We start from the raw sequence: 115343 nt of genomic DNA, 5'->3' as shown, positions 1-115343 counted from the left end.
TCGAATCGGGCATGCTTCCCACCGGCAGCGCACGCCTGCGCCTGTCCGCCAAATTCTATCTGGTCGCGATGCTCTTCGTGATCTTCGACGTCGAAGCCCTCTTTCTCTTCGCTTGGGCCGTCTCCGTTCGCGAAAGCGGCTGGGCCGGTTTTATCGAAGCAGCCGTTTTCATAAACATTCTGTTGGCAGGTCTTGTCTACCTTTGGCGTATCGGTGCGCTGGATTGGGCACCCGAGAGTCGTAAGGCTCGGCAGGCGAAGCTCAAACAATGAGGCTTTGGCGATGCAATACAAGCTCACTCGGATCGATCCGGATGCTCCCAACGAGCAATACCCGATCGGCAGGCAGGAGGTCGTTACCGACCAACAGCTAGAAGATGAAGTGCACAAGAACATCTATATGGGGAAACTCTCGGATGTTCTCAGTGGTGCGGTGAACTGGGGGCGCAAGAACTCCCTGTGGCCGTACAACTTCGGGCTGTCGTGCTGCTACGTGGAAATGACCACCGCCTTCACCGCGCCGCACGACGTTGCGCGCTTCGGTGCCGAGGTGATCCGCGCATCCCCACGCCAGGCGGACTTCATGGTCATCGCCGGCACCTGCTTCATCAAGATGGCGCCGGTCATCCAGCGTCTCTATGAGCAGATGCTCGAACCCAAGTGGGTCATTTCCATGGGTTCGTGCGCCAACTCCGGCGGCATGTACGACATCTACTCGGTCGTTCAGGGTGTCGACAAGTTCCTTCCCGTGGACGTCTACATTCCCGGTTGCCCGCCCCGTCCCGAAGCATTTCTGCAAGGCCTGATGCTGCTGCAGGAGTCCATCGGTCAGGAGCGCCGCCCGCTGTCCTGGGTCGTTGGTGATCAAGGCGTTTATCGCGCCGAGATGCCGTCCCAGAAAGAACAGCGCCGCGAACAGCGAATAGCGGTTACCAACCTGCGTTCCCCTGACGAAGTCTGAGCCCAGCTGCTTGTATAAAGCTGGACTCACTCTCACCGTTGACCGATAGCGATCGAGACCATGACTGCAGACACCACCGTGTCCATTGCGCCCTACAAGGCGGACGACCAAGACGTCGTCGTTGAGCTTCAATCCCGTTTTGGCGCCGACAGCTTCACGCTGCAGGCCACCCGCACCGGCATGCCGGTGATCTGGGTCGGCCGCGACAAGCTCGTCGAGGTCTTGCGCTTCCTGCGCCAGGCCACCCGCCCCTACGTCATGCTGTATGACCTGCACGGCGTCGACGAGCGCCTGCGCACCCAGCGTCGCGGCCTGCCGGATGCCGACTTCACGGTGTTCTATCACCTCATGTCGCTGGAGCGTAACAGCGACGTGATGATCAAGGTGGCGCTGCGCGAGGGGGATCTCAACCTGCCCTCGGTGACCGGCATCTGGCCTAACGCCAACTGGTACGAGCGTGAAGTCTGGGATCTCTATGGCATCCACTTCACCGGGCATCCGCACCTGACCCGGATCATGATGCCGCCGACCTGGGAAGGTCACCCGCTGCGCAAGGATTACCCGGCGCGTGCCACCGAATTCGACCCGTTCAGCCTGACCCTGGCCAAGCAACAGCTCGAGGAAGAGGCCGCGCGCTTCAATCCGGAAGACTGGGGCATGAAGCGCCACAGCGAGAACGAGGACTACATGTTCCTCAACCTCGGCCCCAACCACCCGTCGGCCCACGGTGCGTTCCGCATCATCCTGCAGCTCGACGGTGAAGAAATCGTCGATTGCGTGCCGGAAGTCGGCTACCACCACCGTGGCGCCGAGAAGATGGCCGAGCGCCAGAGCTGGCACAGCTTCATTCCTTACACCGACCGTATCGACTACCTCGGCGGGGTGATGAACAACCTGCCGTACGTGCTTTCGGTCGAGAAGCTCGCCGGCATCAAGGTGCCACAGAAGGTCGACACCATCCGCATCATGATGGCCGAGTTCTTCCGCATCACCAGCCACCTGCTGTTCCTGGGTACCTATATCCAGGACGTCGGCGCCATGACTCCGGTGTTCTTCACCTTCACCGACCGCCAGCGGGCCTACAAGGTGATCGAAGCCATCACCGGCTTTCGGCTGCACCCGGCCTGGTATCGCATCGGCGGGGTCGCCCACGACCTGCCACGCGGCTGGGACAAGCTGGTCAAGGAGTTCGTCGACTGGCTGCCCAAGCGCCTCGACGAGTACGAAAAGGCCGCGCTGAAGAACAGCATCCTCAAGGGGCGGACCATCGGTGTTGCCCAGTACAACACCAAGGAAGCGCTGGAATGGGGCACCACTGGTGCCGGCCTGCGCGCCACCGGCTGCGACTTCGACCTGCGCAAGGCACGCCCCTACTCCGGTTACGAGAACTTCGAATTCGAAGTGCCGCTGGCGGTCAATGGCGACGCCTACGACCGCTGCATGGTACGCGTCGAGGAAATGCGCCAGAGCATCAGGATTATCGACCAGTGCCTGCGCAACATGCCGGAAGGTCCGTACAAGGCCGATCACCCGCTGACCACGCCGCCGCCGAAAGAGCGCACGCTGCAGCACATCGAGACCCTGATCACCCACTTCCTGCAGGTTTCCTGGGGCCCGGTGATGCCGGCCAACGAAAGCTTCCAGATGATCGAGGCGACCAAGGGCATCAACAGCTATTACCTGACCAGCGATGGCAGCACCATGAGCTACCGCACCCGAATCCGTACCCCGAGCTTCCCGCACCTGCAGCAGATCCCTTCGGTGATTCGCGGCAGCATGGTCGCTGACCTGATCGCCTATCTGGGCAGTATCGACTTCGTTATGGCTGACGTGGATCGCTGAGGAGAACACCATGAGCATGATTCAGACTGACCGTTTCGCCCTCAGCGAAGCCGAGCGTGCAGCCATCGAGCACGAGATGCATCACTACGAAGACCCACGCGCGGCCAGTATCGAAGCGCTGAAGATCGTGCAGAAGGAGCGCGGCTGGGTGCCGGACGGCGCCGCCGATGCCATCGGTGCGATTCTCGGTATCCCGGCCAGCGATGTTGAAGGGGTTGCCACCTTCTACAGCCAGATCTTCCGCCAGCCGGTCGGGCGCCACATCATCCGTGTATGCGACAGCATGACCTGCTTTATCGGTGGCCATGAAAATGTGCTCGGCAGCATCAAATCCGAACTGGGCATCGTGCCTGGGCAGACCACCGCCGACGGCCGCTTCACCCTGCTGCCGGTATGTTGCCTGGGCAACTGCGACAAGGCGCCGGCGCTGATGATCGACGACGAGACCTTTGGCGACGTGCAGCCCGAAGGCGTGGCGCAACTGCTGGAGAGCTTCCAATGACCAGTCGCAGCTCGAACCTGCTGACCTCCTTCGGTCCAGCCAACCGCATCGCTCGCAACGAAGAGACTCACCCGCTGACCTGGCGCCTGCGCGACGACGCTCAGCCGGTATGGCTGGACGAGTACCAGCAGAAGAACGGTTATGCCGCTGCCCGCAAGGCGCTGGCCGAAATGGCTCAGGCCGACATCGTGCAGACCGTCAAGGATTCCGGCCTCAAGGGCCGCGGCGGTGCGGGCTTCCCCACCGGGGTGAAGTGGGGCCTGATGCCCAACGACGAATCCCTGAACATCCGTTACCTGCTGTGCAACGCGGACGAGATGGAGCCCAATACCTGGAAGGACCGCATGCTGATGGAACAGCTGCCGCACCTCTTGGTGGAAGGCATGCTGATCAGCGCCCGGGCCCTCAAGGCCTACCGCGGCTACATCTTCCTGCGTGGCGAATACGTCGACGCGGCCGCCAACCTCAACCGCGCCATCGACGAAGCCAAGGCTGCCGGCCTGCTCGGCAAGAACATCCTGGGTAGCGGTTTCGATTTCGAATTGTTCGTGCACACCGGCGCGGGCCGCTACATCTGCGGCGAAGAAACCGCGCTGATCAACTCCCTGGAAGGCCGGCGCGCCAACCCGCGTGCCAAGCCGCCGTTCCCGGCCGCGGTGGGCGTGTGGGGCAAGCCGACCTGCGTCAACAACGTCGAGACCCTGTGCAACGTGCCGGCCATCGTCGCCAACGGCGTGGACTGGTACAAATCTCTGGCCCGCGAAGGCAGCGAAGACCATGGCACCAAGCTGATGGGCTTCTCCGGCAAGGTGAAGAATCCAGGTATCTGGGAGCTGCCCTTCGGTATCAGCGCTCGCGAGCTGTTCGAGGACTACGCCGGCGGCATGCGCGACGGTTTCACCCTCAAGGCCTGGCAGCCTGGCGGCGCCGGTACCGGCTTCCTGCTGCCCGAGCACCTCGAGGCGTCCATGTACGCTGCCGGCATCGCCAAGGTCGGCACCCGTATGGGTACCGGCCTGGCGCTGGCGGTCGACAACACCGTGAACATGGTGTCGCTGCTGCGCAACATGGAGGAGTTCTTCGCCCGCGAATCCTGCGGCTGGTGCACGCCGTGCCGTGACGGCCTGCCGTGGAGCGTGAAGATTCTCCGCGCCCTGGAGCGCAAGCAAGGCACCCGCGAGGACATCGACACCCTGCTCGGTCTGGTCAACTTCCTTGGCCCCGGCAAGACCTTCTGCGCCCATGCACCAGGTGCCGTGGAACCGCTGGGCAGCGCAATCAAGTATTTCCGTGAGGAGTTCGACGCCGGGGTGATCGCCGACGCGATCCAGCCGCCGGTGGCGGCACACGCGGTATAGACCTGTTGGCCGGACATGTGGGCGCACTGCGCCGTCCGGCCCGGGTCACGATAAAGCATTCCCTTAGCCCGTCCACCCCACGGTGGGCAAACGAAGACTGAAGAAAATGGCCACTATCCACGTAGACGGCAAAGATCTCGAAGTCGATGGTGCGGACAACCTGCTGCAGGCCTGTCTGTCCCTTGGTCTCGACATCCCCTACTTCTGCTGGCACCCGGCGCTCGGCAGCGTCGGTGCCTGCCGCCAGTGTGCGGTGAAGCAGTACACCGACGAAAACGACAAGCGCGGTCGCCTGGTCATGTCCTGCATGACCCCGGCCACCGACAACAGCTGGATTTCCATCGACGACGAAGAGGCCGTGGCCTTTCGCAAGAGCGTCGTCGAATGGCTGATGACCAACCACCCGCACGACTGCCCGGTGTGCGAGGAAGGCGGCCATTGCCACCTGCAGGACATGACGGTGATGACCGGCCACAACGCCCGCCGTTATCGCTTCAGCAAGCGCACCCACCAGAACCAGGAACTCGGGCCGTTCATCGCCCACGAGATGAACCGCTGCATCGCCTGTTACCGCTGCGTGCGCTACTACAAGGATTACGCGGGCGGCACCGACCTGGGCGTCTACGGTGCTCACGACAACGTGTACTTCGGTCGCGTCGAAGACGGCACCCTGGAGAGCGAGTTCTCCGGCAACCTGGTGGAGGTCTGCCCGACCGGTGTGTTCACCGACAAGACCCACTCCGAGCGCTACAACCGCAAGTGGGACATGCAGTTCGCCCCGAGCATCTGCCATGGCTGCTCCAGCGGCTGTAACACCAGCCCCGGCGAGCGCTACGGCGAAATACGCCGTATCGAGAACCGCTTCAACGGCTCGGTGAACCAGTACTTCCTGTGCGACCGTGGTCGCTTCGGCTACGGCTACGTCAACCGTGAGGACCGTCCGCGTCAGCCGATGATGGTGCTCAGCAAGATGAAGATGAGCCTGGATGCCGCCCTGGACCAGGCCGCGGCCCTGCTCAAGGGCCGCAAGGTAATCGGTATCGGTTCGCCACGGGCCAGCCTGGAAGGCAACTTCGCCCTGCGTGAACTGGTCGGTGAAGGCAACTTCTTCTCCGGTATCGCCACCGCCGAGCAGGCCAACATTCGTCTGATCCGCGACGTGCTGCAGAACGGCCCGCTGCCGGTGCCGACCCTGCGTGATATCGAAAGCCACGACGCGGTGTTCGTGCTCGGTGAAGACCTGACCCAGACCGCCGCGCGCGTCGCCCTGGCCCTGCGCCAGTCGGTCAAGGGCAAGGCCACCGAAATCGCCGCCGGTGCGAAGATCCAGGACTGGCACATGGCTGCGGTGCAGAACGTTGCCCAGCACGCGCTCAACCCGCTGTTCATCGCCAGTGTCGCGGCGACCCGCCTGGACGACATCGCCGAACAGTGCGTGCACGCTGCGCCCGATGACCTGGCGCGCATCGGTTTCGCCGTGGCCCACGCCATCGACCCGAGCGCACCGGCCGTCGAAGGCCTGGAAGCCGAGGCCGGTGAGCTGGTGCAGCGTATCGCCGAGGCGCTGGTGGCCGCCAAGCGTCCGCTGATCGTGTCCGGTGCCTCGCTGGGTAATCGCGCGGTGATCGAGGCTGCTGCCAACATCGCCGGCGCCCTGAAGAACCGCGAGAAGAACGGTTCCATCAGCCTGGTGGTGCCGGAAGCCAACAGCATGGGCGTGGCCCTGCTGATGGGCGACAAATTCGCCGGCAACAGCCTGGACGACGCCCTCGAAGCGCTCACCTCCGGCCAGGCCGATGCCCTGGTGGTGCTGGAAAACGATCTCTACCACCGCGCGGACGCTGCTCGCGTGGATGCTGCCTTGGCTGCCGCCAAGGTGGTGATCGTCGCCGACCACCAGAGCACCGCCACCACTGCCAAGGCGCATCTGCTGCTGCCGGCTGCCAGTTTCGCCGAAGGCGACGGCACCCTGGTCAGCCAGGAAGGCCGTGCCCAGCGTTTCTTCCAGGTCTACGACCCGTCCTACTACGACGCCAACATCCTGGTGCGTGAAGGCTGGCGCTGGCTGCACGCGCTGCACAGCACGCTGCAGGGCCGCAACGTGGACTGGACCCAGCTCGACCAGGTCACCGCTGCCTGCGCCGACAGTAATGCCCAGTTGGCCGGCATCCGTGACGCGGCGCCGGGCGCCTCGTTCCGCATCAAGGGGTTGAAACTGGCCCGCGAGCCGCACCGCTACAGCGGGCGCACTGCCATGCGCGCCAATATCAGCGTGCACGAGCCGCGTCAGCCCCAGGACAAGGACAGCGCCTTCGCCTTCTCCATGGAAGGCTATTCGGGCAGCAAGGAAGATCGTCAGCAGATTCCGTTCGCCTGGTCGCCGGGCTGGAACTCGCCCCAGGCCTGGAACAAGTTCCAGGACGAAGTCGGTGGCCACCTGCGCGCCGGCGATCCTGGTGTGCGCCTGATCGAAGCCAAGGGCGCGAGCCTGGGCTGGTTTAGCGCACCAACGGCGTTCAACCCGGTCCAGGGCACCTGGCAGGCGGTCCCGCTGCACCATCTGTTCGGTAGCGAGGAAATGTCCTCGCGCGCCGCGCCGATCGCCGAACGCACGCCTGAGGCCTACGTCGCGCTGGCCAAGGATGAAGCCGGCCGCCTCGGTGTCAACGAGGGCGGCCTGCTGCAACTGAGTGTCAATGGCCAGAACCTGCGCCTGCCGCTGCGCGTCAGCGAAAAGCTGGCTATCGGCCTGGTTGGCTTGCCAGTGGGTCTGACCGGAATTCCGGCAGGCATCGCCGGTGCCTTGGTGACCAGCATTGGGGAGGCCGCACAATGAGCTGGCTGACTCCCGGGTTGCTCGACATCATTCAGGAAGTGCTCAAGGCCATCGTCATCCTCCTGGCAGTGGTGGTTACCGGCGCGTTGCTGAGCTTCGTCGAGCGCCGCCTGCTCGGTTGGTGGCAGGACCGTTACGGCCCCAACCGGGTTGGCCCCTTCGGCATGTTCCAGATTGCTGCCGACATGCTGAAGATGTTCTTCAAGGAAGACTGGACGCCGCCGTTCGCCGACAAGATGATCTTCACCCTGGCGCCGATCGTTGGCATGGGCGCCATGCTGGTGGCCTTCGCGATCATCCCGATCACCCCCAACTGGGGCGTGGCGGACCTGAACATCGGCATCCTGTTCTTCTTCGCCATGGCGGGCTTGTCGGTCTATGCCGTGCTGTTCGCCGGCTGGTCGAGCAATAACAAGTTCGCCCTGCTCGGCAGCCTGCGCGCATCGGCCCAGACCGTTTCCTACGAGGTGTTCCTGGCCCTGGCGCTGATGGGTATCGTCGCCCAGGTCGGCTCGTTCAACATGCGCGATATCGTCGATTACCAGGCCGAGCACCTGTGGTTCATCATTCCGCAGTTCTTCGGTTTCTGTACCTTCTTCATCGCTGGCGTGGCCGTGACTCACCGCCACCCCTTCGACCAGCCGGAAGCGGAGCAGGAACTGGCCGACGGCTACCACATCGAGTATGCCGGCATGAAATGGGGCATGTTCTTCGTCGGTGAATACATCGGCATCGTGACCATTTCCGCGTTGCTGGTAACCCTGTTCTTCGGTGGCTGGCACGGTCCGTTCGGCATCCTGCCGCAGATCCCGTTCTTCTGGTTCGCGATCAAGACCTGCTTCTTCATCATGATCTTCATCCTGCTACGCGCTTCGATTCCGCGCCCACGGTATGACCAGGTCATGGCCTTCAGCTGGAAGTTCTGTCTGCCGCTGACCCTGATCAACCTGCTGGTGACCGGCGCCGTCGTGCTGGCCACGGCCCAGTAAGGAGAGACGATAATGTTCAAATATATCTGGGACGTACTCGTCGGTACCGCGACCCAATTGCGCAGCCTGGTCATGGTCTTCGGCCATGGCTTTCGCAAGCGCGACACCCTGCAATACCCCGAAGAACAGGTCTACCTGCCGCCGCGCTACCGTGGCCGCATCGTCCTGACCCGCGATCCCGACGGCGAAGAACGTTGCGTAGCCTGCAACCTGTGCGCCGTGGCCTGCCCGGTCGGCTGCATTTCGCTGCAGAAGGCGGAAACCGAAGACGGCCGCTGGTACCCGGACTTCTTCCGCATCAACTTCTCGCGCTGCATCTTCTGCGGCCTGTGCGAGGAAGCCTGCCCGACCACTGCGATCCAGCTCACCCCGGATTTCGAAATGGGCGAGTTCAAACGTCAGGATCTGGTGTACGAGAAGGAAGACCTGCTGATCTCCGGCCCCGGCAAGAACCCGGACTACAACTTCTACCGCGTGGCCGGCATGGCCATTGCCGGCAAGCCGAAAGGCGCCGCGCAGGACGAAGCCGAGCCGATCAACGTCAAGGGGTTGTTGCCATAATGGAATTCGCCTTCTATTTCTCCGCAGGGGTCGCGGTTGCCTCGACCCTGGGCGTGATCACCGGCAAGAACCCGGTACACGCCCTGCTCTACCTGATCATCTCGCTGCTGGCCGTGTCCATGGTGTTCTTCAGCCTTGGCGCGCCGTTCGCCGGGGCACTGGAAATCATCGTCTACGCTGGCGCGATCATGGTGCTGTTCGTGTTCGTGGTGATGATGCTCAACCTCGGCCCGGCCTCGGTACAGCAGGAACGCACCTGGCTGACCCCGGGTATCTGGATCGGCCCTGCGCTGCTCTCCGCGCTGCTGCTGGGCCAGCTGCTGTACGTGCTGTTCGCCGTACCGAGCGGCGCCACCATCGGCCATACCACCGTCGATGCCAAGGCCGTCGGCATACACCTGTTCGGCCCCTATCTGCTGGCCGTAGAGCTGGCCTCCATGCTGCTGCTCGCCGCACTGGTCGCCGCCTATCACCTGGGCCGCAACGACATCAAGGATGCTACGCCATGAACGGTATTCCAATGGAGCACGGCCTGGCGCTGGCCGGCGTGCTGTTCAGCCTCGGCCTGGTCGGCCTGATGGTGCGCCGCAACATCCTGTTCGTGCTGATGAGCCTGGAAGTGATGATGAACGCCGCCGCCCTTGCCTTCGTGGTCGCCGGTGCGCGCTGGGGCCAGGCTGACGGGCAGATCATGTTCATTCTGGTGATCGCCCTGGCGGCCGCCGAAGCGAGCATCGGCCTGGCGATCCTGCTGCAGCTGTATCGCCGCTTCCACACCCTCGATATCGACGCAGCCAGCGAGATGCGCGGATGAACCTCTTATTCCTGACCCTACTGTTCCCACTGATCGGCTGGTTCATCCTGGCCTTTTCCCGCGGTCGTCTGAGCGAAGGCGCTGCCGCCGTCGTCGGTGTCGGCTCGGTCGGTCTGTCGGCCCTGACCACCGCCTGGATCATGTGGCAGTTCAACGTCGCGCCACCGGCAGACGGCGTTTACACCCAGACCCTGTGGCAGTGGATGAACGTCGACGGCCTGGCGCCAAGCTTCACCCTGTACCTGGATGGCCTGTCGCTGACCATGCTCGGTGTGGTCACCGGCGTGGGCTTCCTGATCCACATGTTCGCCAGCTGGTACATGCGTGGTGAGGAGGGTTACTCGCGTTTCCTGTCCTACACCAACCTGTTCATCTTCAGCATGCTACTGCTGGTGCTGGGCGACAACCTGATGACCCTGTTCTTCGGCTGGGAAGGCGTAGGCCTGTGCTCGTACCTGCTGATCGGCTTCTACTACAAGCACGTGCCCAATGGTAACGCGGCGCTGAAAGCCTTCATCGTCACCCGCATCGGTGACGTGTTCCTGATGATCGGCCTGTTCCTGCTGTTCCTCAACCTCGGCACCCTGAACATTCAGGAGCTGATGGTGCTTGCCCCGCAGAAGTATGCAGCCGGTGACACCTGGCTGTGGCTGGCGACTCTGATGCTGCTTGGCGGCGCGGTCGGTAAATCCGCCCAGCTGCCGCTGCAGACCTGGCTGGCCGACGCCATGGCCGGCCCGACCCCGGTCTCGGCGCTGATCCACGCCGCCACCATGGTCACCGCGGGCGTCTACCTGATCGCCCGTACCAACGGCCTGTTCCTGCTGACCCCGGAAATTCTCGAGCTGGTCGGCATCGTTGGCGGCGTGACCCTGGTGCTGGCTGGCTTTGCAGCCCTGGTACAGACCGACATCAAGCGTATCCTCGCCTATTCGACCATGAGCCAGATCGGCTACATGTTCCTGGCTCTGGGCGTTGGCGCCTGGGACGCGGCGATCTTCCACCTGATGACCCATGCCTTCTTCAAGGCGCTGCTATTCCTCGCCTCCGGCTCGGTGATCCATGCCTGCCACCATGAGCAGAACATCTTCAAGATGGGCGGCCTGTGGAAGAAGCTGCCGCTGGCCTACGCCAGCTTTATCGTCGGTGGCTCGGCCCTGGCGGCACTGCCGTTGATCACCGTGGGCTTCTACTCCAAGGACGAGATCCTCTGGGAAGCCTTTGCCAGCGGCAACGCCGGCCTGCTCTACGCAGGTCTGCTGGGCGCCTTCATGACCTCGATCTACACCTTCCGGCTGATCTTCATCGCCTTCCATGGCGAGCAGAAGATCGAGGCCCATGCCGGCCACGGCATCGCCCACAACCTGCCGCTGCTGGTGCTGATCGTGCTGTCGACCTTTATCGGCGCCTGGATCACCCCGCCGCTTGCTGGCGTGCTGCCAGAGAGCGCCGGGCATGCCGGTGGCGAGGCCAAGCACAGCCTGGAAATCGTCTCGGGCTGCATCGCCCTGGCGGGCATCCTGCTGGCGGCCCTGCTGTTCCTCGGCAAGCGCAGCTTCGTCAATGCCGTGGCCAGCAGCGCGCCGGGTCGTTTCCTGTCGGCCTGGTGGTTCGCCGCCTGGGGCTTCGACTGGTTCTACGACAAGATTTTCGTGCAGCCGTACCTGTTCCTGTGCCGCGTACTGGCCCGTGACCCCATCGACGGTGCCATCGGCATCGTGCCGCGCCTGGTGCGTGGCGGTCATGGCGTGCTGAGCCGCAGCGAGACCGGGCATCTGCGCTGGTACGCCATTTCCATCGCCGGGGGCGCCGTATTGGTGCTTGCCGCCGTGATGATGGCCTGACCGATGATCCCGAATACTTTTTCTAAGGAACCCCGTCAGTCATGATTCTGCCTTGGCTAATCCTGATCCCCTTTATCGGCGGCCTGCTGTGCTGGCAGGCGGAGCGCTTCGGCGGAACTCTGCCACGCTGGATCGCGCTGCTGACCATGTCCCTGCTGTTCGGCCTAGGCCTGTGGCTGTGGGGTACCGGCGACTTCAGCCTGGCTCCTGCGCCAGGTGCCGAGCCACGCTGGGCTCACGAATTCCAGGTGCGCTGGATCGAGCGTTTCGGCATCAGCATCCATCTGGCGATGGACGGCCTGTCGGTATTGATGGTTACCCTCACCGGCCTGCTCGGCGTGCTCTCGGTACTTTGCTCGTGGAAAGAGATCCAGAACCGGGTCGGCTTCTTCCACCTCAACCTGATGTGGATCCTCGGCGGCGTGGTTGGCGTGTTCCTGGCCATCGATCTGTTCCTGTTCTTCTTCTTCTGGGAAATGATGCTGGTGCCGATGTATTTCCTCATCGCGCTCTGGGGTCATAGCGGCAGCCCTGGCAAGAGCCGCATCAACGCGGCCACCAAGTTCTTCATCTTCACCCAGGCCAGCGGCCTGGTGATGCTGGTGGCGATCCTCGGCCTGGTGTTCGTGCACTTCAACCAGACCGGCGTGTTCACCTTCAACTACGCGGATCTGCTCAAGACCGAGCTGTCCGAGGGCACCGAGTACCTGCTGATGCTGGGCTTCTTCATCGCCTTCGCGGTGAAATTCCCGGTGGTGCCCTTCCACTCCTGGCTGCCCGACGCCCACGCCCAGGCGCCGACCGCGGGCTCCGTGGACCTGGCCGGTATCCTGCTGAAGACCGCCGCCTACGGCTTGCTGCGTTTCGCCCTGCCGCTGTTCCCCAATGCCTCGGCCGAGTTCGCGCCGATCGCCATGTACCTGGGCGTCTTCGCGATCATCTACGGCGCGCTGCTGTCCTTCGCGCAGACCGACATCAAGCGCCTGGTGGCCTACTCCAGCGTGTCGCACATGGGCTTCGTGCTGATCGCCATCTACTCCGGTAGCCAGATCGCCCTGCAGGGTGCGGTGGTACAGATGATGGCCCACGGCTTGTCGGCTGCCGCACTGTTCATCCTCTGCGGCCAGCTCTACGAGCGCCTGCACACCCGTGACATGCGTGAAATGGGCGGCATCTGGGCACGCATGCCCTGGTTGCCGGCACTCAGCCTGTTCTTCGCCGCCGCCGCACTCGGCCTACCGGGCACCGGCAACTTCGTCGGCGAGTTCCTGATCCTGATCGGCAGCTTCCCGACCGCACCCTGGGTCACGGTGATCGCCGCCACCGGCCTGGTACTGGGCTCCGTATACTCGCTGATCATGATCCACCGCGCGCATTTCGGCCCGGTGAAGAACGACAGTCCGCTGCCCGGCCTGCAATTTCGTGAACTGAGCATGGTGCTGTGCCTGGCCGTGCTGCTGATCCTGCTCGGTGTTTACCCGCAGCCGGTGCTCGATACCTCTGCCGCCAGCATGCAAGGCGTGCAGCAGTGGTTCAGTGGCGCCCTCAATCAACTCGCTACGGGCCAGTAACGCTATGGAACATCACGCTGTGGAATTCACCACCCAACACCTGATCGCTCTGCTGCCGCTGCTGGTCACCTGCGCCACCGTGGTCGTGGTGATGCTGGCCATCGCCTGGAAGCGCAGCCACTCGATGACCTTCGTGCTTTCGGTGATCGGCCTCAACGCCGCCCTGCTGTCGCTGCTGCCGACCCTCGGTGTCACCCCGCTGCAGGTCACCCCGCTGATGCAGATCGACACCTTCGCCTGCTACTACATGGCGTTGGTGCTGATCGCTACCCTGGCCTGCATGACCCTGACCCACGCCTACCTGGGCGAGGCCAAGGTCAACGATGGCCAGACCAAGGGCTACCCGCGCAACCGCGAGGAAATGTACCTGTTGCTGCTGCTGTCCGCCGCCGGCGGCCTGGTGCTGGTCAGCACCGAGCATCTGGCAGGCCTGTTCATCGGCCTGGAACTGCTGTCGGTGCCGACCTACGGGATGATCGCCTACGCCTACTTCAACAAGCGTTCGCTGGAAGCCGGTATCAAGTACATGGTGCTGTCGGCAGCCGGCAGTGCCTTCCTGCTGTTCGGTATGGCGCTGCTGTATGCCGACGCCGGCAGCCTGAGCTTCGCCCAGATCGGTGCCAGCCTGGCCGGTGTCAGCGGCAGCCAGCTGGTGCAGATCGGCATCGGCATGATGCTTATCGGCCTGGCGTTCAAACTGTCCATGGTGCCGTTCCACCTGTGGACGCCGGATGTCTACGAAGGTGCTCCTGCGCCGGTTGCCGCCTTCCTGGCCACCGCCAGCAAGGTCGCGGTATTCGCCGTGCTGCTGCGTCTGTATCAACTCTCCCCGGCCACCGCCGGCGGCTGGCTGAACGACCTGCTGACCGTCATCGCCATCGCCTCGATCCTGTTTGGCAACCTGCTGGCCCTGGTGCAGAACAACCTCAAGCGTCTGCTCGGCTATTCGTCCATCGCCCACTTCGGTTACCTGCTGGTGGCACTGATCGCCAGCAAGGGCCTGGCCGTGGAGGCCATTGGCGTGTACATGGCCACTTACGTGCTGACCAGCCTGGGCGCCTTCGGGGTGATCACCCTGATGTCCACGCCCTATAACGGTCGTGACGCCGACGCGCTGTACGAGTACCGCGGCTTGTTCTGGCGCCGCCCGTACCTGACCGCGGTGCTGACGGTGATGATGCTGTCGCTGGCCGGCATTCCGCTGACCGCAGGCTTTATCGGCAAGTTCTACGTCATCGCTGCCGGCGTGCAGGCACAACTATGGTGGCTGATCGGTGCGCTGATTCTGGGTAGCGCCATCGCGGTGTTCTACTACCTGCGGGTGATGGTCACCCTGTTCCTCAACGAACCGAACCTGCAGCGCCACGATGCACCGTTCAACTGGGGCCAGCGTGCCGGCGGCATCATGCTGATGCTGGTGGCAGCCCTGGCCTTTATCCTCGGTGTTTACCCGCAGCCGCTGCTGGACCTGGTTCAACAGGCCGGCTTGGCCACTGCCGCGCTCTGATCTGAGTCGCGTCACGAAAAACGGCTGCCTCGGGCAGCCGTTTTTGTTTGTGTGCCAGGCTTTGCCTATGCCAGATCGAGCACAGCCGGCATACCCGGGCTACGACGGCTGGGCAAACATGCTTTTCGTAGCCTGCTGCTGAGCGAAGCGATGCGCAGGATAGGGGCGAGAAACGTTGCAGGGTTCAGAACCCGGGTATCGCTTCGCTCTACCCAGCTACGCCGCGTGATAAGGAAAAACGGCTGCACTAGGCAGCCGTTTGAGTGAAGCACTATGTTACTCGGGCAGCCTGACGGTCTTCTTGCCCCCGGCGAACAGGTTCCAGCTGGCGACGAACAATGCGGCCACCAGCGGGCCAAGCACGAAGCCGTTGAGGCCGAACAGCGCCATACCGCCCAGGGTGGAAATCAGGATCAGGTAGTCGGGCATGCGGGTGTCCTTGCCGACCAGGATCGGGCGCAGAATGTTGTCCACCAGGCCGATCACCAGTACGCCGAACAAGGTCAGCACCACGCCCTGCCAGATGTCGCCGCTGAGCAGCAGGTACACCGCCACTGGCGCCCAGACGATGCCGGCACCCGCCGCTGGCAGCAGTGACAGGAAGGCCATCAGCACCCCCCACAGCAACGGGCTGGAGATACCCAGCACCCAGAAGATCAGGCCGCCCAGGGCGCCCTGCACTGCCGCCACGACGATATTGCCCTTTACCGTGGCACGCACCACGCGGGTGAACTTGATCTGCAGGCGGCGCTTGGTGTTGTCACCCAGGGGCACTGCCATGCGAATGTCGCGCACCAGTTCTTGGCCATCGCGCAGCAGGAAGAACAGCAGGTAGAGCATGATGAAAAAGCTGATCACGAACTGGAAGGTGCCCTGGCCAATGGCGAATACCTTGGTGGCCAGGTATTGGCTCCCCGCGGCGGCGCCACTGGTGATGCGCTCCTGCAGGTCGTCCATGTTGCCCATGCCGATGCGATCGATCTGCTGTTGCATAAAGGGCGGTAGCATTTCCTTGGTGCTGGTGACATAGGCACCTATGTCCAGCTCGCCGGAGTCGATGCGCTGGTAGATGCTGGTCCCCTCGGCGACTATCGCCGAGGTGATGAAGATCACCGGCAGAATGGCGACCAGCAGGCAGACGATCAGGGTCAGCAACGCCGACAGGTTGCCACGCCCGCCAATTCGCCGGGCCAGGCGTCGCTGCAGGGGCGTGAACACCACGGCCAGGGCCACTGCCCAGAACACCGCCCCGTAGAACGGCATGAGTATCCAGATGAAGGCGATCGTCACCAGGACGAGTAGGAGAATGAAGGTTTTCTTTTCGAGGGACGTCGTCTGCATAACCGGATCACAAAAGGGATATGCGCTTTAGTCTCCCGCGCTGCCGACAAAGTGCACACTGATTGACGCGAGCTTCCCTGCTCGCCCCCTCGATCAGATGCGGAACTGGCGCACCAGGTCTTCCAGACCCTGGCCAAGCTGAGCCAGGCTGCCTGCCGTTCGCGCGGCCTGGCGGGTCTCGTCGGCGACGCTGTCCACCGCACTGGCGATCTGGTGCACGCTGCGGTTGATTTCCTCGGCCACCGCGGTCTGCTCTTCCGCCGCGCTGGCGATCTGCGCGTTCATGGCATTGATGGTGCCGATCAACCCGGCGATGGCATCCAGTGAGGCCCCAGCCTTGTTGGCTTGCTCGCTGCTGAGCTCGCCGGCGTCGCTGGACTGGCGCATGGCATTCACCGCATCGCGCGTGCCGTCTTGAAGACGATCGATCATGCCTTGAATTTCCTGGGTACTCTGCTGGGTACGACTGGCCAGGGCGCGCACTTCGTCGGCCACCACCGCGAAGCCGCGACCGGCCTCCCCCGCGCGCGCGGCCTCAATGGCCGCGTTGAGCGCCAGCAGGTTGGTCTGTTCGGCGATCGAGCGAATCACGTCGAGTACGCTGACGATGGAATGAACATCCTTTTGCAGGCTGTCCAGGGAGGTGCCGCTGCCACGTATATCGCCGACTAGCGAATGGATGCTGGCGATGCTGCCATCGACCACCTGTTTGGCCGCCTGGCCTTCGCGGTCGGTCTGCTGGGCCGCCTCGGCGGCGCCCTGGGCGCCCTTGGCCACTTCATGGGCCGCGGCGGACATCTGGTTGATGGCGGTCGCTACCTGGTCGGTTTCATGGCGCTGGCGTTCCATGGCCTGCTCGGAACGATGGGCCTGGGCCGCTACCTCGCCGACCAGTTCGGTCAGTTGACCGGTCATCCCGGTGATCTGCCGCACCAGGCCATGCACCTTGTCGACAAAGCGGTTGAACGAGCCCGCCAACTCGCCCAGCTCATCACGGCTGGTGACTGGCAGGCGCCTGGTCAGGTCGCCTTCGCCGGCGGCGATATCGTCGAGGTTGGCCTTGATCTGCTGCAGTGGGCGCAGAAAGGTATTGGCCAGGATGCCGCCAATCACGCCGAAGATCACCAGCAGCACCCCGGCGATCACCACGATGCTGGTGATGATGGTGCTCATTCGCTGGTCGATGCCCTCGCGCACCCCGGCAACCTGAGCCTCGACGCCGTCCAGGTTGACCGCCGTGCCCACGGCCATGTCCCATTTGGGCAGGTAATAGCTGTAGGCGAGTTTGGGCACCTGGATCGATTCGTCGCTCGGCAGTGGCGAGGAGTAGTTGACGTAGTAGCTGTTGTCCTTGGCGACACGCACCAGCTCGCGATTGACGTATACGCCATTGACGTCGCGCCGGTCGCTGAGGTTCTTGCCGACATCCACCGGGCTGTCGCTGCGAAACAGGCGAACCACGTTGGAGTCGTGGCCGAAGAAATAGCCGTCCTTGCCATATTTGATCTTGGACAGGATGGCGATGGCCTGCTTGCGGCTTTCCAGGTCGCCATTGGGTGCGGCGTCGTACAGGCTCTGCACGGCGCCCATGGCGATGGCGCTGTAGTTCTGCAGTTCGTTGCGTTTCTCGGTGAGCAGGCGCTCGCGGGTTTCGACCACCTCCTGCTCCGCCAGGCCATACAGCACACGGGCGGCCGCGCCGCTCAAGACCAACGCGAACAGCAGAACCGGAATCAGGGCCAACAGCACGACTTTCGACTTCAAGGTCAGGCGCATTTTTATTTTCCTTGTGACCAGACAAACCCAGCATGGCTGGGCTCTAACCAGGCTATCGGCAGCGGTCAGGAAAATCTTGAACTCGGCGACGGTCGGCGACAGGTTGCGCCCCGGTGCTAAAGGACCATGGCGGCCGCCCAGCCGAATACCAGTAGCGGCAGGTTGTAGTGCAGAAAGGTGGGCACCACGGTATCCCAGATATGGTTGTGCTGACCGTCCACGTTGAGACCCGCCGTCGGGCCCAGGGTCGAGTCCGAGGCTGGCGAACCGGCGTCGCCGATGGCGCCAGCGGTGCCGACGATGCACACCGTGGCCAGGGGGCTGAAGCCCAGTTGCACGCAGAGCGGCACGAAGATCGCCGCGATGATCGGTACGGTGGAAAACGACGAACCGATCCCCATGGTCACCAGCAAACCAACCAGCAGCATGAGCAGCACGCCCAGGCCCTTGCTGTCGCCGATCCAGCCGGCGCTGGCATCCACCAGCCCTTGGATTTCACCGGTTTCACGCATCACTTCGGCAAACCCCGAGGCGGCGATCATGATGAAGCCGATCATCGCCATCATCTTCATGCCTTCGGTGAACAGGTCGTCGGTTTCCTTCCAGCGCACGATGCCCGAGGCGGAAAACACCACGAAACCCAGCAGCGCACCGATGATCATCGAGTCGAGCCACAGCTGGGCAGTAAAGGCGATAGCCACCGCCACGCCGGCGACGATCAGGCTGCGGCGGTTGTAGCTGACCTCCACCCGCTCGGTGCGCTCGACCCGGGCCAGGTCGTAACTGCGCTTGCCGCGGTAGCTGTACAGCGCCAGCAGCAAGCCGGCGACCATGCCCATGGCTGGAATCAGCATGGCATGGCTGACGTTCACGCCCGCCACCTCGACACCGCTGCGCGCCACGTTGGCGAGCAGGATTTCATTGAGAAAGATATTGCCGAAGCCTACCGGCAGGAACATGTACGGGGTGATCAAACCGAAGGTCAGCACACAGGCGATCAGCCGGCGGTCGATCTGCAGGCGAGTGATCACGTACAGCAGGGGTGGCACCAGCAGCGGAATGAAGGCGATATGAATGGGCAGGATGTTCTGCGAAGAGATCGCCACGGCGAGCAGCAGGCCGACCAGCATCCATTTCAGCGCCCCGCCGCCATTCTCGTCCTGACGCCCGACCAAGGTCAGCGCCCTGTCGGCCAGCGCATGGGCCAGGCCGGACTTGGCGATTGCCACGGCGAACGCACCGAGCAGGGCATAGGACAGCGCCACGGTGGCGCCTCCGCCCAGGCCTTTATTGAAAGCCGCCAGCGAGCCCTGCATGCCCAGGCCGCCAATCATGCCACCGGCCAGGGCACCGATGATCAGCGCCACCACGACGTGTACACGACAAAGACTGAGAATCAGCATGATGCCGACGGCGGCAATAACTGCGTTCATGAGAGGCTCCTCGAATCGCCGCTAGCGGCGCGATCGGTTGGCGGCCAAGGGCGGCAGGCCACAAAAAGCGTCGCACTCTGCCCCAAGCCGACCCGAGTGTCAAAAAGCGGCAGCGGGCATCATTGCCCAGTAGACGAGTCATCGTGGAGCCTGGTGCTAAGCAAATAGCACAAACGTACTTTGCGCTTTCACCTGGGGGCGTTAGCCTCATGGCCTTTTCAATGGAGGATCCCATGCTCGATATCGTTCTGATTGCCGGTTCAAGCCGTCCCGACAGCCAATCTGCCAAGGTTGCGCATTTCCTGCGTCAACGCTTGATCACCCTGGGCAAGACCAGTGCAGAGCTCAGCCAAGTCATCGATCTGGGTACCGGCCCGTTGCCGCTTTGGCCTGGCGAGGACAACGGCACCTGGGCCGACTACGCGCCGCGCCTGCAGCGCGCCGATGCGCTGGTGGTGATCGCGCCGGAGTGGAATGGCATGGCCGGGCCAGCGATCAAGAACTTCTTCATCTATGCCAGCAAGGCCGAACTGGCCCACAAGCCGGGGTTGCTGGTGGGCGTGTCGTCGGGTATCGGCGGTGGCAGCCCGATCGCCGAGCTGCGCAGCTCCAGCTACAAGAACTGCCGGATCAACTACCTGCCCGAGCACCTGATCGTCCGTTCAGTGACCAAGGTCCTCAACGATGAACAGCCGGCCAGCGAGGACGACAGCCGCATCCGTGCCCGTATCGATTACGCGCTGGATATCTTGGGCAAATACGCTGAAGCACTGAAACCGGTGCGTGCCGCCATCGACCTCAGCGATCCGGCGTTCACCAACGGTATGTAAGCAGGCGCGGCTCGGCGCGGCTCGCCCGCGCCAGCCTGGATAGCGCGAAAATGGATAGAAACGCCTAGCGGGTGCGTAATGGCAACTCGATCCTGACCTGCAAGCCGCCCAGCTCACTGTCATGCAGTGAAATACTGCCGTCCCAGGCATCGACGATATCGCGCACGATGCCCAGTCCCAGGCCATGCCCGGCCATCTGCTCATCCAGGCGGATACCACGGCTGAGCACCTCGTCGCGGCGTGCGCTGTCGATGCCGGGCCCATCGTCATCGACGCACAGCACGTAGGCCGTATCGGCACGCTCGACAGTCAGGCGCACCTGGCTGTCCGCCCATTTGCAGGCGTTGTCCAGCAGGTTACCGAGCAGCTCCAGCAGGTCCTCGCGATCGCGCGGCAGGCGCAGGTCGGGCGGTGAAGTCTGCCAGCTCAGCTCGATACCGCTGTCATGGATCATGCCCAGCGTGGCGAACAAGCCCGGCAACTCCTCCCGGCAATCGAAATGCGCACCAGGCAAGGCTTCTCCGGCCAGCCGGGCACGGCCCAGCTCGCGGGCGATACGCTGCTCGATCTGGTTGAGGTGTTCGAGCAGGTTGCCGCGTAGCTCCGGATGGGCGCGCAGCTCTTCCCTGGAGGCCAGGTTGACCAGCACCGCCAGGGGCGTCTTCAGGGCGTGCCCGAGATTGCCAAGGGCGTTGCGCGAGCGCTTGAGGGTTTCCTCGGTGTGGGCCAGCAGGTGGTTGATCTGCTCCACCAGCGGCTCCAGCTCCTCGGGCACCTGCTCATCCAGCTCCGAGCGCTGCCCCTGCTGCAACTGGGCGATCTGCACGCGGGTCTGCTCCAGCGGCCGCAGTGCACGGCTGACCGCCAGGCGCTGCAGCAACAGGATCAGGGCCAGGCTGCCCAGCCCCAGTCCCAGGCCGATACGCTGCACACGGCGGAAGCTGTCGAGCACCGGCGTGTAGTCGCGCGCCACGCTGATGGTCAGGTCCTGGCCGAAGCGCCGGTATTCGCCGCGATAGGTGACCAGCACCTGCTCTTGGGGGCCGTCCTGCAATTCAGGCTGCAGGCCGTCCACATCGGAGGGCTGCAGTTCGCTGTCCCACAGTGAACGCGAACGCCAGCTCTTGTCGCTGAAGTCGATCCGGAAATACAGGCCCGAATAGGGCCGCTGGTAGGCCGCGCTGAGCCGCGACTCGTCGAGCTGGATGCCGTTCGGACCGCGTACCAGGGCAACCAGCAGCGACTGTGCTTCTTCCTCGAGCCCGGCTTGCATGTAGCGACGCAGGTTACTGTCGAACAGCCACAGGCAGGTCTGCGCCAAGAGCAGGCCGATGATCAGCAATACGCTGATCAGCCCAAGGCTCAACCGCCGTTGAATGGATCTCAAGCGGCGCTACCGGTGAACCGATAGCCCTGGCCGCGGCGGGTTTCGATCACCTCGCGGCCAAGCTTGCGACGCAGGTGATTGACGTGCACCTCGATGACATTGGAGTCGCGCTCGGTCTCGCCGTCGTAGAGGTGTTCGGCCAGATGGCTCTTGGAGAGGATCTGCCCGCTGTGCAGCATGAAGTAGCGCAGCAGGCGAAACTCCGCGGCAGTCAGCTCGATCTCCTGTTCCCCACGGCTGACGCACTGCCGGCTCTCGTCGAGGTGCAACCCGGCGGCCTGCAGCTGTGGCTGGTTGGCCAGGCCACGGGCGCGACGCAGCAGCGCCTGGATGCGCAGCTGCAGCTCTTCGGGATGGAAGGGTTTGCTCAGGTAGTCATCGGCGCCGACCTTCAGGCCTTCGATACGCTCGGCCCAGGAGCCGCGTGCGGTGAGGATCAGCACTGGCGTAACCAGGCCGCCCTGGCGCCATTCCTGCAACACCTCAAGCCCCGGTTTGCCGGGCAAACCGAGGTCGAGAATGATCAGATCATAGGGCTCACTGGCGCCCTGGTAGACAGCGTCGCGGCCGTCGGCCAGCCAATCCACGGCATAGCCCTGTCGGGTCAGTGAGGCAATCAGTTCATCGGCAAGCGGAACGTGGTCTTCAACCAGCAACAGGCGCATGTCAGTCGTCTACCTCATCCTTCAGGATCTTGCCGTCGTGGGCATCGAGCTCCAGTTCACGAACCACGCCCTCGCGGGTCAGCAGTTCCACTTCATAGACGAAGACGTCGTCCTCTTCTTCCAGCTCCGCTTCGAGCAGAGTAGCGCCGGGGTAACGCTCCATTGCTGCACGCATCAACTGGTCGAGCGGCAGAATCACGCCGCTCAGGCGCAGGTCGCGGGCCTCGTCCTGGTCAAGGTCGCGCGCGCTGGCCGCGCAGGTCAGCGCGGCCAGCGACACGATGCAGATGCAGCGGACTACGGGATTGCCTTTCATCAATCATCCTGGTGGTTCTTGAGGACGGTGCCGTTGGTTGCGTCCAGTTCGACATCCCACTTCTGGTTCTGGGCGTCGTGGATTTCTACCTGATAGAGGTAGCGGCCGTATTCTTCCTCGAGTTCGGTATCGCCCAGTTTACCGCCCGGATGGGCAGCAAGGGCAGCCTCGTTGAGCTTTTCGAACGACTGGATGGTACCGGCGTCGCGCAATTTCAGTGCTTCATCCGGTCCCAGGTCACGGGCCTGGGCGATACCGGCGGTGGCGGTGAGTGCGGCAACGGCAAACAGGGCAGTCAGTTTGTTCATGGTGATCTCCTGAGCAATAGTGTTTCGACGCTGTTCAGGTTAAGGCGAGCGACTTAATTCAACCTGAATTGCCCCACAGACCTGGGCAGGTCAGCGCTCTATACTGCGCGCTCTTCCACGGAGGCCGGCATGAGCGCCATTCAGATCAAATTCCCTGCCCTCACCCTCAAGGCCGGCCAGCGGGCGCTGGCGCGCATTCGCGAGCGCGGCCTGCAGCCGGGTGACGTCGGCACCCTGCCCGGCGCGGCGGGTGGCCCCAAGGCACTGGGCATCCAGGGGCTGGACATCGCCCTGTTCGGCGACTGGCTGACGCGGGTACCGCGCGAACGCTCGCTGATTGGCGCGTCCATCGGCTCATGGCGCTTCGCCAGCGCCTGCCTGCCCGACCCAGCGAACGCACTGCGGCGCCTGGGCGAGCTCTACACCGGCATGCGCTTTGACAGGGGTGTGAACATCAGCGAGGTGACCGCGCGGTGCGTACGCATGCTCGACGAACTGCTGCAGCACCAGGATGGCGCGGTGCTCGACAACCCTCACTACCGGCTCAACATCGTGGTGGTGAAAAGCCATGGCCGGCTTGCCGAGGACGACCGCCGCTCCTTGGGCCTGGGGCTGTCTTCGGTGATCGGCAGCAACCTGCTTGGCCGCCCTCGTCTGGCCCGCCATTTCGAGCGGGTGATCCTGCACGATGCGCGTCTGGCGCCGCCCCTGCATCCGCTGACCGATTTTCCCTCACGCTGCCTGCCGCTGGATATCGGCAACCTGCGCCACGCCCTGCTGGCCTCCGGCTCGATTCCTCTGGTGATGCAGGGTGTGCGCGACATTCCCGGCGCCGGACCGGGAACCTACCGCGATGGCGGGCTGCTGGACTATCACCTCGACCTGCCCTACAGCGGCGATGACGTGGTGCTCTACCCGCATTTCACCGATCGCATCATTCCCGGCTGGTTCGACAAGGGCATGCCCTGGCGCCGCGGCGATGCCGTGCGCCTGCAGGATGTGCTGCTGTTGGCGCCCTCGCGTGATTACCTGGCACGCCTGCCGCTTGGCAAACTGCCCGATCGCAAGGATTTCACCCGTTTCCTTGGCGACGATGCCGGGCGTGAGCGCTACTGGCGTCAGGCCATGGATGAGAGTCGACGCCTGGGCGACGAGTTTCTCGAACTGACCGAGACCGGCCGCCTGACCGATCACCTGGCGCCGCTGTAGACGATTCGCCTTTCGCGGAGGGACTGTCAGGAAACCGGCAATAACTGCTTTAGCGAAATTAACCACTTGGCCCCGTTAATAAAAATCTGAACTTAACGGAACTGATCAGCAGGGCTATTTTCCTATTGAATGTTGATGTCATTTTCGGTGGATAGACAGTAAGCGCATTGCCTGAACGTGTGCCGCTACCCTTGAAAACTTTGACGCTCGTCAACTTCACAATTTAATTTTCAGTTTTTTTGAAAATTAACTTAATTGGATGTGACTTGCAGGGCTCATCGAACCATCAACAGCTAGGAACGTCAGTGTTGAACATGCACGCTGACACTATGATTCATTGGGAAACACTCGGAGAACCGACCCCATGAACGCTTCGCTGCGTTTCAATGATGCACTGCTGATTGCCGACCGCGCCTTTCAACCTTTCCATTGCGTGGCCTGGGCGCCGCAGGACGGTACAGGCGTACTGAACCTGACGATCGTCGACCGTACCAACACGCCGCTGATCGACCGTGCGCAACTTACCAGCAGCATCTACAGCGACCCACAGGAGCTGGCCAAGGCCCTGAAAAAGTCCCGTGACGAGCTAAGCCGCAAGGGCTTCGATCTCGCCCCCTGGAGCATGCCGGAATAATCCGCCATTGCCTCGTTACAAGTTGCCGCACGCTGCGGGTGGCAACTTGTTCGCCGTTGTAAACCAACGCTTTCTGTTTATCCGTCTGCTTTAGCGCTTCGCTTAAAGTCTGAACTTCCCGATGCCTTCGGCTGGCTAAGTCTTTAACTGTTGTCACGAGCTGACCGGCATGCAAAACGTCGTTGTTATCCTGCCTTGCACCCTGCGCTTCATGCCCACCTATACGGCTTCTGGCGTTTGCCCGGCGTATTCATGGGTACCTGGGGAGGCGTATTGATGAGCAGCGTTCAGATCCCTCCCGAATTGCCCAACGACCTGCACTATGTCGATGACCGCACCCCCGGCATCACCCGGCGCAAGCTGCGTGGCAAGTTCTGCTACTTCTACCCCAGCGGCGAGCGTATCCGTGATGCGCGGGAGATTGGCCGCATCAACGCATTGGCGATACCGCCGGCCTATACGAACGTGTGGATCTGTCCCGACCCAAAGGGGCACCTGCAGGCGACCGGCCGAGACGCCCGCGGGCGCAAGCAATACCGCTACCATGCGCGCTGGCGCGAAGTGCGCGACACCGACAAGTACGCCAACCTGCTGCTGTTCGGCAAAGCGCTACCCAAGTTACGCCAGACGATAGAGCAGCACCTGTTGTTGCCCGAGCATGGCCGCGAAAAGGTAATGGCCACCGTAATTACGCTGCTCGACAACACGCTGATCCGCATCGGCAACGTGCGCTACGCCAAGGAAAACCGCTCCTACGGGCTGACGACCCTGCGCAACCGCCATGTCGAGGTTCAGGGCAGTGCCATCCGCTTTCATTTCCGTGGCAAGAGCGGTATCGAGCACGAGGTGGAAGTCAGCGACCGCCGCCTGGCGCGCATCATCCGCCGCTGCCTGGAGCTGCCGGGCCAGCACCTGTTCCAGTACCTGGACGCCAATGGCGAGCGCCATACGGTGACCTCCACGGACGTCAACAATTACCTGCGCGAACTCACCGGCGCCGATTTCACTGCCAAGGATTACCGCACCTGGGCCGGCAGCGCCCTGGCGTTGACGCTGTTGCGCGAGCTGGAGTGGCAACCGGAAAGTTCGGCCAAGAAACATGTGGTCGGCATGGTCAAGCAGGTTGCCGAAGAACTACGCAACACGCCTGCAGTGTGTCGAAAATGCTATATCCATCCGGCCCTGATCGACGCCTTCCATGCAGGAGAGCTGGCCGACCTGCGCCTGGCAGCGGCTCGCAAAGGGCTGCGCAGCGAGGAAAGCCTGTTGATGCGCTTCTTGGAGAAATTGCCCGTCACCTGAAGTTGGCGAGATTTGTGGGCTTGATGTCATTGTCGCCAACCCGGTTTATACGCAAACTGGCCGCCTCTCACCCGAGGAGCTGCCATGGACGAGCGCAAATGCATCGCCGCCCTGATCTACCCGGACTTCATGAGCCTGGACGTGGTCGGCCCACTGCAGGTATTCGCCTCCGCCAACGTCGAACGCAACCGCCAGGGGCTTGGCGATGCCTACCGGCTGCTGTTGCTTGCCGAATGCGCGGGCCCGGTGCCCAGCTCTTCGGGCATGCAGCTGGTGGCCGACGCGGCATGGCGCGATGTGGATCCCGCGCACCTGGACACCCTGCTGATTTCCGGCGGTGCCGGCGAAGCGCAGCAACGTGAAAACCAGCCGCTGCAGACCTGGCTGCAGCATGCCGAACCGTATATCCGACGCCTCGGTTCGATCTGCTCGGGAGCCTTGATTCTGGCGCGCAGCGGCCTGCTCGATGGGCGCCGCGTAACCACCCACTGGGCCGATATCGAAACGCTGCGCGAGAACGGCAAGCTGCTGGTCGACAGCGATTGCCTGCATACCTACGACCCTGCCGCCGGTGATGGCAGCGATCATCTGTTCACCTCGGCCGGCGTCACCGCCGGTATCGACCTGGCGTTGGCGCTGGTCGAAGCCGACCTGGGGCGCAGCATGGCGCTGGCTGTGGCGCGTCGCCTGGTGATGTTTCTGCGGCGCCCGGGCGGTCAGGCGCAATTCAGCGCCCTGCTCGCGCCGGAACCCAGCCGTACCCCGCGCCTGGCTGACTTGCTGGAGTGGATTCCGGCCAATCTGGGCGGTGATCTGTCGCTGGAGGCACTGGCGAACAGAGCCCGGATGACCCCACGCACCCTGTCCCGGGTCTTCGCCCGGGAACTGGGCAGTGGCCCGACAGGCTACGTGGAGCGTATTCGCCTGGAAGCCGCGCGCAGCCTGTTGCAGGACGCTCAGGCGTCGATCAGCACCGTCGCCCGCCTGACCGGCTTCGGCCACCCGGAAAATCTGCGCCGGGTGTTTCATAAACATCTGTGCATCAGCCCTCAGCAATATGCCGAACGTTTCGGCCAGGAGACTCCCCATGCTTGAGCTGCGCCCCAACTGCGAATGCTGCGACCGCGACTTGCCCCCCGACTCTCTGGAGGCGCGCATCTGCTCGTTCGAGTGCACCTATTGCAGCGAGTGCACCGATACGCACCTGCAGGGCCGCTGCCCCAACTGCCTGGGAGAACTGCTGCGCCGGCCGATCCGCCCGGCTGCCAAGCTGTCAGCCAACCCGCCCTCGACCTCGCGCGTGCTCAAGGCTGGGGGCTGCCATGCTGCTGGTGCGTAATCCTACGCTGCTGATCCTGTTCTGCGCCCAGGCGCTGTACTGGAGCTGTTCGCTGATCGGCATCACCCTCACCGCATTGATCGGCCTGCAGCTGTCGCCCTACAACAGCCTGGCCACCCTGCCCCTGGCGTTGCTGGTGCTCGGCAATCTGCTGGCCACCCACCCGCTGTCGCTGTACATGCAGCGCCATGGCCGGCGACCCGGTCTGCGCCTGGGCGCCGCGGCGGGCATGTTTGGTGGGTTGATCAGCGCCCTGGGCGTCTGGCTGGGTGATTTCCTGCTGTTCTGTCTCGGCGCGTTGCCGATTGGCGTCTATCAGGCCTCCGCCATGTATTACCGCTTCGCCGCCCTGGAGGCGGTGGATGGCGCCCACAAGGGCCGTGCGGCGGCCTGGGTTATCGCCGGCGGTGTCTGCGCGGCGCTGATCGCCCCAAGCCTGACGCTCTGGTCGCGCAACGCGCTGAGTACCCCCTTCGTCGGCGCCTACGTGTTGCTGGCCGTATTGGCGTTGCTTGGCCTGCTGCTGCTCAGCGCCCTGCGTGAGGGTGCTATCCCCGTGGCGCCTCGCGGTGACTGGCGTAGCCTGCTGGCCCGCCCGGCGATTCGCTGTGCACTGGCGGTAACCGCCATCGGCCATGGCCTGATGATTCTGGTGATGAACGCAACGCCGCTGGCCATGAGCTTCTGCGGCTTGCCGCTGGAAAGCGCCGCCGGGGTGATCCAGTGGCACATGCTCGGCATGTTCCTGCCCGCACTGGTCGCCGGCCCAATGGTGGATCGTCTGGGTAGCAAGCCGGTGGCGCTACTGGGCATCGGCCTGCTGGGTGGCAGCGCGCTGGTCGGGCTGAGCGGCCAGGCACAGGTCTATTTCCTTATTTCCTCACTGCTGCTGGGTATCGGCTGGAACCTGATGCTGGTGGCCGGCACCACCCTGCTGGCCAGCGCCCACGAGCCGGCCGAGCGCGGCAAGGCCCAGGGGCTGATGGAGTTGGCCAATGGCAGCGTCGCTGCCTGCGCCGCCTTCGCCTCCGGTGCGCTGATCACCGGCCTGGGCTGGTTTCAGGTCAACCTAGCCATGCAGCCGTTGCTGCTGATCGCGCTCATGGCACTGCTGCCCCGCCGCTCGGCGAGAGCGCCGCTGGCCGGCTAGACGCTGAACACCGTGACCTGGTTGCGACCGTTGCGCTTGGAGCTGTACAGCGCCTGGTCTGCCCACTGGATGACCTGCTGATGATCATGGCTGGGCTCGCTCAGGTCGGCCACACCGAGGCTGATGGTGAAGGGAATCACCTGCCCCTCGTGACTGACTTGCAGACGCTCGACGAGCAAACGCAGACGTTCGGCAAAAAGCCGCCCGCCGGCTGCATCGACATCCGGCAACAACACCACGAACTCTTCACCGCCGTACCGGCCGGCGATATCGGTATCGCGCAACTGCTCGCGCAGCACCCTGGCCACGCTCTGGATCACCGTGTCGCCCGCCTGGTGGCCATAGGTGTCGTTGACCTTCTTGAAATGGTCGATATCGAAGATCACCAATGCCGCACTGCTGCCGTAACGGCGATGCCGGGCGTGCTCGCGCTTGAGCTCCTCTTCCCAGTGGCCGCGGTTATTCAGCCCGGTGAGCCGGTCAGTACGCGAGAGGTGCTTGAACTGGTCGCTCATGGTCTGCAACTGGCGCTTGTTCACCGCCACACCCGTCACGTCATAGATGATCACGCACAGGTGCTCGATCTTGCTGTTGGTGGCCACCAGCGGCAGGATGGTGGTGTTCTGGTACATGAAATCTTCCTGGCCGGTAATCGGCTGGTAGTTCTTGAAGCGCACCAGGTACGGCCGCTGTTCCCAGATGGTGAAGGCCGGCGTGCCCAGGGTGACGACGTTTTCCACCTTGTTGCGAAACCAGACTTCATCGACCTCGGGGAACAGTTCGAAGAACGAACGTTCGGCGGCGTCGCGCGCGGTACGCCCGGAGTGGTTCTCCATGAAGCTGTTCCACACCTCCACGTGGTATTGACGGTCGAGCACCACCACACCGACATCGATGCTCTGCACGATGGCCAGCAACCAGTGGAAGTCATTTAAATCCATGCTCTCGGCCATGCGGCTTATTCCATCAGGTAGGCGAGTTTGTCGGTCAGCAGTGACACCGAATCCTCGGTGAACAGCAGCAGCAGGTCGAAGTGGATGTCATGTCCTTCGATGCTGTAACTCACCTCCACCGCCAGGGTCTTGCGCCAACGCTGGCTGTTGATGCGAATCAGCTCGTCGATGGAAGCATGTTCGCCGAGTATCTGCGGGTGGCCCTGGGAAAAGCTCACGTCGAGTTGCTCGGCGATACCGCTCAGGCACGCGCCGATCAGGATGCTGGACATGTCCAGGAGCATCTCCATGGACGAATGATTGTGCTGCTGCCACTGCATGAGCCTGGCCATGTCGGCCACTTCGGAGTCGTGGAAGATCAGCAGCGCTTCGCCAGCGATGCCCTCACCGATATAGCCCTGGCACACCGCGGTCAGGCCGTTGCCACGCTGGGCGTCGGCCAGGGCCATGTGCAGTTCGCTGACCTCGAGAATATTGACGTTGGGGATCGGCAGTTGCACGAATACCCCGAGCACCCTGGCCAGCAAGGCCGCCGCACGGCCCATGGCGATGTTGACCACCTCGCGGAAGGCATCGCGGAACGACACCTTGGGTTCGGGCAATACCGTGGTGGACGCTACGGCAGCCGTGACAGGCCGCAGAAAGCCGAGCTGGTCCAGGGTCTGGCGCAGCAGCTCGGGGTCGGCAGGCTTTTTCAGGAACGCCAGGGCGCCGAGCGCCTTGACGCGGCGAATCGCCTCCTCCTGTACGTCACCGGACACCACGATGACCTTTTGCGCCCGGCCCTCGGCCTTCAGCGCCGCAAGCACGCCGTAGCCGTCGAGTATCGGCATGGTCAGGTCGAGCAGCAACAGATCGAAGTGGGCGGCGCGCAGCTGCTCGAGCGCCTCTTCGCCATTGGCGGCCTGGCTGATGGTAACCGGCCAGTCGGCAGGCAAGGCACGCAGCAGCTGCTTGCGGGCCATGTTGGAGTCATCGCAGACGAGAAGAGATGCTGTGGGCATCGATACGCCTCAAGAGGTGGGCCTGATCAGGCTTGGGCTGTGGCAGGTGTGCCGACAGTGACGCCATCCCTGGGTGCGGTACTGGTACTTATAGCAGAGCGCCAGCGCGCCTTTGGGTTTTCTACCGCTTTGATGAAGTGAAGCATGCTAAAGCACACAAGGCGACCGAAGTCGCCTTGTTATTGCACCTACCGCGATCAGTAATACGCGTTTTCACGGTTACTGTGGTCGGTCACGTCGCGTACGCCCTTGAGTTCCGGAATGCGCTCGAGCAGGGTCTTCTCGATGCCTTCCTTGAGGGTCAGGTCAGCCTGGCCGCAGCCCTGGCAACCGCCACCGAACTGCAGCACGGCAATGCCCTCCTCGACCACGTCGATCAGCGTGACCTGGCCGCCGTGGCTGGCCAGCCCGGGGTTGATCTCGGTCTGCAGGTAGTAGTTGATGCGCTCGTTGAGCGGGCTGTCTTCGTTGACCATCGGTACCTTGGCGTTCGGCGCCTTGATGGTCAGCTGGCCGCCCATGCGGTCGGTCGCGTAGTCGACCACGGCGTCTTCGAGAAACGGCTCGCTGACCGCGTCGATCCACGCGGTAAAGCTGGCCAGGCCAATGGCCTGGTCTTCCGGTTTCTGCTCACCCGGCTTGCAATAGGCGATACAGGTTTCCGCGTACTGGGTACCGGGCTGGGTGATGAATACACGAATGCCGATCCCCGGAGTGTTCTGCTTGCTCAGCAGGTCTGCCAGGTAATCATGGGCGGCATCGGTAATGGTAATAGTGCTCATGGCAACTCCTCACGGTCATGGCTGCAGTGTACGCCAAATGACCGCCTCGAATAAAGTCCTACCATTTTACTCAGGATAAGGCCTGGAGCCGGTCCTTGGCCGCTCGCTCGTTGATCCAGGCCTTGGCGTGAACGAAAAAGCGCTTTTCGATCAGCTCGTAGCTGCCCCACGAGGCGAGCGCTATCAGCGGCATGCAGGCGACGATGACCACGTAGGGGTTCAGATCAAGGCTGGCCTGCAGGTACCAGCCCAGGGAGAGGATGATCACGTGCAGCAGGTAGACCGAATAGGAGCAGTCGCCCAGCCGCGCCAACAGGCGGTTGCCCTTGAACCAGGGTTCCATGGCGATGCAGGCCGCGACGATCAGGGCGCTCGGTACGCCCCAGTGCAGCAGGCGCATGGAATTGTCGAAATGATAGATGGCCAGCAGCGAGCCGGCGATCACCAGCAGTGGCACCCACAACCCCTGGCCAATCCAGCCACGGCTGTAGATCATGCCCAGCAGCACGCCGAACAAGAACTCGTAGACGATGCTGTTGCGGTAGAAATTGCTCAGCCAGGGTTGCGTGGCGAGCAGGCCGAAAATCATCAGCATCACCGCCACGAAGAGCAGGCGCAGGCGCTGCGGCACCACGAAAGCCAACGCGAACAGCAGGTAGAAGAACATCTCGTAATTGAGCGTCCAGCCAACGTTGAGCGTCGGGTAGAGACCAAAGCCTGCCGGGTTTTCCGCGGGAATGAACAGCAGCGACAGCATCAGGTGGTGCAGATCGAAGGCCTGGGTGGGCATTACCGGGTTGGCAAAGGCGATGATCAGTGCGGCGATCAGCGAATACAGCCAGTAGGCCGGCACAATGCGCAGGGCGCGGTTGAGCATGAAGCGCCACGGGGTGATGGTCTTGCCCTGGGTGGACAGGTAGATCACCAGGCCGCTGATGACGAAGAAAATGTCGACGCCCACGGCGCCCTTGTCGGTAAACAGACGGCCCATGAAGCTGTCAGCCTTGAAATCGAAAAACACCTGCATGACGTGGTGAAAGACCACTACCCAGGCTGCCAATGCCCGCAGTGCCTGCACTGAAATCAGCATAGAAGCGCCACTCTCCCTCTCGTTGAAACCCTACGGGGCAGCACCCGATAAGGGGCTGCCACTGCCTCCGACCGCGGTGAGGGGAGAAAGGTCGGATGAATTGGCGAAGCGCTGCGCACTCGGCAGTGGCGCTTGCCCGTGGCTTGCCGCGGTGTACCTTTAGTCGCCCAGTCCGGGGCAATGCCCCAGGTCGATGGTGGCGGCGTGCCTAGAGGTTCTGGTAGCGATTCATGTCCAACACACCGGCCTCCAGTGGCGCATGCTCGCGGATATGGGCGGTCAGGTCGTGGAAGTGCTGCCAGAACTGCGGGTGCGTGCGGCGTATGCCCCAGCGCTCGACGATGTGCTCGAAGGCGGCCGCATCGCTGGCCTGCTCCATGGCCACCACAAAATCCGCCACCTGGGCCGCCGGTACCGAGAACAGGAAGTTCGGGTAGCTGGTCATGACCTCCGGGTAGAGGGTCAGGGTGTCGCGGTCCGGTTGGTAGCGCAGTTCCTCGCCAAGCATGAAGGCCACGTTACTGTGGGCGCGGTTGCGCAGCAGGCTGTAGACCTCTCGCCGCCCGCCCCCCTCGACGCGCAGCAGCGTCGCTTCCGGCAGGCGATGAATCACCCTCAACTGCGCCGCAGGCCTGGACGCCAGTCGGCTCAGCGCCTGTTCGGCCTGGCGCAGGTCGGCCGGCAGGCCATCACGGTAGCAGTGCTCGCCTACACAGCGATTGAGCGGATCGGGACGCGCATTGAGCGTAGCGAAGCGCTGCAGCAGTTGTTCCGCGAACTGGCGCTTGGGGTTGTCTTCGCTGAGCAACAAACCGCTGGGCGTCTTGCGATCTACCGGGTAGTAGTCCATCCACGCCTTCAGCCTGCCGCTGTACTGGTACCAGTCACCAAAGATCGCCTTGCGGGTATCGGCGGGCATCAGGCGCAGGAAGTTCTGCTCGGCGCCGTTACGGATCAGGTCGAAATACAGGCGCGTCTGCGCCTGATGGGAGACGTTACCGAACACGTCGAAATTGACCACCAGTTGATAGTAGGTGCGCTCGAGCAGCGGATAATCCATCCACCACAGCGTCTGCGGGATCTCACCGACCAGCCCCTTGCGCACCGAGGCGCTGTCAAACTGGCGGAAGATCGACAGCAGCGCATTGTCGTTGCCGCGCCAGATATGCGACCAGTCCGGCGCTGGCGTCCTGGCATAGCCGGCAGTGCGCAAGGCTTCGTAATCGTTGCGCTTGTCGCGGTAATTGCGCCACAGCCCCAACAGGTCGCCGATCTCATCGAGCTGTCCAGGCATGGCCAGCAACGGCGTGGCCTCCCCCCGATAGGCCGGGTCGGTGATGTACAGGTCATGCCGGGGGTCCTGGAAGAACACCCAGAAGTTGTCGCGAATCACATCGGTAGCGATCTGCCCGCGGCACACCGGCCCGCGAATAAAGGTGCGCACGAAATACTCGGCATTATCGAGCATGAACTGGTAGCGCGCCTGGGCCGGTATCGCCTCGAAGGTTTCGAACGGGTTGGAACGGTGCTGTACGCCATAGCCCGGCAGCGAACTCGCCTGCCACTGGCTGGCGAAAAACAGGCTTTTGACCCGGGCCAGCTTTTCGGCGCTCAGCGGGTAGGTAATGTGGGTCTTGTGGACGATCACGCCCTGGATCGGCATCAGCCGGTAATAGAAGGTCGTGCCCGGATCGTCATTGGGACGCCGCGTGGCAATGATGTCCACGGCTTGGCCGCTGGGCGTGCGCGAACGAACCAGTTGGAAGAAATGCCCCGGCTCGCCGCCCTGGAAGTCCAGGTGAGCGAGAAACAGGTGTTCGTAGAGCCAGCGGCTGACCAGGCGCTGCTCCTTACCGGCGCCATTGAGAAACGCTTCCCACTGCGCGATCTGCCTGGCTTCTGCGGGGCTGGCCTGCAGCGGTTGCTGATCGACCGGCGCCCCTTGTTGCAGCCAACGCTGCACGGTCTGGTAATCCTGCTCGGTCAGGCCGGTCACCGCGAACGGCATGCCGGCCATGGGATTGTTGCCCGCGAAGTCGGCGAACTCGCCGGGCAACGGACACTGGTTGACCCGATCGATGCCGATGGCCAAGTCGTCTGGCAACTTGCTGTTGGCAGGCAAAGGCGTGGCATGCCCCAGTTCGAGCATGCGCGCCATCAATGCGGCCTGGGCGCCCTGCTGCTCCAGCACCGAATGAAAGTCCTTGCGACGCCAGGCAGGCGCGCCATGGGCATCCATGAACAACCGCGTGGTGGCCTGGGTATGGGTGCGCGTGCCGTCATACACCGTCGCCTTGCTGGCCCCGCGCTCGACACCCTCGCCACTGCCCAGGTTGAGCTGGCACGGCGCGTCGTAGCAGGCGTGACAGGCCACGCAGTTGTGGGTGAAGATCGGCTGGATGTCGCGGCTGTAGGAAACGCTCTGTGCCATTGCCATCGAATTGATCAGTAACAGGCAAACACTCAACAACAGCCGACGGCACATGCTGGCAATTCCACGAAAATAGCCGCGTATTCTAGCCGTCTCGGTTGTGCTATCGCTATGCCTTCATCTGCAAGTGCATCCGTAGCAACATGACCATAATTCATGCACAAGTGCGCAGCGCAGAAATGGCGTCAGGGTTTGTTATGATCTGCCACCTTGTCGTCGCCTCCCGTTCAGAGCTTTTTCCATGCCCTTGTCAGATCGCAGCGCCCGTCTCCAAGCACTTCAGCAAGCCCTCAAGAATCGCATCCTGATCCTCGATGGCGGCATGGGCACCATGATTCAGAGCTACAAGCTCGAGGAAGCCGACTACCGCGGCGAGCGTTTTGCCGATTGGCCAAGTGATGTAAGGGGCAACAACGACCTGTTGCTGCTGACCCAGCCGCAGATCATCGCGGCCATCGAGAAGGCCTACCTGGATGCTGGCGCCGATATCCTGGAAACCAACACCTTCAATGCCACCCAGGTGTCTCAGGCCGACTACGGCATGGAGTCGCTGGCCTACGAGCTGAACCTGGCGGGTGCTCGCGTGGCCCGTGAAGTGGCCGACGCCAAGACTCTGGAAACCCCGGATCGCCCGCGCTTCGTCGCCGGCGTGCTCGGCCCGACCAGCCGCACCTGCTCGATCTCCCCGGACGTCAACGACCCCGGCTACCGCAACGTCACCTTCGACGAGCTGGTGGACAACTACACCGAGGCCACCCGCGGCCTGATCGAAGGCGGCGCCGACCTCATCCTGATCGAGACGATCTTCGATACCTTGAACGCCAAGGCAGCGATCTTCGCCGTGCAACAGGTGTTCGACGAAGACGGCGTCGAGTTGCCGATCATGATTTCCGGCACCATTACCGACGCCTCCGGCCGGACCCTGTCCGGGCAGACCACCGAAGCGTTCTGGAACTCGGTGGCCCACGCCAAGCCTATTTCCGTGGGCCTCAACTGCGCCCTTGGCGCCGCCGACCTGCGCCCCTATCTGGAAGAGCTGTCGAACAAGGCCGGCACCCATGTTTCCGCCCACCCCAACGCCGGCCTGCCCAATGCCTTCGGCGAATACGACGAGAGCCCGGCAGAAATGGCCGCCGTGATCGAGGAGTTCGCTGCCAGTGGCTTCTTGAACATCATCGGTGGCTGCTGCGGCACCACGCCAGGGCATATCCAGGCCATCGCCGAGGCGGTCGGCAAATATCGGCCCCGCGCCATTCCGGACATTCCCAAGGCTTGCCGCCTGTCGGGCCTGGAGCCCTTCACCATCGACCGCCAGTCGCTGTTCGTCAACGTCGGTGAGCGTACCAATATCACCGGTTCGGCCAAGTTCGCCCGGCTGATCCGCGAGGAGAACTACACCGAGGCCCTGGAAGTCGCCCTGCAGCAGGTGGAAGCCGGCGCGCAGATCATCGACATCAACATGGATGAGGGCATGCTCGACTCCAAGGCGGCCATGGTGCGCTTCCTCAACCTGATCGCCGGCGAGCCGGACATCTCCCGGGTGCCGATCATGATCGACTCCTCCAAGTGGGAAGTGATCGAAGCGGGCCTGAAGTGCATCCAGGGCAAGGGCATCGTCAACTCGATTTCCATGAAAGAAGGCGTCGAGCAGTTCAAGCATCACGCCAAGCTGTGCAAGCGCTACGGCGCCGCCGTGGTGGTGATGGCCTTCGACGAGGCCGGCCAGGCCGACACTGCCGCGCGCAAGAAGGAGATCTGTCAGCGCAGCTACGACATTCTGGTCAATGAAGTGGGCTTCCCACCGGAAGACATCATCTTTGACCCGAACATCTTCGCCGTGGCCACCGGTATCGAGGAACACAACAACTACGCGGTGGACTTCATCGAAGCCTGCGCCTTCATTCGCGACGAGCTGCCCCATGCACTCAGCTCGGGCGGCGTCTCCAACGTGTCGTTCTCGTTCCGTGGCAACAACCCGGTGCGCGAAGCGATTCACTCGGTGTTCCTCTACTACGCCATCCAGAACGGCCTGACCATGGGCATCGTCAACGCCGGCCAGCTGGAAATCTACGACGAGATTCCCAAGGCGCTGCGCGACCGGGTCGAAGACGTGGTGCTCAACCGCACACCGGGCGGCACCGACGCCCTGCTGGCGATTGCCGACGATTACCGCGGCGGCGGCGCCACCAAGGAAGTCGAGAACGAAGAGTGGCGTTCGCTGCCGGTCGACAAGCGCCTGGAGCACGCCCTGGTCAAGGGCATCACCGCGTTCATCGTCGAAGATACCGAAGAATGCCGCCAGCAATGCGCACGGCCCATCGAGGTGATCGAAGGCCCGCTGATGAGCGGCATGAACATCGTCGGCGACCTGTTCGGCTCGGGCAAGATGTTCCTGCCCCAGGTGGTCAAGTCCGCCCGGGTGATGAAGCAGGCCGTGGCACACCTGATTCCCTTCATCGAAGCGGAGAAAGGCGACAAGCCGGAAGCCAAGGGCAAGATCCTCATGGCCACCGTGAAAGGTGATGTGCACGACATCGGCAAGAATATCGTCGGCGTGGTGCTTGGCTGTAACGGCTACGATATCGTCGACCTGGGCGTGATGGTGCCGGCGGAGAAGATCCTGCAGACCGCCATCGCCGAGAAGTGCGACATCATTGGTCTGTCCGGCCTGATCACCCCGTCGCTGGACGAGATGGTCCATGTCGCCAAGGAAATGCAGCGCCAGGGCTTCAGCCTGCCGCTGATGATCGGTGGCGCCACCACCTCCAAGGCGCACACCGCGGTGAAGATCGACCCCCAGTACAGCAACGATGCGGTGATCTACGTCACCGACGCCTCGCGCGCCGTGGGTGTGGCCACCCAGTTGCTGTCCAAGGAGCTCAAGCCCGACTTCGTGCAACGCACCCGCGACGAATACGTAACCGTGCGCGAGCGCACCTCGGCCCGCGCCTCGCGCACCGAGCGGCTGAGCTACGACAAGGCGATCGCCAACAAGCCGAAGTTCGACTGGGCGGGCTACACCGCGCCGCAACCGAGCTTTACCGGCGTCAAGGTGCTCGATGACATCGACCTCGACGTGCTGGCCGGCTACATCGACTGGACGCCGTTCTTCATTTCCTGGGATCTGGCCGGCAAGTACCCGCGCATCCTCACCGACGAAGTGGTCGGCGAGGCAGCCACCAGCCTGTTCAATGACGCCAAGGTGATGCTGCGCAAGCTGATCGACGAGAAACTGATCAAGGCCCGCGCCGTCTTTGGCTTCTGGCCAGCCAATCAGGTGCGTGACGACGATATCGAGGTGTACGGGGAAAACGGCGAGCAGCTCGCCACCCTGCACCACCTGCGCCAGCAGACCATCAAGCCGGACGGCAAACCGAACCTGTCCCTGGCCGACTTCGTCGCACCGAAGAGCAGCGGCGTGACCGACTACGTGGGCGGCTTTATCACCACCGCCGGCATCGGCGCCGAAGAAGTGGCCAAGGCCTACGAGGTCAGGGGCGACGACTACAACTCGATCATGGTCAAGGCGCTGGCTGACCGCCTTGCCGAAGCCTGCGCCGAATGGCTGCACGAACAGGTGCGCAAGCAGCACTGGGGCTACCAGCCGGACGAGCAGCTGAGCAACGACGAACTCATCAAGGAAGCCTACAAGGGCATCCGCCCTGCCCCCGGCTACCCGGCCTGCCCGGACCACACCGAGAAGCGAACCCTGTTCAACCTGCTCGATCCCGAGGCGGAGTACCATCGGGCTGGCAGGAGCGGTGTGTTCCTCACCGAGCACTACGCCATGTTCCCGGCGGCGGCAGTCAGCGGCTGGTACTTCGCCCACCCCGAGGCGCAGTATTTCGCCGTGGGCAAGGTCGACAAGGACCAGATCGAGCAGTACAGCGCGCGCAAGGGTCAGGATATCGCCGTCAGCGAACGCTGGCTGGCCCCCAACCTGGGGTATGACGAATGAGTGAACAACCTTACCTGCTCGACAGCCTGGAAAGCGCCGATATGCTGGTCATCGACGGCCTGCATGCTTTCGACTTCCAGCTCGACGAGGCGCTTCTCGACCAGGCCGATGCGGCTGCCGAAGCGGATCAGCCGTTCGCCAGCGAAAGCGTGGTGCTGTCCATCGAGGTGCAGGATGGTCGCGAGCGCAAACGCTGGCAGTTCAGTTACAACGCGGTGATGGAGGCTGAGTACCTGGCGGCCGAAGACAGTTGGCGTGTTGGCGAACACCATCTCACCTGTCTTGCTGCGGTGAGCAGCGACGCAGAAGACTGAGTGCGGCGAGGCGGCGGATAAGCGCGAATGATCACCTTGCAGCGCATCGCCCCACCCGCCTGGGCACCGGACTATGCCAGGCAGCGCATTCTGCTCGACGGGCCCCGGGCCGAGGAAGCACGAGAGGCCTTTGCTCCGTTACTGGGCTCGCTTTATGGCGCCCTGCAGCGTCGTCTGGATGCCTATGTCAACGATCCTGAGCAGTGCTTTCTGGAAGCCGACAGCTTTCCCTGCCGCGAGCGCCTAGCCGGCACCTACTACATCGAGTCGGAAACCTATGAGGCCTGCGACGAGGGGTATCGGCTGTGGGTTCAGTTGCGCTGCCAGGAGAAGCCGTGGCATCCCGGCCAGCAGGAACACGGCTATGACTATCTGGGCCTGGAGGCCATTTGCAGCCTGGCGCCGGGCGCCAGTGAAGCGCTTTTCGACGAAGGCTTCAACAGCAGCAGTATCTGAGCCAGGTCAGGACAAATCCGACGACGAGCGACGCACCAGCTTGATCGAGTGCTTGAGCGTCGGCTTGCGGGTCACGCTGATCGCCTTGCGGGTCACGGTATCGATGGTGATGTTCCAGAAACCGCTGCTCGGCACGGTGATCTTGGCCGGAAACTTGTCGAAGGCGCCGCCGTGGTAGGTGTGGCGGCCACCGTTCTTGAAGCTGCGAAAATTCGCATCGTTCATCAGACGGATATTGCAGGGTTGCGAGCATTCGATGATGACCAGATCGTCTTCGTTGAGGTGCTCGCGCTGGTGGATGTACTTCATCAAGCGCTCCTCGGGGGTTTCAGGGCGCTAGCATGACTCACCAGCCGTCCGACAGCAAAGCCCGCGACCTTTCCAGGCCCAGATAACTGGCGAGAATACGCTGCCAACTGCGATCGCGGCGCATCTCTTCGAATGCCGCCGTCATCTGCCTCGACAGCCCCTGGGCGCCTTGCAGTTTCAGGCTGCCGGCGATATGGCTGTGGGTGCCGCTCAACGGCTTGCCGAATCGCAACGGTGGTTGGGCATCCATCTCCCGCCACAGGTAGAGCGCACGCAGATCGATTTCATACCAGGCCACGACCCGACCGCTGTGCAGCAACTGGGCAGCCTGCTGCGGGTCGGTGACCTCCACCACCTGCTGATCACCTGTGCGGATTCGATTGATTTGCGCCGCGCGAGGCGTGCCGGCCATGACTGCCACGGGCCCGGCTTGCAACGCCTCGGTCAGGCTGTCGAACTGCCGATCGAGACTGGCGAGCACATAGGGCGTGGGTAGCACGTCGAGCATCCAGACAAAGTCGGCTTCCCGCTCGGTGGTACGCCCCAGATTCAGTACGATGCCATGGGGATCGTTACCCGCCTCGCTCAGAACCCGGCGCCAGGGCATGCTGCGAAAGACGCATGACTGGGCGGTACGGTTGCACAGCTCGTGCATCAGCTCGCCGAACAAACCGGCCCGTTTGGCAACGCCATCGGCAAAGGGCATCTGCCCCTGCCCGACGTAGATGTTCAACGGTTCGCCCTGCGCGCCGGTAGCACCGCCCATGGCGCACGCCATCAGCAGCGTGCAGAGAAACCGACGGCCACGGGCCATGACATCATTTCTGCATATGCACACACGGCAAATCCCATTCCGATCACTGAAGCTTCTCGACGAGGCGCAGTGTGCATCAGCGATGGAAAAATGCCTATCAGCCCAGTGCCGTATCGAGGAACATCATCACCGCAAAGCCTCCCATCAGCCCCAGTGTCGCCGACGTCTGGTGGCCATTGCGATGGGTCTCGGGAATGATTTCGTGGGATACCACGAAGAGCATGGCCCCGGCCGCAAGGCCTAGCCCGATGGGGTAAGCCAGCGCATAACTGCTGGACATGCCCACCCCTACCACTGCCCCCAGGGGCTCCATCAGCCCGCTGGCCGCGGCGATCAGGGCCGCGCGCAGGGCCGAGATGCCGATCGTGCGCAGCGCCAGGGCAACGGCCAGGCCCTCGGGGATATCCTGAATGGCGATCGCGCTCGCCAGGGGAATACCGACCTGCATGTCATCGGCAGCGAAGCCGACACCGATGGCCATGCCTTCAGGCAGGTTATGCAGGGTGATGGCGAACACGAACAACCAGACGCGGTTCAGTCGCTCGGTGCGGGGCCCGTGGGTTCCAGTGCTCTCATGCTCGTGGGGCGTGAAATGATCGAGCCCGAGCATCAACAGAACCCCGAGCGCCAGCCCCAGCACCACCGTTGCCGCCCCGCGCATGCCGCTGCCGGTCAGGCTCTCGGCCGCTTCCAGGCCCGGGAGAATCAGCGAGAAGGAACTCGCGGCCAGCATCATGCCAGCCGCGAAACCGAGCATGCTGTCCTGGGTCTTCACGCTGATGCTGCCCAGTGCCAGCGCCGCCAGCGCACCCAGGGCAGTGGCCGCGAAACCAGCCCCGCCGCCGTACAACGCATGGCGGATGCGCTCCGGGTGGCCATCGTCGAATATGTTGAACAGGCTGCTGACCAGCAGCCACACCACGACCAGCAAGGCAACGGCCAAACCGGCGGCTACCCAGGGCGACTCGCGTGCCTGGGACATCCACGCCTGCAGGAAGCCGTTGCGCTCGGAAAGCGTTTGCATAAAACCTCTTCGATCAACCCTGGAATTAGTCAGCTGTAACGGGGGGTACCTGTTAGGTGCGACAAGCGAATTATCGCCGGCGTTTCACTTGGTCGCCGTGTGGCGTTCGCAGCCAGCTTGAACGAGCCGGTGCGCTCGCGCAGCCGCTGGCCAGCAGGCCTGCACATCCATCTGCGCGTTTCCGGCTGGCAGCAACTCGCCATTGCCCGGGTGCCCACCGACAGAGTTATGCATGCCTTCTCACTTAGCACCAAAAGTTCTTTTCATATATTAAAACATCACTTTTGCGCATAAACCTGAACTGGTATCGTGCCCCGGCTCCGTCCAGGAGTGCGCGGCCGTGCGCGCAGATTTGCTGTAACAGGTCATCGAAACATTGTGAGTGACGGCTTGCCAGGGCCACTCAGCCAACGGACGACCATTCGTTCGTGGCCGATCCAAGCCGCACTGTCGCGCCGCAATCGTCTTTCATCGATCTGGCAAGCAGCCTGATAACAGGATTCCCATGTACGTATACGACCAGTACGACCAGAAAATCGTCGAGGACCGCGTCAAGCAGTTCCGCGATCAAACCCGCCGTTACCTCAGTGGCGAACTGAGCGGCGAAGAGTTCCGTCCGCTGCGGCTGCAGAACGGTCTGTACATCCAGCGTTTCGCGCCCATGCTGCGCATCGCCGTGCCCTACGGCCTGCTGAACAGCACCCAGGTGCGCAAGCTGGCGCAGATCGCCCGCGACTACGACAAGGGCTACGCGCACATCAGCACTCGCCAGAACGTGCAGTTCAATTGGCCGGAGCTGGAAGACGTACCGGAGATTCTCGCCGAACTGGCCACCGTGCAGATGCATGCCATCCAGACCAGCGGCAACTGCATCCGCAATACCACCACCGACCAGTTCGCCGGCGTCGCCAAGGACGAGATCGTCGACCCGCGCCCCTGGTGCGAGATCATCCGCCAGTGGTCCACCTTCCACCCCGAATTCAGCCACCTGCCGCGCAAGTTCAAGATCGCCGTCAATGGCGCCGCCAGCGACCGCGCGGCCATCGAGGTGCATGACATCGGCCTGGAAGCGGTGAAGAACGCCGCCGGTGAGCTGGGCTTCCGCGTCGCCGTCGGTGGCGGACTGGGCCGTACCCCGATCGTCGGCAGCTTCATCAACGAATTCCTGCCCTGGCAGCACCTGATCAGCTACCTCGACGCCATTCTGCGCGTGTACAACCGCTATGGCCGTCGCGACAACAAGTACAAGGCGCGTATCAAGATCCTCGTCAAGGCGCTGACTCCGGAAGTCTTCGCCGAGCGGGTGAATGCCGAATGGGCGCACCTCAAGGATGGCCCGACCACCCTGACCGAGGCCGAAGTGGCACGCGTGGCTGCGCACTTCGTCGACCCGGCCTACCGGGCCCTGAATGACGAAGACGCCCTGCTCGCCCAACAGGACGCCGAGCACCCGGGCTTCGCCCGTTGGCGTCAGCGCAACACCTTCGCCCACAAGAAGCCGGGCTACGTCGCCGTTACCCTGTCGCTCAAGCCGACCGGCGTGGCCCCAGGCGACGTCACCGACAAGCATCTCGACGCCATTGCCGAGCTGGCCGATCGCTACAGCTTCGGCGAGGTGCGCAACAGCCACAACCAGAACATCATCCTCGCCGACGTCGAGCAGGCGCAGCTGTTCACCCTGTGGGGCGAACTGCGCGAGCAGGGTTTCGCCACGCCGAACGTGGGTCTGCTGACCGACATCATCTGCTGCCCGGGCGGCGACTTCTGCTCCCTGGCCAACGCCAAGTCGATCCCGGTGGCCGAAGCCATCCAGCGCCGCTTCGACAACCTCGACTACCTGTTCGACATCGGCGATATCGACCTGAACATCTCCGGTTGCATGAACGCCTGTGGTCACCACCATGTGGGCCATATCGGCATCCTCGGTGTGGACAAGAAGGGTCAGGAGTTCTATCAGGTGTCTCTGGGCGGCAGCGCCGGCCGTGATGCCAGCCTGGCGCAGATCCTCGGCCCGTCCTTCGCCCAGGACGACATGCCGGACGTGATCGACAAGATCGTCAACGTCTACGTCGAGCAACGCACCGAAGAAGAGAGTTTCATCGACACCTTCCGCCGTATCGGTGTCGCCCCGTTCAAGGAGCGCGTATATGCAGCGAATCATTAAGAACGGCCAGATCGTCGACGAAAGCTGGCACCTGCTGCCCAAGGAAACCGCCTTCGAAGAGCTGTCCAACTGCGACGACCTGATCGTGCCGCTGAACCTCTGGCTCGAGCATGGCCACGCCCTCAAGGCCCGTGATGGCGGCCTGGGCGTGTGGCTGGACGCCGAAGAAGAGATCGAATCGATCGTCGATTCGCTCGACGCCTTTCAGGTCATCGCCCTGAACTTCCCGGCCTTCACCGACGGCCGTCATTCGTCCTCCGCCTACCTGCTGCGCACCCGCTACGGTTTCAAGGGCGAGCTGCGCGCCATCGGCGACGTGCTGCGTGACCAGCTGTGGGCGCTCAAGCGCTGCGGCTTCGACGCTTTCGCCCTGCGCGAAGACAAGGACGCCGAAGACGCGCTGAAAGCCTTCGAGGAATACTCCGAGGTCTACCAGGCCTCTGCCGACGAGCCGCAACCGCTGTTCAGACGCCGCGCCTGAAACTGAAAAACCCGCCTTTCGGCGGGTTTTTAATGGCCGCTTTTCGAGCGTCAGTCCAACCTGACCAGTACCCGGCCAACCTGCTCGCCCTGCAGGATACGTTCGATCGCCGCCGGCAACTCCTCGAGCCCAACCTCGCTGGCCAGGGCCTGTAGATTGGGCAGCTTCCACTGCAATGACAGCTTGTCCCACATAGACGCCTTGACCACCAGGGGCAACTCGACCGAATCGACGCCCAGCAGGTTGACGCCACGCAGGATGAACGGCAGCACGCTGGCCTGGAACTCGACGCCTGCGGTAAGCCCGCAGCAGGCCACGCTGCCGCCATAACGGGTAGCCTTGAGCACGTTGAACAGGATGTCGCCGCCCACGGTGTCCACCGCAGCGTTCCACTGCTCGCGCAACAACGGTCGCTCGGTACCGCTCTGCAACTCCAGCCGTGGTACCACCTGCGAAGCGCCCAGGCGCGTGAGCATGTCAGCCTGCTGGGCCTTGCCGGTGGCGGCGCTCACCTGATAGCCCAGGGTGCTGAGCAGCAGCACCGCGATACTGCCGACACCGCCGGTGGCGCCAGTGACCAGCACCGGACCGTCCTGGGGCTGCACGCCCGCCCGCTCGAGCTTGTCGACGCACAGCGCCGCGGTCAGCCCGGCGGTACCGAGAATCATCGACTCACGCAGCGACAACCCTTGCGGGCGCTTGATCGCCCAGCTGGCTGGAACCCGGATGTACTGGCCAAAACCGCCGGCGGTGTTCATGCCCAGGTCATAGCCGGTGACGATCACTTCATCGCCTTCGGCGAATTCGGCAGCGCTGGAATGCTCCACCACACCAGCCGCATCGATACCCGGCGTGTGCGGGTAATGCTTGCTGACGGCGCGCTGTCCGCTGGCTGACAGCGCATCCTTGTAATTGAGCGAAGAATAGCGAACGCGGATCAGCAGCTCGCCTGCCGGCAAATCGGCGACATCGCGCTGAACCACTTGCGCGGTGAACTTGCCGTGGGTATCGGGTGCTGCTTGCAGGGCAGTGAAATTCGTCATCCAAACCTCCGTGATCCGCCGCAGCGGAGAGTGCGGGTTACCAGAAGCGCTGCTGGCTCAGACGGCCCAGCCAGGTCAGGGCAAAACGATCCAGCGCGACGCTGGCAGCCAGGCCGACACGCTCCTGCAGGGATTTTTTCTGCACATAGTGCAACTGGTAAAGGTCGGCCTCGCGGGCGCGCTCGGCCAGGTACTCGTCGCTGGTCTTCAGTTCGTCGACCAGCTGCTTTTCCAGGGCCGCCATACCCAGCCAGACTTCACCGGTGGCAACCTCGTCGATTTCCAGCTGCGGGCGATAGCGGGCCACGAAGTTCTTGAACAGCTCGTGGGTGGTCTCCAGGTCTTCCTGGAACTTCTCCCGGCCCTTTTCGGTGTTCTCGCCGAATACCGTCAGGGTGCGCTTGTATTCGCCGGCGGTGAGCACCTCGAAGTCGATGTCGTGCTTTTTCAGCAGGCGGTTGACGTTGGGCAGCTGGGCCACCACGCCAATGGAGCCGAGGATGGCGAACGGCGCGCAAATGATCTTCTCGCCGATGCAGGCCATCATGTAACCGCCACTGGCCGCCACCTTGTCGATGCACACCGTCAACGGCACGCCCGCCTGGCGAATGCGCGCCAGTTGCGAAGAGGCCAGGCCGTAGCTGTGCACCATGCCGCCGCCACTTTCCAGGCGTAGCACCACTTCGTCCTGGGGCGTGGCGAGGCTCAGCAGCGCGGTGATCTCGTGGCGCAGGCCATCGGTGGCCGAGGCCTTGATGTCACCATCGAAGTCGAGCACGTATACCCGCGACTTCTGCGCCGGTTGCTTCTTCGCCGCTTTGGTGGCCTTGGCTTCTTCCTTGCTCAGCGCCTTCAACTGATCCTTGTCGAGAATCGACTGTTCGAGACGCTGGCGCAGCGCCTTGTAGAAATCATTGAGTTTGGTGACCTGCAACTGCCCGCCACCCCGACGCCCCCGACTGCGCAGCACGGCAAGCGCTACCAGCACGATAAGGATGGCCACCACCAGGGTGACCGTCTTGGCCAGAAACCCTGCGTAATCAGCAAGAAACTCCACACACTTCCCCTTTATCCAATCGACGGCCTCGCGTGGAGGCCTGCAGCGCCCAGCATACCGAGGCCGCTCGGCAGCGACCAGCGAGAGCACGGCCTTTCAACCGCCCGGCGAGCGATTCAAACAAACGTATGAATTTTCGTTGACAGCTTCCGCCCATCCCTCCTACCCTCGCCTCACATTCAAGGTTCCCGGGTTGCAGCGCACGTGGGCAGCATCTACCTGATTCGACATGGCCAGGCTTCATTCGGTGCAGAGGATTATGATGTCCTCTCGTCGCTGGGCGAGCGGCAGTCGACCCTGCTCGGCAGCCACCTCGCTCAGACCGGGTTGCGCCTGGATCGCGCGGTCAGCGGCAGTCTCACCCGGCAGGTCCATACCGGCCGTCTGGTGCTCGAACAGCTTGGTGACGCGCCGGCGCTGGAAACCGATGCCGCCTTTAACGAATTCGATGCCGAAGGTGTGATCCGCGCCCTGCTCCCCGCACTGCTGCCCCATGAGCCGCAGGCCCTGGAGGTGATGCGCAATGCCGCGCACAACCGTGCCGAGTTCCAGCGGTTATTCGTGCGCCTGCTGGAGACCTGGGTCGGTGGCGACTACGACGCCCCGGCGCTGCAAAGCTGGCAGGCCTTTCTCGATCAGGTCGATGGCGGCCTGCAGCGCCTGCTCGAGCAGGCCCAGGGCCGCGAGCGGATCGCCGTATTCACCTCCGGCGGTACCATCACCGCGTTGATCCACCTGCTGACCGGCATGCCGGTCACCAGCGCATTCGCCATGAACTGGCAGATCGTCAACACCTCGCTGAGCTGCCTGAAGTTCCAGGGCGAGCGAGTGACCCTAGCGTCCTTCAACAATCATGCCCATCTGCAGCTGTTGAACACCCCATCGCTCATTACCTATCGCTGAGCGACGGTCAATGTACCCGCAAGGGTAGAAAACAATCCGCAAATACGAGGAAACCACCATGAGCGTCGCAGACATCGTCCAAACCATGAAAGCCAAGTTCAACCCCAGCGCCGCCGAAGGCCTGGACCTGGTTTTCCAGTTCAACATCGAAGATGCCGACAACTATTACCTGATCGTCAAGGACGGCACCTGCGACGTGAAACAGGGCGACAGCCCGGACGCCAACGTCACCCTGATCACGGACAAGGAAACCTTCAAGGGCATCACCACCGGTGAAACCGATGGCATGCAGGCCTTCATGGCCGGCAAGCTGCGCGCCGAAGGCGACATGATGCTGGCACTGAAGCTGAGCGAGCTGTTCCCGGTCTGAGGATCAGGCCAGCGGCTGAATATGAAAACCGGAATCCGTCGATTCCGGTTTTTTTTGCCCGCGGTGCCCTGGCTGCTCGCACGGACGGGGCACGCGACGGTAGAAGTTTCTTGCGCAGGTTTTGCTGCCCCCCGAAGCATCAGTGGCCTTGATTCGTCATCAACAGCATTATCGATAGACGCGCAACACGCTTGCCGCCACACACCGGGCTGATAAATTGGCCTAATCATCACCGCCGACGACAATTAGAAGGGATAGGGATGACACTCACCGACCGGCCCGGCGCCATCCGCCAGGGCGAAGAACTCGATGCCCGCGCCATCGACGCCTACCTCAAGGCTTATATCAGCGACCTGCACGGTGAGCCGCAGATCAGCCAGTTCCCGGGCGGCGCCTCCAACCTCACCTACCTGTTGCGTTATGCCGATCGCGAGCTGGTGCTGCGCCGCCCGCCTTTCGGCCGAAAGGCCAAGTCGGCCCACGACATGGGCCGCGAATTCCGTATTCTCAACCAGCTCAGAGACGCTTTTCCGTACTGTCCGCAGGCGTTCGTGCACTGCACCGACGAATCGGTGATCGGCGCCGAGTTCTATGTCATGCAGCGCATGGACGGCATCATCCTGCGCGCCGACCTGCCTGCCGAGCTAGGCTTCACACCCGCCCAGACCACCACCCTGTGCAAGAGCTTCATCGACCGCCTGGTCGAGCTGCATCAGGTCGACTATCAAGGTTGCGGCCTGGCCGACCTGGGCAAGCCGGACGGCTACGTGGCGCGGCAGATCAATGGCTGGGGCGAGCGCTACGACAACGCCCGCACGCCTGACGCGCCGGCCTGGGACAAGGTGCGCGGGTGGCTGCAGGACAAGATGCCAGCCGATCATTCGCGGCCGGCCATCGTCCACAACGACTACCGCTTCGACAACGTGATCCTCGATGCCAAAGACCCCATGCGCATCATCGGCGTGCTCGACTGGGAGCTGACCACCCTGGGCGATCCGCTGATGGATCTGGGCAATACCCTGGCCTACTGGATCGAGGCTGACGACCCGGCGCCCGTACAGCTGATGCGCCGCCAGCCGAGCAACGCGCCCGGTATGCTGACCCGTCAGGCCTTCGTCGATTACTACGCCGAGCGCGCGGGCATAGAGATCAAGTGCTTCGACTTCTACTACATCTACGGGCTGTTCCGCCTGGCCGGTATCGTTCAGCAGATCTACTACCGCTATTACCATGGGCAAACCGCCGACAAGCGCTTCGCCTCCTTCGTGCAGATGAACGCCTTGCTCGAACAGATGGCCCTCCGGGTCATCGCGCGTTCCTCGCTCTGACGCTCTCCTCTTATCGAGACCCACGCCATGTCCAAGACCCAGTTGTTCGACCTCGACGGCAAGATCGCCTTCGTGTCCGGTGCCAGCCGCGGCATCGGGGAAGCCATCGCCCACCTGCTCGCCCAGCAAGGTGCCCAGGTCATCGTCGCCAGCCGCAAGCTGGACGACTGCCAGAGCGTCGCCGACGCCATCATTGCCAAGGGCGGCAAGGCCGTGGCAATGGCATGCCATATCGGCGAGATGGAGCAGATCCACGCGGTATTCGCCGAGATTCGCCAGCGCTTCGGGCGGCTCGACATTCTGGTCAACAACGCGGCGACCAACCCGCAGTTCTGCAACGTGCTGGATACCGACCTGGGCGCCTTCCAGAAGACCGTCGACGTGAACATTCGCGGCTACTACTTCATGTCCATCGAAGGTGGCAAGCTGATGAAGGAGAACGGCGGCGGCAGCATCATCAACGTGGCATCGATCAACGGCGTGTCACCGGGCGAATTCCAGGGCATCTACTCGGTGACCAAGGCCGCAGTGATCAGCATGACCAAGGTGTTCGCCAAGGAATGCGCGCAGTTCGGCATTCGTTGCAATGCCCTGCTGCCCGGCCTGACCGACACCCGCTTCGCCTCGGCGCTGACCAAGAACGAAGCTATCCTCAACTTCGCCCTGCAGCGCATTCCCCTCAAGCGCGTCGCCGAGCCAAGCGAAATGGCCGGCGCGGTGCTCTACCTGGCCAGCGAGGCGTCGAGCTACACCACCGGTGTGGCGCTGAATGTCGATGGCGGGTTCCTGTCCTGAGAGGCCGTTCGCGCGCTATGAGGCTGGCGACTCGTATTGCCATGTATAGACGGTAAAAAGGCAAAAGCGGACATCCAGCGCTTTGGCTTTTTTATGTTTCTCTCTTGCAAAAGTAACTGACGACGCCAATTGCCCCTTCAGGAGGCCGAGTGGAATCGTTGTGAAGAGGGTTGAGCGACATGGATGTCGCGAGAGCCGCGATGGGCCAAGGATGGCCCTTCGTGGGGGGCCGCCTAGGTCGGGCCCTCGGAACAATGATGAAGCGAGGGAACCCCGGCGAAGCCGGGGCCGGATGGCGGGGCTAGACCTTTTGGTTTCTTTTGGCGGGGCCGGCCATCCGGGCAATGCCAAAAGAAACCCGCTCGTCAGAGCGGAACCGAGCACATAAGCAACTCGGTAATGCTGGCGGACTCACGTCGGTACGGGCGGGGACGCCCAGTCCATGCCCGTGATTTTTCGCGGGCATGGCCCGCTCCCACAGCTAATCACCAGCCACCCTAACGGGCGCGACCGGCCGCTACCGCCACGCTGCAGTCATTGCACATGAACCACCTCCAACCTCGCCAAGAACGGCTCAACAACTCATTGCCAATCCTTCAGCGCCTGATGAGCGGCTTCGTTCATCGGCTCGGCCAGCAGGCCGGTGGGCGTCAGGCTGACGTTGAACACCGCCTTGTCGGCCATCGGCAGGTAGGTCACGCGGCGCGCCTGGGCGTCGAACATGAACAGGTCGTGCTGGCCCAGACGCAGCCAGCGCCACAGGTCCACGCCATACAAACTATGGGTCAGCTCGGCCTGGGTGTAACGCGCCTGGCTCTGCTGCTCGATGGACAGAAAGCGGCTGTTGAGCTTCTCCAGCCGATAACCAGGCTGCAGGCCGATCAGGGCAGCCAGGCCCTTCCACTGCAGCAAACGCACGTCAAGCTGCCACAGATCGCCTTCCAGATTGACGCTGCGCTGTACGCCATCTTCGAGAATGTCGACTTGGTAGACATTGGCCGTGCGATGAAAACTCAGGGTCAGCAGCGGCTTGTTGGCCGGCAAGGGTGCGTAACGACTCAGGTCATAGGCCACCAGGGCTACCAGCACCGCGGCGGCGAGAAATACCAGGCCGCTGGTGCCACGTAGCCAGGCGAGAAACCAGCGCCCACCGAACATTATGCGCAGGGCGATGAAGAGCACCAGCAGTGCCAACAGAGCCGTTGCCCAGGCGAGTGCGTTGTACTGCATGGAATCGATTCCTTGTAAGTGAAAATGCCGGCATTATGCGCAGCGCATTCGCCTGCGAATAGCGCCGTTGCCGCACAATCGGATACAGGTCGCCTTTTATGTCTTTGCCCTTCGAACTGGCCGTCGATCCCACGACGTTGCTGTTGCTCGCCCTGGTCGCCTTTATCGCCGGGTTCATCGACGCCATTGCCGGCGGCGGCGGCCTGCTGACCATTCCCGCGCTGCTCACCACTGGCATGCCGCCGCACCTGGTGCTGGGCACCAGCAAGCTGTGCGCGACCTTCGGCTCGGCGACCGCCGGCTACACCTTCTACCGGCGCAAGCTGTTCAGCCCCGGCAAATGGAAGAACGCGATGGTCGGCACCGCCATTGGCGCCATTGGTGGTGCGGTGCTGGTGCACTGGATGCCGGCCGAATGGATCAACAAGATGTTGCCGGTGGTGGTGTTCGCCTGCGGCCTCTACCTGCTGTTCGGCAAGACGCCGGATGCACCGCTGGACGCCGACCTGCCCATTGCCACCCGCCGGCAATGGCCGCAAGGCATCAGCCTGGGTTTCTATGATGGCGTGGCGGGCCCGGGAACCGGCGCCTTCTGGACGGTCAGCACCCTGCTCATGTATCCCCTGGATCTGGTGCGCGCCAGCGGCGTGGCACGCTCGATGAACTTCATCAGCAACGCCTGCGCCCTGGTGGTATTTATCATCGCCGGACAGGTGGCCTGGGTGGTGGGCCTGTGCATGGGCTTTTCGCTGATGGCAGGCGCCTTTCTCGGCGCGCGCACGGCCATCGGTGGCGGCTCGAAGTTCATCCGCCCGGTGTTCATTCTGGTGGTGCTGGGGCTGACGACGCGGCTAGTCTGGCAGCACTGGTTCGGTGCCGCCTAGGCGGCTGGCCACGTAGGAGTCGATCAGGTAGCGAGCGATCGAGCGCGAGGCCGGCAATGGCGGCAGCGCGTGGATCGAGAACCAGCGGGCATCCTCGATCTCCTCTTCCTGCAGGACGATCTCGCCGCCGGCGTAGTCGGCATGGAAGCCGAGCATCAGCGAGTGCGGGAACGGCCAGTTCTGGCTGCCCTGGTAGCGGATATTGCAGACCTCGACGCCGACCTCCTCACCTACCTCCCGGGCCACGCACTGCTCCACCGACTCGCCCGCTTCGACGAAACCGGCCAGGGTGCTGTACACCCCGGTGACGAAACGCGGCGAACGGGCCAGCAGCACCTCGTCACCGCGGGTAACCAGCACGATCATGCTTGGCGACAGGCGCGGATAGTGGCGCAGGTTGCACACCGGGCACTGCATCGCACGCTCGCCCGGCACCTGCAGCATCGCCGCGGCGCAGCTGCCACAAAAGCGATTGTCGCTGGCCCAGGTGCCGACCTGCGCCGCGAAACCGAGCACCTGGAACAGCTCGGCGTCGCCTTCAAGCATCACCTGCCGCAGTGATTGCCACTGGCAGCCCGGCAGTTCAGCCTTGCGCTGCAGTTCGAGCAGGTAAAGCGGCTCGCCGCGAAAATGACCCAGGCCATGCTCGGCAATTACCGGCAGCGCTTGCTGCTTCAGCCACTCGCGGGGAAACAGCAGGCCATTGGCATCGCCCAGAAAATGCTGGCGATGGTGGGCCAGCACCAGGCCGCCAGGCTGCTCGCAGTCGAGCAACTCGGGTTGCCAGTGCCCGGCCATCAGGCGGCCACCTCTTGGCCGAGGGCGCGTACGCTCTCGGCGGCCAGATCGAGCACGCTCGGCTGCGCCAGGCCGGTGTCGGCCTCCAGATAATATTCCAGGCTGCTCAGGGCATCGGCCAGCACCTCCAGGCGCGCCTCGGCCGGCATCTGCTCGGCATCGAGCATCTGCGCCTGGATGTAGTCTGCGCAGGCGCCCACCAGCGCCGCGGCGCGCTCCTGGCCGAGGAACCACAGGCCACCTCGCACGGCCTGCAGGCTGAACGGCACGTTGGCCAGGTGCATGCGCTCGCCAGCCGACTCCAGGTACGCGGTGATCGCCCGCTTGGCCAGCGCCAGACCGGCACGGGCTTCGTCGAGCACCACGATGCGCGCTTCGAACAGCTGGTGTTGGGCGAAGGTGCAGACCTCCGGCTCCACCCGCGGGGCGGTTACCCGCTCGCCGCGCTCGAGGGTGGCGACCATGCCCTCGACGTACAGCACCGCATCTGCCAGGGCGATCAATTGCTCGGGTTCGCTCGGTGCGCCTTCGCACCAGGCGCTGACCGTCGGCAATTGCTTGGCCAGCGCATTGCCCGCCGAACTCAGGCCAACCATGACCAGGGTCTTGCTCAGTTTGCCAAGCAGCGCATGCAGGCTGGTCAGGCCATCTTCCTGCAGGGTGCCGCGCTCGCTAAGGTCGAGCAGATCCTTGACGCTGGCCAGTTCCTCACGGATCGCCGAGCTCAGCGAACGCATCACCGCCTTGCCGGGGCCGGAGAGACGCTGGTATTCCTCTTCCAGCAGGTGATCGGTAAAGGGCAGCGCGGTAATCCCGAACAGTTCACGCACTTCGCTCGCCAGCGGGCCGCGGCCGGCGGACAGCGCCACAAGGTAGAGCAGTTCCTTGAGGAGGCTGCGTGGAGGCTCGTAGGAACCATTGACCAACATCTGCCGCAGCTCGCGGTCAATACGCGAGAACAGCTGCTTACGCGACTTGCGCGGCAGCAGTTGACCATCGTTGAGGGCCTCGAGGGCCGCCGCGCCCAGCCAGCACAGGCGCCCACGCGGCTCGTTGGCGAACAGTCCGTCGAGACGGCTCATGGCCCGGCCCATCAGCTTCATGCTGGGCGACGGGTTCTGCTCGCGGATAAAGCCCAGCAGGCCGACCTGGTACATCTGCCGCAGGCGACGGCCTTCGCTTTCCTTGGCGGCCGCATCCAGCGCGGGCGGGACCATGCGCGGCCGGGCCTGGTCGAGGCGCACGCTGAAGAAGAAGCTTTCGGGCAGTGGCGGCTGCTTGCAGGCCTGGCGCAGGTCGTTGATCGCCGGCAGCAACAACTCGGGCATTTCCTGGCGATGGGCATCCAGCCCTTCGAGGTAGCGACGCAGCACGTGCAGGGCGTTGCTCAGCGCGGCCAGCTGCGCATCACGCTCGTTGCCGACCCCGGCGGGAATATCGGTGGCCTGATCGAGCACTTCCTGGGCCAACAACTCGGCACCGGCCAGTTCGATCAGGTTGAGCGTACCGCGCACCTGCTGCAGGTTGTCGACGGCCTGCTGCAACAGTGCGCCATTATTGCGCTCGACGATGAACTGCTCGAGGCTCGCTTCGGCCTCCTCGATCGTGGCGAACAGTTCGTCGCGAACCAGCCCCAGTGAAGATGCTCCAGAAACCATTCGCTAATGTGCCTCCCGCACAGATGATGAAACCGCGCTCAATCAGCGAACTCGGGATTCTGCTTGTTCATATGGGCCATCATCGCTATCCGCAGGTCGGCCGACTGCAGCATGGCGGCGTTCCAGGTGGCGACGTAGTCAAGACCGTCGTCGACCCGATGATCACGCATGTAGCGAATCATCTGCTTGGTACCACGCACGGCAACCGGCGATTTTGCGGCGATCGCCCGGGCAATGTCCATCACGCCGGCCAGCAATGTGTCGTGGGTCTCGAATACGCGGTTCACCAGGCCGATTTCCCGTGCTTCGGTGGCCTCGACAACGCGGCCGGTGTAGGCCAGCTCCCGCAGTATGCCGTCGCCGATCAGGCGCGGCAGGCGTTGCAGCGTGCCGACGTCAGCGGCCATGCCGATGTCGATTTCCTTGATGGCGAACTGCACGTCCGCGCTGCAATAGCGCATGTCGCACGCGCTGATCAGGTCGATGGCACCGCCCAGGCAGTAGCCCTGGATGGCAGCCAGCACCGGCTTGCTGCAGTGATCGACGGCGTTGAACGAGGCCTGCAATTCGACGATCTTGCGGCGCAGCGTCTGCGCATTGCGGCCGACATCCTTGCCCAGCTGGCTGCTGACCTGGGCCAGCAGGTTGAGGTCGATACCCGAGGAAAAGTGCTTGCCAGCGCCCGACAGCACCACCACGCGAACCTCGTCGGTCTCGTCGGCCCAGCGGAAAATGTCGATGATCTCGGTCCAGAACGCGGCGTTCATCGCGTTGATCTTGTCCGGTCGGTCGATCACCACATGAGCGATCTTGTCCTGCAACTCGACGCGAAAAGCCTGGTATTGCGACATGGCGATCATCCCTTCTGTTGGCGGCTCGAATGCCCGGCAGCCGGCAGCTGCCTGCAAACCGCGCAACTATAGCAAGCGGCGCCTGAAAGTCGATCACGCCTGCATGTGGAGTCGCCAAATCGGGAAATCGGCTGGGCTCAGGCTTCGATGATGCAGTCCACCGTGTAATAGCTGCCCTGCTCGCCCTCATGACGCTGCAGCCCGTGCACGTCGGCGTCGAAGCCCGGAAAACGCTGCTCGAAAGCCTGGGCGAAACGCAGGTAGTCGATGATCGAGCGGGTTTGCGAGGTGAAGCGCTCGCCCGGCATGATCAGCGGGATGCCCGGCGGATAAGGCACCAGCATCACCGCGGCGATACGCCCCTCGACGTCATCGACCAGCACCTCCTCCACCTCGCCGCGCACCAGCTGGTTGTAGGCGTCAGCGGGCTTCAGGGCGATCTCCGGCAACACCGTGTACATGCGTTTGAGCGACTTGGCGGTGGCGTTCTCGCGGTAGCAGTCGTGCAGCGCGTCACACAGGTCGCGCAGGCCCATGCCCTGGTAGCGAAGCGCGCCTTCGCGGGCTACCGAGGGCAGCACGGCGCTCAGCGGCAGGTTGGCGTCATAGCTGCGCTTGAATTCCAGGAGTTCGGTCAGCAGGGTGCTCCACTTGCCCTTGGTGATGCCCATGGAGAACAGCACCAGGAACGAGTACAGGCCGGTCTTCTCGACCACCAGGCCACGCTCCCAGAGAAACTTGCTGACCACCGCGGCCGGAATGCCGCGCTCGTCGAGTCGCCCGCCGGCAGTCAGGCCGGGCATCACCAGGGTCACCTTGATCGGGTCGAGCAGTACGTAGTCCTCTGCCACATCGCCAAAGCCGTGCCAGTCGGCTTCGGGCTGCAGCAGCCAATCCGGCGTCGACACGTCGTCGGTACCCTCGGTCTGCGGCGGCTGCCAGATGCTGAACCACCAATCCTCGCTACTCAGGCTCTGGCCCAGGTTGGCCAGGGCACGGCGGAAGCTCAGGGCCTCGTCGAAGGTTTCCTGGATCAGCGAGCGCCCGGCGGGGCCTTCCATCATTGCCGAGGCGACGTCCAGCGAGGCGATGATGCCGTACTGCGGCGAGGTGGAGATATGCATCATGAAGGCTTCGTTGAAACGGTCGCGGTCGAGCTTGCGCCCGCTGGTGCCCGCGCCACCGTCTTGCACGTGGATCATCGAGGCCTGGCTGAAGGCGGCCAGCAGCTTGTGGGTCGAGTGGGTGGTGAACACCATGGGGCCGCCGGCCTCGCGGGTGGTACCCATGCCGTAACGCCCGGCATAGAACTCGTGGAACGCCGCGTAGGCGTACCAGGCCTCGTCGAAGTGCAGCACCTCGACCGAATCGCCCAGGGTGCGCTTGATCAACTCGGCGTTGTAGCACAGGCCGTCGTAGGTCGAGTTGGTCACCACCGCCAGCTTGACCTTGGGTTCGCGCCCGCGGGCCAGCGGGCTGGCATCGATCTTGGCCTGGATCGACTCGCGGGAGAATTCGCTGAGCGGAATCGGCCCGATGATGCCCAGCTCGTTACGCTCCGGCGACAGGTACAGGGGAATCGCGCCAGTCATGATGATCGCGTGGAGGATCGATTTGTGGCAGTTGCGATCGACCAGCACCAGGTCATCGCGGCCGACCATCGAGTGCCAGACGATCTTGTTGGCGGTCGAGGTGCCGTTGATCACGAAGTAGGTGTGGTCGGCGCCGAAGTTGCGCGCGGCGCGCTCCTCGGCAGCCGCCAGCGGCCCGGTATGGTCGAGCAGCGAACCCAGTTCGGGCACCGATACCGACAGGTCGGAGCGCAGGGTGTTCTCGCCGAAGAACTGATGGAACGCCTGCCCCACCGGGCTCTTGCGATAGGCCACACCGCCGCCATGCCCGGGGGTGTGCCAGGAATAGTTGGACTGCGAGGTGTGCTGCACCAGAGCCTTGAAGAACGGCGGCAGCAGGCCATCGAGGTAGTTGCGCGCGGCCCGGGCCACCTGCCGGGCCAGAAACGGCACGGTGTCTTCGAACAGGTAGAGAATGCCGCGCAGCTGGTTGAGGTCCGCCATGGCTTCGGCCGGCGCGTTCTCGATGGTGACCTGCTCGCCGAGGGCGAAAATCGGCAACTGCGGCGCGCGGCGCCGGGCGATGCGGATCAGCTCGACCATATCGTGCAGCAGATGGCGATTTTCCCCAGCGCCTTCGGCGGCCACCAGGATGCAGGCTAGGCCGTGATGGGTAGAGGCAACGATATGCCCTTCCGCCGAGCTGGCGGTGGAGAGGATGGTGAAACCGTCCTGCTCCAACTCCGCGGCGATGGCCCGCACCCGCTCGCCGGCCACGGTGTCGGCCTTGATGTCACGATGAACGATGAGTACGGGGAACTTGAGATCTTTGTACATCAGCTACACCTGAGGTCATGCGGGATCGGCCCGCTATGCCCTCAGGGTAGAGGCTCGCCATAGAGGACGGAACCCCTCGCAGACAGAGCTATACGAAAAGGTCGCAATTCGCCGCTCAGGAGGCGGGCGCGCCCTGCTCCGCGGCTTCCATCTGTGCCCAGAGCGCCGGCGCACCCGCTGCCTTCTCAATGACCGCCAGGCGCGCGGCATGGGCGGCCAGATCCTCGGCGCTGGCGGCGATCACCACGCCCATCGGCCGCTCGGCAGGCAGGCGGCGAATCGGCGTCGGCTGCTGGCGACCGCTGCCGTCGCCTTCGGAGCCTTCGCCGGCCAGTGACAGGTTGGTCTGCCCGCCGGTCATCGCCAGGTAGACGTCGGCGAGAATCTCCGAGTCGAGCAAGGCGCCGTGCAGCTCACGGCCGGAGTTGTCGACGCCATAGCGCTTGCACAAGGCATCCAGGCTGTTGCGCTGGCCCGGGTGACGCTCACGCGCCATCTGCAGGGTGTCGAGCACGTCGCAGTACGAGGAGATATCCGCGCGCTCGTGCTGGCCGATCAGGGCGAATTCGTTGTTCAGGAAGCCGATGTCGAACGGCGCGTTGTGAATGATCAGCTGCGCGCCCTTGATGAATTCGTAGAATTCGTCGGCAACATCCTTGAAGCGCGGCTTGTCCTTGAGATCCTCGCTGGTGATGCCGTGCACCGCGATGGCGCCTTCATCGATCTCACGGTCAGGTTGCAGGTAGATGTGGAAATGCCGGCCGGTGAGGCGCCGCCCCTCGACCTCCACGCAACCGATTTCGATGACCCGATGGCCATCATTGACCGGCATACCGGTCGTTTCAGTATCCAGTACGACTCTACGCACGCTTCAAGCTCCTGATCTCTTCGACACCACGATTGGCCAGCTGGTCGGCGCGTTCGTTGCCGGGGTGGCCGATATGGCCGCGCACCCATTGCCAGGTGACGTTGTGGCGGTTGACCTGTTCGTCCAGTTGCTGCCACAGGTCGGCGTTCTTCACCGGCTCTTTGGCGGCGGTTTTCCAGCCGCGCTTCTTCCAGTTGGGCATCCACTCCTGAATGCCCTTCATGACGTACTGGGAATCGGTGACCAGCCGTACGTTGCACGGGCGCTTCAGCTCGGCCAGACCACGAATCGCGCCCATCAGCTCCATGCGGTTGTTGGTGGTCACCGCCTCACCGCCCCACAATTCCTTTTCCACCCCCTGGAACACCAGCAATGCGCCCCAGCCACCGACGCCCGGATTGCCCTTGCAGGCACCGTCGGTGTAAAGCTCAACTTGATCGGACATGCAGCGCCTTCATCTATGGTCTGATTTTGATGTGCGGCAAGCCGGTCATGCGCCTTCGCGATCGCGGCGACTGACCTTGGCTACCGGCATGGGCACCAGCTTGCCCATCGGTTCACGACGGGACTGGCGCAGCGGGCGCAGGCCGACCACCAGCTTGCGCGCCACCAATACGTAAAAACCGCCGCCGGGCGATTGCCAGGCGCCGCCCCAGCGTTCCAGGGAGGCCAGCCGAGCCTGCCAGGCAGCGGAAGCAAGCGGCGGACGATAACACCCGAAGCGGCGTTTCTCCAGCGCGAAGCCCAGCAGGTTGAGCCAATCACCGAGGCGCCCCGGGGCGATGCAGCGGGCGTCGTGCAGCACATCGTGGGCGAACAGATGGCGCACGCCCCAGGCGCTCATCGGATTGATGCCGACGATCAGCAGGTGGCCGCCCGGGCGCACGCTGCGCGCGGCCTCGCGCAGCAAGCCATGGGGCGACTGGCTGAAATCCAGGCCATGTTGCAGCACCACCACGTCGGCGGCATGCTCGACCAGCGGCCAGGACTGCTCTTCGCAGACGATCTCGACACCGGCAAACGGCGCACCCAGGCGTACGCTGCGCTGGATTTGCTGGGTTTCGAGGGAGGTTTCGGCGCAAGGGCCGTAATGCACCAGGTAGCCGCCGAAAAACCGCGCCAGCTCTTCGTCGAGCAGGCGCTGCTCCTGCTCGAGCAGCAGGCGGCCCAACGGGCTGGTGAACCACTGCCGGGCTGCACCGATCAGTTGCAGCCAGTCGGCATCGGCCTGGGCGAAGGGGGTGTCGCTCATCGACGCTTGCTCATGGAAGGTACCTACATAGCCATCTCTTACAATGACACCTAAGATGCACCTTTGTCCCCAGCTTGGCGACCACCTGATGATCACGATCGAAGCCCTGAGTGCATTCTCCGACAACTACATCTGGCTGCTGCAGGATGCGCAGCACAAGCGTGTCGCAGTGGTCGACCCCGGCGACGCAGCGCCCGTGCAGGCCTGGCTGCAGCAGCATGACGACTGGACGCTGAGCGATATCCTGATTACCCACCATCACAACGATCATGTCGGCGGCGTCGAACAGCTGCGCCGTGAAACCGGGGCGCGTGTCCATGGCCCGGCCAACGAGAATATCCCCGGGCGCGATCAGGCTCTGGTCGACGGCGATCGCATCGAGGTACTGGGTCTGGCCCTGCAGGTCTTCGAGGTACCCGGCCATACCCTGGGCCATATTGCCTTCTATCAACCCGAGCAGCACTGGCTGTTCTCTGGCGATACCCTGTTCGCCGCCGGCTGCGGCCGGCTGTTCGAAGGCACGCCCGCGCAAATGTACCAGTCGCTGCAGCGCCTGGCGGCGCTGCCGGACACCACCCTCGTCTACTGTGCCCATGAATACACCCTGAGCAATCTGCGTTTCGCCAGGGCCGTCGAGCCGGCCAATCCGGCAATTGCCGAACGTTTCAGACAGGTCGAGGCGTGGCGCGAGCAAGGCCGTATCAGCCTGCCGTCCGATCTCGCCATGGAGCGCGCTACCAACCCCTTTCTGCGCACGGCCGAAACATCGGTTAAAGAAATGCTCGCCAGCCGGGAAGGTCACGCCCTGGGCAGTGAGAGCGAGGTTTTCGCGGCGCTACGGGCCTGGAAAGACCACTTCTGAAGCGCCGACTGGACCGCAAAAATCCTGGTCAAAACTTGACCACTCCTGGATCGGTTTCTAGAATCGCCCGACTTTCGATCCAGGACACCCCCACTCACCAATGCCTTCCTCTCGACCTAAACCCTTGAATTCAAAGGCATTGACCCTGCGTTACCCCGCGCTGGCACTGGCTGTGTGTGTGGTGCTCAGCGGCTGCCAGAGCCTCGAGCCACAGCAGGCCGATGCCGGCCCGGTGGTGGACCTGAGCGGCAGAACGCCGCACCAGCCGTTGTGGATCAATGCCAAGGTCGGTGCCGAGCAGCCTAAGGATATCTGGGAGCGCGTGCGCTCGGGCTACCAGTTGCAGGACGCCATCGGCGTCAACCCGCGCATCGAGCAGCAACGCCTGTGGTTTGCCAGCAACCCGTCGTTCGTCGAGAAATCCGGAGAGCGCAGCAGCCCCTACATCCATTACATCGTCGAACGCCTGGAAGAGCGCAACATGCCAATGGAGCTGGCGCTGCTACCGATGATCGAAAGCGCCTACAATCCATTTGCCTATTCGCCGGCCGATGCCGTCGGCCTGTGGCAGTTCATCCCGTCTACCGGGCGCAACTTCAATTTGCGACAGACCCGCTGGTACGACGGCCGCCGCGATGTCACGGCCTCCACCCAGGCCGCCATGGACTATCTGGCGCGCCTGCACGAAATGTTCAACGGCGACTGGCTGCTTGCCCTGGCCGCCTATAACGCCGGTGAAGGACGGGTCAGCCGCGCCATCGAGCGCAACCAGAAGCTTGGCCTGCCAACCGATTACTGGAACCTGTCGCTGCCCCAGGAAACCCAGAACTACGTGCCCAAGCTGCTCGCCCTGTCCCAGGTGATCATGGCACCGAGCGGCTACGGCGTGAGCCTGGCCCCGATTGCCAACGAGCCCTACTTCGAAGAGGTGGAGCTCAAGCAACGCATGGACCTGGCGCGTGTTGCAGCCCTGGCCGAGGTGGACGAAGACGAGCTGTACCTGCTCAACCCCGCCTTCAAGAAGCGCATCACCGTGGATGGCCCGCAGCACCTGCTGGTGCCAACCCGGAAGGTCGAGCTGCTGACGGCCAACCTGTCGACGCTCAAACCCGAGGATCGCGGCCTGCAGGAATACGTGGTGCGTGCCGGCGACAACCTGCACGGCATCGCCAGTCGCTACCAATTGAGCGTTGCCAGCATCAAGGAGCTCAACCAGCTCCGTGGCAATACCCTGAGCGTGGGCCAGCACCTGAACCTGCCGACCGACCTGCAGCCGGTGCCGGATGCAGCGCCGCAGCGAACGGTCAATACCGCCGTCGCCTCGCGCAGCTACACCATCCGCAATGGCGACAACCTCTGGCAGATCGCCAAGGCCCATAACGTGGCCGTCAGCGACATCCAGCGATGGAACGCCCTCAAGGGCAATTCGCTGCGTGTCGGCCAGACCATCAAGCTGCAGGGTGGCAACTCCAGCACGAAAACCGTCGCCCAGCGTGACGGCGTCACCTATTACAAGGTGCGCAAGGGCGATTCGCTGCACCTGATCGCCAAGCGCTTCAACGTGCAGATGAAGAACCTGCAGAGCTGGAACCCACGCACCGGCAAGGCGTTGAAACCGGGCCAGGTACTGACCCTGCGCCTGCCTGACTGACGCGCATTGCAACACACTTGAGGCGACCCACCGGGGCCGCTCTTTTTCCTGTACAGACAAGCTGTTACTGTACGGAAACCTTGCTGCCCCGGATCGGATATTGCTCTTGAGATGCCCTCTCCTCTCGCTGTTTTTTGGCCTGGCCGCCAGTTTTCCGGCCTTGGCAACGCTCAGCGAAAGCCATGGCTATGCGCAGTTCGGCGCGCTCAAGTATCCGGCCAGTTTCAGCCACTTTGACTGGGTCAACCCGCAGGCGCCCAAGGGCGGCACCCTGCGTATCATGGCCGCCGGCAGCTTCGATACGCTCAACCCCTACACCTTCAAGGGCACCAGCCCGGTCGCCACGGCCAACTTCCTGCAATATGGCGTGACCGAGCTGAACGAGCCGCTGATGGTCGGCACCGGGCAGTACGATCCCTCCGGCGACGAGCCGGCCTCCAGCTACGGGCTTATTGCCCGCTCGGTGGAATACAGCGAAGACCGCAGTTGGGTGGTGTTCAATCTGCGCCCCGAAGCGCGCTTTCACGATGGCAAACCGATCACCGCCTACGACGTGGCGTTCTCCTATCGGTTGCTGCTCAAGGAAGGCCACCCGCAGTACCGCACCAGCCTGCAGGAAGTCAAACGGGTCGATATCCTCAATCGCCACCGTGTGCGTTTCGTGCTGAAGCGCTCGAACAATCCGCTGCTGATCCTGCGCCTCGGCGAGCTGCCGGTGCTGCCCCAGCACTACTGGAAGGATCGCGATTTCAAGGCCACCACCTTCGAACCGCCACTGGGCAGCGGCCCCTATCGCATAACCCGGGTCGATCCAGGGCGGCGCCTGACCTTCGAACGGGTCCAGGACTGGTGGGGCGCGGCGCTGCCGGTCAACCGTGGCAAGTACAACTTCGATCGGGTCGAGGTGGATTTCTACCGCGACAGCCATGTCGCCTTCGAGGCCTTCAAGGCCGGTGAGTTCGACTTCTACATCGAGCAGCAGGCGAAGAACTGGGCCAACAACTACCGCTTTCCGGCGGTTACGCGCGGCGATGTGATCCGCGCGGAAATTCCCCACCAGATTCCCACCCAGACCCAGGCACTGTTCATGAACACCCGCCGCGCCACCTTCGAGGATGTGCGCGTTCGCGAGGCGCTGGGCCTGATGTTCGACTTCGAGTGGGCCAACCGCACCCTCTTCAACAGCTCTTACACGCGCGCCGCGAGCTACTACCCGAACAGCGCGTTTTCCGCCAAGGGCAAGCCGCAAGGCGCTGAATGGCTACTGCTGTCGCCTTTTCGCGGGCAGCTGCCGGCAAGACTGTTCAGCGAACCCTTCAAGATGCCGGTCACCGATGGCCGCGGCATTCCCCGGGAAACCATGCGCCGCGCACTCGGTCTACTCGCCGAGGCCGGCTGGAAACCGTCCGGCCAGCGCCTGGTCAACGCCAAGGGCGAGACGCTGCGCTTCGAAATCCTGCTGGTCAATCCGAACCTGGAACGCATTCTCCAGTCCTTTACCGAGAACCTGGCCAGCATCGGTATCCAGGCCAACCTGAGAACCGTGGATCGTGCCCAATACAAGCAACGCCTGGATCGCTTCGAGTTCGACATGGTCCTCCTGACCCTGCCCCAAACCCTCAGCCCGGGCCTGGAACAATCGCTTTACTTTCACTCCAGCCAGGCCAACGTCCAGGGTGGCAAGAATTACGCAGGCATCCACGATCCGGTCGTCGATGCCTTGCTGGAAAAGCTGCTCCAGGCCCGCAGCCGCGACGAACAGCTAGCCGCCACGCGGGCCATCGACCGCGTATTGCTCTGGCAGTACTACACCATACCCAACTGGTACATCGACTATCACCGCCTGGCGTACCGTAACCGGTTTGCCTTCGTCACCACGCCCCCCTATACGCTAGGGCTGCGCAGCTGGTGGCTGAAACCTACGGAGACCACACAATGACGCACCCACTGCGTTCATTTCTCATGCACGGCAGCGCCCTGTTGCTGCTTGGCCTTGCCACTCTTACCCAGGCTGCGCCGCAACATGCACTGACGCTGTATGGCGAACCGCCGAAGTACCCGGCCAACTTCAAGCATTTCGACTATGTGAATCCCGATGCCCCCAAGGGCGGCATTCTGCGCCTGCCCGGCCTCAACGGCTTCGACAGCTTCAATCCGTTCATTCCCAGGGGCAACCCGGCCGACCGCATCGGGTTGCTTTACGACACCCTCACCTACCACTCCCCGGATGAACCCTTCACCGAATACGGGCTGCTCGCCGAAAAGATCGAGAAAGGAGCGGATGACAGTTACGTGCGCTTCTTCCTCAACCCCAAGGCGCGTTTCCACGATGGCGAGCCGGTCACCGCCGAGGACGTGATCTTCACCTTCAACGCACTGCTCGAACATGGCGACCCCATGTACCGCCACTACTATGCCGATGTCGCCGAGGTGGTCGCCGAGAACCAGCGCACCGTGCGCTTCGACTTCAAGCATGCCGGCAACCGCGAACTGCCCTTGATTCTCGGCCAGTTGCAGGTGCTGCCCAAGCACTGGTGGGCCAGCCGCGACTTTTCCCGGGGCAGCCTGGAGCCGCCGCTGGGCAGCGGCCCTTACCGTATCGCCGATTTCTCGCCAAACAGCTCGATCCGCTTCGAGCGCGTCAAGGACTGGTGGGCCAAGGATCTGCCGGTGGCGCGCGGGATGTACAATTTCGACGAAATCCGTATCGAGTACTTCCGCGACATGGCCGTCGCCCTGGAAGCCTTCAAGGCCGGTCAGTTCGATGTCAATCTCGAATACTCGGCCAAGGACTGGGCCACCGGCTACAACTCGCCGGCGCTGCGCGCGGGCCGCTTCGTCCAGGAGGCCTTTCCCAACCGCAACCCGGCTGGCATGCAGGGCTTCGTGTTCAACACCCGCAAGCCGATGTTCCAGGACCCGCGCGTGCGCGAGGCCATCGCCCAGCTTTTCGATTTCGAATGGGCCAACAAGCAGCTGTTCTACGGCGCCTACAAGCGCACCCACAGCTACTTCGAGAACTCGGAAATGGCCGCCCGGGGCCTTCCCAGCGAAGCCGAGCTGAAGCTCCTCGAGCCGCTGCGCGGGCAGATTCCCGATCGCGTGTTCACCGAGGCCTTCGCGCCGCCGGTCAGCGACGGCAGCGGTATCATCCGTGACCAGGCGCGCCGCGCCTACCAGCTGCTCACCGAGGCCGGCTACCGGATCGAGAACGACAAGATGGTCGATGCCAATGGCAACCAGCTGGCATTCGAATTCCTCAACACCCAGGCCAACCTGGAAAGGGTGATCCTGCCGTTCAAGCGCAACCTGGCAGAGCTGGGCATCGACCTGCAGATCCGCCGTGTCGACGTATCCCAGTACATCAACCGCTTGCGCTCGCGGGATTTCGACATGACCTCGTCGATCTGGCCGCAATCGAGCTCGCCCGGCAACGAGCAGCGTGAGTTCTGGCACTCCAGCAGTGCCGACAACCCAGGCAGCCGCAACCTGATCGGCCTGCGCGACCCGGCCATCGACAAACTGGTGGAGGGCCTGATCCAGGCCGACTCGCGGGCCTCGCTGATCACCCATGCGCGAGCCCTGGATCGCGTGCTGCTGTGGGGCCATTACGTGGTACCCAATTACTACGTGGACGCCTACCGCGTCGCCTACTGGAAGCGCTTCGGCCATCCGCAGAAATCGCCGCTCTACGACTACGGGCTGATGACCTGGTGGCAGGAAAAACCGGTCGGCGAAGTGATCAGCAGCGAAGACGCGCCCACCACCGAGCAGGAAGAACGCTAGATGCTGGCCTATATCCTGCGGCGCCTGCTGCTGATCATTCCGACCCTGTTCGGCATTCTGGTCATCAACTTCGTGATCATCCAGGCCGCGCCCGGTGGCCCGGTGGAACAGATGATCGCCAAGCTGGAAGGTTTCGACGCCGCATCCGGCGGCGCCACCGGACGTATTTCCGGCGGTGGCGGCGGTGAGGTGGCCACCGCCGGCTCCAACTACCGTGGCGCCCAGGGCCTGGACCCTGAGCTGATCGCCGAAATCGAGAAGATGTACGGTTTCGACAAGTCGGCCCCGGAGCGCTTCTGGATCATGGTCAAGAACTACGCCAGGTTGGATTTCGGCGACAGCTTCTTTCGCGATGCCAAGGTCATCGACCTGATCATGGAGAAGATGCCGGTTTCCATTTCCCTGGGCTTATGGAGCACGCTGATCATGTACCTGGTGTCCATCCCGCTGGGCATCGCCAAGGCCACCCGCCACGGCAGCGCCTTCGACGTATGGACCAGCTCGGCGATCATCATCGGCTACGCGATTCCCGCCTTCCTGTTCGCCATCCTGTTGATCGTGCTGTTCGCCGGTGGCAGCTATTGGGACTGGTTCCCGCTGCGCGGCCTGACCTCCAGCAACTTCGACGAACTGAGCCTGAGCGGCAAGATAATCGACTACTTCTGGCACCTGGCCCTGCCCGTCACCGCCCTGGTGATCGGCAACTTCGCCACCCTCACCCTGCTGACCAAGAACAGCTTCCTCGACGAAATCAACAAACAGTACGTGACCACTGCCAGGGCCAAGGGCCTGAGCAATGCCCGGGTGCTCTATGGCCACGTGTTTCGCAACGCCATGCTGCTGATCATCGCGGGTTTTCCGGCGGCCTTCATCGGTATCTTCTTTACCGGCTCACTGCTCATCGAGGTGATCTTCTCCCTCGATGGCCTGGGCCTGTTGAGCTTCGAGGCGGCGATCAACCGCGATTATCCGGTGGTCTTCGGCACCCTGTTCATCTTCACCTTGCTGGGGCTGGTCGTGAAACTGATCGGTGACATCACCTACACCCTGGTCGATCCACGCATCGACTTCGAAAGCCGGGAGGCCTGACCATGGCACTGTCCCCGCTCAACAGACGCCGTTTCGAACGTTTCAAGGCCCACAAGCGCGGCTGGTGGTCGCTGTGGATCTTTCTCGCGCTGTTCTTCGTGACCCTGGGCGCCGAGCTGATCGCCAATGACAAGCCTCTGCTGCTCAGTTATGACGGCGAGCTGTACTTCCCGGTGCTCAAGCGCTACCCGGAGACCACCTTTGGCGGCGAGTTTCCCCTGCAGGCCAACTACAAGAGCCCCTACATCAAGGAGCTGATCGAGCAGAAGGATGGCTGGATGGTCTGGCCCCCCATTCCCTTCAGCTATTCGAGCATCAACTATGACCTCAAGGTGCCCGCTCCCGCGCCCCCCTCGGCGGCCAACTGGCTGGGCACCGACGATCAGGGCCGTGACGTGCTGGCCCGGGTCATCTACGGCTTCCGGGTTTCCGTGCTGTTCGCCCTGGCGCTGACCCTGGCAAGCTCGGTGATCGGCGTCGCTGCCGGCGCCCTGCAGGGTTTCTATGGCGGCTGGGTGGATCTGGCCGGGCAACGCTTTCTGGAGATCTGGTCGGGCTTGCCGGTGCTTTACCTGCTGATCATCCTGGCCAGTTTCGTGCAACCCAACTTCTGGTGGCTGCTGGGCCTGATGCTGCTGTTTTCCTGGATGAGCCTGGTCGATGTGGTGCGCGCCGAGTTCCTGCGCGGTCGCAACCTGGAGTACGTGCGCGCAGCCAGGGCGCTGGGCATGGGCAATGGCGCGATCATGTTCCGCCATATACTGCCCAATGCCATGGTCTCGACCATGACCTTCCTGCCCTTTATCGTCACCGGCGCCATCGGCACCCTCACCGCCCTGGACTTCCTGGGCTTCGGCCTGCCGGCTGGCGCACCGTCGCTCGGCGAACTGGTCGCCCAGGGCAAATCCAACCTGCAGGCCCCGTGGCTAGGCATCAGCGCCTTCGCGGTGCTGGCCATCATGCTGAGCCTGCTGGTGTTTATCGGCGAGGCTGCTCGCGATGCCTTCGACCCGAGGAAATAAGATGAGCCATCCCGATAACCTCATCGAAATCCGCGACCTGTCGGTTGCCTTCGTCAATGGCGACAGCCATCGCCAGGTGGTCAATCACATCAGTTTCGATATCCGCCGCGGCGAAACCCTGGCGCTGGTTGGTGAAAGCGGCTCCGGCAAATCGGTCACCGCCCACTCGATCCTGCGCCTGCTGCCCTACCCGCTCGCGCAGCATCCCAGTGGCACGATCCATTACGACGGTCAGGACCTGCTCAAGCTGCCGGAACGCAAACTGCGGGGCATCCGCGGTAACCGGATCGCCATGGTCTTTCAGGAGCCGATGACCTCGCTCAACCCGCTGCATAGCATCGAAAAGCAGATCAACGAGGTGCTTGGCCTGCACAAGGGGCTACGCGGCAAGGCGGCCACGGCACGCACCCTGGAGTTGCTGGAGCTGGTTGGCATACCCGAGCCGCAGAAGCGCCTCAAGGCGCTGCCCCACGAATTGTCGGGCGGCCAACGCCAGCGGGTGATGATCGCCATGGCGCTGGCCAACGAGCCGGAGCTGCTGATTGCCGATGAGCCGACCACGGCGCTGGATGTGACCGTGCAGCTGAAGATTCTGGAACTGCTCAAGGATCTGCAGGCCCGCCTGGGCATGGCCATGCTGATCATCAGCCACGACCTCAAGCTGGTACAGCGCATCGCCCAGCGGGTCTGCGTGATGCAAAACGGCGAGCTGGTCGAGCAGGCGGACTGCAAGACCCTGTTCAACGCCCCGCAACACCCCTACACCTGCACCCTGCTCGGCGCCGAACCAAGCGGCGATCCAGTCGATGCTCCAGCGGCAGAGACGCTGCTCGCCGTTGAGGACCTGCGTGTCTGGTTCCCCATCAAGAAGGGCCTGCTGCGCCGCACGGTCGACCATGTAAAAGCTGTCGACGGTATCAACTTCAGCCTGCAGCGTGGCCAGACCCTGGGTATCGTCGGTGAGAGCGGCTCGGGCAAGTCGACCCTGGGCCTGGCGATCCTGCGCCTGATCGGCAGCCAGGGCGGTATCCGCTTTGGCGAGCACCATCTGGGCAGCATGTCGCAGCGCGAGGTGCGGCCACTGCGCCGGGAAATGCAGGTGGTGTTCCAGGATCCGTTTGGCAGCCTCAGCCCGCGCATGACGGTGGGCATGATCATCGGCGAGGGACTGCGCATCCACCGTATCGGCAACCACGCCGAACAGGAGCAGGCGATCATCGAAGCGCTGTGCGAAGTCGGCCTGGATCCCGAAAGCCGTCACCGCTACCCCCACGAGTTCTCCGGCGGCCAGCGGCAACGAATAGCCATCGCCCGCGCCCTGGTGCTCAAGCCTGAACTGATCCTGCTCGACGAGCCGACCTCCGCACTGGATCGCACCGTACAGCGCCAGGTCGTCGACCTGCTGCGTTCCTTGCAGGCCAAATACAACCTGAGCTACCTGTTCATCAGCCATGACCTGGCGGTGGTGCGGGCGATCAGCCACCAGCTGATGGTGGTCAAGCACGGCCGGGTGGTCGAGCAAGGCGATGCCAAGAGCATTTTCCAGGCGCCCCAGCACCCCTATACCCAGCAGCTACTGGAGGCGGCGTTCCTGACGCCCGTCAGCCCGCAAAGCGCATAAACCCATAGCACCACCTGCAAAGCCATCACGGTGACGCAGTTCTGCCATCTGCGCTGGGCTATTCTGCTCGACAATCTGCTCTGCACAGCACCGCGAAAAATCCTTTGTTGCAGATACACAAAGGCCCCGAGATCGGGGCCTTTGTCATTCATGCGGGCTATCAGTAACGCTCGATATCCGCCTTGCTCTCCAGCTGCTTGCGGTAGGCCGCGAAGTCCTGCTGGCCGCTGCGCGAGGCGAGGAAGCGGCGGTACATGGCCTTCTCCTCGTCGCTCAGTGCCTGCTCGGGCTCGCTGACACCCTTGAGGCGGACCACCACGAAATCACCGTTCGCCAGGGCGATACCGCTGAATTCGGACTGCTCGCCGGTCGGCTTGGGCATACGGAACAGTGCCTGCAGGATGGCCGGGTCGACACCGTCCTGGTTGCGCGTGGCGGCTTCAACCACCTGCCAATCGGCACCCTCGGGCTTGACCTTGCCGTCACGCAGCTCGCTTACCAATTGCTCGCCGGCTGCCTTGGCCGCTTCACTGGCGCGGGTCTGGGTCAGCTGAGCGCGAATGCTGTCGCTCACCTGGTCGAGCTCCAGCTGTTGCGGCTTGCGGTGTTCCTTGACGCGAATGACCACCAGGGTGTTCGGATCGAGTTCGATGGCTCCGCTGTTGCTGCCGTCCTCCATCACCTCCTGGCTGAAAGCGGCCTGCAGCACCTGACGGTTCGCGGCTATACCGGTACCGCCCTGGCGACCGAACGGCTCGCTGGTCTGCACCTTGAGGCCCAGTTCCTGAGCAGGCTGTGCCAGGTCCGAGGACTCGAAAGCGGCGTCTTCAAGCTGCTTGGTCGCCTCGACGAAGCGCTGTTCGACGCGCTGCGCCTTGAGGTCGGTCTCGAGCTTTTCCTTCATGCTGGCGAGCGACGGCACTTCCGGGGCCTGCACACCAAGCAGCTTGATCAGATGCCAGCCGAATTCGGTACGTACCGGCTGCGACACCTCGTCCTGTTTCAAGGCATAGAGGGCATCTTCGAAGGCCGGGTCGTAAACGCCCTTGCCCGCATAGCCCAGGTCGCCGCCTGCGCTGGCCGAGCCGGGGTCCTGGGAGAACTCCTTGGCCAGGGCGGCGAAGTCTTCACCGCCCTGCAGGCGCTTCTGAACCTCCTCGATCTTGGCCTTTGCCTGCTCGTCGCTGACGTCACCGCCAACCTCGATCAGGATGTGCGCAGCATCCCGTTGCTCAGCCAGGTTGGCGATTTCCGACTCGTAGGCGGCCTTGAGCTCTTCGTCGCTTACGGAAACCTGCGAGAAGAATGCATCCTTCTTCAGTTCCACGTACTCGATGACCACCTGCTCCGGGCTCATGAACTGAGCCTGCTGGGCGTCGTAGTAAGCCTTCACGTCGTCATCACTGACTTTCACCGCGCCAGGATCCGCCTTGATGGTGCGCGTGGCGAAATCACGGGTCTGCTTTTCCAGGCGGGCGAACGCGGCCACTTCTTCATCGGTGACGAAACCGCTACCGGAGATACCGGCGCGCAGCTGACCAATCAGCATTTCCTGCTCGAGCATCTGGCGGAACTGCATCCGGGTGTAGCCAAGCTGACGGATCACCTGATCGAAACGATCGGCATTGAAGCGACCGTCGACCTGGAACTCCGGAGTCTGCACGATGACCTGGTCGAGCGCGGCCTGGGAAAAGGCGAATTTGGAGTCCTTGGCGCCCTGCAGCAGCAGCGAACGCTCGATCAGCCCTTTCAGAGAAGCCTCGCGCAGCAGACGCTCATCCAGCATGGCCGGGTCGAATTCCTTGCCCAGTTGCTGCAGCAACTGACGGCGCTGCATTTCCACAGCTTGATTGAGCTCGTTCTGGCTGATCTTCTCGCCATTCACATCGGCCGCGTTCTGGCTGTTGCCGGTGCCGGTGATGATGGCATCAACGCCGGTCAAGGCCATGAGAACGACGATCAGGCCGATGATGGTTTTGGCAATCCAACCCTGTGAATTGTCCCTGATATTTTGCAGCATGCTTCCCCCAGAACGGCCACGTACTAAAAATGGCCGCGCAGCGTGGGTAAAATCCGGATAGAAGAAAGGCGCATCCTGGGATGCGCCTTCTCGTAACGTGCGAAGCGGATCGGGATTACGACTCTACAATCCCCGGCGTGACAGACCTCTAGGTCTTATTGCCGCCCCACAACCGAGCCGGGATTAGCCGACCCGGCGGGCAAAGGCCCGAAGACGCTTAGTTGACGGCGTCTTTCAGCGCTTTACCAGCTTTGAAACCTGGAATCTTGGCAGCAGCGATGCTGATCGGCTTGCCAGTCTGCGGGTTGCGGCCAGTGCGAGCAGCACGCTCTTTGACAGCGAAAGTACCGAAACCAACCAGTACGACGGAATCACCAGCCTTCAGAGCGCCAGTAACGGATTCAATCACTGCGTCCAGCGCACGGCCAGCAACAGCTTTCGGGATATCAGCAGATGCGGCGATGGCATCGATCAGTTCCGACTTGTTCACTCTAAGTCCCCTTAATTTCGGTTTAGGTTGTTTCTTGATTTTAATGGAAGCGAATCGGGTGCTGGATGGCCTGCCGACACGGTAAGAGCCGCTTTATATCAAGGGCTCCAAAAAAGTGTCAAGGAAGGCATCCGGCTAATGCGTGCTGATTCGCTCCTTGGAATCAGACTCGCGTTTTTCATCCTTTGCAACCAACTCCGGAGCCGCGTCTGGCAAGGGCTCCGGGGCGTATTGCAGCGCAATTTGCAGGACCTCGTCAATCCATTTAACCGGTTTAATCTGCAGGTCCTGCTTGATGTTCTCGGGAATCTCCTTGAGATCGCGAACATTCTCCTGGGGAATGATCACCGTTTTGATTCCACCGCGGTGCGCCGCCAGCAGTTTTTCCTTGAGCCCACCGATCGCCAGCACCTGACCACGCAGGGTGATTTCCCCGGTCATCGCCACGTCGGCGCGTACCGGAATTTGCGTCAATGCCGACACCAGTGCAGTGCACATACCCACACCGGCACTCGGGCCATCCTTGGGTGTTGCACCTTCCGGCATGTGGATGTGGATATCGCGTTTTTCGTAGAAGTCCGGCGCCACGCCCAGGCTCTGGGCACGGCTGCGGACCACGGTTTGCGCGGCTGTGATCGATTCGACCATGACATCGCCGAGCGAGCCGGTCTTGATCAGGTTGCCCTTGCCGGGCACCACGGCCGCCTCGATGGTCAGCAGTTCACCGCCCACCTGGGTCCAGGCCAAACCGGTCACCTGGCCGATCTGATCCTGCTGTTCGGCCAGGCCATAGCGGTGCTTGCGAACGCCCAGGAAGTCCTCGAGAGACTCGGCCGTAACCAGCACATGGAAGCGTTTTTCCTTGGCATGCTTCTTCACCGCACGCCGGCAGACCTTGGCGATTTGCCGCTCGAGGCTGCGCACACCTGCCTCGCGGGTGTAGTAACGAATGATGTCGCGGATCGCCGCTTCCTCGAATTCCAGCTCGGTTTTCTTCAAACCGTTGGCCTGAATCTGCTTGGGCGCTAGGTACTTGGTGGCGATATTGACCTTTTCGTCCTCGGTGTAACCTGGCAGGCGAATCACTTCCATGCGGTCCAGCAGGGCTGCCGGAATGTTCATGGAGTTGGCGGTGCACAGGAACATCACATCGGACAGGTCGTAATCGACCTCCAGGTAGTGATCGTTGAAATTGTGGTTCTGCTCCGGATCGAGCACTTCCAGCAGCGCCGACGCCGGGTCGCCGCGCATGTCCTGGCCCATCTTGTCGATTTCATCGAGCAGGAACAGCGGGTTGCGCACGCCGACCTTGGTCATCTTCTGGATCAGACGCCCCGGCATGGAGCCGATGTAGGTGCGGCGATGGCCGCGGATTTCCGCTTCGTCACGCACACCGCCGAGCGCCATGCGCACGAACTTGCGGTTGGTGGCACTGGCGATCGACTCGGCCAGCGAGGTCTTGCCCACGCCAGGCGGTCCCACCAGGCACAGCACAGGGCCCTTGAGCTTCTTCACGCGCTTCTGCACGGCGAGATACTCGAGAATGCGCTCCTTGACCTCTTCGAGGCCGTAATGGTCGGCATCGAGGATGCTTTCGGCGCGGGTGAGGTCCAGGCGCACCTTGCTCTGCGCCTTCCACGGCACATTCACCAGCCAGTCGATATAGGAGCGCACCACGGTGGCCTCGGCAGACATCGGCGACATCTGCTTGAGCTTGTTCAGCTCGGCCTGGGCCTTGCCGTAGGCTTCCTTGGTCAGCCCGGCATTCTCGATGCGGCGTTTGAGTTCATCGAGCTCGTTGTGGCCTTCCTCGCTATCGCCGAGTTCTTTCTGAATCGCCTTCATCTGCTCATTCAGGTAGTACTCGCGCTGGCTGCGCTCCATCTGCTTCTTGACGCGGCCACGAATACGCTTCTCGACCTGCAGCAGGTCGATTTCCGCGTCCAGCAGGGCCAGTACGTGCTCGACCCGGGTCGGCAGGTCGACGATCTCGAGAATCTCCTGCTTCTGCTCGATCTTCAGCACCATGTGCGCAGCCATGGTATCGACCAGGCGGCTGGGCTCATCGATGCTGTTGAGCGACGACAGCACCTCGGCGGGCACCTTCTTGCCCAGCTGCACGTACTGTTCGAACTGGCTCAGCAGGCTGCGGGTGAACACCTCGCTTTCACGCTCCGGCGCCTCGACCTCGTCGAGCAGCTGTACCTCGGCGCTGCTGTAGCCATCGGCCTCGATGAACTGCTCGATTTCGCCACGCTGCTCGCCCTCGACCAGCACCTTGACGGTGCCATCGGGCAACTTGAGCAACTGCAATACGGTTGCCACGGTACCGACTCGGTAGAGCCCTTCTTCACTCGGTTCATCGTCCGCGGGATCTTTCTGGGCGAGTAGCAGAATCTGCTTTTCGCCATTCATCGCCGCTTCGAGCGCTTCGATGGATTTCTCACGGCCTACGAAAAGCGGGATGACCATGTGCGGATAGACCACGACATCGCGCAAAGGCAGGAGAGGCAATTCGATGGTTGTCTTCATGATTTTGAGCTCTACGGCGGCCTTGCGGCCGTAAACGGTGGGAGTACCCTTGACCCTAAGATGGGGGTAGCCCCACGAAAAAACAAGCGTTGCCTTAGGTAAAAGCAAAGGGGCCCGCAGGCCCCTTGCTTACAACATATGACAAACGCGTTACGCGTCTGGTGCTGCCTTGGCAGGCGGCTCGCTGTTTTCGTAGATCAACAGCGGCTTGGAGCTGCCATCGATAACGCTTTCATCGATGACCACCTTGCTGACATCCGACTGCGACGGGATGTCGTACATGGTATCGAGCAGCACACCTTCGAGAATCGAGCGCAGGCCACGGGCACCGGTCTTGCGCTCCAGCGCCTTGAGTGCGACAGCCTTGAGCGCGTCAGGACGGAACTCGAGGTCGACCCCTTCCATCTCGAACAGCTTGCCATACTGCTTGGTCAGCGCGTTCTTCGGCTCGGTCAGGATCTGCACCAGCGCCGCTTCATCGAGCTCTTCCAGGGTAGCGATGACCGGCAAGCGGCCAACGAACTCGGGAATCAGGCCGAACTTGACCAGATCGTCCGGCTCGATTTCACGCAACGACTCGCCGATCTTCTTCTCGACATCCTTGGTACGCACTTCGGCATTGAAGCCGATGCCGCCCTTGGTCGAACGCCCCTGGATCACCTTCTCGATACCCGCGAAGGCACCGCCGCAGATGAACAGGATGTTGCGCGTATCGACCTGCAGGAATTCCTGCTGGGGATGCTTGCGACCGCCTTGCGGCGGCACCGAGGCAACGGTGCCTTCGATCAGCTTCAGCAAGGCCTGCTGCACGCCCTCGCCCGATACGTCACGGGTGATCGACGGGTTGTCGGACTTGCGGGAAATCTTGTCGATCTCGTCGATGTAGACGATACCCATCTGGGCCTTCTCGACATCGTAGTCGCACTTCTGCAGCAGCTTCTGGATGATGTTCTCGACGTCTTCACCCACGTAGCCAGCCTCGGTAAGGGTGGTCGCATCGGCGATGGTGAAGGGAACATTGAGCAGGCGCGCCAAGGTCTCGGCCAGCAAGGTCTTGCCCGAGCCGGTCGGGCCGAGCAGCAGGATGTTGCTCTTGCCGAGCTCGACGTCATCCTTCTTCTCGCGCTGGTTGAGGCGCTTGTAGTGGTTGTACACCGCGACCGCCAGGATCTTCTTGGCGCGCTCCTGACCGATCACGTACTGATCGAGGATCGCGCTGATCTCCTTGGGAGCCGGCAGCTTGTGCGCACTGCTTTCGGCCTGGGCTTCCTGCACCTCCTCGCGGATGATGTCGTTGCACAGGTCGACGCACTCGTCGCAGATAAATACCGAGGGGCCAGCAATCAATTTGCGCACTTCATGCTGGCTTTTGCCGCAGAAGGAGCAATAGAGCAGCTTGCCGTTGTCCTCGCCGTTGCGGGTGTCAGTCATTCGATCAATCCAATACCGTAGGCTTAAAACACAAGATGGAGCCAAACCGGGGCATTTTCAAGCCCGATGTGCCACAGGCCGACCATTGTCGGCCTGTGGCGTCACGCTTCAGCCGATTTGCTCGCGACGGCTGTGTACCTTGTCGATCAGGCCGTAGTTGACCGCTTCCTCACCGCTCATGAAGCGGTCACGATCGGTGTCACGGGCGATCACTTCGATCGGCTGACCGGTGTGGTTGGCCAGCACCTGGTTCAGACGCTCGCGAATGAAGAGGATTTCCTTGGCGTGGATTTCGATGTCCGACGCCTGGCCCTGGAAACCACCCAGCGGCTGGTGAATCATCATCCGCGAATGCGGCAGGCAGTAACGCTTGCCTGCAGCGCCGCCAGCCAACAGCAACGCACCCATGCTGCACGCCTGACCGATACAGGTGGTCGAGACGTCGGGCTTGATGAACTGCATGGTGTCATAGATCGACATGCCAGCCGTCACCGAACCGCCTGGCGAGTTGATGTACAGGTGGATGTCCTTGTCCGGGTTCTCGGCCTCAAGGAACAGCAACTGCGCGGCTACCAGATTGGCCATGTAGTCTTCGACCGGGCCGATCAGGAAGATCACGCGCTCTTTGAGCAGACGCGAATAGATGTCGTAGGCGCGTTCGCCACGAGCGGACTGCTCGACGACCATGGGAACCAGACCACCAGCGGCCTGGATATCGGACATTTGCTGCATGAAAGGATTGTGCGACATTTCCAGCACTCGCTCCCTAATAAAAGTCATGTCTCGAATACGCATAAGCCAGCACTGAGGCTGGCTTATGGTGTGCTCGAACGAGGCGAAGAAATCAGGCGGCTTGTGGAGCTTCTGCCGGCTTGACTGCTTCTTCGTAAGAGACCGATTTGTCAGTCACGTTGGCCTTCTGCAAAACAGTATCTACAACTTGCTCTTCCAGTACAACCGAACGTACTTCGTTCAGTTGCTGGTCGTTCTTGTAGTACCAGGCCACGACCTGCTCCGGCTCCTGGTAGGCCGAGGCCATTTCCTGGATCAGCTCACGGACGCGGGCGTCGTCAGGCTTGAGGTCGAACTGCTTGACCACTTCGGCAACGATCAGGCCGAGGGACACGCGGCGCTTGGCTTGTTCTTCGAACAGCTCGGCCGGCAGTTGATCCGGCTTGATGTTGCCGCCGAACTGCTGAACGGCCTGCACGCGCAGGTTGTTCACTTCATTGGCGATCAGCGCCTTGGGCACTTCGACCGGGTTGGCAGCCAGCAGGCCTTCCATCACCTGGTTTTTGATCTTGGACTTGATGGCCTGACGCAGCTCGCGCTCCATGTTCTTGCGAACCTCGGCGCGGAAGCCTTCCAGACCACCTTCCTTGATACCGAACAGGGCGAAGAATTCGTCGTTCAGCTCAGGCAGTTGCGGCGCGGAGACGCTGTTGACCTTGACGGTGAACTCAGCGGTCTTGCCGGCCAGATCGAGGTTCTGGTAATCCTCGGGGAAGGTCGGATTGATCACCCGCTCTTCACCAGCCTTGGCACCGATCAGGGCATCTTCGAAGCCCGGGATCATGCGGCCGGAGCCCAGTACCAGCTGAGTGCCGGTGGCGGAACCGCCAGCGAAAGCCTCACCGTCGATCTTGCCGACGAAATCGATGTTCAGCTGGTCGTCTTTTTCGGCAGCGCGCTCGACGGCTTCGAAACGGGTATTCTGCTTGCGCAGGATTTCCAGCATGTTGTCGACGTCGGAGTCGGCCACTTCAGCCTGCTGACGCTCGATGGCGATAGCTTCGAGGCCGCTGACCTTGATTTCCGGGAACACCTCGAAGGTCGCAACGAACTCCAGGTCCTTGCCCTTCTCCAGCACTTTCGGCTCGACCGAAGGCTGACCAGCAGGTGCGAGTTTCTGTTCGGCAACGGCCTCATAGAAGGAAGACTGGATGACGTCGCCTACGGCTTCCTGGCGTGCATCGGCTTCGAAACGCTGACGGATCACGCTCATCGGCACTTTGCCAGGACGGAAGCCAGGGATCTTGGCTTTCTGGGCAGTCTGCTGCAGACGCTTGTTGACCTGGGTCTCGATACGCTCGGCCGGCACAGTGATGCTCATGCGGCGCTCGAGAGCGGAAGTGCTTTCAACAGAAACTTGCATGGATATTCCTCGTTGCACAGACGTATGCCGGCCGCTTACCGGCCCCATTCAAGGGCATGCATTCTAGAGGGAGGTGTTGCAGAAGTCACCCTAGATGCAGGTGGCAAACGGGAGGGGCGCTAAAAGATGGTGCGGACGGAGAGACTCGAACTCTCACGCCTTGCGGCGCTGGAACCTAAATCCAGTGTGTCTACCAATTCCACCACGTCCGCGTGGTAATACTTTTTACAAACAAAAACGCCAGGCTTTTAAGGGCCTGGCGTTTTCAGAATATGGGGTGGACGAAGGGGATCGAACCCTCGACACCAGGAGCCACAATCCTGTGCTCTACCAACTGAGCTACGCCCACCATATTGCTTTACTGCTTCACTTGTGCCGACTCACCTAGTGGCGCACCCGGCAGGACTCGAACCTGCGACCATCCGCTTAGAAGGCGGATGCTCTATCCAGCTGAGCTACGGGCACTTATCCATCCACCAGAGCAGACTTCAAGCTTTCGGCTAGAGCGGCTACTTTCGTTGCTGCCGTTGCCGCTTTACCCTGTCACTTGCTGTGCTCGCCAAGTGGTGCGCATCTTATAGAGGCGCCCCAGGGGCGTCAACACCCAAATCGAAAAAAATTCAGTTAGATAAAGGAGTTACACCAAATCTGCGTTCTGCCGCCTTTGCCCTTCCTTAATGCCATGCGAGAATGCGCGTCCTTTTTTCTCCCTTTCGATGGTTAACCAAGCGCAATGACCGCACAACTGATAGATGGCAAAGCGATTGCCGCCAATATCCGCCAGCAGATCGCCCAGCGCGTCGCCGAACGACGCGAGCAAGGACTGCGCGCACCCGGCCTGGCAGTGATCCTGGTCGGCAGCGACCCCGCCTCTCAGGTTTATGTCGCGCACAAGCGCAAGGATTGCGAAGAAGTCGGCTTCATCTCCCGTGCCTATGACCTGGGTGCAGAAACCAGCCAGGATGAACTGCGCGAGCTGATCGACTCATTGAATGAAGACGCCAGCATCGACGGCATCCTATTGCAGTTGCCGCTGCCGGCACACCTCGACGCCTCGCTTCTGCTCGAGCGCATTCGCCCGGACAAGGACGTGGACGGTTTCCACCCCTACAACATCGGCCGTCTGGCCCAGCGCATGCCGCTGCTACGCCCCTGCACCCCCAAAGGCATCATGACCCTGCTGGCCAGCACCGGCCAGGATCTCTATGGCATGCACGCCGTGGTGGTGGGCGCCTCGAATATCGTTGGCCGGCCGATGGCGCTGGAGCTGCTGCTCGGCGGCTGCACCGTGACCATCACCCATCGGTTCACCAAGGATCTGGCCGGCCATGTGGCCCAGGCCGATATCGTCGTGGTCGCGGCGGGCAAGCCGGGACTGGTCAAAGGCGAGTGGGTGAAGGAAGGCGCCATCGTCATCGACGTCGGCATCAATCGCCAGGCCGATGGCAAGCTGATCGGCGACGTGGTCTATGAAACCGCCCTGCCCCGCGCCGGCTGGATCACTCCGGTACCCGGCGGCGTCGGTCCGATGACCCGCGCCTGCCTGCTGGAAAACACCCTGCACGCCGCGGAACACCTGCACGCCTGACGGCTTTGCAGCTACGAAAACGGCGCCATCGGGCGCCGTTTTCATTTCAGCTCAGCACGCGTGTGGCGCCCTGGGGCTTGCGCACGAACCACAGCACTCGGCTGACGCCGCGGGTCACCGCTACATAACCGAGGCGCAAACTCTCGTCCGCCATCGCCTGGTCGTAGCTGTTGGCGAAGAAACCACAGTGTGCGTACAGCGCATTACGCAAGGGATGCGGCGTGGTCGGCAGGCAGTCGTCGACGATGATCGCCACCTCGGCCTGCAGCCCCTTGGCGCGGTGGATGGTATAGGCCTTGACCGGCAGTTTGCGGTCGAGCCCGGCCTGGATGTCCTTCAAGGTGTCGTTGCGCCGCCCCAGCAACAGCACGGCGGTGCGCTCCCTGGAGTCGATCGCAGCGGCGTATTCACATTGCGCGGCAATCTCCCTGTGCAACGCACTCAGATCGCGAGCCGGATCGAACGGCGTTACCAGTTTCACACCATGGCTGCCCGGCGGCGCACTGCGGATCGCGGCCGTCGCCTTGTCCTGCTTGAAGGCCACGTCTGCGAGTATCGATTCGGCAGCGCGGATCACCGGCTCGATGGAGCGATAGTTGGCTTGCAGCTTCAGTACCGCGCTCTTGCCCTTGCCTTTGCTCGGAAAGTGCCGGTCGAAGGCCATGAACAGCTCCGGCGAACTGCCCCGCCAGCCATAGATCGACTGCCAGTCGTCGCCGATGGCCATCAGGCTGACCGGCGTGCCGGCGCCCGCCAGGCGCCGGTGCAGAGCCTGCAGCCATTGCACGATCTGCGGCGAGACATCCTGGAACTCATCGATCAACAGATGGGAAAAGCCCGCCAGCCTGCCTGCCTCCAGGCGTTCATCACCATCGTCGAGCCGCTGCGTCAGTTGCTGGAACGCGCTATTGAAGGTCAGCAAGCCCTGCTGGTTGAGCTGCTGGACAAAGGCTCTCCAGAACGCCTGCAACGCCAGCAGGAAGGCTCGCTCGGCTGGCGAGCAGGCCAGTGCTGCCACTGGCAGCTGCTCGATACGAATGCCGATGCTTTCGATAAAACCCGCCTGCCCGTAAAACACCTCGAACAAGGGGGCGGCGTGCAGCTCACCCGGCAACCTGAACGGCTGCATCGGCGCCTTGGGCAGCGCCTTTTGCGGATCGGGTGGCTGGGAGCCGAGCAGTTCGTGAACCCAGCCGCGAAAGGCCGGCTCATCGGTGTAGCAGGCCTGATAGGCGTCCTTGAGCAGACGCGTTTGCGCAGGCCCCAGACGCCCGCCCGCCAGGGGGTTATCCGGTTCACTCGCCGACGCCTGCTTGTCACCCAACTGCTCGAACCAGCCGGGGCTGCCAAGTACCTCGCGCGCCAGCACGCCCATCGCCGAGTGAAAGGTGCGCACGCACTGGCGGACCGCCTGCGCATCGACGGACGACTGCCAGAACCCGAGCACCTTGAGCAGTCGCTCGCGCAATTCGGCGCAGGAGGCGTTGGTAAAGGAAATCACCGTCAGCCGTTCGGGCTCGACATTCAGGTGGCAGAGCATAAACACCACACGCAGCACCAGGGTCGTCGACTTGCCCGAGCCGGCCCCGGCAAAGATCCGCGTCAGCGGTTGGCGAAAGAGGATCATCGCCCACTGCTCGTCAGAAGGCGCACCGATGATCCCGGCAGCGGCAGCTCGTGCCACCGTCTCGCGCATCGCCTGCTCCTGGGCCGCCGTAACCTTGATCGCCGCTGCCGAGTAGATGCCGGCGCTAGCGCGCCTTACCGGCTTTTTTGCCGCCGGCTCTCCTTTGCCTTTACTGGCATCAGTAGCCTTCGCCCCGCGCTTTGCCGCTGCGGCCTTTTTCTTCGCCAGCGGCTTTTTCGCCACGGCTCGCGCGCGCTCGGCAGCGGCGTGCTTCTCGGCTTCCAGGTAGGCGGCAGTACGCGGAAAGTAGCGAGCCAGGGTGTTGGAGAGCAGCAGTTTGTAGCGGGTCAGCATGGGATTTCCGTGGCGTTTACGGTGTGAGCGTCTGGAAATGAAAAGGCCGCGTCAGCGGCCTTTTGGGTGCATCGGGCGATTACTCGGCAAGGCGCCAGGTGGTACCGCCCTTGCCATCCTCGAGCACCACGCCAAGGGCGGTGATCTGATCGCGGATACGGTCGCTTTCCGCCCAGTTCTTCTCGGCACGAGCCTGCAGGCGCGCGGCGATCAGTGCCTCGACTTCGGCAGCGTCGACCTTACCGGCAGCACCGGCCTGGAGGAAGGCCTCGGGCTCGAGCTGCAACACACCGAGCACGCAGGCCAGCTGCTTGAGCTGCGCGGCCAGACCAGCCGCCGCCTGCAGGTCCGACTCACGCAGGCGATTGACCTCGCGAATCATCTCGAACAGCACGGCGCAGGCTTCCGGCGAGTTGAAGTCGTCGTCCATCGCCGCACTGAAGCGCTCGACGAACGCCTCGCCACAGGCTGGCGAGGCTTCCGGCAGCCCCTTGAGGCCGTTGTAGAAGCGCTCCAGGGCACCCTTGGCTTCGCGCAGGCTCTCTTCCGAGTAGTTGATCGGGCTGCGGTAATGACTGGACACCAGCAGGTAGCGCACCACCTCCGGGTGATACTTCTCCAGCACCTCGCGGATGGTGAAGAAGTTGCCCAGGCTCTTGGACATCTTCTCGCCGTCCACACGTACCGCGCCGGCATGCATCCAGGCGTTGGCGTACTGCTTGCCGGTGGCCGCCTCGCTCTGGGCGATTTCGTTCTCGTGATGCGGGAACACCAGGTCCGGGCCACCGCCGTGGATGTCGAAGGTCTCGCCCAGGCAGCAGGTGGACATCACCGAGCACTCGATGTGCCAGCCCGGGCGGCCTTTGCCCCAGGGTGACTCCCAGCTTGGTTCACCTGGCTTGGCGCCCTTCCACAGCACGAAGTCCAGCGGGTCTTGCTTGATCTCGTCGACCTCGATGCGTGCACCGATCTTCAGGTCTTCGATCTTCTTGCGCGACAGCTTGCCGTAGCCAACGAACTTGCCGACGCGGTAGTACACGTCGCCATTGCCGGGGGCGTAGGCATAGCCCTTGTCGATCAGGGTCTGGATCATCTGGTGCATACCGGCGATATGGCCAGTGGCACGCGGCTCGAGATCCGGGCGCAGCACGCTCAGCCGCGCTTCGTCTTCATGCATCGCGGCGATCATGCGCTCGACCAGCGCCTCGAACGGCTCACCGTTTTCATTGGCGCGCTTGATGATCTTGTCGTCGATGTCGGTGATATTGCGCACGTAGGTCACGTCATAGCCGCGATGACGCAGCCAGCGGGTGACCACGTCGAAGGCCACCATCACCCGGGCATGGCCGATGTGGCAGAAGTCGTACACGGTCATGCCGCACACGTACATGCGCACCTGGTTACCGATCAGCGGCTTGAGCGGTTCCTTGACCTTGCTCAGGGTGTTGTAGATGGAAAGCGCCATTACTGACCCCAGGAGTCACGCAGGGTGACGGTGCGGTTGAACACCAATGCGTCCGGCTTGGAATCCTTGTCGAGGCAGAAGTAGCCTTCGCGCTCGAACTGGAAGCGGTCGTCGGCGCCGGCCTGGGCCAGCGACGGCTCGGCACGGCAGCCGGTGAGCACCACCAGGGATTCGGGGTTGATGTTGTCGAGGAAGCTGCCGCCCTCTTCGGCCTTCTCCGGGTTGGCCGAGCGGAACAGGCGATCGTAAAGGCGCACTTCGCACTCGACGCTCTCCGCCGCCGGCACCCAGTGGATCACGCCCTTGACCTTGCGGCCTTCGGGGTTCTTGCCCAAGGTGTTCTCGTCATAGGAGCAGCGCAGCTCGATGATATTGCCGGCGGCGTCCTTGATGGCCTCGTCGGCGCGGATCACGTAGCTGCCGCGCAGGCGCGCTTCACCACCGGGGATCAGGCGCTTGAAGCCGTCCGGCGGGGTTTCCTCGAAGTCGCTGGCATCGATGTAGATTTCGCGGGAGAACGGCAGCACGCGGGTGCCCATGTCCTGCTTGGGATGGCGCGCCAGCTCCAGGTTCTCGACCTGGCCTTCCGGGTAGTTGGTGATCACCACCTTGAGCGGCTTGAGCACGCACATGGCGCGCGAGGCGTTGGCGTCCAGGTCTTCGCGGATGGCGAATTCCAGCATGCCGATATCCACCAGGCCACCGGCGCGGTTGACGCCGATCATGTCGCAGAAGGTGCGAATCGAGGCCGGGGTGTATCCACGGCGGCGATAGCCCGAGAGCGTAGACATGCGCGGGTCATCCCAGCCGTTGACGTGTTTCTCGTCGACCAGTTGCTTGAGCTTGCGCTTGCTGGTGATGGTGTAGTTCAGGTTCAGCCGGGCGAATTCGTACTGACGCGGCTGCGCCGGCACCGGCAGATTGGCCAGGAACCATTCGTACAGCGGGCGGTGATCTTCGAACTCCAGGGTGCAGATCGAGTGGGTCACGCCTTCGATGGCATCGGACTGGCCATGGGTGAAGTCGTAGCTTGGGTAGATGCACCACTTGTCACCCGTCTGGTGGTGATGGGCATGGCGGATGCGATAGAGGATCGGGTCGCGCAGGTTCATGTTGCGCGAGGCCATATCGATCTTGGCACGCAGCGAGCGGGCGCCGTCCGGGAATTCGCCAGCCTTCATGCGCGCGAACAGGTCGAGGTTCTCTTCCACGCTGCGCTCGCGGTACGGGCTGTCCTTGCCGGGGGTGTTCAGGGTGCCACGGTATTCGCGGGCCTCGTCCGGGGTCAGGTCGTCGACATAGGCCTTGCCGGCCTTGATCAGCTCGATGGCCCAGGCATGCAACTGGTCGAAGTAATTGGAGGCATAACGCTCCTCGCCGGCCCACTCGAAGCCCAGCCAGCGGACGTCGGCCTTGATGGCATCGATGTATTCCTGGTCTTCCTTGGCCGGGTTGGTGTCGTCGAAACGCAGGTTGCACTCGCCACCGAATTCCTGGGCCAGGCCGAAGTTCAGGCAGATCGACTTGGCGTGGCCGATGTGCAGGTAGCCGTTGGGCTCCGGCGGGAAACGGGTGATGATCTTGGCGTGCTTGCCAGCGTCCAGGTCGGCCTGAACGATGGGCAGCAGGAAGTTGGCAGCTTTTTCGACGGTGGGCTTGCTCATGGTGTCCTTAGCGCGTGCGGATTGCGGCACAGGGTAGGCCGACTAAAACAAAGCGCTTATCATAGCCCAAGCTGTCAACCCCCTGACAGGCCTTGGTGCCTGCTCCTGACCTTCGGCCGACATTAATTGTCGGTACCGAACCGGGAGTAGCCCGGGATTTTCTCGACAGAGCGATTAAGCACATGATCAAGCTGCACACCAATCACGGCGTCATCACCCTCAAGCTGTTCGACGACAAGGCGCCGGAAACCGTCGCCAACTTCAAGGAATACGTGAAGAGCGGCCATTACGACGGCACCGTGTTCCACCGCGTGATCGGCAACTTCATGATCCAGGGCGGCGGTTTCGAGCCGGGCATGAAGCAGAAGCCGACCCGCGCGCCGATCAAGAACGAAGCCAACAATGGTCTTTCCAACAAGACTGGCACCGTGGCCATGGCCCGCACCATGGAGCCGCACTCCGCTTCCGCGCAGTTCTTCATCAACGTCGCCGACAACACCTTCCTCGACCACAGCGCGCAGACCGTGCAGGGCTGGGGCTACGCGGTGTTCGGTGAAGTGATCGAAGGCCTGGATGTGGTAGAAGCCATCAAGGGCGTCTCCACCACCATGAAGTCCGGCCACCAGGACGTACCCGCCGAAGACGTGATCATAGAGAAGGCCGAGATCGTCGAGTGATCCTGCTGATCTCCGACCTGCATCTTGAAGAGGAGCGCCCGGACATCACCCGGGCGTTCTTGCATTTTCTCGACACCCGGGCGCGCCACGCCGAGGCGCTGTACATCCTCGGTGATTTCTTCGAAGTATGGATTGGCGACGATGCCATGACGCCCTTTCAGCAGGGCATCGCCCAGGCGCTGCGGCGCCTGGCCGACAGCGGTACGCGCATCTACCTGATGCACGGCAACCGCGACTTCCTGCTCGGCAAGGCGTTCTGCCGCGAGGCGGGCTGCACCCTGCTCGGCGATCCCCATGTACTGCCGCTGAACGGCGAGAAGACTCTGCTGATGCATGGCGACAGCCTGTGCACCCTGGATATCGGCTACCAGAAGATGCGCCGCCTGCTGCGCAACCCGCTGAGCCTGTTCATCCTGCGCAATCTGCCGCTGAGCACCCGCCACAAGCTGGCCCGCAAGCTGCGCTCGGAAAGCCGTTCAAAGACGCGCATGAAGGCCAGCGATATCGTCGACGTCACGCCCGATGAAGTGCAGCGCGTGATGGCACGCCATGGCGTGAAGACGCTGATCCACGGCCATACCCACCGTCCTGCCGTCCATGAGCTGCTGGTCGACGGTAAGATGGTCAGGCGCATCGTGCTGGGCGACTGGGACAAGCAGGGCTGGGCTCTGCAGGTCGATGAAAACGGCTTCAACCAGAGCGCCTTCGCCCTGGATTGAAACGCCAGGTAGCCCCGGCGTTGAGCGCAGTGATACCCGGGAATTGCCCCGTTTAAGCCTGCGGAACGCCGCTGTGAAAGCGAAACTCGGTATCGGGCGATTCGATCAGCTCGCGCTCGACCGCCCTCACCCGCTCGATCACCTGATCGACATCTGCCGCATCGCCGTACTGGTAGGCAAGCTTCAGGTAGCCCTGAAAGTGCCGCGCCTCGCTTTTCAGCAGCCCAGAGTAGAACTTGCCCAGCTCGTCGTCCAGGTGCGGAACCACTGCCTCGAAGCGCTCGCAACTGCGCGCCTCGATAAAGGCGCCGACCACCAGGGTGTCGACCAGCTTGTAGGGTTCGTGGTTGCGCGTCACCTTGCGCAGCCCCGAGGCATAACGCGCCGCCGACACCGGGCGCAGGCCGATCTTGCGGCGCTTCATGATGCGCAGCACCTGCTCGTGATGGACCAGTTCCTCACGGGCCAGGCGCGACATCATGGTGATCAGATCGGCGTGGCAGCTGTACTTGGCGATCAGGCTCAGCGCCGTGCTGGCCGCCTTGAATTCGCAGTTCTTGTGGTCGATCAGCATGATGTCCTGATTGGCCAGCGCCGCCTCTACCCAGGCCTGGGGCGTGCGGCAACCAAGAAACTCGTGGATTTCCGGCAGGCTGGGGGTGGCGCTGCGGCGGTTGGGCAATGGCTGCTCGGGAGCGGTGGCTGGAAACAACACGGGTATGGGCTCTGGCGGCTGGCTAGTTGATAAGCCGGCCATTATAAGGCCGCCAGAGCGGCGCGTCCTGCCTATCGGCCCGCACGGCGCGGAGGGTCGAGTGATTCAGTTGTTTTCCAGCCAGGCATTCATCTGAGCGATTTCCTGCTCCTGGGCGGCGATGACCTGCTTGGCAAGCTTCAGCACTTCGGCGTCGGAGCCATACGCCAAGGCGACCTTGGCCATGTCGATGGCACCCTGGTGGTGAGGAATCATCCCGCGCATGAAGTCCCGATCGGCATTACCGCTGAAATCAACGGCCATGGCAGCGTGCATACGATGGTTGACCGCCTCGAAGGCGGCCTTGACCTCTGCGCCCCTGGCGGCGTCGACAGCCGCCTCATAGCGCGCGGCGTTGGCGGCCAGCCACTTGTTCATCAGGTCGATCTCCTGATCCTGCGCGGCGATGACCTCGCCGGCCAAGGCACGCACCTTTGCGTCGCTGCCGTACTGCTGCGCGACCTTGGCCATCTCGATGGCGCCCTGATGATGGGGGATCATGCCGCGCATGAAGTCCACGTCGGCACTGCCCGTCAGCGTGACGGCCATGGCCTTGTGCATCCGCTCGTTGATCGCGCGGTAGGCGCTCGTCGAGGCACTGGCGTTTGCCGGCTGGCTCGCCACCGAATGTGCGGCATGCCCGCCTGAATGACCTGCGGCTGTATCCTGGGCAGCGGCCATGCCGGCGCTCAGCAGCGAGGTGCCGGCCAACAGCAGTAAACCTAAGGTGTGGGCTTTCATGACTATCCTCGACCATTGATGGGAGGTCAGAACCTACACCTTGCCACGACGGCAAGGTCAAGCGGTGGCCTGCCAAGGCGGCTTGCGTGACCGGGCCGAGGTCACGGGCGCAACAGGCCATCTATAGTGAGTAGGCAAGCCACCTGCAGAGGAACCCACCATGCAAGCCATCCGCAGCATTCTCGTGGTCATCCAGCCGGATCATCTGGAGGCCCTGGCCCTGAAACGCGCCAAGCTGATCGCTGGTGTGACCCAGTCTCATCTGCACCTGCTGATCTGCGCTGAATCGGGCGAACACGGCGGCCACCTGCGCCTGCTCAGCAACGCCCTGCAGCAGGATGGCTACAGCGTCAGCAGCGAACAGGCGTGGCATGGCAGCCTGCATGAAACGGTCAGCATGGTGCAGCAGGCCGAGGGCTGCGGTCTGGTGATCAAGCAGCACATGCCTGACAACCCACTGAAAAAAGCCCTGCTCACCCCTGACGACTGGAAGCTGCTGCGCTACTGCCCCTGCCCGGTGCTATTGGTGAAAACCCAGACGCCCTGGAGCGGCGGCACGGTATTGGCCGCCGTCGACGTGGGCAATGTCGACAGTGAGCATCGCGCCCTGCACGCCCGCATCGTCGATCACGGCTTTGACATCGCCAACCTGGCGCAAGCCGAACTGCACGTGCTCAGCGCCCATCCATCGCCCGTGCTGGCATCGGCTGACCCGACCTTCCAACTGCGTGACAGCATCGAGGACAGCTACCGGCAGCAGTGCCGGGCATTTCAGGAGACCTACGACATCGACGACGGGCACCTGCATATCGCCGAGGGCCCGGCCGATGTACTGATTCCGCACTTCGCCCACCAGTTGCGCGCGGCCGTCACGGTGATCGGTACCGTGGCGCGTACAGGTTTCAGTGGTGCGCTGATCGGCAACACCGCCGAGGTGATTCTCGACACCCTGGAAAGTGACATTCTGGTGCTCAAGCCCGACAGCATCATCGAGCATCTGGAACAGCAACTAAGCGAGCACTGATCACTCGCGAAACGGCTGCCTTGGCCTGCTGCGCAAGGGATCGAGCAACGACGACAAGCCGTTGTGATCGATCTCCTGCATCAGCGCCAGCAACTGGCCAATCTCACCTTTCGGAAAACCTTCCCGGGCGAACCAGTTCAGGTAATGCCCGGGCAGGTCAGCGATAAGCCGGCCCTTGTATTTGCCAAAGGGCATTTCTCGGCTCACCAACAATTTCAGGTCTTCGGGTTTCATCACATCGGCCGTCGGGTGGGCATGGGCGGCTCATTATGCCGCAACAGCCAGGCGGTTGGGCCGGCCGCTCGACTCGGGTAAGCTGCGCGCCGTTCACACTTGCAGGTACTCACCATGATTATCAAGGCACTGCGTCTGGGCCTCGGCCAACTGATCGTCCTCGGCGACCTCGCCACCCGCCCTTCCAAGATGAAGCGCACACCTGAAGCCCAGGCTGTCGTCGACCAGGCTGCGGGCAATCTGGCGCTATACCAGTTCAAGGCCTGCCCGTTCTGCGTGAAGATTCGCCGCAAGCTGCATACCCTGAACGTGCCCGTCACCCTGCGTGACGCCAAGAACGACCTCAGTTCACGCAGGGAACTGGAGAGCCTGGGCGGCAAGATCCAGGTGCCCTGCCTGCGTATCGAAGAAAATGGCCAGAGCACCTGGCTGTACGAATCCAAGGCCATTGCCGCCTATCTGGATCAGCGCTTCGCGGTGTGAATCGCCGGTAGCGCAGCTGTAAATCTGGCCGCGGCAATCAGCCCGGCAAGAACGCTGCGTTGTGTAGAAGCGCCCTAGTGCTGATGGCTGCGTCCGACATGGGACACATCCTTGTCGACATGCAGCGTGTCACTGGTACTGAGCTGGCGAATGATCTCGCAGGGCGACGACTGCTGATCCGCCAGGCAGCTGTTGCGCAGTTCGACCAATTGCCCCTGCAAGGACTGCAGGCTGGCGATACGCGCATTGACGTGCTCGATATGCTCGTCGATCAGGGTATTGATGGCTTCGCAGTTTTCCGCCGGCCGGCCGCGCAGGCTGAGCAGCTCGCGAATCTCGTCGAGCGTCATGTCCAGGGTGCGGCAGTTGCGGATGAAGGTCAGCCGCTCGACATGCTCCGGCAGGTAAAGGCGGTAGTTGCCTTCGCTACGCTGCGGCGCGGGCAGCAATCCTTCACGCTCGTAATAGCGGATGGTCTCCACCTGGCAACCGGTAATCGTCGCCAACTCACCAATTTTCATGATCCTTTCCTCCAGTGCTTGACCCTATAGTGGCTACAGGGTGTTCACTCTGCAACAGGATATTTGGAGAAGCATCATGGCCAACTGCTGCGATCACGATCACACCCCCAAGCCTCGCCAGCCCCAGGACGCATGCTGCGCTTCTGAAGCGGCCTCGTCCTGCTGCGCTGCGCCTAGCCCGCTGATCACGCAGATTGGCGAGCCGAGCGACAGCCGCGCGGCCAGCCCCGCCATGGAAAGCAGCAGCCTGCGCATAGAGCAGATGTGCTGCCCGACCGAGGAAGGCCTGATACGCGGCAAGTTGCAGCACCTGGCGGAGGTGCACGCCATGCAGTTCAACCTGCTCAATCGCACCCTGCTCGTCGAACACCAGGCGGGGGCTGCCCCCCGGGTGATCGCCGCCATCGCCAGCCTGGGCATGCAGGCCCAGCCCCTGGCAGCCGAAACCCGGGTGCGCATCGAGCAGATGGATTGCCCCACCGAAGAGCGCCTGATCAACGACAAGCTGGCCCGCGAGCCCGGTATCGAGGCGCTGCAGTTCAACCTGATGCAACGGGTGTTGACCCTCCGTCACCGCCCGGAGGCGCTGGAGCCGGCCTTGCAGGCTATCCGTGAACTGGGCTTTACCCCGCAACTCGAAAGCGGTGACGGCCAGCGCGTGCCCGCCGAGCCCGTGGCTGAAGGCCTGCCGTGGCGCCTGATCGGCGCAGGCGTGGCAGCGTTCGCGGCCGAACTGGTGCACTTCACCGACAGCGCGCCGGAGTGGGTGGTCGCGCTGATCGCCCTGGGCGCCATCCACACCGCCGGCCTCGATGTCTACAAGAAAGGCTGGATCGCCCTCAAGAACCTCAACCTGAACATCAACGCACTGATGAGTATCGCGGTGACCGGCGCCGTGCTGATCGGCCAGTGGCCCGAGGCGGCCATGGTCATGGTGCTGTTCGCCATTGCCGAGCGGATCGAGGCGAAATCCCTGGATCGCGCGCGCAATGCCATCCGCGGCCTGCTGACGCTGACACCGGAGCAAGCCACGGTACGCCAGGCCGATGGTAGCTGGCAGGCTCTGGAGGTCGGCCAGGTGAGCATCGGCAGCGTGGTACGGGTGCGCCCGGGCGAGCGTATCGGCCTGGATGGCCAGGTTACCGAGGGCAATTCGACGGTGGATCAGTCACCGATCACCGGCGAAAGCCTGCCAGTCGAGAAGACCCTGGGCGATACCCTGTTCGCCGGCACCATCAACCAGGGTGGTGCGCTGGAGTACCAGGTCAGCGCCGCCGCCAGTAACAGCGCGCTGTCGCGCATCATCAAGGCCGTGGAAGAGGCGCAAGGCGCACGGGCGCCGACTCAGCGCTTCGTCGACCGTTTCGCGCGTATCTATACCCCGCTGGTATTCCTGCTTTCGCTGGCCGTGGCGGTAGTGCCGCCGCTGTTGCTGGGCGGCGACTGGTTCGAGTGGGTGTACCGCGCCCTGGTGTTGCTGGTGGTCGCCTGCCCCTGTGCCCTGGTGATCTCCACGCCGGTAAGCATCGTCAGCGGCCTCGCTGCGGCGGCGCGCAAGGGCATTCTGGTCAAGGGTGGCGTGTACCTGGAAAACGGCCGCCACATCACCCACCTGGCGCTGGACAAGACCGGCACTCTCACCCACGGCAAGCCGGTACAGACCGATTACCTGGCCCTCGCCGCTGATGCCGAGGGCTATCGCCAGTTGGCGGCCAGCCTGGCGGCCCGCTCCGATCACCCGGTTTCCCTGGCGGTGGCCAGTGCAGCGCAGCAACAAGGCGTCGGGTTGCTCGATGTACAGGGGTTCGAGGCGCTGGCCGGCCGTGGTGTGTGCGGCGCGATCGCTGGCCAGCGCTACCAGCTGGGCAACCATCGGCTGCTCGAGGAGCTCGGTCTGTGCACGGCCGAGATCGAAAACCGACTCGACGAACTCGAGCGTCAGGGCAAGACGGTGATCGTGCTCAGCGACGAAGCTCGCGCCCTGGCCCTGTTCGCCGTCGCCGACACGCTCAAGGACAGCAGCCGCGAGGCGATCGCCAGCCTGCATGCCATGGGCGTCAAGACCGTCATGCTGACCGGCGACAACCAGCATACCGCCCAGGCCATTGCCGCCCAGGTCGGCATCGACGAAGCCCGCGGCGACCTGCTGCCCAACGACAAGCTGGCGACCGTGGAGAAACTGCTCGAGCAGAAAGGCATGGTGGCCATGGTCGGCGACGGCATCAACGACGCCCCTGCCCTGGCGCGTGCCGATGTCGGCTTCGCGATGGCGGCGATCGGCACCGACACGGCCATCGAAACCGCCGACGTGGCGATCATGGACGACGACCTGCGCAAGATCCCGGCGTTCATTCGCCTGTCTCAGCAGACGGCGGCGATCCTCAAGCAGAACATCCTGCTGGCGCTGGGCATCAAGGCAATCTTCCTGGCCATGACCGTCACCGGCCACGCCACCATGTGGATGGCGGTGTTCGCCGATGTCGGCGTCAGCCTGCTGGTGGTGTTCAACGGGCTGCGATTGCTGCGCAAGTAGCCGATGGGAGGAGCGAAGCCCGGCCTGTGCTATGGCCCCGTCGTGGGAGCGCGCCATGTGCGCGACAGCTTCGCGAGCATGGACTAGCCCGTAGGATGGGTGCAACCCATCAAAGAGATGATGGACCGCACCCACGCGGCCCGACCCACCCTACGAGTTACTACGTACGGCCTATTACCCCGGCATGGTCACATGCTTCGGATGGCTGGCGACCCTCGCCAGCCAGGCGTTGATCGCTGGATAGCCGCTCAGGTCGAAGCCACCTTCATGGGCGACATGGGTGTAGGCGTACAGGGCGATATCGGCGATGGTGTAACGGTCGCCGACCAGATACGGCGTCTGCTGCAACTGCCGTTCCATCACCCGCAGCGCCTTGTTGCCACGCACCTGGCAGATCTTGTATTCCTCCTGGCGATCGGCCGGCATGCCCTGGTACAGCTGGATGAAGCGCGCCACCGCCACGTAGGGCTCATGGCTGTATTGCTCGAAGAACTGCCACTGCAGCACCTGGGTGCGCAGGCGTGGTTCGGTCTCGAGAAACTCACTGCCATCGGCCAGGAAGTTGAGGATGGCATTGGACTCCCACAGGCAGGTGCCATCTTCAAGTTCGAGCACCGGAATCTTGCCGTTGGGGTTCTTGGCCAGGAACTCGGGCCGCTGGGTATCGCCATTGAGAATATCGATAGGCACCCACTCGAACGGCTTGTCCAACAGGCTGAGCATCAGCTTGACCTTGTAGCAGTTGCCCGAACGGTAATCGCCATACACCTTGTACATGTTCACTCCCCCTTTGCCGATAATCACGCCGCGTCCGCGGCCAGTCCCTGACGCACCACACCGGCCAGCCGTCGCAGCCCTTCCCCCAGGCGCTCCGGCGCCACGTGGCTGAAGTTCAGCCGCAGGTAACCGGGCTCGCGATCCGGGTCGATGAAGAAAGGCTCGCCCGGCATGAACGCCACGTTCTGCGCCAGCGCCGCATCAAGCAGCAGGCGCGTGTCCTGGGGCTGCTTGAGCTTCAACCAGAAGAACAGGCCACCCTGGGGAACCTGCCAGTCTGCCAGCTCGCTGAAATGTTCGACGAGCGCCGCCTGCATCGCATCACGCCGCAGGCGATAAAAATCTCGCAACCCGGCCAGGTGGGCCCGGTATCGCTCGGTGCCCAGCCATTGCAGCGCCTGCCACTGGCCGACCCGGTTGGTATGCAAGTCTGCCGACTGCTTGAGGCGCAAGAGATGGGGAAACAGATCCGCCGAGGCGATCAGGTAACCGACGCGCAATCCGGGCAGCAGCGTCTTGGAAACGGTGCCGGTATAGATCCAGCTGGCCTGACGCAGGCGGCTGACGATGGGCGTGGCGCTGCCAGCATCGAACACCAGCTCGCGGTAGGGCTCATCCTCGATCAGCGTGACCTGGTAACGGTCCAGCAAGGCGGCCACGGCGTCACGCTTGGCTTCGCTGTAGCGCACCGCACTGGGGTTCTGGAACGTCGGTATCAGGTAGGCGAAGGCCGGGCGCTGGCGCTCCAGCTGCGCTTCGAGCGCCTGCAACTGCGGGCCGTCTGCCTCTTGGGGCACGGCCACGCAGTCGGCACCGAACAGCTGGAACGCCTGCAGCGCTGCCAGGTAGGTCGGCGCCTCGAGCAGCACCTTGGTGCCCGGATCGATGAACAGCTTGCTGACCAGGTCCAGGGTTTGCTGCGAGCCACTGACGATCAGCACCTGGCTGGCCTCGCAGGGCACGCCCAGCAGGCGGGCCTCGGCGGCGATGGCCTTGCGCAGCGCCGGCTCACCCTCGCTCATGCCGTACTGGCCCATGTTGGTGGGCATCTGCGACCAGTCGAGCACCGGCAGCATCTCCTCGGCCGGCAGACCACCGGCGAACGACATCACTTCCGGACGCTGGGCAGCAGCGAGAATTTCGCGGATCAGGGAGCTTTTCAGGCGGGTGATGCGTTCGGAGAAGGCCATGGGGTCACCAGGTGATAAGTCATGAAACGAGGGTCTGTTGACGTTTCACGCACGGCCGCGCCGGAGCCCGTTTTGCCGCGAGGCAAGGCACGAGCCGCGAAGTTTAGCGGGCTAAATGAGCCGGCGAGAAACCCAGCATCGCGGCAAAACGGGCCCGGCCCTACGGGTGGGGCCGCCTAGGTTGCGCGGGAAATCTCGCCATGCGTCGTTGGAGGACTTGAAAAGGGAACGCCATTCCCTGCGTCCTCCGCCTCGCCTGGCGAGATTTCTCGCGGCAACGCGGCTCGCGTTGAAACGTCAACAGACCCTAGGTCAAACTGCTTGACCGAAAGTACGACGCCCGAGATATATACGTCAACATGATTGACCTTAAAAATTCAGCCGATCAGCAAGCCGCCATGGAAGCCTTCTTCTTCGGCTACCAGGCGTTCACCGCCAAGGCCGACGAAATGCTCGCGCGCCGTGGCCTGTCACGGGTGCACCAGCGCATCCTGTTCTTTATCGCGCGGCATCCGGGGCTGAGCGTCAGCGAACTGCTCGGCTATCTGGGTGTGAGCAAGCAGGCGCTAAGCATTCCGCTGCGTCAGTTGATGGAAATGCATCTGACCCAGAGCGTTACCTCCGAGGCCGACAAGCGCAAACGCCTGCTCGGACTCACGGCAGAAGGCGCCAAACTGGAACGGGCGATGCGCTGCGAGCAGGTCAAGCTGTTGCAGCGCGCCTTCGATGCAAGTGGCAAGCACGCGGTCGATGGCTGGCTGGCGGTAAACAAGGCATTGAGCGGTACAGGTCGACCCGCTCATTGACCTGCGCTTAACTGTATCGCCACTTATGGTGATCGCTGTACGGCGACGGGTGGCATAGCAGCCCTTATCTTCGCGGCTCAACCTTGAGAAACCGCCATGAATCTGGAACTGCTGCTCGCCTTCGTCGCCTTCGCTTTCGTCACTTCGATCACGCCAGGCCCCAACAACATGATGCTGCTCGCCTCCGGGGTGAACTTCGGCCTGCGCCGCAGCGTGCCGCATATGCTGGGCATCAGCCTGGGCTTCATGGTGCTGGTGATCTGCGTGGGCTTGGGGCTTGGGCAGCTGTTCGCGCAGTTCCCGGCGCTGTACAGCCTGCTGCGCTATCTGGGCGCTGCCTACCTGCTCTACCTGGCCTGGAAGATTGCCGGCTCGGGCGCACCGGACAGCGCCAGTAGCGAGCGCGGCAAACCCTTCACCTTTCTGCAGGCCGCGGCGTTCCAGTGGATCAATCCCAAGGCTTGGGTGATGGCCATCGGCGCCATCACCACCTACACCCCGCAGGAAAACTTCCTGGTCAACGTGCTGCTGATCGCCGGCCTCTTCGCGCTGGTGAACTGCCCAAGCGTGGGACTCTGGACCGTCGCCGGCACCCTGCTGCGCAACTGGCTGCGTAACGCTACGCTGCTGCGCCTCTTCAATATCGGCATGGCTTTGCTGTTGGTGGCATCGCTGTACCCGATCCTCGCCGACATCAAAGGAGTGCTGTAATGCGCGAGAGCAGCCAACCGCGTCTGCGCCCCCTGGCCGATACCTCCGCCTCTGCCGTGGTCGCCGGCTTTATCGGCATGCTCACCGGTTATACCAGCTCCCTGGTGCTGATGTTCCAGGCCGGCCAGGCTGCGGGGCTCAGCGCCGGACAGATTTCCTCGTGGATCTGGGCGCTGTCGATCGGCATGGCAGTGACCTGCATCGGCCTGTCGCTGCGCTACCGTGCCCCGGTGATGGTGGCCTGGTCGACGCCCGGTGCGGCGCTGCTGATCACCAGCCTGCCCGGCGTGCCCTACAGCGAGGCGATCGGCGCCTATATCCTCTGCTCGGCACTGATTCTGGTGTGCGGCCTGACCGGCAGCTTCGACCGCATCATGCGCCGCATTCCCGGCTCCATCGCCGCAGCGCTGCTGGCCGGCGTGCTGTTCAAGATCGCCCTGGAAATCTGCGTGGCTGCCGAGCAGCAGCCGCTGCTGGTGATCGCCATGCTGTTCACCTATCTGCTGGGCAAACGCCTGCAGCCGCGTTATGCGGTACTGGGCGCGCTGGTGGTCGGCTGCGTGCTGGCCGGCGTGCTGGGGCTATTGAATTTTTCGCAGTTCGAGCTGCAACTGGCGGCCCCGGTGTGGACCACTCCGAGCTTTTCCATCGCCGCAGCGATCAGCATCGGCATCCCGCTGTTCATTGTCGCCATGGCCTCGCAGAACCTGCCTGGCATGGCCGTGCTGCGCGCCAACGGTTACGACGTGCCGGCCTCGCCGCTGCTCAACACCACCAGCCTGGTGTCGATTCTGATGGCGCCCTTCGGCTCCCATGGTATCCACATGGCCGCCATCAGTGCGGCGATCTGCGCCGGCCCGGAGGCCCACGAGGATCCGCGCAAGCGCTACACGGCAGCGGTCTGGTGCGGGATTTTCTACGGCATCGCTGGTTTGTTTGGCGCCACCCTCGCCGCCCTGTTCGCCGCCCTGCCCAAGGCGCTGATCCTGTCGGTCGCCGCCCTGGCGCTGTTCGCCTCGATCATCGGCGGCCTGACCCAGGCCATGGGCGAGCCGAAAGAGCGCGAAGCGGCGCTGATCACCTTTCTGGTCACCGCTTCGGGCATGAGCCTGTTCGGGGTAGGTTCGGCGTTCTGGGGCATCGTCGCCGGGCTGCTGACGCTGGTGCTGCTCAATGCAGGGAAACGTGCTGCCTGAGCCTATGGTATTGGGCGGGAGTGGACGTAAGGCGCCCCGCCTGTGGGAGCGAACCATGCCCGCGATTTTTTTCCGCGCATGGCGTGCTCCCACAGTGGATCAGTGAACGGCCGCTCCTGCTTGAATCAGCCATGACGGGTCTCGGCCCTCAACTGCTTGCCATGGGCCGCGTTCACCCACCAGCCAAACGCCGCGGCGGTGAAGAACATGATGATGCTGTACAGCGCTGCGGGAATCGCCATGGTGCTGTTGTTGAGCAACACCGGGCTCAACGCCAGGGCAATGGCCAGGGTGCCATTGTGGATACCGATCTCCATGCCGATGGCGATGGCCTGGCGCAGGCTCAGCTTGAGCAGGCGCGGCACGAGGTAGCCCACCGCCAGGCTCAGCAGGTTGAAGGCCAACGCTGCAGCCCCCACCACCGGCGCGTAATCGAGCACCGTCTGCCAATCCTTGACCAGCGCCAGTACGATGATCAGCAACAGGAACAGGGCGGAAATGATCTTCACCGGGTTTTCCATGCGCAGGGCGAAACCGGGAAAGCGGCTGCGCAGGAACATGCCGATGGCCACCGGCCCCAGCACGATGGCGAACACCTGCACCACCTTGGCGAACTGCAGCGGGATCGCCTGATCGCCTTCCATGAAGTAGGCCAGCGACAGGTTGACGATAAAGGGCATGGTCAGCACCGCGACCACCGAGTTCACCGCGGTCAGGGTAATGTTCAACGCCACGTCGCCATGGGCCAGGTGGCTGTACAGGTTGGCGGAGGTGCCGCCGGGCGAGGCGGCCAGCAGCATCATGCCAACGGCCAGCGCCGGCGCCAGACCGAACGCCTGAACCATGAAGAAACATACCAGCGGCAGTAGCAGCAACTGGCAAAACAGCCCGATCAACACCGGCTTGGGATACTTCACCACACGGGCGAAATCCGCCAGGGTCAGCGACAGGCCCAGGCCGAGCATGATGATGCCCAGGGCCAGGGGAAGAAACACACTCAGCAAGGGACTTGCAGTCATCGCTACCTCGGCGTGGTCAGACTTCCATGATCGTGGTCCACACTGTAGCGGGCAATTGTCGCTTCGCGTGCGAATGCGGCGGCTAACCTTGCCCCATCAGTTCAATGGATCGGCAGACATTCGGCCACTGCGACATCCTTGTCCAAGCGCAGGCCGAAGATTATCACCACAGCTTATTTCAACGGAGGATACCCATGTCCACTCAGCTCAACCGCCAGTTCCTGCTCGCCAAACGCCCGACCGGCATGGTCAGCCGCGAAACGTTCGATTACGTGGAAAAGCCGCTCGGCGAACCGGGCAATGGGCAGATTCTGGTCAAGAACCTCTACCTGTCGCTGGACCCGGCCATGCGCGGCTGGATGAACGAAGGCAAGTCCTATATCGCACCGGTGGGCCTGGGCGACGTGATGCGTGCGCTGGGCGTCGGTGAAGTGGTGGCCTCCAAGCACCCGGATTACAACGTGGGTGATCACGTCAACGGCGCGCTGGGCGTGCAGGACTATTTTCTCGGCGAGCCCAAGGGCTTCTACAAGGTCGACCCCAAGCGCGCACCGCTGCCGGTGTATCTGTCAGCCCTCGGCATGACCGGCATGACCGCCTATTTCGCCCTGCTGGATGTAGGCGCGCCGAAAGCCGGTGACACCGTGGTGCTGTCCGGTGCGGCGGGTGCAGTGGGCAGCATTGCCGGGCAGATCGCCAAGCTTAAGGGCTGCCGTGTAATCGGCATCGCCGGCGGCAAGGAGAAATGCGCCTACCTCACCGACGAGCTGGGCTTCGATGCGGCCATCGACTACAAAAGCGAAGACCTGCCTGAAGCGCTCAAGCGCGAATGCCCCAAGGGCGTTGACGTGTATTTCGACAACGTCGGCGGCGACACCCTGGATGCCGTCCTCGGCCGCCTGGCGCCCAAGGCGCGTATCGTCATCTGTGGAGCGATCAGCCAGTACAACAACAAGGAGGCGGTCAAGGGCCCGGCCAATTACCTGTCGCTGCTGGTCAACCGCGCGCGCATGGAAGGCTTCGTAGTAATGGATCATGCCGCCAACTTCGCCAGTGCGGCGGCAGAAATCGGTGGCTGGCTGGCAGAAGGCAAGGTCAAGTCCAGGGAGCACATCGTCGAGGGCCTGGAAACCTTTCCGGAAAGCCTGCTGAAACTGTTCAAGGGGGAGAACTTCGGCAAGCTGGTACTCAAGGTCTGAGGTGAGGGGCGGTCGCCAGGCCGCCCTTCTCGACGCCCCCCTAGGATATCCGGCTCGTTGATCGTGGCCGCTCGCTCGAACAGCGTTTCTCGCCAGCACCAGAACAAGGGATGGCCAATAGCCATTAAATTGCTTGAGGCTGCTGGGCCATTCGGTTAGTTTCGCCGCCATGCAGCCCGCCGGGCTGACCGTGTCTCTGCGTCGGAGCCAGGATGGAACTGTTTTTCACCGCCGTAACCATCGCGCTGGTCGGTGCTGCCTACTGTCTGCTGCAGCACGTGCGCAGCCCCTCGGCGCTATGCCGCAAGCCAATGAGCGCCTGGCTGGCGCGCTACCAGGCTGCCACGCCGGTCGAGCAACATGAGATGGCCGAAATGTTGCTGCGCCAATCGGCGCGGCTGGCGTCGCGCATGGGCGTCGAGGTGCATATCGACAGACTGCTGCCTGACGATGGCGACCCCATCACGCTGCTGCAGGCCTGGCAGGCGCAACTGAGCATCGCCATCCCGGCACAGGCGCTCCCCAACACACCAGCACGCACGGTGGGCGCCCTGCTGCTGATTCGCGACGTACAACCCGAAAGCTTTCGTCAGTTGCTGGGCCAGGCCATAGCCAGCTGAGCCGCCCGCCTCTGCTGCTAGAGGCTGCGCATGAGAATGATCGGCAAGGCAGTGAACAGCAGGGTAACCACGAACAGGATCAGCAGCAGATCAAGGCTATAGAGGGCCACGTCATTCTCCAGGCGGACAGGCTTGGTGCCCGCATCAGGGTGAACCGCGCCGCACAAGCTGCGGCAGCAGAAGCGGGTGACCACTACCCGGCACCACTCACAGCCATGAGCGCTCGCCTACAGATCACGCTTACACCATAGCTCAGCTCTGCAACAGTTACATGCCGGCATGCGACAGGCTGTCGCATGCCAAGCGACCCAATCGTGCTCACCGTCAGGCCATTGACCTGAACTTCTGCGCCCTGAGGCCTACAGAAAACTGTATTGGCTTTTTCAGGAGACCCCGAATGGAACAGTGGAACATGTGGCTCGATCGCGACTTGTGGATCGCTATCGGTATCGTGGTGGCGGCAACCGCCGTGATCTATACCGTGCTACGCACACTGGTCGGCATCGTTCACAAGCGGCTGACCACCTGGTCCAAGGGTCAGGACGGCAATTGGCAGCATTTCGTCGCGGTGGTGGTCGGCCGAACCAACCGTACGCTGCTCCTGGCCTTCTCGCTGCTGCTGGCCCTGCGCCTGCCGGACCTGCCCGGCAGTTGGCAGGCCGCGCTGAGCCACACCTGGTTCGTTGCCCTGGCGCTGCAGATCGCCCTGTGGGTGGACACCGGGGTGCGCCTCTGGTCGCGCAGCCTGGTGGTCGGCAAGCACGGCGGTAGCGGCTATAACCCGGTAATGACCACCATCATCAGCATCATGGTGCTGATCGTCGTGTGGTCGGTGATGCTGCTGTCGATTCTCGCCAACCTGGGCGTCGACATCACCGCCCTGGTGGCCAGTCTTGGAGTTGGTGGCATCGCCGTGGCGCTGGCGGTGCAGACGGTACTGAGCGACGTGTTCGCCTCGCTGTCGATCGGCGTCGACAAGCCCTTCGAGATCGGCGATTTCGTGGTATTCGGCGAAGTGGCCGGTAGCATCGAGCATATCGGCCTGAAGACCACGCGCATCCGTAGCCTCAGCGGCGAGCAGGTGGTCTGCGCCAACGCCGACCTGTTGCGCCAGATCGTGCACAACTACAAGCGCATGGACACCCGACGCATCGTGTTCAAGTTCGGTATCAGCTATGACACGCCGAGCGACAAGGTTCGCCAGGTCTCGGAGCGGGTCGGCGAGATTATTCGCGCAACGCCGAAAACCAAATTCGACCGTGCCCATTTCCTGGGCTTCGACGAGAGCCAGCTGACCTTCGAGGTGGTCTATATCGTGCAGAGCTCGGACTACAACCAGTACATGGACATCCAGCAGGAGATCAACCTGCAGCTGCTCGATGCGCTACGCGAACTGGATGTACGCTTCGCCCTGCCGCGCCGCGACCTGCGCCTGGTCGGTGAACGCATGCCGACGCTGAAGGTGGCCGGTCTGCCGCAGCAGGAGCATGAGATGGACGATCAGGAGCAGCGCCTGCCGCGCTTCAGCTGACCCCCTCAGGTGATGGGTCAGCGGCACCCACTCAGGCGGTTGCAATTGACCCGGTCGCGATCCCCCTGGGAGCTGGACAGCCGGCTGACCACGTTCCAGCCGATCCGCCGGCTGGAGCCGAACCACACCTGCCCGTCGGCACTGACACCGGTGAACAGCTGCAACCGGCCATAGGTGGTGCTGTTCTGCGACCAGCTCAAGCCGCTGATCACGTCGAAGCCGCGCATCAGGGTGTCATTGCCCTGCTGAACGATGCCGTAGTGATTGCCGAGACGATCCGTGCAGTTGAGCAGCATCGCGCTGCGGGTGCAGCGCATCGCGTCGCCCGGCAAGGTAAAAGCCGCCTGGGCCGACAGGCTCAGGCAGAGCAACAGGACGGTAGTGATCGAGCGCAACGGGGTATCCACTCGCTATCGGGTTCGTCAGCCTAGCCGATCATTCAGAAGCGGCCGGTCAGAGGGTATTCGACCGCCAGGCGCAGCTGATCCGTGTCGCCTTCGGCCTGGGCCGCGTTGCCACGGTGCACGCTCTGGCGCAGCAGCACATTGAGCCCCTTCAGGGCCCCGGACTGCAGCACATAACGCAGGTGCAGATCACGCTCCCAATGCTTGCCACCCTTGCCGTAGCCCAGCCAGGCGTAGCTGCCGTCCGGGTCCACGTCGCTGCCATCGATGCCGCTGCCGCGTACATAGGCGGCGCCGGCGCTGAGCCCGGGCACACCGACACCGGCCATGTCGTAGGTGTAGGCCAGCTGCCAGGATTGCTCGTTGGGCGCGTTGAAGTCGGAGAGCTGCACGGCATTGCCCAGCCAGATGGCCCCCCGGGTCACGTAATCGAAGGGGCTGTCGCCATCGACCTTCTGGTAGCCCAGGGCAAGCTTGTGAAAGCCTTCGCTGTAACCGAGCAGCAAGCTGGCGGTGGTGTTGGACACCCGACCGGCCAGCGCCTGGCCGATATCGCTGCTGCGGTAGAGATTGAGATCGGCGCTCAGCGCTCGCCTGTCACTCAAGGCATGGACGTAGTTGACACCCAGGTAACCGGTACGCCAGCTGTCTTCCAGCTCACCGCCATAGAGGCTCAGCGACAGTGCCGGCACGCCGCTGTAGGTGCCACCGACGAAACTGAAGGCGTTGCCCAACGGCCTGCCGGGGTCTGCGTAGTTGATGATCAGTGGGTTGTTGTTGCTGCGCGAATTGCGATCCGCCGAGCCGGTGAAATGCCCACCGGTGAATACCAGATTGTCGATCTCGCGGCTGTCGAGAAACCAGCCGGTGTGGGTTTCCGGCAGCAGGCGGCTGTCGGACGAGGAAAAGATCGGCGTCTTCACCCGTTGCTCCCCGTAGCGTACCCAGGTCGATGACAGTCGCGCTTTGACGGCTGCGCCACCTCGCGCAACCTCGTTCTGATCGTAGCCCTCGTTGTCCACTGGCATATGCCGCATCTTGCCGGCCCGTCCGCCGCCGCCATCGAGCTTCTGTGACAGATAAAGATGGCCATCGAGGCCGAAACCCACGGTGCCTTGGGTGAACCCGGACTTCACCTCGCCCTGCATGCCGTAGCCCCACTCCTCGGCATAACCGTTGCGGCTGTCACGGGGTTTGTAGGCGTTGCGAGCGCCATTGCTGCGTCCACCATTTCGGTAATCGCGATTCTCGTACACGCTGCGGTTGACCAGACTCCAGGTGGCGTCGTCGATAAAGCCGGCGCTCTTGGCTTGCGCGTCGCCCGCTGCAAACACCTGGGGCGAAACGCAGCATGCCGTCAGGGCCAGAAACCCCAGAGATGATCTGTTCACGATTGCTCCTTGATTGAACTCATATGCCAGCAAAGACTGAATGCCGCCGTCATGCCGATGCCCATCAACGCCCACCACAGGAGTTGCGGCGGCGGCTGATCGGCCGGCAGGAAGCGGCCGATCAGCACGTTGCTGAGCAACGCCACCAAACCGCCCACCCCGGCGAAGAATCCGTAATAGGCAGCCAACTGGCCACGCTTGGCGTAATGGGGCACATGGGCCGACAGCAGCGGCAGCACCAGCAGGCTGCCAAGGCTGAACAGTGCAGCCATGATCTGCACGGCCAGATGCCCACCCAGCACGCTGACCAGCGGCTCGGCGAGCAGGCCGTAGCTGGCTGCCATCAGTGCCAGACCGATGCCCATGCTCTGCCCTTCGCTCAGCCAACGCTGGCGCAGGCTGCTGGCCGGCATCTGCAGCAGCACGCCGACCACTGCGGTGATCACGAACACCTGGGTGATCCATTCCTGCCCACCGCCGTAGGCGTGGCTATAGGCTGGCACCGCCAGGTACAGCGGATGGAACAACAGCGGATAGGCCGCCGCCAGCAGGGCGAAACGCAGGAAGGGCCACTGCTGGAGCATATCCAGGCACTGGCGCAGCATGGTTACCGGCTGCTCGCCCGAGACCAGATCCTTGAGCGGCAGAAAGCGCCACTGCACCAGCGTCATGATCAGAAACAGACCGGCCGATACGCTGCCGGTCACCGAGAAATCCACGCTGATAAATAGCAGACCGGCCAACGGGCCGATAAGCATGCCGGCGGTGCTCGCCATGTTGTGCAGGGCGAAGGCCTGCTTGCGCAGCTGGGCGTCCTGGCATTCATCGGCCAGGTAAGCCTGGGCGCAGGGCGTGAACAGTGCGCCGGCGAAACCGCTCAGGCAGGCAGCCAGCAGCAGCACGGTGAGACTCTCGGAAAAGCCGAACACCGCGAAGCCGACGCAACGCACCGCGCAGCCGATCAGGATGGCGCGCCGGTAACCGATACGATCACCCAGCAAGCCGCCGAGCAGGAACAGCCCCTGCTGGCTGAACACCCGGATGCCCAGTACCAGGCCAACGGCCCAGCCAGCCAACCCGAGGTTTTCACTCAGGTGCCCGGCCAGATACGGCATCAGCATGTAGAAGCCGAAGTTGAACGTCAGCCCATTGAGGATCAGCACGCGCGCAGCGGGAGACAGTGAGGTCAGGGTGGTCAGGGCTCGGCGCATCAGGGCACGACACTCATCGGAAAAAGAGGCATTCAGTATGCCGAATTCGCCTGCTCGACGATCTGCTCGAAACGCTGTCTGGCACGTGTTGGCAGCGAGACGGGTATCTGCAGCTCGCTGATCGGACGCTCGCCGACCTGGATCAGCATCACCATGCCCATGGACAGGTGCGGAATGCACTGGATGCCATAGAAGCCCGGCGTGTCGAACCTCACCTCGATTTCCTCGTTGATCCGCCCCTTGAATGGCGCTGCACCGTCAGGCAGGAAGCCAGGCAGGCTGGCGGCGTTGTGGCTCGGCTGGGTGGCGATGAACCTGACCCTATCCCCTGGGGCGATGGCCAGGAACTCAGGCTCGTAGACCATCGCCCCGCTGGCACCGCGGTTGAGCATCTTCACCTCGTGCACCTCGGCCGGGCAGCGCTGCACAACAGGCTGGCCAGAAAAGCGATTGCGTAAGCTATGGGCATGGGGAACCGTCCTTGTCAGGCTGGATGAAAACGCAAGACCCGGGCGCCGTCTTCCGGGTCGGTCAGGTAGCGAGCGCGCACGCCAAAGGTGTTGCGCAGGCGTTCGCTGGTGAGTACCTGTTCGGGCTCGCCGAGTGCCACCAGGCGGCCGCGTTCCATGACCCCGAGGCGGTCGCACTCCAGTGCCTGGTTGAGGTCATGCAGGGCGACCAGGGTGGTGACCGGCAGCGCGCGCACCAGGTTGAGAATCGACAGCTGGTGCTGGATATCCAGGTGGTTGGTCGGCTCGTCGAGCAGCAGCACCTGCGGCTGCTGGGCCAGCGCCCGGGCGATATGCACGCGCTGGCGCTCACCTCCGGACAAGGTGCTCCAGGCATGCTCGTGCATGTCGGCCATGTCGACGTCGGCCAGGGCCTGCATGACGATGCGCTCGTCAGCGGCCGACCAGGGCTGCAGCGCCGACAGCCATGGTGTGCGCCCCAGCTCGACGGCATCGCGTACCGTCACCGCATCGCTGGTGTCGGCCTGTTGCTCGACGAACGCCAGTTGCCGGGCCACGTCGCGACGGCTCAGGCGCGCCAGCGGCTTGCCGTGCAACTGCACCTGGCCAGTGCTTGGCGCACGAATACCGGAAAGCAGCTTGAGCAGGGTCGACTTGCCCGAGCCATTGGGCCCGATCAAGCCGAGGGTTTCGCCCTGGCGTATCTGCAGGTCGACGCCGGCCACGATCGCCCTGCCCTTCACCGACCAGCCCAGGTCGCTGCATTGCAACACGGCGCTCATCGTGCCCGCCTCCCGCGCACCAGAATCACCGCGAACGCCGGCGCGCCGACCAGGGCGGTCACCACGCCGATTGGCAGCACCTGGCCCTTGATGGCCGTACGCGACAACACATCGGCGGCGATCAGGAACACCGCACCGATCAGCGCCGAAACCGGCACCAGCCGGCCATGCCGGGCGCCCACCAGCAGCCGCGCGGCGTGGGGAATCACCAGGCCGACGAAACCGATGGAGCCGACGATCGACACCATCACCGCCGTGACCAGGGCGGTACAGGCGATCAACGTGGCCTTTACACGACGCACCGGCACGCCCAGGGAGGCCGCCGACTCGGCGCCAAAGGTAAAGGCATCCAGCGCCCGGGTATGCCAGGCAACCAGCAAGACCCCGGCCAGCGCCATCGGCACGGCCAGCAGTACATCCTGCCAGTTGACCCCACTGAGGTTGCCGAGCAGCCAAAACATGATGCCCCGGGCCTGCTCGGCGCTGGCCGACTTGGTGATCAGAAACGAGGTCAGCGCATTGAACAGCTGGGAGCCGGCGATGCCGGCAAGAATGATCTGCGCACTGCCGCTGATGGCGCCACCGCCTGCCGCCCGGGCCAGCAACGCGACCAGGGCGAAGGCGGCGACCGCGCCGAGGAAGGCGCCCATGGACAGCGACAGCATCCCTGCACCCACCCCGAGCAATGCGACGGACACCGCGCCGGTCGAAGCGCCGGCGGAGATCCCCAGCAGGTAGGGGTCGGCCAGCGGGTTGCGCAGCAACGCCTGCAGCACCACCCCGGACACCGCCAGCCCGGCCCCGCAGCTGGCGGCGACCAGGGCGCGGGTCAAGCGGTAATTCCAGACGATGCCCTCATCGATCGGGTCGAGCACGAAGCCCGCCGCGAACAGTTTGTTGGCCAGCACCTGAAACACCACCGAGGGTGGAATACGGGTTTCGCCGAGGGCGACGCCGGCGGTCACTGCCACACCCAGCAACAGCAGGCAGGCGACGGTCAGCAGGAACAGGCGTGAACTGCGTGCGATCATTGGAATCCGTCAACGGCCTTGGCGAGGGTTTCAATGCCGCTGATCATGCGCAGCGAGGCCTGCATGCCATCAGCGTCGATGATCACGATGCGCCCGTTCTTGACGGCGTCCATGTGCTTGGCGACCGGGTCGTTGCGCAGGAATTCGAGCTTCTTCTCGACGTCGTCGGCGGGGAAGCGGCGACGGTCCATGCGCGCCAGCACCAGTACGCTGGGGTTGGCCTTGGCCAGGGTTTCCCAACCGACGCTCGGCCACTCTTCACTGGACTCCACCACGTTGCGCAGCCCCAGGGATTTCATCATGTAGTCGGCCACGCCCTTCTGGCCGGCCACGTAGGGGTCCAGATCCATGTCGGGGCTGGAGAACCAGAACAGCGCGGAAATGTCCTTGGCCTGGCGCTGCTCGGCACCGGCCACCGCGGTTGCCAGGCGTTTGCGCAGGTCGGCGACCAGGGCGTCGCCCTGGTCCTGCACGTCGAAGATCTGCGCCAACTGGTCGATGCTCTTGTACAGGCTGTCGATCTGGAACGGCTGCAGGCGAGTGCCGTCGGCGCCGACCAGGTTGTCCTTGCCTTCGCAGTCGGTGGGCATGATGTAGGTAGGGATGTTCAGGTCATGGAACTGCTTGCGCGTGCCCACCACGCCCTGCTCGCCCACCATCCATTCGAACTGCACGGCCACCAGGCCCGGGCGTTTGTTGATCACCGACTCGAAGCTCGGGTCGTTGTCGGCCAGGCGCGGCACCTTGGCGTTCTGCGCCTCGAACTCGGGCAGCACGTGGCTGAACCACAGTGAGGTGCCGGCCAGGCGCTCGCCCAGGCCCAGGGAATAGAGGATCTCGGTACCCGCCTGGCCGATGGTCACGGCACTGCCAGGGCTTTTCGCGAACATCAGTTGCTGGCCGCAGTTTTCCAGGGTGAGCGGATACTGGGTCGGGCCGGCGGCATAGGTCATGGAAGACAGCGCGAGGGCGGCGCCGACGAGGGCAAGGCGTGACACGAACATGCGGGTGATCTCCTAATCAACAAATACGCATAACGGCAGTGCGTAGGCTGGAGAACACATCACGCCGTGCGGCCATGGCCGCACCTGTCCCTTGCGGGAAGTGATCACGGATGCCCCCTCCCGGACACCCCGCCGGCGGTTCGATTACTGGCGCCTGCCCGCCAGAAGCGGAAGCAGACCCATGCCGGCAGGTCTCCTGACTGGTACGTCCATGCAGCGCTGCGGTCTTCCCGGAAGCGATTCCAGTGACACGTATGCAGCGCCGCTCGGTACCTACAGTTGCGGGGGCAGTTCCGTTTGGCCACCTGAGGTGGCGACGGATTCCCTATTAATTCCTCACGGAAACCGGCGACGGCATCTTAACCAATAAGTGCTCCAGCTGCAGCGCTTTGCCGCCGTTTCCGTTCGCTTGCACCCGGCCTACTCGGCCGGGCCTACGCAACGCCCTACGAAAAGCGCCGCCATTATTGTTACAACATAACATTTTGGCAAGTCTATTCAGGCACCGATTTGCGGCGACTCCCAAGGCCAGAAAAATCGACGAGCAAGGCTTGTAATGAGAATTGAAATCATCAACACTGGACTAGTTACTTTATAACGTAATAAATGGAGCGATTATGAAGCCCGATATCCATCCCACTTATCGTCCTGTGCTTTTCCACGATGTTGCCGCTGACGCCTACTGGTTGATCGGCTCCACGGTCGAGACCGACAAGACGCGCCAGCATAGCGACGGCAATACATACCCCTATGTCACCCTGGACGTATCCAGTGCATCGCACCCGATCTATACCGGTCAGCAGCGCCAGGTCACCAGCGAAGGTCGCGTGGCCGGCTTCAACAAGCGCTTCGCCGGCTTCGCAGGTGCCAAGGCATGAAGGTCGTGGCCTCGCTGAAACAAGCCAAGCTGCGCCATCGCGACTGCCAGATCGTCAAACGTCGTGGGCGTATCTACGTGATCTGCAAGACCGCGCCGCGCTTCAAGTGCGTGCAGGGCCGGCCCGAGCCGCAGCGCAAGAACAAAGGCTGAACGCCTGCCTCATCGTCTCGATGCGCCGCCACATTCTCAGCGACAGATCATGGCGTCGACTGGCCTGCGGCTCGAAGCTGTAGGCCCATGGCACTCACATGGTGTGCTCGTAAAGAATCGCCGCGCCCATGCCGATCAGCACCAGGCCGCCGAGGATCTCTGAATACGCTGCTGCTGATCGCAGCACTGGCTTGCTATGCGTTGTACTTGTCGGACTGCAGGCTCATACGACAGGTAGAACGTGCCGCCTTCAGAGCAACAGCACCAGGCAAAACCGTGCTGTGTAGGCCTTGAATACCTAAGGCGCTCGGCCAGCGATTTATCCTGTTCGCACTCACCAAGAGCTATTGCTACGTGACAAGGTTAACCGGCAAGCTCAATTACTGGAGTAGATTTGTGGGGATTCCTCAGGGTCTGTCCCCTATTGCCCCATCAATGACTCTGACCCCATCGATTCTGGTGTTTACAGCGAAGTGAAATAAATATCCCCGGCACTGCCGGGGCTATTTCTATTCAGGTGAACATCTTGAATTCTGACAGGCTCATTCTTCAATCAACCCCAGCGCTTCGCCCAGACCCGCCACAAACTCCGCCTGTTCATCTGAATATTCCATTGCAATTTTTTCAAACTGCGAACACAACGATGATTTAGTTTCTGAGTCCGCCATTTGCAACGCCGAAGCCAATTGTTCAAGTGCCTGCACCGCAGCATCCGGATTTATTGCCTCCTCCCCTGAAAACTCAAGTAACAGAGCAACCTCAACAATAGCTTGCACAACGTGCTTATTGATTTCCTGGCTCACGAATCACCTTCACCGAAATGTTTTTAATTCCTAGCTCATCAAACATTTTCTGAGCTCTGTTTGCTTGAGCTTGACTAGGTACTTCCCAACGTGCAGTTAGCCCATTCTGACTTAAAACCTCAGATTGCCTAAGCGCCTGATCTTTCGACTTGCTTGTCGTCACAACCGAAATCTTGCGATCAACTAAGACGTTACCATCCACACCATCGAACTTGACCAACTTCGTTGATCCATCGGGCATCGTTCTTTCTAGCGCAGGGGCTTGACCAGACTGGGTTGCAGGATTGGAGCGCGCACCAGTTGCCGAATCATTGTCATCACGAGCACGCGAACTCATGCCTGCATTCTCATCAACCCACTTGACCTTACTTGAGGCAAGATCATCTACCGCCCCACCAGTTGCTTTTGCCCCATCTAACTGAGAGTAACCTCAACAGCATAAGGTGTCTGATAGGGGTCTATGTCTCTTCCCATAAAAAAGTAGCAAAACCTGCCTACAGAAATTGACTTATTTACAAACGCACCATCCATAGAGCGATATGTGGCCACCTCGGACGCCCCGGCCATAACACGTAGCTCTTCGTAACTCCCACGACTCCCTAGCAAGAGCTCTTCCGGAGGGATCGAAATAGCACCTTCAAAGGCTTCTAGCTCCTGCAATACACAATGCCTGATCGCGCCAACAGAAGCAGCCCAATAGGCCGACGTTACAAAAGGCGCGTCAGGAAGCCCTTCCTCAAAGCACTCATTATAGGGCTGAGTAATAAAAAAAACATTATCACCCACACAGTACAAGCCATCACCCACCTCATAGTATTGCGCAGCTACGCTCTTAAGTGACGACCAAGCTCTAATTGAAAAAACACTATTCCAGATCATTAATTTCACCTATTGAGGCCACCTGAAGACTTTTGCGTCAACCTTGCCTTTGTCTAATGACTCCAAAATTCTGTTCTTCATAGCTCCCTCTGGCATTTGGACAACTGCAGCCCTGGCTTCAGCAGTCCAACTTTTTAACTTTGACTCGGGAATAGATGATGGGTAAGAGCCACCTGGGCCACGATACTTTGAATCCCAAAGAACGACTCTGCCACTTTTGGGGTCGAAGGTAACAAAGTCCACGCCTGGAGCTGTAACCTTTCCAGGAGCCTTTATAGGGACGTGACCACTATCTAGAGCATTCTTCCAGCCATGAGCCTCACCAAGGGCTCCATTAATATGGCGTATATTCCCCCCGGATATCTGCTGAACACTACTCGCATTATCGACACTTTCTTTTGCCCCGCCGCCACTTGGGTTACCAGCCGTCCGGCCTGGCCCGAACAGACTTGCCATCGCCAATAGGGTTTCATTGGACAAGCCTGCCGGCGTCTGCGCCAAGATATCCCGGACGCTCTCGAACTCGCGCGAGGGTGAGTACTTGGTATAGCCCTCGATATCGTTTCTAATCAGCTCGTCATGCAATGACCGCCACTGGGCATTGTCTTTGTATGGCCCATAGCTTTCAAGTGCTGCAAAAGCCTCCGCTCTGCGCACTTTGCAGCCAGCACTCTCCAAAGCGCCTCTACAGGCAAATTTCAGCTCTTGATCACGCAGTTTGTCCAGGCGATTGAGCTCATCACGTCGAGCACACGCTTGTTTGTCCCCAGCCTTACAAGCCTGGTGTTTTTCCAAACGTTCTTGAGCTTCAGCATGGTTCAGGTAGTTGTAGCTGGTAGCACTCCCCGCCACCGCCGCCCCCACCTGCAAGCTCTGCGCATTCCCACCCTGCAAGCCTGCGGTTAGTACGCCTACCAGCTGCGAATTCATGATCAGCAGCGCTTTTCTGTCTTCGATGCCCATTTTCTGGTACTGGGCATCGAGCTCAGCAACCAGCAGTTCGTTCACACCAGCCGCCAACGCCCCTGTCTTGAAATCACCGCCTAAGGCCTCAGCGGCGAGACCGCCCATTACGGCATGCAGGCCGGCCTTGGCCAGCGTGCCATCTTTCAGCTCCAGTTTGGCGCCCGGCCGGGTGATATCACCCACCCAGTTGAAACCTGCAGCCATAAAGGTATTGGCCAACGTCATCTGCAGCGCATCGCCGAGGCTGCCTTCCTGCCCCAACGCTTTGTTCAACACTGCCGATGTACTGTTTTGTAGCGCTTGATTCGTTGCGAATTGGCCGACGCCCGACCACGAGGAAAGTCCGCCTGCCGGTACAACCGCACCACTGTTCGCTAAGGCTCCGGTATTGCTAGTCGCGGTGCCTGCCGTATTGGCGCCCGTCTCGGTACTGGTCCATTTGTCATAGAGCCCGGCTGTCAGCCCCGCCGTTATGCCACCAACGGCATAACCTTTCAGGGCCTGTTCGGACGTCACGTCCTTGAGGACTGCTCCCAAATTTCCCCGGTTATTGATTGCGCTGGTGGTGGCACCGCTGGCCGCTCCAGTGGCTACTGCCGTCAAAGCCGCGTTGGCCCAACCCGCTGCAACCGTTGAGCCCGCTGTGGCACCAGCGGCCACAGCAGACGCCGTGGCCGTGCCTGATGCAGCCATTGCAGTCCCTGAGCCAGCGGCGGCAGTCGCGCCGCCTAAAGAGCCAATACCCTGACTGAGCAGGGGACCTGCAAAATACGCCACAACAATCGCGATCACTATCTGCGCCCCAACTCCCAACCCGGAGCTGCTGTACTTGAAGGAGTCGTGCACTTCCTTCACGCGGCGCCAATCCACGTCACCTCGGGCTTCGGCTTCTTTCAGCCAGGCCAGGTTGGGATCGGCCCTGACCATGGCCTCGATGGTCTGGTTGACCGACTGCTGGTTGACCTGTTTGATGTCGATCTTCAGGCCATCGACTGCCTGGATCACCAGCTCGCCCTGGGCAATCAGCTCGCTTTGACGCAAGGTCTCGTCGGTCTTGCCCTTACCTTTGCTCGACTGCCAGGCCAGGCTGCTCTTGCTCTTCTCGCGGCTTTCCTGCTCGAGGTCTTTGACGCCCTCGAAGGTGATATCCCCGCCACTGACCAGGGTCAGGTCGTTACCGCTTTCCAGATGCGCACGCTGGTAGAGCTGATCGCCTTCGCTGACCAGGATCAGGTCTCCACCCGTGGTGATCTCGCTGCCAACATTAGTGACCTGGGTACTCTCGTTGCGCTTGAAGCTCTTGCGCCCGAAGCTGCCCTTTTTCTTCTTCTGATAGAGCGAGTAGTCGTAGTCTTCGGCGCTGAGCAGGGCCAGGTTCTCACCAGCAACCAGGTAGGCTTCGTCGCCGGCCTGCAGCTTGCTAGCCGAAACCACCAGGTTGCTCTCGGCATTGACGGCGATATCGCCGCCCGCGACGATCTCGCTGGACTGCTGGCGAACCTGATCGCGCTGGTTAATGACCCTCTTGCTCTTGGAAAGGAAGTGGCTTTCGTTGGCAGCGGAGGCGATCAAGGCATCATTGCCTGCCACCAAGGCGACATCACGCCCCGCCTCCAGACGGCTGGCGATCACGCCCAGGTCACGCCCGGCGCTGATATCCAGATCGCGCCCGGCGCTGACCTGGGCGCCCACCTGGGCCACCCGCTCGTTGAGGTAATGACGACCGCGAGCCTGGCTGACACGCTCTTCCACCGAACTGATGTTGACGTCACGCCCGGCCTCGATGGTCAGGTCGCCCCGGCTGTCCAGCACACCGCCCAGGTTGCTGAAGTCGCGTCCTGCTATAAGGCTCAGATCGTTAGCGGCTTCGATGCGCGCGGCGCTGTCGACGAAGTCCTGGATCGTGCGGTTATTGCCGTGGCTGGTTTGGTGGCGTGTCACGCTGCGTTCGTTGACTACATCTCCCGTCAGCGCGATCAGGCTGACATCGCGCCCGGCAATGATGCCGCCCTGGGCATTGCGGATGCTGTCGGTCGCCAGCAGTTGCAGGCGCTTGCCCGCCTCGACCAAGCCGCTGTTGCGGATGTTGCCGGCGGTGGCCGTGAGGTTGTTGCTGGCACGTAGGGTGCCCTGGTTGGCCAGCTCACCACCGCTGATCAGCGTAACGTCATTACCTTGAATCAGTGCTCCATTGGCCGCCAGACGGCCTTCAGCCTGCGCCAAGTAAAGTACCGGCACCAGTACCTTCTCACCCGCGACCTCGTGCTCTTCGAGCCAGACGATGTCGTGAGTCAGCGCCGCCACCTGTTGGGCGCTCAAGGTCACGCCCAGGCTCAGGTTCAGTCGTTCCTTGCTCCCAACAGCGTTATCCATCAGATAACGGAACATCGCTTCGTCGCTGGTTAGTCCGGCGAGATAACGCTGGCCCGTGCGTGCCACGATGGCTTCGCGCACCAGGCGTTGTTCATAGAGACCATCGCCCAGGCGCTTTTGCGCGTGGTCGGGGTTATAGCCCAGCTTGCCCAGCAGATAGTCGGAGTTGACGAATTGCTTGAGCTCGGTGAGCGCCGGGTTGGTTTCGATCAGATACTTGTGACGTGCAGGCGGTGCGGCATGACCTGGCAGGCTCTGGATACCTACAACCTGAGGTAAATCGACGTTCGGTAGACTCACCGCCGCCTGGTCATCTTGCAGACTCCAGGCACTCACGGCGGCCACAGGGGCCTGCGAGGCCTGATCTATATTGACGCTCACCGAGCTCAAGCTGCCAGCTTCGTTCTGCCCTGCGCCTACACCTTGTATGGAACTAGCACGCCCAGATAGCGCTGTTTGATGGTTCAGACGGAACAGGCCGTTCTCGCCCTGCGGCAGGGTGAAGCCGGGGAGTGTCAGGGGGTTGACTTGTTGCTGTTGCAGGTTTGGAGGGAGCTGTGAGTTAAGGGATACAACAGTGGTCTTCCCAGTGCCGATGACACGGGTATCAAGAGCTTGGCTACGGCCGGCCACGAAATCGAAACTCTCACGAGTCACCCCATTATCGAGCTTCTTGCTTGCACTAATATTAACGTTCCCCCCGGCCTGGATCACTGCATTGGCAGCGACACCCGAGCTAGTATTCGTTTCAGTAGCAGAAACGACTGAATAGGAACTGAATCTTGCAGGTAAAGGATATGCAACGCTCGGATTGTAATCAGGATTTAGCCTATTAGTTTTTTGCTCCCCCCTAGCAACAGTAGCAGGAATAACATATCTATCGTCATACCATTCATCTGTATACTTATACAGATAGAGAGAATTATATTTCGCATACTCAGCTATCGCACCACCAGGATTAACCATACTCCAAAATATATGATTTCTCTCCGAGTCCACTGGATTCCGGAGTTGAGTACGGCGAACTACGCTAGAAGTCGAAGCTCCTGTATTGGTGAAACTTGCAACCGAGACAGCTATATTTCCTGCAGCAGACACTTGACTGTAGTTATTTTCAAAGTCAACCCCAGATACAGCCAAGTTGCCGCCAGAGATGAGATTGGCGGCAGGGGAATCAGACTCCACAGTGCGCTCGAGCTTTTCCTCTA

The 115343-nt window shown here is 62.6% G+C and carries 103 protein-coding genes, 3 tRNA genes and 1 riboswitch (2 of these 107 cut by a window edge); of the genes, 51 read left to right on the top strand and 55 right to left on the bottom strand.

Features of this window, described 5'->3' with window-relative positions; genetic code table 11:
* The 13 genes from BM154_RS18740 to nuoN all read left to right on the top strand — a co-directional run.
* Window positions 1-272, top strand: partial view of an NADH-quinone oxidoreductase subunit A gene (locus BM154_RS18740; protein WP_074887692.1) — the 3' portion only. 142 nt of this gene lie to the left of the window's left edge; only the last 272 of its 414 coding nucleotides appear in the window; the start codon falls outside the window, past its left edge; it ends in the stop codon at window positions 270-272.
* A 10-nt stretch (window positions 273-282) separates the two neighbouring features.
* Window positions 283-960, top strand: coding sequence for a NuoB/complex I 20 kDa subunit family protein (locus tag BM154_RS18735; RefSeq protein WP_074887690.1), 678 nt, complete (start codon window positions 283-285; stop codon window positions 958-960).
* Between the two features lie 60 nt (window positions 961-1020).
* Window positions 1021-2802, top strand: coding sequence for an NADH-quinone oxidoreductase subunit C/D (gene nuoC, locus BM154_RS18730; protein ID WP_074887688.1), 1782 nt, complete (start codon window positions 1021-1023; stop codon window positions 2800-2802).
* Window positions 2803-2812: 10 nt separating this feature from the next.
* The gene (gene nuoE / locus BM154_RS18725) at window positions 2813-3304 is read left to right on the top strand and encodes an NADH-quinone oxidoreductase subunit NuoE (RefSeq protein ID WP_074887685.1); all 492 of its coding nucleotides are present in this window, start codon (window positions 2813-2815) and stop codon (window positions 3302-3304) included.
* Window positions 3301-4662 (top strand): NADH-quinone oxidoreductase subunit NuoF, encoded by a 1362-nt coding sequence (nuoF, locus tag BM154_RS18720; RefSeq protein ID WP_074887682.1) that lies wholly within the window; start codon window positions 3301-3303, stop codon window positions 4660-4662. Before nuoE ends, nuoF begins: the two co-directional genes overlap by 4 nt.
* Window positions 4663-4768: 106 nt before the next feature.
* Entirely contained in the window at window positions 4769-7498 is a 2730-nt protein-coding gene (nuoG, locus tag BM154_RS18715) for an NADH-quinone oxidoreductase subunit NuoG (RefSeq protein WP_074887679.1), read from the top strand.
* Window positions 7495-8487, top strand: coding sequence for an NADH-quinone oxidoreductase subunit NuoH (gene nuoH, locus BM154_RS18710; RefSeq protein ID WP_074887676.1), 993 nt, complete (start codon window positions 7495-7497; stop codon window positions 8485-8487). Before nuoG ends, nuoH begins: the two co-directional genes overlap by 4 nt.
* A gap of 12 nt (window positions 8488-8499) precedes the next feature.
* Window positions 8500-9048, top strand: a complete 549-nt coding sequence (gene nuoI / locus BM154_RS18705; RefSeq protein ID WP_027905361.1) for an NADH-quinone oxidoreductase subunit NuoI — start codon at window positions 8500-8502, stop codon at window positions 9046-9048.
* The gene (nuoJ, locus tag BM154_RS18700; protein WP_074887673.1) at window positions 9048-9557 is read left to right on the top strand and encodes an NADH-quinone oxidoreductase subunit J; all 510 of its coding nucleotides are present in this window, start codon (window positions 9048-9050) and stop codon (window positions 9555-9557) included. Before nuoI ends, nuoJ begins: the two co-directional genes overlap by 1 nt.
* Complete coding sequence (gene nuoK / locus BM154_RS18695) at window positions 9554-9862, top strand: NADH-quinone oxidoreductase subunit NuoK (RefSeq protein ID WP_027905359.1); 309 nt, start codon at window positions 9554-9556, stop codon at window positions 9860-9862. The genes nuoJ and nuoK overlap by 4 nt, the downstream gene beginning before the upstream one ends.
* Window positions 9859-11706: an NADH-quinone oxidoreductase subunit L gene (nuoL, locus tag BM154_RS18690; RefSeq protein WP_074887670.1), complete on the top strand. Its 1848-nt coding sequence runs from the start codon at window positions 9859-9861 to the stop codon at window positions 11704-11706. The genes nuoK and nuoL overlap by 4 nt, the downstream gene beginning before the upstream one ends.
* Window positions 11707-11747: 41 nt before the next feature.
* Window positions 11748-13277, top strand: a complete 1530-nt coding sequence (gene nuoM / locus BM154_RS18685; RefSeq protein WP_074887667.1) for an NADH-quinone oxidoreductase subunit M — start codon at window positions 11748-11750, stop codon at window positions 13275-13277.
* A 19-nt stretch (window positions 13278-13296) separates the two neighbouring features.
* Complete coding sequence (gene nuoN, locus BM154_RS18680) at window positions 13297-14784, top strand: NADH-quinone oxidoreductase subunit NuoN (RefSeq protein ID WP_074887664.1); 1488 nt, start codon at window positions 13297-13299, stop codon at window positions 14782-14784.
* Between the two features lie 276 nt (window positions 14785-15060).
* Here nuoN and BM154_RS18675 read toward each other — a convergent pair whose 3' ends face one another.
* The 3 genes from BM154_RS18675 to BM154_RS18665 all read right to left on the bottom strand — a co-directional run bounded on the left by BM154_RS18675 (window position 15061) and on the right by BM154_RS18665 (window position 19334).
* Window positions 15061-16125: an AI-2E family transporter gene (locus BM154_RS18675; protein WP_074887660.1), complete on the bottom strand. Its 1065-nt coding sequence runs from the start codon at window positions 16123-16125 to the stop codon at window positions 15061-15063.
* Window positions 16126-16218: 93 nt separating this feature from the next.
* Window positions 16219-17901: a methyl-accepting chemotaxis protein gene (locus BM154_RS18670; protein WP_074887657.1), complete on the bottom strand. Its 1683-nt coding sequence runs from the start codon at window positions 17899-17901 to the stop codon at window positions 16219-16221.
* Between the two features lie 116 nt (window positions 17902-18017).
* Window positions 18018-19334, bottom strand: a complete 1317-nt coding sequence (locus BM154_RS18665) for a Na+/H+ antiporter family protein (RefSeq protein ID WP_074887654.1) — start codon at window positions 19332-19334, stop codon at window positions 18018-18020.
* Between the two features lie 233 nt (window positions 19335-19567).
* On the opposite strand from BM154_RS18665, the gene BM154_RS18660 reads away from it, so the two are divergent.
* Window positions 19568-20164: an NADPH-dependent FMN reductase gene (locus tag BM154_RS18660; RefSeq protein WP_074887651.1), complete on the top strand. Its 597-nt coding sequence runs from the start codon at window positions 19568-19570 to the stop codon at window positions 20162-20164.
* Between the two features lie 64 nt (window positions 20165-20228).
* Here BM154_RS18660 and BM154_RS18655 read toward each other — a convergent pair whose 3' ends face one another.
* The 4 genes from BM154_RS18655 to BM154_RS18640 are packed head-to-tail and all read right to left on the bottom strand — an operon-like array spanning window position 20229 to window position 22840.
* The gene (locus tag BM154_RS18655) at window positions 20229-21551 is read right to left on the bottom strand and encodes a sensor histidine kinase (protein ID WP_074887648.1); all 1323 of its coding nucleotides are present in this window, start codon (window positions 21549-21551) and stop codon (window positions 20229-20231) included.
* Entirely contained in the window at window positions 21548-22216 is a 669-nt protein-coding gene (locus BM154_RS18650; protein ID WP_074887645.1) for a response regulator transcription factor, read from the bottom strand. The genes BM154_RS18655 and BM154_RS18650 overlap by 4 nt, the downstream gene beginning before the upstream one ends.
* A 1-nt stretch (window position 22217) precedes the next feature.
* A complete protein-coding gene (locus BM154_RS18645) occupies window positions 22218-22532 on the bottom strand; it encodes a PepSY domain-containing protein (protein WP_074887642.1) in 315 nt (104 codons plus the stop codon).
* Window positions 22532-22840 (bottom strand): PepSY domain-containing protein, encoded by a 309-nt coding sequence (locus BM154_RS18640; protein ID WP_074887638.1) that lies wholly within the window; start codon window positions 22838-22840, stop codon window positions 22532-22534. The genes BM154_RS18645 and BM154_RS18640 overlap by 1 nt, the downstream gene beginning before the upstream one ends.
* A gap of 129 nt (window positions 22841-22969) precedes the next feature.
* On the opposite strand from BM154_RS18640, the gene BM154_RS18635 reads away from it, so the two are divergent.
* From BM154_RS18635 to BM154_RS18610, 6 genes are all read left to right on the top strand, one after another.
* Window positions 22970-24049 carry a patatin-like phospholipase domain-containing protein gene (locus BM154_RS18635; protein ID WP_074887635.1) on the top strand — a complete coding sequence of 360 codons (1080 nt, stop codon included), beginning with the start codon at window positions 22970-22972 and terminating at the stop codon, window positions 24047-24049.
* Between the two features lie 364 nt (window positions 24050-24413).
* On the top strand, window positions 24414-24683 hold the full coding sequence (locus BM154_RS18630) for a hypothetical protein (protein ID WP_074887633.1): 270 nt from the start codon (window positions 24414-24416) through the stop codon (window positions 24681-24683).
* 276 nt (window positions 24684-24959) lie between these two features.
* The gene (locus BM154_RS18625; protein WP_074887631.1) at window positions 24960-25985 is read left to right on the top strand and encodes a DNA topoisomerase IB; all 1026 of its coding nucleotides are present in this window, start codon (window positions 24960-24962) and stop codon (window positions 25983-25985) included.
* Between the two features lie 84 nt (window positions 25986-26069).
* The gene (locus tag BM154_RS18620; protein ID WP_074887629.1) at window positions 26070-27080 is read left to right on the top strand and encodes a GlxA family transcriptional regulator; all 1011 of its coding nucleotides are present in this window, start codon (window positions 26070-26072) and stop codon (window positions 27078-27080) included.
* A complete protein-coding gene (locus BM154_RS18615; protein WP_074887627.1) occupies window positions 27073-27324 on the top strand; it encodes a DUF1272 domain-containing protein in 252 nt (83 codons plus the stop codon). The genes BM154_RS18620 and BM154_RS18615 overlap by 8 nt, the downstream gene beginning before the upstream one ends.
* Window positions 27311-28474, top strand: coding sequence for an MFS transporter (locus BM154_RS18610; RefSeq protein WP_244157235.1), 1164 nt, complete (start codon window positions 27311-27313; stop codon window positions 28472-28474). Before BM154_RS18615 ends, BM154_RS18610 begins: the two co-directional genes overlap by 14 nt.
* Here the strand turns inward: BM154_RS18610 and BM154_RS18605 are convergent.
* The 5 genes from BM154_RS18605 to BM154_RS18585 form a co-directional block, all read right to left on the bottom strand.
* Window positions 28471-29427: a sensor domain-containing diguanylate cyclase gene (locus tag BM154_RS18605; protein WP_074887621.1), complete on the bottom strand. Its 957-nt coding sequence runs from the start codon at window positions 29425-29427 to the stop codon at window positions 28471-28473. The genes BM154_RS18610 and BM154_RS18605 overlap by 4 nt on opposite strands.
* 5 nt (window positions 29428-29432) lie before the next feature.
* On the bottom strand, window positions 29433-30431 hold the full coding sequence (locus BM154_RS18600) for a response regulator (RefSeq protein ID WP_074887617.1): 999 nt from the start codon (window positions 30429-30431) through the stop codon (window positions 29433-29435).
* A gap of 197 nt (window positions 30432-30628) precedes the next feature.
* Window positions 30629-31213, bottom strand: coding sequence for a Fe-S biogenesis protein NfuA (gene nfuA / locus BM154_RS18595; RefSeq protein ID WP_074887614.1), 585 nt, complete (start codon window positions 31211-31213; stop codon window positions 30629-30631).
* Window positions 31214-31283: 70 nt separating this feature from the next.
* Window positions 31284-32303 (bottom strand): acyltransferase family protein, encoded by a 1020-nt coding sequence (locus BM154_RS18590; protein ID WP_074887611.1) that lies wholly within the window; start codon window positions 32301-32303, stop codon window positions 31284-31286.
* Between the two features lie 208 nt (window positions 32304-32511).
* Window positions 32512-34788 (bottom strand): fatty acid cis/trans isomerase, encoded by a 2277-nt coding sequence (locus BM154_RS18585; protein ID WP_074887608.1) that lies wholly within the window; start codon window positions 34786-34788, stop codon window positions 32512-32514.
* 193 nt (window positions 34789-34981) lie between these two features.
* Here BM154_RS18585 and metH point away from each other — a divergent pair, with 193 nt between their 5' ends.
* From metH to BM154_RS18570, 3 genes are read left to right on the top strand one after another with little or no spacing between them, the layout of a single operon-like run.
* The gene (gene metH, locus BM154_RS18580) at window positions 34982-38692 is read left to right on the top strand and encodes a methionine synthase (RefSeq protein ID WP_074888723.1); all 3711 of its coding nucleotides are present in this window, start codon (window positions 34982-34984) and stop codon (window positions 38690-38692) included.
* Window positions 38689-39006, top strand: a complete 318-nt coding sequence (locus BM154_RS18575) for a DUF5629 family protein (protein ID WP_074887606.1) — start codon at window positions 38689-38691, stop codon at window positions 39004-39006. The genes metH and BM154_RS18575 overlap by 4 nt, the downstream gene beginning before the upstream one ends.
* Window positions 39007-39033: 27 nt before the next feature.
* The gene (locus tag BM154_RS18570) at window positions 39034-39462 is read left to right on the top strand and encodes a hypothetical protein (protein WP_074887603.1); all 429 of its coding nucleotides are present in this window, start codon (window positions 39034-39036) and stop codon (window positions 39460-39462) included.
* 6 nt (window positions 39463-39468) lie between these two features.
* Here the strand turns inward: BM154_RS18570 and BM154_RS18565 are convergent, their stop codons facing one another.
* From BM154_RS18565 to BM154_RS18555, 3 genes are all read right to left on the bottom strand, one after another.
* Window positions 39469-39771 (bottom strand): DUF1883 domain-containing protein, encoded by a 303-nt coding sequence (locus BM154_RS18565; RefSeq protein WP_074887599.1) that lies wholly within the window; start codon window positions 39769-39771, stop codon window positions 39469-39471.
* Between the two features lie 37 nt (window positions 39772-39808).
* Window positions 39809-40585, bottom strand: a complete 777-nt coding sequence (locus BM154_RS18560; protein WP_074887596.1) for a substrate-binding periplasmic protein — start codon at window positions 40583-40585, stop codon at window positions 39809-39811.
* Between the two features lie 97 nt (window positions 40586-40682).
* Entirely contained in the window at window positions 40683-41609 is a 927-nt protein-coding gene (locus BM154_RS18555; protein ID WP_074887593.1) for a ZIP family metal transporter, read from the bottom strand.
* Between the two features lie 505 nt (window positions 41610-42114).
* Between BM154_RS18555 and BM154_RS18550 the strand changes: the two genes are divergently transcribed.
* Both BM154_RS18550 and BM154_RS18545 read left to right on the top strand, forming a co-directional pair.
* The gene (locus BM154_RS18550) at window positions 42115-43773 is read left to right on the top strand and encodes a nitrite/sulfite reductase (RefSeq protein WP_074887591.1); all 1659 of its coding nucleotides are present in this window, start codon (window positions 42115-42117) and stop codon (window positions 43771-43773) included.
* Complete coding sequence (locus tag BM154_RS18545; protein WP_074887588.1) at window positions 43757-44254, top strand: DUF934 domain-containing protein; 498 nt, start codon at window positions 43757-43759, stop codon at window positions 44252-44254. Before BM154_RS18550 ends, BM154_RS18545 begins: the two co-directional genes overlap by 17 nt.
* A 50-nt stretch (window positions 44255-44304) precedes the next feature.
* Here BM154_RS18545 and BM154_RS18540 read toward each other — a convergent pair whose 3' ends face one another.
* Complete coding sequence (locus BM154_RS18540) at window positions 44305-45297, bottom strand: YhdH/YhfP family quinone oxidoreductase (protein WP_074887585.1); 993 nt, start codon at window positions 45295-45297, stop codon at window positions 44305-44307.
* 37 nt (window positions 45298-45334) lie between these two features.
* Window positions 45335-46354 carry a protease SohB gene (gene sohB / locus BM154_RS18535; RefSeq protein WP_074887582.1) on the bottom strand — a complete coding sequence of 340 codons (1020 nt, stop codon included), beginning with the start codon at window positions 46352-46354 and terminating at the stop codon, window positions 45335-45337.
* 204 nt (window positions 46355-46558) lie between these two features.
* Between sohB and BM154_RS18530 the strand changes: the two genes are divergently transcribed.
* From BM154_RS18530 to BM154_RS18515, 4 genes are all read left to right on the top strand, one after another.
* Window positions 46559-47257, top strand: a complete 699-nt coding sequence (locus BM154_RS18530; RefSeq protein ID WP_074887579.1) for a histidine phosphatase family protein — start codon at window positions 46559-46561, stop codon at window positions 47255-47257.
* A gap of 58 nt (window positions 47258-47315) precedes the next feature.
* Window positions 47316-47627 carry an SCP2 sterol-binding domain-containing protein gene (locus BM154_RS18525; protein WP_074887576.1) on the top strand — a complete coding sequence of 104 codons (312 nt, stop codon included), beginning with the start codon at window positions 47316-47318 and terminating at the stop codon, window positions 47625-47627.
* 260 nt (window positions 47628-47887) lie between these two features.
* Entirely contained in the window at window positions 47888-48955 is a 1068-nt protein-coding gene (locus BM154_RS18520) for a phosphotransferase family protein (RefSeq protein ID WP_074887573.1), read from the top strand.
* A gap of 27 nt (window positions 48956-48982) precedes the next feature.
* Window positions 48983-49750, top strand: a complete 768-nt coding sequence (locus BM154_RS18515; RefSeq protein WP_074887571.1) for an SDR family oxidoreductase — start codon at window positions 48983-48985, stop codon at window positions 49748-49750.
* Between the two features lie 582 nt (window positions 49751-50332).
* Here BM154_RS18515 and BM154_RS18510 read toward each other — a convergent pair.
* The gene (locus BM154_RS18510; protein ID WP_074887568.1) at window positions 50333-50980 is read right to left on the bottom strand and encodes a hypothetical protein; all 648 of its coding nucleotides are present in this window, start codon (window positions 50978-50980) and stop codon (window positions 50333-50335) included.
* A gap of 104 nt (window positions 50981-51084) precedes the next feature.
* Here BM154_RS18510 and BM154_RS18505 point away from each other — a divergent pair, with 104 nt between their 5' ends.
* Window positions 51085-51864: a TSUP family transporter gene (locus BM154_RS18505; RefSeq protein ID WP_139225495.1), complete on the top strand. Its 780-nt coding sequence runs from the start codon at window positions 51085-51087 to the stop codon at window positions 51862-51864.
* On the opposite strand, the gene nudC is transcribed toward BM154_RS18505, so the two are convergent.
* The 7 genes from nudC to BM154_RS18470 form a co-directional block, all read right to left on the bottom strand.
* On the bottom strand, window positions 51832-52662 hold the full coding sequence (nudC, locus tag BM154_RS18500; RefSeq protein ID WP_074887562.1) for an NAD(+) diphosphatase: 831 nt from the start codon (window positions 52660-52662) through the stop codon (window positions 51832-51834). The two genes, BM154_RS18505 and nudC, sit on opposite strands and share 33 nt — an antisense overlap.
* The gene (locus tag BM154_RS18495) at window positions 52662-54320 is read right to left on the bottom strand and encodes a FimL-related protein (RefSeq protein WP_074887559.1); all 1659 of its coding nucleotides are present in this window, start codon (window positions 54318-54320) and stop codon (window positions 52662-52664) included. Before BM154_RS18495 ends, nudC begins: the two co-directional genes overlap by 1 nt.
* Window positions 54321-54358: 38 nt before the next feature.
* Window positions 54359-55171 (bottom strand): crotonase/enoyl-CoA hydratase family protein, encoded by an 813-nt coding sequence (locus tag BM154_RS18490; RefSeq protein ID WP_074888720.1) that lies wholly within the window; start codon window positions 55169-55171, stop codon window positions 54359-54361.
* 137 nt (window positions 55172-55308) lie between these two features.
* Entirely contained in the window at window positions 55309-57579 is a 2271-nt protein-coding gene (locus tag BM154_RS18485; protein WP_074887556.1) for an Orn/Lys/Arg family decarboxylase, read from the bottom strand.
* A 115-nt stretch (window positions 57580-57694) separates the two neighbouring features.
* Window positions 57695-58447: a DNA polymerase III subunit epsilon gene (gene dnaQ, locus BM154_RS18480; protein WP_074887553.1), complete on the bottom strand. Its 753-nt coding sequence runs from the start codon at window positions 58445-58447 to the stop codon at window positions 57695-57697.
* Window positions 58440-58892 (bottom strand): ribonuclease HI, encoded by a 453-nt coding sequence (rnhA, locus tag BM154_RS18475; RefSeq protein ID WP_074887550.1) that lies wholly within the window; start codon window positions 58890-58892, stop codon window positions 58440-58442. The genes dnaQ and rnhA overlap by 8 nt, the downstream gene beginning before the upstream one ends.
* Before the next feature lie 45 nt (window positions 58893-58937).
* Window positions 58938-59699: a class I SAM-dependent methyltransferase gene (locus tag BM154_RS18470; RefSeq protein WP_074887547.1), complete on the bottom strand. Its 762-nt coding sequence runs from the start codon at window positions 59697-59699 to the stop codon at window positions 58938-58940.
* 88 nt (window positions 59700-59787) lie between these two features.
* On the opposite strand from BM154_RS18470, the gene gloB reads away from it, so the two are divergent.
* The 7 genes from gloB to BM154_RS18435 all read left to right on the top strand — a co-directional run bounded on the left by gloB (window position 59788) and on the right by BM154_RS18435 (window position 69730).
* The gene (gene gloB / locus BM154_RS18465) at window positions 59788-60561 is read left to right on the top strand and encodes a hydroxyacylglutathione hydrolase (RefSeq protein WP_074887545.1); all 774 of its coding nucleotides are present in this window, start codon (window positions 59788-59790) and stop codon (window positions 60559-60561) included.
* Window positions 60562-60661: 100 nt separating this feature from the next.
* A complete protein-coding gene (locus BM154_RS18460; RefSeq protein ID WP_074887541.1) occupies window positions 60662-62212 on the top strand; it encodes a LysM peptidoglycan-binding domain-containing protein in 1551 nt (516 codons plus the stop codon).
* Between the two features lie 106 nt (window positions 62213-62318).
* Window positions 62319-64151 carry an extracellular solute-binding protein gene (locus BM154_RS18455; RefSeq protein ID WP_074888717.1) on the top strand — a complete coding sequence of 611 codons (1833 nt, stop codon included), beginning with the start codon at window positions 62319-62321 and terminating at the stop codon, window positions 64149-64151.
* Window positions 64148-65998: an extracellular solute-binding protein gene (locus tag BM154_RS18450; RefSeq protein WP_074887538.1), complete on the top strand. Its 1851-nt coding sequence runs from the start codon at window positions 64148-64150 to the stop codon at window positions 65996-65998. The genes BM154_RS18455 and BM154_RS18450 overlap by 4 nt, the downstream gene beginning before the upstream one ends.
* Window positions 65999-67087, top strand: coding sequence for a microcin C ABC transporter permease YejB (locus BM154_RS18445; protein ID WP_074887535.1), 1089 nt, complete (start codon window positions 65999-66001; stop codon window positions 67085-67087).
* A gap of 2 nt (window positions 67088-67089) precedes the next feature.
* On the top strand, window positions 67090-68109 hold the full coding sequence (locus BM154_RS18440; protein ID WP_074887532.1) for an ABC transporter permease: 1020 nt from the start codon (window positions 67090-67092) through the stop codon (window positions 68107-68109).
* A gap of 1 nt (window position 68110) precedes the next feature.
* Window positions 68111-69730 carry an ABC transporter ATP-binding protein gene (locus BM154_RS18435; RefSeq protein ID WP_074887529.1) on the top strand — a complete coding sequence of 540 codons (1620 nt, stop codon included), beginning with the start codon at window positions 68111-68113 and terminating at the stop codon, window positions 69728-69730.
* A 160-nt stretch (window positions 69731-69890) separates the two neighbouring features.
* Here BM154_RS18435 and BM154_RS18430 read toward each other — a convergent pair whose 3' ends face one another.
* The 9 genes from BM154_RS18430 to BM154_RS18390 all read right to left on the bottom strand — a co-directional run bounded on the left by BM154_RS18430 (window position 69891) and on the right by BM154_RS18390 (window position 78823).
* Window positions 69891-71750: a SurA N-terminal domain-containing protein gene (locus tag BM154_RS18430; RefSeq protein ID WP_074887526.1), complete on the bottom strand. Its 1860-nt coding sequence runs from the start codon at window positions 71748-71750 to the stop codon at window positions 69891-69893.
* A gap of 217 nt (window positions 71751-71967) precedes the next feature.
* Entirely contained in the window at window positions 71968-72240 is a 273-nt protein-coding gene (gene hupB / locus BM154_RS18425) for a nucleoid-associated protein HU-beta (protein WP_003239952.1), read from the bottom strand.
* 135 nt (window positions 72241-72375) lie between these two features.
* Window positions 72376-74772, bottom strand: coding sequence for an endopeptidase La (gene lon / locus BM154_RS18420; protein WP_074887524.1), 2397 nt, complete (start codon window positions 74770-74772; stop codon window positions 72376-72378).
* Between the two features lie 150 nt (window positions 74773-74922).
* The gene (gene clpX / locus BM154_RS18415; protein WP_074887519.1) at window positions 74923-76203 is read right to left on the bottom strand and encodes an ATP-dependent Clp protease ATP-binding subunit ClpX; all 1281 of its coding nucleotides are present in this window, start codon (window positions 76201-76203) and stop codon (window positions 74923-74925) included.
* Window positions 76204-76311: 108 nt separating this feature from the next.
* On the bottom strand, window positions 76312-76953 hold the full coding sequence (gene clpP / locus BM154_RS18410; protein ID WP_070887516.1) for an ATP-dependent Clp endopeptidase proteolytic subunit ClpP: 642 nt from the start codon (window positions 76951-76953) through the stop codon (window positions 76312-76314).
* 94 nt (window positions 76954-77047) lie between these two features.
* Window positions 77048-78358 carry a trigger factor gene (gene tig / locus BM154_RS18405; RefSeq protein WP_074887517.1) on the bottom strand — a complete coding sequence of 437 codons (1311 nt, stop codon included), beginning with the start codon at window positions 78356-78358 and terminating at the stop codon, window positions 77048-77050.
* A 127-nt stretch (window positions 78359-78485) separates the two neighbouring features.
* Window positions 78486-78570 (bottom strand) — tRNA-Leu (locus BM154_RS18400).
* A 61-nt stretch (window positions 78571-78631) separates the two neighbouring features.
* Window positions 78632-78707: transfer RNA gene (locus BM154_RS18395), tRNA-His, on the bottom strand.
* 39 nt (window positions 78708-78746) lie between these two features.
* Window positions 78747-78823: transfer RNA gene (locus BM154_RS18390), tRNA-Arg, on the bottom strand.
* A gap of 268 nt (window positions 78824-79091) precedes the next feature.
* Here BM154_RS18390 and folD point away from each other — a divergent pair.
* Entirely contained in the window at window positions 79092-79946 is an 855-nt protein-coding gene (gene folD / locus BM154_RS18385) for a bifunctional methylenetetrahydrofolate dehydrogenase/methenyltetrahydrofolate cyclohydrolase FolD (protein ID WP_074887513.1), read from the top strand.
* A 46-nt stretch (window positions 79947-79992) separates the two neighbouring features.
* Here folD and BM154_RS18380 read toward each other — a convergent pair whose 3' ends face one another.
* The 3 genes from BM154_RS18380 to BM154_RS18370 all read right to left on the bottom strand — a co-directional run bounded on the left by BM154_RS18380 (window position 79993) and on the right by BM154_RS18370 (window position 85056).
* A complete protein-coding gene (locus tag BM154_RS18380) occupies window positions 79993-81927 on the bottom strand; it encodes a UvrD-helicase domain-containing protein (protein WP_074887509.1) in 1935 nt (644 codons plus the stop codon).
* A 79-nt stretch (window positions 81928-82006) separates the two neighbouring features.
* Window positions 82007-83392, bottom strand: coding sequence for a cysteine--tRNA ligase (gene cysS, locus BM154_RS18375; protein WP_074887506.1), 1386 nt, complete (start codon window positions 83390-83392; stop codon window positions 82007-82009).
* Window positions 83392-85056, bottom strand: coding sequence for a glutamine--tRNA ligase/YqeY domain fusion protein (locus BM154_RS18370; RefSeq protein WP_074887503.1), 1665 nt, complete (start codon window positions 85054-85056; stop codon window positions 83392-83394). Before BM154_RS18370 ends, cysS begins: the two co-directional genes overlap by 1 nt.
* Before the next feature lie 182 nt (window positions 85057-85238).
* On the opposite strand from BM154_RS18370, the gene BM154_RS18365 reads away from it, so the two are divergent.
* Together BM154_RS18365 and lpxH are read left to right on the top strand one after the other, a co-directional pair.
* On the top strand, window positions 85239-85733 hold the full coding sequence (locus tag BM154_RS18365) for a peptidylprolyl isomerase (protein ID WP_074887500.1): 495 nt from the start codon (window positions 85239-85241) through the stop codon (window positions 85731-85733).
* The gene (gene lpxH / locus BM154_RS18360; RefSeq protein WP_074887497.1) at window positions 85730-86452 is read left to right on the top strand and encodes a UDP-2,3-diacylglucosamine diphosphatase; all 723 of its coding nucleotides are present in this window, start codon (window positions 85730-85732) and stop codon (window positions 86450-86452) included. The genes BM154_RS18365 and lpxH overlap by 4 nt, the downstream gene beginning before the upstream one ends.
* A 52-nt stretch (window positions 86453-86504) precedes the next feature.
* Here lpxH and BM154_RS18355 read toward each other — a convergent pair whose 3' ends face one another.
* Together BM154_RS18355 and copM are read right to left on the bottom strand one after the other, a co-directional pair.
* A complete protein-coding gene (locus tag BM154_RS18355) occupies window positions 86505-87104 on the bottom strand; it encodes a MiaE family protein (RefSeq protein ID WP_244157233.1) in 600 nt (199 codons plus the stop codon).
* 168 nt (window positions 87105-87272) lie between these two features.
* Window positions 87273-87947, bottom strand: a complete 675-nt coding sequence (gene copM / locus BM154_RS18350) for a CopM family metallochaperone (RefSeq protein ID WP_074887492.1) — start codon at window positions 87945-87947, stop codon at window positions 87273-87275.
* A 160-nt stretch (window positions 87948-88107) separates the two neighbouring features.
* On the opposite strand from copM, the gene BM154_RS18345 reads away from it, so the two are divergent.
* Complete coding sequence (locus BM154_RS18345) at window positions 88108-88971, top strand: universal stress protein (RefSeq protein WP_074887488.1); 864 nt, start codon at window positions 88108-88110, stop codon at window positions 88969-88971.
* On the opposite strand, the gene BM154_RS18340 is transcribed toward BM154_RS18345, so the two are convergent.
* The gene (locus BM154_RS18340) at window positions 88972-89205 is read right to left on the bottom strand and encodes a DUF3820 family protein (protein ID WP_074887485.1); all 234 of its coding nucleotides are present in this window, start codon (window positions 89203-89205) and stop codon (window positions 88972-88974) included.
* Window positions 89206-89319: 114 nt separating this feature from the next.
* On the opposite strand from BM154_RS18340, the gene BM154_RS18335 reads away from it, so the two are divergent.
* A complete protein-coding gene (locus BM154_RS18335; RefSeq protein WP_074887481.1) occupies window positions 89320-89688 on the top strand; it encodes a glutaredoxin family protein in 369 nt (122 codons plus the stop codon).
* A gap of 74 nt (window positions 89689-89762) precedes the next feature.
* On the opposite strand, the gene cadR is transcribed toward BM154_RS18335, so the two are convergent.
* Window positions 89763-90209, bottom strand: coding sequence for a Cd(II)/Pb(II)-responsive transcriptional regulator (gene cadR / locus BM154_RS18330; protein ID WP_074887478.1), 447 nt, complete (start codon window positions 90207-90209; stop codon window positions 89763-89765).
* A gap of 418 nt (window positions 90210-90627) precedes the next feature.
* Between cadR and BM154_RS18325 the strand changes: the two genes are divergently transcribed.
* A complete protein-coding gene (locus tag BM154_RS18325; RefSeq protein ID WP_425272841.1) occupies window positions 90628-92742 on the top strand; it encodes a heavy metal translocating P-type ATPase in 2115 nt (704 codons plus the stop codon).
* Window positions 92743-92916: 174 nt separating this feature from the next.
* Here BM154_RS18325 and BM154_RS18320 read toward each other — a convergent pair whose 3' ends face one another.
* Together BM154_RS18320 and BM154_RS18315 are read right to left on the bottom strand one after the other, a co-directional pair.
* Window positions 92917-93519, bottom strand: a complete 603-nt coding sequence (locus tag BM154_RS18320) for a glutathione S-transferase family protein (RefSeq protein WP_074887475.1) — start codon at window positions 93517-93519, stop codon at window positions 92917-92919.
* Window positions 93520-93542: 23 nt separating this feature from the next.
* Window positions 93543-94709 carry an aminotransferase-like domain-containing protein gene (locus BM154_RS18315; protein ID WP_074887472.1) on the bottom strand — a complete coding sequence of 389 codons (1167 nt, stop codon included), beginning with the start codon at window positions 94707-94709 and terminating at the stop codon, window positions 93543-93545.
* Window positions 94710-95068: 359 nt separating this feature from the next.
* On the opposite strand from BM154_RS18315, the gene BM154_RS18310 reads away from it, so the two are divergent.
* The 3 genes from BM154_RS18310 to BM154_RS18300 all read left to right on the top strand — a co-directional run bounded on the left by BM154_RS18310 (window position 95069) and on the right by BM154_RS18300 (window position 97422).
* The gene (locus tag BM154_RS18310; RefSeq protein ID WP_074887469.1) at window positions 95069-95515 is read left to right on the top strand and encodes a MarR family winged helix-turn-helix transcriptional regulator; all 447 of its coding nucleotides are present in this window, start codon (window positions 95069-95071) and stop codon (window positions 95513-95515) included.
* A 96-nt stretch (window positions 95516-95611) separates the two neighbouring features.
* Entirely contained in the window at window positions 95612-96226 is a 615-nt protein-coding gene (locus BM154_RS18305; protein WP_074887468.1) for a LysE family translocator, read from the top strand.
* On the top strand, window positions 96226-97422 hold the full coding sequence (locus BM154_RS18300; RefSeq protein WP_074887465.1) for a benzoate/H(+) symporter BenE family transporter: 1197 nt from the start codon (window positions 96226-96228) through the stop codon (window positions 97420-97422). The genes BM154_RS18305 and BM154_RS18300 overlap by 1 nt, the downstream gene beginning before the upstream one ends.
* A 125-nt stretch (window positions 97423-97547) precedes the next feature.
* On the opposite strand, the gene BM154_RS18295 is transcribed toward BM154_RS18300, so the two are convergent.
* Complete coding sequence (locus BM154_RS18295) at window positions 97548-98441, bottom strand: bile acid:sodium symporter family protein (protein ID WP_074887462.1); 894 nt, start codon at window positions 98439-98441, stop codon at window positions 97548-97550.
* Window positions 98442-98635: 194 nt separating this feature from the next.
* Here BM154_RS18295 and BM154_RS18290 point away from each other — a divergent pair, with 194 nt between their 5' ends.
* The 3 genes from BM154_RS18290 to BM154_RS18280 all read left to right on the top strand — a co-directional run bounded on the left by BM154_RS18290 (window position 98636) and on the right by BM154_RS18280 (window position 101791).
* Window positions 98636-99640, top strand: coding sequence for an NADP-dependent oxidoreductase (locus BM154_RS18290; protein WP_074887459.1), 1005 nt, complete (start codon window positions 98636-98638; stop codon window positions 99638-99640).
* A 212-nt stretch (window positions 99641-99852) separates the two neighbouring features.
* Entirely contained in the window at window positions 99853-100260 is a 408-nt protein-coding gene (locus BM154_RS18285) for a hypothetical protein (RefSeq protein ID WP_074887456.1), read from the top strand.
* Between the two features lie 397 nt (window positions 100261-100657).
* Window positions 100658-101791: a mechanosensitive ion channel family protein gene (locus BM154_RS18280; protein WP_074887453.1), complete on the top strand. Its 1134-nt coding sequence runs from the start codon at window positions 100658-100660 to the stop codon at window positions 101789-101791.
* Window positions 101792-101808: 17 nt separating this feature from the next.
* Here BM154_RS18280 and BM154_RS18275 read toward each other — a convergent pair whose 3' ends face one another.
* The 7 genes from BM154_RS18275 to BM154_RS18245 form a co-directional block, all read right to left on the bottom strand.
* Window positions 101809-102198: a hypothetical protein gene (locus BM154_RS18275; protein ID WP_083414609.1), complete on the bottom strand. Its 390-nt coding sequence runs from the start codon at window positions 102196-102198 to the stop codon at window positions 101809-101811.
* Between the two features lie 32 nt (window positions 102199-102230).
* Window positions 102231-103586, bottom strand: coding sequence for an OprD family porin (locus BM154_RS18270; RefSeq protein WP_083414608.1), 1356 nt, complete (start codon window positions 103584-103586; stop codon window positions 102231-102233).
* Window positions 103583-104797, bottom strand: coding sequence for an MFS transporter (locus BM154_RS18265; RefSeq protein WP_074887447.1), 1215 nt, complete (start codon window positions 104795-104797; stop codon window positions 103583-103585). Before BM154_RS18265 ends, BM154_RS18270 begins: the two co-directional genes overlap by 4 nt.
* Window positions 104798-104829: 32 nt before the next feature.
* A complete protein-coding gene (locus BM154_RS18260; protein ID WP_167364713.1) occupies window positions 104830-105189 on the bottom strand; it encodes a pseudoazurin in 360 nt (119 codons plus the stop codon).
* 92 nt (window positions 105190-105281) lie between these two features.
* Window positions 105282-106049: an ABC transporter ATP-binding protein gene (locus BM154_RS18255; RefSeq protein WP_074887442.1), complete on the bottom strand. Its 768-nt coding sequence runs from the start codon at window positions 106047-106049 to the stop codon at window positions 105282-105284.
* Window positions 106046-107080 carry a FecCD family ABC transporter permease gene (locus BM154_RS18250; protein WP_074887439.1) on the bottom strand — a complete coding sequence of 345 codons (1035 nt, stop codon included), beginning with the start codon at window positions 107078-107080 and terminating at the stop codon, window positions 106046-106048. Before BM154_RS18250 ends, BM154_RS18255 begins: the two co-directional genes overlap by 4 nt.
* Window positions 107077-108084 (bottom strand): ABC transporter substrate-binding protein, encoded by a 1008-nt coding sequence (locus BM154_RS18245; RefSeq protein WP_074887435.1) that lies wholly within the window; start codon window positions 108082-108084, stop codon window positions 107077-107079. The genes BM154_RS18250 and BM154_RS18245 overlap by 4 nt, the downstream gene beginning before the upstream one ends.
* Before the next feature lie 169 nt (window positions 108085-108253).
* Window positions 108254-108449: riboswitch (cobalamin riboswitch) on the bottom strand.
* A 252-nt stretch (window positions 108450-108701) separates the two neighbouring features.
* On the opposite strand from BM154_RS18245, the gene BM154_RS18240 reads away from it, so the two are divergent.
* Both BM154_RS18240 and ykgO read left to right on the top strand, forming a co-directional pair.
* Window positions 108702-108962 carry a type B 50S ribosomal protein L31 gene (locus BM154_RS18240; protein ID WP_074887430.1) on the top strand — a complete coding sequence of 87 codons (261 nt, stop codon included), beginning with the start codon at window positions 108702-108704 and terminating at the stop codon, window positions 108960-108962.
* Window positions 108959-109114: a type B 50S ribosomal protein L36 gene (gene ykgO / locus BM154_RS18235; RefSeq protein WP_074887427.1), complete on the top strand. Its 156-nt coding sequence runs from the start codon at window positions 108959-108961 to the stop codon at window positions 109112-109114. Before BM154_RS18240 ends, ykgO begins: the two co-directional genes overlap by 4 nt.
* Window positions 109115-109656: 542 nt before the next feature.
* Here ykgO and BM154_RS18230 read toward each other — a convergent pair.
* The 4 genes from BM154_RS18230 to BM154_RS18225 all read right to left on the bottom strand — a co-directional run.
* The gene (locus BM154_RS18230) at window positions 109657-109917 is read right to left on the bottom strand and encodes a hypothetical protein (RefSeq protein ID WP_074887424.1); all 261 of its coding nucleotides are present in this window, start codon (window positions 109915-109917) and stop codon (window positions 109657-109659) included.
* Entirely contained in the window at window positions 109898-110254 is a 357-nt protein-coding gene (locus tag BM154_RS23990; RefSeq protein WP_139225487.1) for a hypothetical protein, read from the bottom strand. The genes BM154_RS18230 and BM154_RS23990 overlap by 20 nt, the downstream gene beginning before the upstream one ends.
* A gap of 77 nt (window positions 110255-110331) precedes the next feature.
* Window positions 110332-110796, bottom strand: coding sequence for a hypothetical protein (locus BM154_RS23985; RefSeq protein WP_139225486.1), 465 nt, complete (start codon window positions 110794-110796; stop codon window positions 110332-110334).
* 9 nt (window positions 110797-110805) lie between these two features.
* Window positions 110806-115343, bottom strand: the 3' end of a protein-coding gene (locus BM154_RS18225) for a two-partner secretion domain-containing protein (protein WP_074887420.1). The gene runs 5824 nt beyond the window's last position; only the last 4538 of its 10362 coding nucleotides appear in the window; the start codon falls outside the window, past its right edge; it ends in the stop codon at window positions 110806-110808.

This window comes from Phytopseudomonas argentinensis (assembly GCF_900113905.1).
Taxonomy (GTDB): Bacteria; Pseudomonadota; Gammaproteobacteria; order Pseudomonadales; family Pseudomonadaceae; genus Aquipseudomonas; species Aquipseudomonas argentinensis.
This window is presented reverse-complemented; position numbering and strand designations above follow the sequence as displayed.

Bases quoted from the DNA above. Each gene is read 5' to 3' on its own strand.
- BM154_RS23990 (WP_139225487.1), bottom strand. From the start codon at position 110,254: ATGAGTTCGCGTGCTCGTGATGACAATGATTCGGCAACTGGTGCGCGC.
- tig (WP_074887517.1), bottom strand. From the start codon at position 78,358: ATGCAAGTTTCTGTTGAAAGCACTTCCGCTCTCGAGCGCCGCATGAGC.
- BM154_RS18495 (WP_074887559.1), bottom strand. From the start codon at position 54,320: ATGGTTTCTGGAGCATCTTCACTGGGGCTGGTTCGCGACGAACTGTTC.
- BM154_RS18555 (WP_074887593.1), bottom strand. From the start codon at position 41,609: ATGCAAACGCTTTCCGAGCGCAACGGCTTCCTGCAGGCGTGGATGTCC.
- BM154_RS18600 (WP_074887617.1), bottom strand. From the start codon at position 30,431: ATGCCCACAGCATCTCTTCTCGTCTGCGATGACTCCAACATGGCCCGC.
- BM154_RS18290 (WP_074887459.1), top strand. From the start codon at position 98,636: ATGTCCACTCAGCTCAACCGCCAGTTCCTGCTCGCCAAACGCCCGACC.
- BM154_RS18490 (WP_074888720.1), bottom strand. From the start codon at position 55,171: ATGTCGCAATACCAGGCTTTTCGCGTCGAGTTGCAGGACAAGATCGCT.
- BM154_RS18440 (WP_074887532.1), top strand. From the start codon at position 67,090: ATGGCACTGTCCCCGCTCAACAGACGCCGTTTCGAACGTTTCAAGGCC.
- BM154_RS18640 (WP_074887638.1), bottom strand. From the start codon at position 22,840: ATGAACAAACTGACTGCCCTGTTTGCCGTTGCCGCACTCACCGCCACC.
- BM154_RS18260 (WP_167364713.1), bottom strand. From the start codon at position 105,189: ATGCTCAACCGCGGTGCCAGCGGGGCGATGGTCTACGAGCCTGAGTTC.
- BM154_RS18575 (WP_074887606.1), top strand. From the start codon at position 38,689: ATGAGTGAACAACCTTACCTGCTCGACAGCCTGGAAAGCGCCGATATG.
- gloB (WP_074887545.1), top strand. From the start codon at position 59,788: ATGATCACGATCGAAGCCCTGAGTGCATTCTCCGACAACTACATCTGG.
- BM154_RS18240 (WP_074887430.1), top strand. From the start codon at position 108,702: ATGAAGCCCGATATCCATCCCACTTATCGTCCTGTGCTTTTCCACGAT.
- BM154_RS18585 (WP_074887608.1), bottom strand. From the start codon at position 34,788: ATGTGCCGTCGGCTGTTGTTGAGTGTTTGCCTGTTACTGATCAATTCG.
- clpX (WP_074887519.1), bottom strand. From the start codon at position 76,203: ATGACTGACACCCGCAACGGCGAGGACAACGGCAAGCTGCTCTATTGC.
- BM154_RS18310 (WP_074887469.1), top strand. From the start codon at position 95,069: ATGATTGACCTTAAAAATTCAGCCGATCAGCAAGCCGCCATGGAAGCC.
- BM154_RS18670 (WP_074887657.1), bottom strand. From the start codon at position 17,901: ATGCGCCTGACCTTGAAGTCGAAAGTCGTGCTGTTGGCCCTGATTCCG.
- nuoH (WP_074887676.1), top strand. From the start codon at position 7,495: ATGAGCTGGCTGACTCCCGGGTTGCTCGACATCATTCAGGAAGTGCTC.
- cadR (WP_074887478.1), bottom strand. From the start codon at position 90,209: ATGAAAATTGGTGAGTTGGCGACGATTACCGGTTGCCAGGTGGAGACC.
- BM154_RS18305 (WP_074887468.1), top strand. From the start codon at position 95,612: ATGAATCTGGAACTGCTGCTCGCCTTCGTCGCCTTCGCTTTCGTCACT.
- lon (WP_074887524.1), bottom strand. From the start codon at position 74,772: ATGAAGACAACCATCGAATTGCCTCTCCTGCCTTTGCGCGATGTCGTG.
- nuoF (WP_074887682.1), top strand. From the start codon at position 3,301: ATGACCAGTCGCAGCTCGAACCTGCTGACCTCCTTCGGTCCAGCCAAC.
- BM154_RS18525 (WP_074887576.1), top strand. From the start codon at position 47,316: ATGAGCGTCGCAGACATCGTCCAAACCATGAAAGCCAAGTTCAACCCC.
- BM154_RS18590 (WP_074887611.1), bottom strand. From the start codon at position 32,303: ATGCTGATTTCAGTGCAGGCACTGCGGGCATTGGCAGCCTGGGTAGTG.
- nudC (WP_074887562.1), bottom strand. From the start codon at position 52,662: ATGGCCGGGCACTGGCAACCCGAGTTGCTCGACTGCGAGCAGCCTGGC.
- BM154_RS18540 (WP_074887585.1), bottom strand. From the start codon at position 45,297: ATGACGAATTTCACTGCCCTGCAAGCAGCACCCGATACCCACGGCAAG.
- nuoI (WP_027905361.1), top strand. From the start codon at position 8,500: ATGTTCAAATATATCTGGGACGTACTCGTCGGTACCGCGACCCAATTG.
- BM154_RS18650 (WP_074887645.1), bottom strand. From the start codon at position 22,216: ATGCGCCTGTTGCTGGTTGAAGACCACGTTCCGCTTGCCGATGAACTG.
- BM154_RS18380 (WP_074887509.1), bottom strand. From the start codon at position 81,927: ATGCTGACCCGCTACAAACTGCTGCTCTCCAACACCCTGGCTCGCTAC.
- copM (WP_074887492.1), bottom strand. From the start codon at position 87,947: ATGAAAGCCCACACCTTAGGTTTACTGCTGTTGGCCGGCACCTCGCTG.
- BM154_RS18665 (WP_074887654.1), bottom strand. From the start codon at position 19,334: ATGAACGCAGTTATTGCCGCCGTCGGCATCATGCTGATTCTCAGTCTT.
- BM154_RS18345 (WP_074887488.1), top strand. From the start codon at position 88,108: ATGCAAGCCATCCGCAGCATTCTCGTGGTCATCCAGCCGGATCATCTG.
- BM154_RS18445 (WP_074887535.1), top strand. From the start codon at position 65,999: ATGCTGGCCTATATCCTGCGGCGCCTGCTGCTGATCATTCCGACCCTG.
- BM154_RS18335 (WP_074887481.1), top strand. From the start codon at position 89,320: ATGATTATCAAGGCACTGCGTCTGGGCCTCGGCCAACTGATCGTCCTC.
- BM154_RS18615 (WP_074887627.1), top strand. From the start codon at position 27,073: ATGCTTGAGCTGCGCCCCAACTGCGAATGCTGCGACCGCGACTTGCCC.
- rnhA (WP_074887550.1), bottom strand. From the start codon at position 58,892: ATGTCCGATCAAGTTGAGCTTTACACCGACGGTGCCTGCAAGGGCAAT.
- BM154_RS18570 (WP_074887603.1), top strand. From the start codon at position 39,034: ATGATCACCTTGCAGCGCATCGCCCCACCCGCCTGGGCACCGGACTAT.
- folD (WP_074887513.1), top strand. From the start codon at position 79,092: ATGACCGCACAACTGATAGATGGCAAAGCGATTGCCGCCAATATCCGC.
- BM154_RS18295 (WP_074887462.1), bottom strand. From the start codon at position 98,441: ATGACTGCAAGTCCCTTGCTGAGTGTGTTTCTTCCCCTGGCCCTGGGC.
- nuoG (WP_074887679.1), top strand. From the start codon at position 4,769: ATGGCCACTATCCACGTAGACGGCAAAGATCTCGAAGTCGATGGTGCG.
- clpP (WP_070887516.1), bottom strand. From the start codon at position 76,953: ATGTCGCACAATCCTTTCATGCAGCAAATGTCCGATATCCAGGCCGCT.
- nuoM (WP_074887667.1), top strand. From the start codon at position 11,748: ATGATTCTGCCTTGGCTAATCCTGATCCCCTTTATCGGCGGCCTGCTG.
- nuoL (WP_074887670.1), top strand. From the start codon at position 9,859: ATGAACCTCTTATTCCTGACCCTACTGTTCCCACTGATCGGCTGGTTC.
- nuoC (WP_074887688.1), top strand. From the start codon at position 1,021: ATGACTGCAGACACCACCGTGTCCATTGCGCCCTACAAGGCGGACGAC.
- nfuA (WP_074887614.1), bottom strand. From the start codon at position 31,213: ATGAGCACTATTACCATTACCGATGCCGCCCATGATTACCTGGCAGAC.
- BM154_RS18300 (WP_074887465.1), top strand. From the start codon at position 96,226: ATGCGCGAGAGCAGCCAACCGCGTCTGCGCCCCCTGGCCGATACCTCC.
- BM154_RS18245 (WP_074887435.1), bottom strand. From the start codon at position 108,084: ATGTTCGTGTCACGCCTTGCCCTCGTCGGCGCCGCCCTCGCGCTGTCT.
- BM154_RS18630 (WP_074887633.1), top strand. From the start codon at position 24,414: ATGAACGCTTCGCTGCGTTTCAATGATGCACTGCTGATTGCCGACCGC.
- BM154_RS18735 (WP_074887690.1), top strand. From the start codon at position 283: ATGCAATACAAGCTCACTCGGATCGATCCGGATGCTCCCAACGAGCAA.
- BM154_RS23985 (WP_139225486.1), bottom strand. From the start codon at position 110,796: ATGATCTGGAATAGTGTTTTTTCAATTAGAGCTTGGTCGTCACTTAAG.
- BM154_RS18365 (WP_074887500.1), top strand. From the start codon at position 85,239: ATGATCAAGCTGCACACCAATCACGGCGTCATCACCCTCAAGCTGTTC.
- BM154_RS18285 (WP_074887456.1), top strand. From the start codon at position 99,853: ATGGAACTGTTTTTCACCGCCGTAACCATCGCGCTGGTCGGTGCTGCC.
- BM154_RS18635 (WP_074887635.1), top strand. From the start codon at position 22,970: ATGAGCGCCATTCAGATCAAATTCCCTGCCCTCACCCTCAAGGCCGGC.
- BM154_RS18660 (WP_074887651.1), top strand. From the start codon at position 19,568: ATGCTCGATATCGTTCTGATTGCCGGTTCAAGCCGTCCCGACAGCCAA.
- BM154_RS18460 (WP_074887541.1), top strand. From the start codon at position 60,662: ATGCCTTCCTCTCGACCTAAACCCTTGAATTCAAAGGCATTGACCCTG.
- BM154_RS18485 (WP_074887556.1), bottom strand. From the start codon at position 57,579: ATGTACAAAGATCTCAAGTTCCCCGTACTCATCGTTCATCGTGACATC.
- BM154_RS18450 (WP_074887538.1), top strand. From the start codon at position 64,148: ATGACGCACCCACTGCGTTCATTTCTCATGCACGGCAGCGCCCTGTTG.
- BM154_RS18625 (WP_074887631.1), top strand. From the start codon at position 24,960: ATGAGCAGCGTTCAGATCCCTCCCGAATTGCCCAACGACCTGCACTAT.
- BM154_RS18550 (WP_074887591.1), top strand. From the start codon at position 42,115: ATGTACGTATACGACCAGTACGACCAGAAAATCGTCGAGGACCGCGTC.
- BM154_RS18545 (WP_074887588.1), top strand. From the start codon at position 43,757: ATGCAGCGAATCATTAAGAACGGCCAGATCGTCGACGAAAGCTGGCAC.
- BM154_RS18315 (WP_074887472.1), bottom strand. From the start codon at position 94,709: ATGGCCTTCTCCGAACGCATCACCCGCCTGAAAAGCTCCCTGATCCGC.
- BM154_RS18435 (WP_074887529.1), top strand. From the start codon at position 68,111: ATGAGCCATCCCGATAACCTCATCGAAATCCGCGACCTGTCGGTTGCC.
- nuoE (WP_074887685.1), top strand. From the start codon at position 2,813: ATGAGCATGATTCAGACTGACCGTTTCGCCCTCAGCGAAGCCGAGCGT.
- BM154_RS18675 (WP_074887660.1), bottom strand. From the start codon at position 16,125: ATGCAGACGACGTCCCTCGAAAAGAAAACCTTCATTCTCCTACTCGTC.
- BM154_RS18515 (WP_074887571.1), top strand. From the start codon at position 48,983: ATGTCCAAGACCCAGTTGTTCGACCTCGACGGCAAGATCGCCTTCGTG.
- BM154_RS18255 (WP_074887442.1), bottom strand. From the start codon at position 106,049: ATGAGCGCCGTGTTGCAATGCAGCGACCTGGGCTGGTCGGTGAAGGGC.
- BM154_RS18565 (WP_074887599.1), bottom strand. From the start codon at position 39,771: ATGAAGTACATCCACCAGCGCGAGCACCTCAACGAAGACGATCTGGTC.
- BM154_RS18645 (WP_074887642.1), bottom strand. From the start codon at position 22,532: ATGAAAGGCAATCCCGTAGTCCGCTGCATCTGCATCGTGTCGCTGGCC.
- BM154_RS18250 (WP_074887439.1), bottom strand. From the start codon at position 107,080: ATGATCGCACGCAGTTCACGCCTGTTCCTGCTGACCGTCGCCTGCCTG.
- BM154_RS18520 (WP_074887573.1), top strand. From the start codon at position 47,888: ATGACACTCACCGACCGGCCCGGCGCCATCCGCCAGGGCGAAGAACTC.
- BM154_RS18265 (WP_074887447.1), bottom strand. From the start codon at position 104,797: ATGCGCCGAGCCCTGACCACCCTGACCTCACTGTCTCCCGCTGCGCGC.
- BM154_RS18510 (WP_074887568.1), bottom strand. From the start codon at position 50,980: ATGCAGTACAACGCACTCGCCTGGGCAACGGCTCTGTTGGCACTGCTG.
- ykgO (WP_074887427.1), top strand. From the start codon at position 108,959: ATGAAGGTCGTGGCCTCGCTGAAACAAGCCAAGCTGCGCCATCGCGAC.
- nuoJ (WP_074887673.1), top strand. From the start codon at position 9,048: ATGGAATTCGCCTTCTATTTCTCCGCAGGGGTCGCGGTTGCCTCGACC.
- BM154_RS18370 (WP_074887503.1), bottom strand. From the start codon at position 85,056: ATGAGCAAGCCCACCGTCGAAAAAGCTGCCAACTTCCTGCTGCCCATC.
- nuoK (WP_027905359.1), top strand. From the start codon at position 9,554: ATGAACGGTATTCCAATGGAGCACGGCCTGGCGCTGGCCGGCGTGCTG.
- cysS (WP_074887506.1), bottom strand. From the start codon at position 83,392: ATGGCGCTTTCCATCTACAACACCCTGAGCAAGGTCAAGGAACCGCTC.
- BM154_RS18470 (WP_074887547.1), bottom strand. From the start codon at position 59,699: ATGAGCGACACCCCCTTCGCCCAGGCCGATGCCGACTGGCTGCAACTG.
- BM154_RS18280 (WP_074887453.1), top strand. From the start codon at position 100,658: ATGGAACAGTGGAACATGTGGCTCGATCGCGACTTGTGGATCGCTATC.
- BM154_RS18560 (WP_074887596.1), bottom strand. From the start codon at position 40,585: ATGGCCCGTGGCCGTCGGTTTCTCTGCACGCTGCTGATGGCGTGCGCC.
- BM154_RS18340 (WP_074887485.1), bottom strand. From the start codon at position 89,205: ATGAAACCCGAAGACCTGAAATTGTTGGTGAGCCGAGAAATGCCCTTT.
- BM154_RS18325 (WP_425272841.1), top strand. From the start codon at position 90,628: ATGCAGGCCCAGCCCCTGGCAGCCGAAACCCGGGTGCGCATCGAGCAG.
- BM154_RS18320 (WP_074887475.1), bottom strand. From the start codon at position 93,519: ATGTACAAGGTGTATGGCGATTACCGTTCGGGCAACTGCTACAAGGTC.
- BM154_RS18430 (WP_074887526.1), bottom strand. From the start codon at position 71,750: ATGCTGCAAAATATCAGGGACAATTCACAGGGTTGGATTGCCAAAACC.
- BM154_RS18605 (WP_074887621.1), bottom strand. From the start codon at position 29,427: ATGGCCGAGAGCATGGATTTAAATGACTTCCACTGGTTGCTGGCCATC.
- BM154_RS18620 (WP_074887629.1), top strand. From the start codon at position 26,070: ATGGACGAGCGCAAATGCATCGCCGCCCTGATCTACCCGGACTTCATG.